The sequence below is a fragment of the Breoghania sp. genome (assembly GCF_963674635.1).
GTDB lineage: Bacteria > Pseudomonadota > Alphaproteobacteria > Rhizobiales > Stappiaceae > Breoghania.
This window is the reverse complement of the sequence record NZ_OY771475.1, coordinates 3938015-4053357: the sequence shown is the minus strand read 5'-3', so window position 1 is coordinate 4053357 and position 115343 is coordinate 3938015. Positions and strand designations below refer to the sequence as shown.

General features: G+C 63.0%; 98 protein-coding genes, 1 tRNA gene, 1 other RNA gene and 1 riboswitch (1 of these 101 cut by a window edge). Of the genes, 30 read left to right on the top strand and 70 right to left on the bottom strand.

The genetic code is table 11. The features are described 5' to 3' along the window. Positions 1 to 470: 470 nt before the first annotated feature. Positions 471 to 983 (top strand): homoprotocatechuate degradation operon regulator HpaR, encoded by a 513-nt coding sequence (gene hpaR / locus ABGM93_RS17595; RefSeq protein ID WP_321501667.1) that lies wholly within the window; start codon positions 471 to 473, stop codon positions 981 to 983. Between the two features lie 393 nt (positions 984 to 1376). Here hpaR and ABGM93_RS17590 read toward each other — a convergent pair whose 3' ends face one another. From ABGM93_RS17590 to ABGM93_RS17535, 12 genes are all read right to left on the bottom strand, one after another. After that, a complete protein-coding gene (locus ABGM93_RS17590) occupies positions 1377 to 3389 on the bottom strand; it encodes a VTT domain-containing protein (protein WP_321501664.1) in 2013 nt (670 codons plus the stop codon). Between the two features lie 278 nt (positions 3390 to 3667). Further along, the gene (locus ABGM93_RS17585) at positions 3668 to 4654 is read right to left on the bottom strand and encodes an ABC transporter substrate-binding protein (protein ID WP_319775177.1); all 987 of its coding nucleotides are present in this window, start codon (positions 4652 to 4654) and stop codon (positions 3668 to 3670) included. Positions 4655 to 4702: 48 nt separating this feature from the next. After that, a complete protein-coding gene (locus ABGM93_RS17580; RefSeq protein ID WP_321501662.1) occupies positions 4703 to 5869 on the bottom strand; it encodes an ABC transporter permease in 1167 nt (388 codons plus the stop codon). Then, entirely contained in the window at positions 5866 to 6771 is a 906-nt protein-coding gene (locus ABGM93_RS17575; protein WP_319775175.1) for an ABC transporter permease, read from the bottom strand. The genes ABGM93_RS17580 and ABGM93_RS17575 overlap by 4 nt, the downstream gene beginning before the upstream one ends. Then, positions 6761 to 7351, bottom strand: coding sequence for a hypothetical protein (locus tag ABGM93_RS17570; RefSeq protein WP_321501660.1), 591 nt, complete (start codon positions 7349 to 7351; stop codon positions 6761 to 6763). Before ABGM93_RS17570 ends, ABGM93_RS17575 begins: the two co-directional genes overlap by 11 nt. Positions 7352 to 7969: 618 nt before the next feature. Further along, complete coding sequence (locus tag ABGM93_RS17565; RefSeq protein WP_321505990.1) at positions 7970 to 8737, bottom strand: ABC transporter ATP-binding protein; 768 nt, start codon at positions 8735 to 8737, stop codon at positions 7970 to 7972. Between the two features lie 349 nt (positions 8738 to 9086). After that, positions 9087 to 9593, bottom strand: coding sequence for a hypothetical protein (locus ABGM93_RS17560; RefSeq protein WP_321501658.1), 507 nt, complete (start codon positions 9591 to 9593; stop codon positions 9087 to 9089). Positions 9594 to 9627: 34 nt separating this feature from the next. Beyond that, positions 9628 to 11085, bottom strand: a complete 1458-nt coding sequence (gene hydA / locus ABGM93_RS17555; protein WP_321501656.1) for a dihydropyrimidinase — start codon at positions 11083 to 11085, stop codon at positions 9628 to 9630. 56 nt (positions 11086 to 11141) lie between these two features. Then, on the bottom strand, positions 11142 to 11636 hold the full coding sequence (locus ABGM93_RS17550) for a GNAT family N-acetyltransferase (RefSeq protein ID WP_321501653.1): 495 nt from the start codon (positions 11634 to 11636) through the stop codon (positions 11142 to 11144). Next, positions 11633 to 12265 (bottom strand): LysE family translocator, encoded by a 633-nt coding sequence (locus ABGM93_RS17545; protein WP_321501651.1) that lies wholly within the window; start codon positions 12263 to 12265, stop codon positions 11633 to 11635. Before ABGM93_RS17545 ends, ABGM93_RS17550 begins: the two co-directional genes overlap by 4 nt. Positions 12266 to 12955: 690 nt before the next feature. After that, positions 12956 to 14224, bottom strand: a complete 1269-nt coding sequence (locus tag ABGM93_RS17540) for a Zn-dependent hydrolase (protein ID WP_321501649.1) — start codon at positions 14222 to 14224, stop codon at positions 12956 to 12958. Between the two features lie 153 nt (positions 14225 to 14377). Then, complete coding sequence (locus ABGM93_RS17535) at positions 14378 to 15697, bottom strand: aspartate aminotransferase family protein (RefSeq protein ID WP_321501647.1); 1320 nt, start codon at positions 15695 to 15697, stop codon at positions 14378 to 14380. A 484-nt stretch (positions 15698 to 16181) separates the two neighbouring features. On the opposite strand from ABGM93_RS17535, the gene ABGM93_RS17530 reads away from it, so the two are divergent. Then, positions 16182 to 16838: a TetR family transcriptional regulator C-terminal domain-containing protein gene (locus tag ABGM93_RS17530; RefSeq protein ID WP_321501644.1), complete on the top strand. Its 657-nt coding sequence runs from the start codon at positions 16182 to 16184 to the stop codon at positions 16836 to 16838. A 38-nt stretch (positions 16839 to 16876) separates the two neighbouring features. On the opposite strand, the gene ABGM93_RS17525 is transcribed toward ABGM93_RS17530, so the two are convergent. The 6 genes from ABGM93_RS17525 to ABGM93_RS17500 all read right to left on the bottom strand — a co-directional run bounded on the left by ABGM93_RS17525 (position 16877) and on the right by ABGM93_RS17500 (position 22438). Continuing rightward, the gene (locus tag ABGM93_RS17525) at positions 16877 to 17206 is read right to left on the bottom strand and encodes a hypothetical protein (RefSeq protein ID WP_321501642.1); all 330 of its coding nucleotides are present in this window, start codon (positions 17204 to 17206) and stop codon (positions 16877 to 16879) included. Between the two features lie 30 nt (positions 17207 to 17236). Continuing rightward, positions 17237 to 17620: a hypothetical protein gene (locus ABGM93_RS17520; protein ID WP_321501640.1), complete on the bottom strand. Its 384-nt coding sequence runs from the start codon at positions 17618 to 17620 to the stop codon at positions 17237 to 17239. Between the two features lie 60 nt (positions 17621 to 17680). Then, positions 17681 to 18994, bottom strand: coding sequence for an NAD-dependent dihydropyrimidine dehydrogenase subunit PreA (preA, locus tag ABGM93_RS17515; RefSeq protein WP_321501638.1), 1314 nt, complete (start codon positions 18992 to 18994; stop codon positions 17681 to 17683). 13 nt (positions 18995 to 19007) lie between these two features. Continuing rightward, positions 19008 to 20360, bottom strand: a complete 1353-nt coding sequence (locus ABGM93_RS17510; RefSeq protein ID WP_321501636.1) for an NAD(P)-dependent oxidoreductase — start codon at positions 20358 to 20360, stop codon at positions 19008 to 19010. A gap of 362 nt (positions 20361 to 20722) precedes the next feature. Continuing rightward, positions 20723 to 21490 (bottom strand): hypothetical protein, encoded by a 768-nt coding sequence (locus tag ABGM93_RS17505; protein ID WP_321501634.1) that lies wholly within the window; start codon positions 21488 to 21490, stop codon positions 20723 to 20725. Positions 21491 to 21493: 3 nt separating this feature from the next. Next, on the bottom strand, positions 21494 to 22438 hold the full coding sequence (locus ABGM93_RS17500) for an aminotransferase class IV (RefSeq protein ID WP_321501632.1): 945 nt from the start codon (positions 22436 to 22438) through the stop codon (positions 21494 to 21496). Positions 22439 to 22696: 258 nt separating this feature from the next. Between ABGM93_RS17500 and ABGM93_RS17495 the strand changes: the two genes are divergently transcribed. Continuing rightward, positions 22697 to 24541, top strand: a complete 1845-nt coding sequence (locus ABGM93_RS17495; protein ID WP_321501630.1) for a sensor domain-containing diguanylate cyclase — start codon at positions 22697 to 22699, stop codon at positions 24539 to 24541. 209 nt (positions 24542 to 24750) lie between these two features. Continuing rightward, complete coding sequence (locus tag ABGM93_RS17490) at positions 24751 to 25182, top strand: paraquat-inducible protein A (RefSeq protein WP_321501628.1); 432 nt, start codon at positions 24751 to 24753, stop codon at positions 25180 to 25182. Positions 25183 to 25355: 173 nt separating this feature from the next. On the opposite strand, the gene fliJ is transcribed toward ABGM93_RS17490, so the two are convergent. Further along, positions 25356 to 25769 (bottom strand): flagellar export protein FliJ, encoded by a 414-nt coding sequence (gene fliJ, locus ABGM93_RS17485; RefSeq protein ID WP_319775157.1) that lies wholly within the window; start codon positions 25767 to 25769, stop codon positions 25356 to 25358. Between the two features lie 31 nt (positions 25770 to 25800). After that, entirely contained in the window at positions 25801 to 27123 is a 1323-nt protein-coding gene (gene fliI / locus ABGM93_RS17480; RefSeq protein WP_321501626.1) for a flagellar protein export ATPase FliI, read from the bottom strand. Between the two features lie 381 nt (positions 27124 to 27504). Here fliI and ABGM93_RS17475 point away from each other — a divergent pair, with 381 nt between their 5' ends. Beyond that, on the top strand, positions 27505 to 28200 hold the full coding sequence (locus ABGM93_RS17475) for a response regulator transcription factor (protein ID WP_319775155.1): 696 nt from the start codon (positions 27505 to 27507) through the stop codon (positions 28198 to 28200). A 578-nt stretch (positions 28201 to 28778) separates the two neighbouring features. On the opposite strand, the gene ABGM93_RS17470 is transcribed toward ABGM93_RS17475, so the two are convergent. From ABGM93_RS17470 to ABGM93_RS17435, 8 genes are all read right to left on the bottom strand, one after another. Further along, positions 28779 to 30785 (bottom strand): HAMP domain-containing methyl-accepting chemotaxis protein, encoded by a 2007-nt coding sequence (locus ABGM93_RS17470; protein ID WP_321501624.1) that lies wholly within the window; start codon positions 30783 to 30785, stop codon positions 28779 to 28781. A gap of 585 nt (positions 30786 to 31370) precedes the next feature. After that, positions 31371 to 32243 carry a protein-glutamate O-methyltransferase CheR gene (locus ABGM93_RS17465; protein WP_321501622.1) on the bottom strand — a complete coding sequence of 291 codons (873 nt, stop codon included), beginning with the start codon at positions 32241 to 32243 and terminating at the stop codon, positions 31371 to 31373. Further along, a complete protein-coding gene (locus tag ABGM93_RS17460; RefSeq protein WP_321501620.1) occupies positions 32240 to 33343 on the bottom strand; it encodes a chemotaxis response regulator protein-glutamate methylesterase in 1104 nt (367 codons plus the stop codon). Before ABGM93_RS17460 ends, ABGM93_RS17465 begins: the two co-directional genes overlap by 4 nt. Positions 33344 to 33432: 89 nt before the next feature. Then, the gene (locus ABGM93_RS17455) at positions 33433 to 33798 is read right to left on the bottom strand and encodes a response regulator (RefSeq protein ID WP_321501618.1); all 366 of its coding nucleotides are present in this window, start codon (positions 33796 to 33798) and stop codon (positions 33433 to 33435) included. Between the two features lie 44 nt (positions 33799 to 33842). Beyond that, positions 33843 to 34322 carry a chemotaxis protein CheW gene (locus tag ABGM93_RS17450; protein ID WP_321505989.1) on the bottom strand — a complete coding sequence of 160 codons (480 nt, stop codon included), beginning with the start codon at positions 34320 to 34322 and terminating at the stop codon, positions 33843 to 33845. A 17-nt stretch (positions 34323 to 34339) separates the two neighbouring features. Next, complete coding sequence (locus tag ABGM93_RS17445; protein ID WP_321501616.1) at positions 34340 to 37102, bottom strand: chemotaxis protein CheW; 2763 nt, start codon at positions 37100 to 37102, stop codon at positions 34340 to 34342. Between the two features lie 144 nt (positions 37103 to 37246). Continuing rightward, positions 37247 to 37885, bottom strand: coding sequence for a histidine phosphotransferase family protein (locus ABGM93_RS17440; protein WP_321501614.1), 639 nt, complete (start codon positions 37883 to 37885; stop codon positions 37247 to 37249). Positions 37886 to 38074: 189 nt separating this feature from the next. Then, positions 38075 to 38836 (bottom strand): YHS domain-containing (seleno)protein, encoded by a 762-nt coding sequence (locus ABGM93_RS17435; protein WP_321501612.1) that lies wholly within the window; start codon positions 38834 to 38836, stop codon positions 38075 to 38077. 132 nt (positions 38837 to 38968) lie between these two features. Between ABGM93_RS17435 and ABGM93_RS17430 the strand changes: the two genes are divergently transcribed. Together ABGM93_RS17430 and ABGM93_RS17425 are read left to right on the top strand one after the other, a co-directional pair. Further along, positions 38969 to 39568 (top strand): DUF1134 domain-containing protein, encoded by a 600-nt coding sequence (locus tag ABGM93_RS17430; protein ID WP_321501610.1) that lies wholly within the window; start codon positions 38969 to 38971, stop codon positions 39566 to 39568. A gap of 394 nt (positions 39569 to 39962) precedes the next feature. Further along, the gene (locus ABGM93_RS17425; RefSeq protein WP_321501608.1) at positions 39963 to 41183 is read left to right on the top strand and encodes a hypothetical protein; all 1221 of its coding nucleotides are present in this window, start codon (positions 39963 to 39965) and stop codon (positions 41181 to 41183) included. A gap of 113 nt (positions 41184 to 41296) precedes the next feature. Here the strand turns inward: ABGM93_RS17425 and pobA are convergent, their stop codons facing one another. From pobA to ABGM93_RS17410, 3 genes are all read right to left on the bottom strand, one after another. Continuing rightward, a complete protein-coding gene (gene pobA, locus ABGM93_RS17420) occupies positions 41297 to 42466 on the bottom strand; it encodes a 4-hydroxybenzoate 3-monooxygenase (protein ID WP_321501606.1) in 1170 nt (389 codons plus the stop codon). A 334-nt stretch (positions 42467 to 42800) separates the two neighbouring features. Then, a tRNA-Glu gene (locus ABGM93_RS17415) sits at positions 42801 to 42876 on the bottom strand. Between the two features lie 182 nt (positions 42877 to 43058). Next, positions 43059 to 43367, bottom strand: a complete 309-nt coding sequence (locus ABGM93_RS17410; RefSeq protein ID WP_321501604.1) for a hypothetical protein — start codon at positions 43365 to 43367, stop codon at positions 43059 to 43061. 49 nt (positions 43368 to 43416) lie between these two features. Between ABGM93_RS17410 and ABGM93_RS17405 the strand changes: the two genes are divergently transcribed. After that, positions 43417 to 44442: an RluA family pseudouridine synthase gene (locus ABGM93_RS17405; RefSeq protein WP_321501602.1), complete on the top strand. Its 1026-nt coding sequence runs from the start codon at positions 43417 to 43419 to the stop codon at positions 44440 to 44442. Positions 44443 to 44569: 127 nt separating this feature from the next. Beyond that, positions 44570 to 45478: an RNA polymerase sigma factor RpoH gene (gene rpoH, locus ABGM93_RS17400; RefSeq protein WP_321501600.1), complete on the top strand. Its 909-nt coding sequence runs from the start codon at positions 44570 to 44572 to the stop codon at positions 45476 to 45478. Between the two features lie 57 nt (positions 45479 to 45535). Here the strand turns inward: rpoH and ABGM93_RS17395 are convergent, their stop codons facing one another. From ABGM93_RS17395 to ABGM93_RS17385, 3 genes are read right to left on the bottom strand one after another with little or no spacing between them, the layout of a single operon-like run. Next, positions 45536 to 46654 carry a thiolase family protein gene (locus ABGM93_RS17395; protein ID WP_321501598.1) on the bottom strand — a complete coding sequence of 373 codons (1119 nt, stop codon included), beginning with the start codon at positions 46652 to 46654 and terminating at the stop codon, positions 45536 to 45538. Continuing rightward, positions 46651 to 47838, bottom strand: a complete 1188-nt coding sequence (locus tag ABGM93_RS17390) for an AMP-binding protein (RefSeq protein ID WP_321501596.1) — start codon at positions 47836 to 47838, stop codon at positions 46651 to 46653. The genes ABGM93_RS17395 and ABGM93_RS17390 overlap by 4 nt, the downstream gene beginning before the upstream one ends. Next, positions 47835 to 48536 (bottom strand): nitroreductase, encoded by a 702-nt coding sequence (locus tag ABGM93_RS17385; protein ID WP_321501594.1) that lies wholly within the window; start codon positions 48534 to 48536, stop codon positions 47835 to 47837. The genes ABGM93_RS17390 and ABGM93_RS17385 overlap by 4 nt, the downstream gene beginning before the upstream one ends. Positions 48537 to 48756: 220 nt before the next feature. Between ABGM93_RS17385 and ABGM93_RS17380 the strand changes: the two genes are divergently transcribed. Next, complete coding sequence (locus ABGM93_RS17380; protein ID WP_321501592.1) at positions 48757 to 50997, top strand: adenylate/guanylate cyclase domain-containing protein; 2241 nt, start codon at positions 48757 to 48759, stop codon at positions 50995 to 50997. Between the two features lie 13 nt (positions 50998 to 51010). On the opposite strand, the gene ABGM93_RS17375 is transcribed toward ABGM93_RS17380, so the two are convergent. The 4 genes from ABGM93_RS17375 to ABGM93_RS17360 form a co-directional block, all read right to left on the bottom strand. Continuing rightward, the gene (locus ABGM93_RS17375; RefSeq protein ID WP_321501589.1) at positions 51011 to 51958 is read right to left on the bottom strand and encodes an ABC transporter substrate-binding protein; all 948 of its coding nucleotides are present in this window, start codon (positions 51956 to 51958) and stop codon (positions 51011 to 51013) included. 62 nt (positions 51959 to 52020) lie between these two features. Next, positions 52021 to 52791, bottom strand: a complete 771-nt coding sequence (locus ABGM93_RS17370) for an ABC transporter permease (protein ID WP_321501587.1) — start codon at positions 52789 to 52791, stop codon at positions 52021 to 52023. A gap of 154 nt (positions 52792 to 52945) precedes the next feature. After that, a riboswitch (TPP riboswitch) is annotated at positions 52946 to 53098 on the bottom strand. 80 nt (positions 53099 to 53178) lie between these two features. After that, positions 53179 to 54957: a hypothetical protein gene (locus tag ABGM93_RS17365; protein WP_321501585.1), complete on the bottom strand. Its 1779-nt coding sequence runs from the start codon at positions 54955 to 54957 to the stop codon at positions 53179 to 53181. A gap of 44 nt (positions 54958 to 55001) precedes the next feature. After that, positions 55002 to 56294, bottom strand: coding sequence for an adenylosuccinate synthase (locus ABGM93_RS17360; protein WP_321501583.1), 1293 nt, complete (start codon positions 56292 to 56294; stop codon positions 55002 to 55004). A 290-nt stretch (positions 56295 to 56584) separates the two neighbouring features. Here ABGM93_RS17360 and ABGM93_RS17355 point away from each other — a divergent pair, with 290 nt between their 5' ends. Next, positions 56585 to 57496 carry a DMT family transporter gene (locus ABGM93_RS17355; protein ID WP_321501581.1) on the top strand — a complete coding sequence of 304 codons (912 nt, stop codon included), beginning with the start codon at positions 56585 to 56587 and terminating at the stop codon, positions 57494 to 57496. A gap of 691 nt (positions 57497 to 58187) precedes the next feature. After that, a complete protein-coding gene (locus tag ABGM93_RS17350; RefSeq protein ID WP_321501579.1) occupies positions 58188 to 59174 on the top strand; it encodes a DMT family transporter in 987 nt (328 codons plus the stop codon). Between the two features lie 409 nt (positions 59175 to 59583). Here the strand turns inward: ABGM93_RS17350 and serA are convergent, their stop codons facing one another. The 13 genes from serA to ybgC all read right to left on the bottom strand — a co-directional run bounded on the left by serA (position 59584) and on the right by ybgC (position 76395). Continuing rightward, on the bottom strand, positions 59584 to 61170 hold the full coding sequence (serA, locus tag ABGM93_RS17345) for a phosphoglycerate dehydrogenase (RefSeq protein WP_321501577.1): 1587 nt from the start codon (positions 61168 to 61170) through the stop codon (positions 59584 to 59586). A gap of 145 nt (positions 61171 to 61315) precedes the next feature. Then, positions 61316 to 62485, bottom strand: a complete 1170-nt coding sequence (locus ABGM93_RS17340) for a phosphoserine transaminase (RefSeq protein WP_321501575.1) — start codon at positions 62483 to 62485, stop codon at positions 61316 to 61318. Positions 62486 to 62772: 287 nt separating this feature from the next. Further along, positions 62773 to 63507, bottom strand: a complete 735-nt coding sequence (locus ABGM93_RS17335; protein ID WP_321501573.1) for an outer membrane protein — start codon at positions 63505 to 63507, stop codon at positions 62773 to 62775. 784 nt (positions 63508 to 64291) lie between these two features. Continuing rightward, positions 64292 to 65638, bottom strand: a complete 1347-nt coding sequence (gene glmM / locus ABGM93_RS17330; RefSeq protein WP_321501571.1) for a phosphoglucosamine mutase — start codon at positions 65636 to 65638, stop codon at positions 64292 to 64294. A 326-nt stretch (positions 65639 to 65964) separates the two neighbouring features. Beyond that, a complete protein-coding gene (gene ftsH, locus ABGM93_RS17325; RefSeq protein ID WP_321501568.1) occupies positions 65965 to 67887 on the bottom strand; it encodes an ATP-dependent zinc metalloprotease FtsH in 1923 nt (640 codons plus the stop codon). 330 nt (positions 67888 to 68217) lie between these two features. Further along, positions 68218 to 69513, bottom strand: a complete 1296-nt coding sequence (gene tilS / locus ABGM93_RS17320) for a tRNA lysidine(34) synthetase TilS (protein ID WP_321501566.1) — start codon at positions 69511 to 69513, stop codon at positions 68218 to 68220. 97 nt (positions 69514 to 69610) lie between these two features. Then, on the bottom strand, positions 69611 to 70693 hold the full coding sequence (gene ybgF, locus ABGM93_RS17315) for a tol-pal system protein YbgF (protein ID WP_321501564.1): 1083 nt from the start codon (positions 70691 to 70693) through the stop codon (positions 69611 to 69613). A gap of 473 nt (positions 70694 to 71166) precedes the next feature. Beyond that, positions 71167 to 71649, bottom strand: a complete 483-nt coding sequence (pal, locus tag ABGM93_RS17310; protein ID WP_321501562.1) for a peptidoglycan-associated lipoprotein Pal — start codon at positions 71647 to 71649, stop codon at positions 71167 to 71169. A gap of 362 nt (positions 71650 to 72011) precedes the next feature. Next, the gene (gene tolB, locus ABGM93_RS17305) at positions 72012 to 73301 is read right to left on the bottom strand and encodes a Tol-Pal system beta propeller repeat protein TolB (protein WP_321505988.1); all 1290 of its coding nucleotides are present in this window, start codon (positions 73299 to 73301) and stop codon (positions 72012 to 72014) included. 163 nt (positions 73302 to 73464) lie between these two features. Further along, complete coding sequence (locus ABGM93_RS17300; protein WP_321501560.1) at positions 73465 to 74400, bottom strand: cell envelope biogenesis protein TolA; 936 nt, start codon at positions 74398 to 74400, stop codon at positions 73465 to 73467. A 3-nt stretch (positions 74401 to 74403) separates the two neighbouring features. Beyond that, positions 74404 to 74856, bottom strand: a complete 453-nt coding sequence (gene tolR / locus ABGM93_RS17295) for a protein TolR (protein WP_319775124.1) — start codon at positions 74854 to 74856, stop codon at positions 74404 to 74406. Between the two features lie 6 nt (positions 74857 to 74862). Further along, positions 74863 to 75582: a protein TolQ gene (tolQ, locus tag ABGM93_RS17290; protein ID WP_319775123.1), complete on the bottom strand. Its 720-nt coding sequence runs from the start codon at positions 75580 to 75582 to the stop codon at positions 74863 to 74865. A 342-nt stretch (positions 75583 to 75924) separates the two neighbouring features. After that, a complete protein-coding gene (gene ybgC / locus ABGM93_RS17285; protein ID WP_321501557.1) occupies positions 75925 to 76395 on the bottom strand; it encodes a tol-pal system-associated acyl-CoA thioesterase in 471 nt (156 codons plus the stop codon). Positions 76396 to 76762: 367 nt separating this feature from the next. Between ybgC and ABGM93_RS17280 the strand changes: the two genes are divergently transcribed. Further along, on the top strand, positions 76763 to 77695 hold the full coding sequence (locus ABGM93_RS17280; RefSeq protein ID WP_321501555.1) for an L-lactate dehydrogenase: 933 nt from the start codon (positions 76763 to 76765) through the stop codon (positions 77693 to 77695). A gap of 36 nt (positions 77696 to 77731) precedes the next feature. On the opposite strand, the gene ABGM93_RS17275 is transcribed toward ABGM93_RS17280, so the two are convergent. The 7 genes from ABGM93_RS17275 to ruvC all read right to left on the bottom strand — a co-directional run bounded on the left by ABGM93_RS17275 (position 77732) and on the right by ruvC (position 84863). Then, complete coding sequence (locus ABGM93_RS17275) at positions 77732 to 79846, bottom strand: methyl-accepting chemotaxis protein (protein WP_321501553.1); 2115 nt, start codon at positions 79844 to 79846, stop codon at positions 77732 to 77734. Between the two features lie 226 nt (positions 79847 to 80072). Continuing rightward, a complete protein-coding gene (locus ABGM93_RS17270; RefSeq protein WP_321501551.1) occupies positions 80073 to 81167 on the bottom strand; it encodes an alkene reductase in 1095 nt (364 codons plus the stop codon). Positions 81168 to 81300: 133 nt separating this feature from the next. After that, positions 81301 to 81951 carry a TetR/AcrR family transcriptional regulator gene (locus ABGM93_RS17265; RefSeq protein WP_321501549.1) on the bottom strand — a complete coding sequence of 217 codons (651 nt, stop codon included), beginning with the start codon at positions 81949 to 81951 and terminating at the stop codon, positions 81301 to 81303. Positions 81952 to 82045: 94 nt separating this feature from the next. Then, on the bottom strand, positions 82046 to 82201 hold the full coding sequence (locus ABGM93_RS17260; RefSeq protein WP_319775117.1) for a DUF3096 domain-containing protein: 156 nt from the start codon (positions 82199 to 82201) through the stop codon (positions 82046 to 82048). Between the two features lie 189 nt (positions 82202 to 82390). Continuing rightward, entirely contained in the window at positions 82391 to 83428 is a 1038-nt protein-coding gene (gene ruvB, locus ABGM93_RS17255; RefSeq protein WP_319775116.1) for a Holliday junction branch migration DNA helicase RuvB, read from the bottom strand. A 241-nt stretch (positions 83429 to 83669) separates the two neighbouring features. Further along, the gene (ruvA, locus tag ABGM93_RS17250; RefSeq protein WP_319775115.1) at positions 83670 to 84287 is read right to left on the bottom strand and encodes a Holliday junction branch migration protein RuvA; all 618 of its coding nucleotides are present in this window, start codon (positions 84285 to 84287) and stop codon (positions 83670 to 83672) included. A 54-nt stretch (positions 84288 to 84341) separates the two neighbouring features. Further along, entirely contained in the window at positions 84342 to 84863 is a 522-nt protein-coding gene (ruvC, locus tag ABGM93_RS17245) for a crossover junction endodeoxyribonuclease RuvC (protein WP_319775114.1), read from the bottom strand. 241 nt (positions 84864 to 85104) lie between these two features. Between ruvC and ABGM93_RS17240 the strand changes: the two genes are divergently transcribed. Both ABGM93_RS17240 and ABGM93_RS17235 read left to right on the top strand, forming a co-directional pair. Then, positions 85105 to 85869, top strand: coding sequence for a sulfite exporter TauE/SafE family protein (locus tag ABGM93_RS17240; RefSeq protein WP_321501545.1), 765 nt, complete (start codon positions 85105 to 85107; stop codon positions 85867 to 85869). 437 nt (positions 85870 to 86306) lie between these two features. Next, positions 86307 to 86801: a GNAT family N-acetyltransferase gene (locus ABGM93_RS17235; RefSeq protein ID WP_321501543.1), complete on the top strand. Its 495-nt coding sequence runs from the start codon at positions 86307 to 86309 to the stop codon at positions 86799 to 86801. A 104-nt stretch (positions 86802 to 86905) separates the two neighbouring features. Here ABGM93_RS17235 and ABGM93_RS17230 read toward each other — a convergent pair whose 3' ends face one another. The 6 genes from ABGM93_RS17230 to ABGM93_RS17205 all read right to left on the bottom strand — a co-directional run bounded on the left by ABGM93_RS17230 (position 86906) and on the right by ABGM93_RS17205 (position 90625). Further along, positions 86906 to 87655, bottom strand: coding sequence for a YebC/PmpR family DNA-binding transcriptional regulator (locus ABGM93_RS17230; protein WP_319775111.1), 750 nt, complete (start codon positions 87653 to 87655; stop codon positions 86906 to 86908). Positions 87656 to 87905: 250 nt separating this feature from the next. Beyond that, positions 87906 to 88724 (bottom strand): TIGR00282 family metallophosphoesterase, encoded by an 819-nt coding sequence (locus tag ABGM93_RS17225; RefSeq protein ID WP_321501538.1) that lies wholly within the window; start codon positions 88722 to 88724, stop codon positions 87906 to 87908. A gap of 49 nt (positions 88725 to 88773) precedes the next feature. Next, the gene (locus ABGM93_RS17220; protein ID WP_321505986.1) at positions 88774 to 89316 is read right to left on the bottom strand and encodes a 5-formyltetrahydrofolate cyclo-ligase; all 543 of its coding nucleotides are present in this window, start codon (positions 89314 to 89316) and stop codon (positions 88774 to 88776) included. Between the two features lie 310 nt (positions 89317 to 89626). Next, positions 89627 to 89783, bottom strand: a non-coding RNA gene (gene ssrS, locus ABGM93_RS17215) — 6S RNA. A 177-nt stretch (positions 89784 to 89960) separates the two neighbouring features. Beyond that, a complete protein-coding gene (zapA, locus tag ABGM93_RS17210) occupies positions 89961 to 90338 on the bottom strand; it encodes a cell division protein ZapA (RefSeq protein ID WP_319775109.1) in 378 nt (125 codons plus the stop codon). A gap of 5 nt (positions 90339 to 90343) precedes the next feature. After that, positions 90344 to 90625, bottom strand: coding sequence for a DUF4164 domain-containing protein (locus tag ABGM93_RS17205; protein ID WP_319775108.1), 282 nt, complete (start codon positions 90623 to 90625; stop codon positions 90344 to 90346). A gap of 620 nt (positions 90626 to 91245) precedes the next feature. Between ABGM93_RS17205 and tkt the strand changes: the two genes are divergently transcribed. From tkt to ABGM93_RS17155, 10 genes are all read left to right on the top strand, one after another. Further along, positions 91246 to 93264 carry a transketolase gene (tkt, locus tag ABGM93_RS17200; protein ID WP_321501535.1) on the top strand — a complete coding sequence of 673 codons (2019 nt, stop codon included), beginning with the start codon at positions 91246 to 91248 and terminating at the stop codon, positions 93262 to 93264. Positions 93265 to 93410: 146 nt separating this feature from the next. Continuing rightward, positions 93411 to 94421, top strand: coding sequence for a type I glyceraldehyde-3-phosphate dehydrogenase (gene gap / locus ABGM93_RS17195; protein ID WP_319775106.1), 1011 nt, complete (start codon positions 93411 to 93413; stop codon positions 94419 to 94421). A gap of 214 nt (positions 94422 to 94635) precedes the next feature. Next, positions 94636 to 95832 (top strand): phosphoglycerate kinase, encoded by a 1197-nt coding sequence (locus tag ABGM93_RS17190; protein ID WP_321501533.1) that lies wholly within the window; start codon positions 94636 to 94638, stop codon positions 95830 to 95832. A 50-nt stretch (positions 95833 to 95882) separates the two neighbouring features. Beyond that, positions 95883 to 96908 (top strand): class I fructose-bisphosphate aldolase, encoded by a 1026-nt coding sequence (locus tag ABGM93_RS17185; protein ID WP_319775103.1) that lies wholly within the window; start codon positions 95883 to 95885, stop codon positions 96906 to 96908. A gap of 302 nt (positions 96909 to 97210) precedes the next feature. Further along, complete coding sequence (locus tag ABGM93_RS17180) at positions 97211 to 97870, top strand: thiamine phosphate synthase (RefSeq protein ID WP_321501528.1); 660 nt, start codon at positions 97211 to 97213, stop codon at positions 97868 to 97870. Beyond that, entirely contained in the window at positions 97870 to 99129 is a 1260-nt protein-coding gene (locus ABGM93_RS17175) for a tetratricopeptide repeat protein (RefSeq protein WP_321501526.1), read from the top strand. Before ABGM93_RS17180 ends, ABGM93_RS17175 begins: the two co-directional genes overlap by 1 nt. A gap of 140 nt (positions 99130 to 99269) precedes the next feature. Further along, a complete protein-coding gene (gene efp / locus ABGM93_RS17170; RefSeq protein WP_319775100.1) occupies positions 99270 to 99833 on the top strand; it encodes an elongation factor P in 564 nt (187 codons plus the stop codon). Between the two features lie 120 nt (positions 99834 to 99953). Beyond that, a complete protein-coding gene (locus ABGM93_RS17165; protein ID WP_321501524.1) occupies positions 99954 to 100754 on the top strand; it encodes an inositol monophosphatase family protein in 801 nt (266 codons plus the stop codon). 193 nt (positions 100755 to 100947) lie between these two features. Further along, positions 100948 to 101958: a flagellar motor protein MotA gene (locus tag ABGM93_RS17160; protein WP_321333661.1), complete on the top strand. Its 1011-nt coding sequence runs from the start codon at positions 100948 to 100950 to the stop codon at positions 101956 to 101958. A gap of 1 nt (position 101959) precedes the next feature. Then, positions 101960 to 102991, top strand: coding sequence for a peptidoglycan -binding protein (locus ABGM93_RS17155; RefSeq protein ID WP_321501521.1), 1032 nt, complete (start codon positions 101960 to 101962; stop codon positions 102989 to 102991). Between the two features lie 80 nt (positions 102992 to 103071). Here ABGM93_RS17155 and ABGM93_RS17150 read toward each other — a convergent pair whose 3' ends face one another. Together ABGM93_RS17150 and ABGM93_RS17145 are read right to left on the bottom strand one after the other, a co-directional pair. Next, on the bottom strand, positions 103072 to 103791 hold the full coding sequence (locus ABGM93_RS17150) for a cell cycle transcriptional regulator TrcR (RefSeq protein ID WP_321501519.1): 720 nt from the start codon (positions 103789 to 103791) through the stop codon (positions 103072 to 103074). A 156-nt stretch (positions 103792 to 103947) separates the two neighbouring features. Further along, a complete protein-coding gene (locus tag ABGM93_RS17145; protein WP_321501517.1) occupies positions 103948 to 104952 on the bottom strand; it encodes an NAD(P)H-quinone oxidoreductase in 1005 nt (334 codons plus the stop codon). Positions 104953 to 105166: 214 nt separating this feature from the next. On the opposite strand from ABGM93_RS17145, the gene ABGM93_RS17140 reads away from it, so the two are divergent. From ABGM93_RS17140 to ABGM93_RS17130, 3 genes are all read left to right on the top strand, one after another. Further along, positions 105167 to 105361, top strand: a complete 195-nt coding sequence (locus ABGM93_RS17140) for a DUF1192 domain-containing protein (protein ID WP_321501515.1) — start codon at positions 105167 to 105169, stop codon at positions 105359 to 105361. 947 nt (positions 105362 to 106308) lie between these two features. Beyond that, on the top strand, positions 106309 to 106830 hold the full coding sequence (locus ABGM93_RS17135; RefSeq protein ID WP_319775093.1) for a DUF1465 family protein: 522 nt from the start codon (positions 106309 to 106311) through the stop codon (positions 106828 to 106830). Positions 106831 to 107138: 308 nt separating this feature from the next. Next, on the top strand, positions 107139 to 107591 hold the full coding sequence (locus ABGM93_RS17130) for a GNAT family N-acetyltransferase (RefSeq protein WP_321501513.1): 453 nt from the start codon (positions 107139 to 107141) through the stop codon (positions 107589 to 107591). Between the two features lie 163 nt (positions 107592 to 107754). Here ABGM93_RS17130 and rpmE read toward each other — a convergent pair whose 3' ends face one another. After that, a complete protein-coding gene (gene rpmE / locus ABGM93_RS17125) occupies positions 107755 to 107979 on the bottom strand; it encodes a 50S ribosomal protein L31 (protein WP_319775091.1) in 225 nt (74 codons plus the stop codon). A 431-nt stretch (positions 107980 to 108410) separates the two neighbouring features. Between rpmE and ABGM93_RS17120 the strand changes: the two genes are divergently transcribed. Then, positions 108411 to 110159: an ABC transporter transmembrane domain-containing protein gene (locus ABGM93_RS17120; RefSeq protein WP_321505984.1), complete on the top strand. Its 1749-nt coding sequence runs from the start codon at positions 108411 to 108413 to the stop codon at positions 110157 to 110159. Between the two features lie 287 nt (positions 110160 to 110446). On the opposite strand, the gene ABGM93_RS17115 is transcribed toward ABGM93_RS17120, so the two are convergent. Together ABGM93_RS17115 and ABGM93_RS17110 are read right to left on the bottom strand one after the other, a co-directional pair. Further along, positions 110447 to 111235: an SDR family NAD(P)-dependent oxidoreductase gene (locus ABGM93_RS17115; protein WP_319775089.1), complete on the bottom strand. Its 789-nt coding sequence runs from the start codon at positions 111233 to 111235 to the stop codon at positions 110447 to 110449. A 166-nt stretch (positions 111236 to 111401) separates the two neighbouring features. Further along, the gene (locus ABGM93_RS17110; protein WP_321501511.1) at positions 111402 to 113315 is read right to left on the bottom strand and encodes a propionyl-CoA synthetase; all 1914 of its coding nucleotides are present in this window, start codon (positions 113313 to 113315) and stop codon (positions 111402 to 111404) included. A 250-nt stretch (positions 113316 to 113565) separates the two neighbouring features. Here ABGM93_RS17110 and ABGM93_RS17105 point away from each other — a divergent pair, with 250 nt between their 5' ends. Next, entirely contained in the window at positions 113566 to 114327 is a 762-nt protein-coding gene (locus tag ABGM93_RS17105; protein WP_319775087.1) for a sulfite exporter TauE/SafE family protein, read from the top strand. Between the two features lie 2 nt (positions 114328 to 114329). Here the strand turns inward: ABGM93_RS17105 and ABGM93_RS17100 are convergent, their stop codons facing one another. Then, positions 114330 to 115343 carry the 3' portion of a S8 family serine peptidase gene (locus ABGM93_RS17100; RefSeq protein ID WP_321501509.1) on the bottom strand. The gene runs 645 nt beyond the window's last position, so 1014 of the gene's 1659 nt are visible here — the last part of the coding sequence; the start codon falls outside the window, past its right edge; its stop codon occupies positions 114330 to 114332.

Sequence of the window (115343 nt, the reverse complement as noted above, 5' to 3'; positions counted from 1 at the left end):
TGTCGCGGGATGGCCAAATCCTCTTTCGGCCGAACACGGTGTTCCCTGTTTCCTGTTCCCTGCCATGATGTGGCGCGCGCCGCAAGTGCACCCGACACCCGATACACCCCCTCGCATGGCCGCTCAGGAAAGGCCATGGATGGCTGAAACCCGCGCGTCGCGAAGCGAAATGGCCGATGCGCCCCCTCACTGCGTCGCGGAACCATCACCACGCCCGAACTTTCCGTAGCGTTTCAAAATTGTTTTTTTGACATGACGCCGCAAGTGCTTATTCTATAAGCGTTGAATTGATGATTTTTTCTCCTTGCATTATAGTTGACAGATTAATCGATAAGCAGAGGTCGCACCGAGCGGCCCGAATTTGGCCCAGACCGCAAGATTTGAAGCAAGCCGAGAGAATAATCCGGAAACTGGCACACCATCCCATCGCCGCAGCTTTGTAGATTTGAGCAAAAGACAAGGCGATCACATTGACTGCACATGATTTGAAGTCAGACCCCAAACCGCAGGTTGATTCCGGCGAACAGGACCTGCGTCCCTTCCATCAATCGCTCCCGATGCAACTGATGTCGGCGCGAGAGGAAGTCATGTTGCGCTTCCGCCCCTATCTGCATGCGCACGGGTTGACTGACCAGCAATGGCGGATCATCCGGGCCCTTGCGGAAGTCGAGCAGCGCGAGATTCTCGATCTCAGCGATGTATGCGGCATCCATCCCGCAAGCCTGTCGCGCATTCTGCCCAAGCTGGACAGCGCCGGTATCATCAACCGGCGGCCCAACAAGGCCGATCAGCGCAGGGTTATCGTCACGCTGGCGGCAAAGGGGCGGGCGCTCTACAACCGGATCGCACCGGAATCGGAGCGCCTCTACAACGACATCACCTCCGACATCGGCCCCGACCTTGTGCGCGAGGCCTATGACGTCCTGGAGCGTATGATCGAAGCCCTGCGCACGAAACGCGTGTCGGCTGCAGCCGGGGAGTGACGACGCAGGAATTCCGCCGGAGCATTGCGGTTGGATCGGACTTTCCCGATCCAACGGTTCCGCTCGTCGGCGCCCGCCTGCGCCGATTTGGGCGACCGCCCGCCGTCACGATACCCGGCAGCCCCTGTGCTTCGGACGGCTCCGACAGCAAACCGCCTGCGGGTCTGTTGCCGGGAGAGCGCGCGGCACGATCAACCGGATCGTGCGCGGGTCCCCCGAGCCTGGATCCCTGAACGCGGATCACCCGAGCGTGGATAACCAAGCGCGACGCGTTCGCCCGCGTTTCTCCGCATTCGCGTTAAAAACGGATGCCTGGCGCGTTCACAAAGGATGCCTGGCGCGTTCAAAAAGAGTGCCTGGCCACATCCAGGAGAAGTGCCAGACGCCCCCTCCTCAAGGCCGCACATGGACGAGCAGCGGCGGCTCGGCCCTGGCATTCGGCTCCGTCGCCGCGGCCTCCGCATGAACGGCCTCAGCGAACAGTTTCAAAACGGCGCGCACATCATTGGCGGGCGCGGGCACATCATGCGGCAGGGCGACGATCGGCAGTTCCTTCTTGCGCTCCAGCGCCAGCGTGATCAACACCAGCGGATCCCGCTGGCCATCCGCCGCCGTCACCAGCGTATCGGTCGCCCAGGCCCGCAACACCAGCCGCCCCTGATCCTGGGGGCTCGGCAGCGTCGCGCTGAGATCGGCCAGCCGTCCCTCGTGCAGCGAGGGCCGCGGCAACAGGGCATCGAGATCGTTGCTTCCATCGGAATAGGCCAGAACATCGACCCAGGACCAGGTCGGAACGATCTGCCAGCCCTTTTCCTTCATCAGATCCCGCAGCACGTTGAGCGAACCGACCCATTGCGCGATGAAGGGTTCGCCCGTCTCGCCCGTCAACTCGATGCGGCGTTCCGGCTGCATCTTCCAGCCCGCATCGAGCCAGTATTCGCGTGTGATCACGTTGGCCCGCGTGGGCTGGCTGTAGGACAGCATCGCCGTCGCATGGCCTTGCGTGACATAAACGGCGGAGACAGTGGCATAGATCGCGAGCGACACCAGCCCGAGCGACACCGGGGCGATCCGATCGGCGCGCGTCGCCTCCAGCGCCAGGGCAAAGGCCGCCGTCATGGTGATGCCGAAGAGCAACCCGCCCGCCACATCTGAGGGCCAGTGCGCGCCCAGATAGATGCGCGAACAGGCGATCGCCACGATCAGCGCGCCCGCGCAGGCAAACAGCACCGCCTTGCCCCAACGCCCGACGCCCAGTCCCATCAGCACGGCCAGAATGCCGAAAACCACGGTCGCCAGCGTCGCGTGGCCTGAGGGAAAGCTGTAGAGATCGGCACTGCCGAGAATTTCCTCCGGGCGCGCGCGCTGCAGCAGGATCTTCATGAAGGGGACGAAAAGCGCAGCGGAAACCATGGTCAGCGCGGCAGCTCCCGCGATCGTCCACGCCCGCCGCGCGGCGAGCCAGGCCACGATCACGGCCCCCAACACCACCAGAACCGTGCCGTCGCCGATCATGGTCAGCACCACCATCACCCGGTCCGCCGGCATGTTGCGCACCGACTGCATCAGATTGGCGATGGAAAGATCGAGATAGACCATCGAATTGCGGGCGATGAGGTCTTCCAGCAGGGAAACGAAGCCGATGCCCCCCGCCGCCAGAACCGCGCTCAGCGCCACAACACGCAAGGCCTTGGGATTGTCGGGTGCCAATGTATCCGCCAGCCAGTGCCAGACCCGCCCCGGTCGACGGGCTGCCGCCTCCACAAAGCGCGTCTGAAGGCGCACGAGCGGCGGAATGGAACTCATCACCACGATGCGAATGAGCCATGCGGTGATGAACACCGCCCCGAGGAGCACGAACAGCACCAGCGCGAAGCGGCCCGAAACCTGGCTCGCCACCGCCAGCCCGCGCCCGATAAAGACGCCGGGCATCAGGTGGGCGAGCGACCAGAAGAAGGCGGAGATCACGTTGATGGTGGCAAAGCGCGTGTTGCTCATGCCCATCATGCCCGCGATGCCGGGAATGACCGCCTTCACGCCCGGCACGAAACGTCCGATGGCAATGGACTTGCCGCCATGTTCGGCGAAGAACTCCTCGCTTTTTCGCACCAGCCCCGGATAGCGCGACAGCGGCCACATGCGCTTGAGGTGCTCGCCATATATGCGCCCGGCCCAGTAGGAAATCGCATCGCCGGTAATGGCGCCCAGCCAGGTCGCGACGAAGATCGGCCAGAAATCCAGCTTGCCGCCGCCCACCAGCGTTCCCACACCCACCAGCACCACGGTGGAGGGCACGAACAGACCGATGATCAGCAGCGCCTCGCCCATGGAAATGAGAAAGACGACGGCAATGGACAGGTGCGGATTATCGCCCAGATAGGCGATCACCCAATTCGCCAGATCCATAGTGAAGTCCATGGGGAAGCCTTGCGATCCTGTCGCCTTGATATCGAAGTGGGCCGGCAGCGGCAGGACCACGTGCCACCGGAGTTCAAGGGCTATCTAGTCCGATAGGAGTTGAATTTACAGAGCAAACAACACAGCAGTTTTACGGTTTCGATAAATCCCCGATGCGATGGGAGAAAGCAAGCCGCTTGTCGGCGCCCCCGAAAACGAAAGGGGCGACACCCTGCGGCGCCGCCCCTTGTCTCGTCATTTTCGGCCAAAGCCTGTGGGAAACCGTCCTAAAGCGCCTTGTCGGTGACGACGTGGCTCCAGGCGCCTTCCGGCTTCTTGGTGATGACCGGGTCGGACCCGCCCGAAAGCAGCGTCTCAACCGTGCGCTCGTAGTCTGCGACATCCAGCGCCCCGTTGGTGCCTTCGGTCAGCTTGTTGATCTCGCGGACCATGCGGCGCTGGTGCTTTTCGGTCTGTGCACCCGAGGCATCGTTTTCAAGCACGATGTCGGCGGCCTCGTCCGGGTTCTCGCGGGCATATTCCCAGCCCTTCATCGAGGCCCTGACGAAACGGGCCATCTTGTCGACGAAAGCCTCGTCCTTGAGGTTGTCTTCCAGCACATAGAGACCGTCTTCCAGCGTCGCGACGCCCTGGTCCTCATACTTGAAGACGATCAGATCGTCCTCGGAAATGCCCGCGTCGATGACCTGCCAATATTCGTTGTAGGTCATGGTGGAGATGCAGGCCGCCTGCTTCTGGAGAAGCGGGTCCACATTGAAGCCCTGCTTGAGGACCTCAACGCCCTCAGGCCCGCCATCGGTCGGCATCTTCAGATGCGCCATCCACGACAGGAACGGATATTCGTTGCCGTAGAACCAGACGCCCAGCGTCTTGCCCTTGAAGTCGTCCGGCGTGGCGACGCCGTTTTCTTTCAGGCAGGTCAGCATCATCCCCGAGGACTTGAAAGGCTGGGCGATATTGACCAGCGGCACGCCCTTTTCGCGGCTTGCCAGTGCCGACGGCATCCAGTCCACGATGACGTCCGCGCCGCCACCGGCGATGACCTGCGGCGGAGCGATGTCCGGCCCGCCCGGCTTGATGGTGACGTCGAGGCCCTCTTCCTCATAAAAGCCCTTGTCCTTGGCCACGTAGTAGCCGGCAAACTGGCCCTGCGTGACCCATTTCAGCTGCAGGGTCACCTCATCGGCGGCCTGTGCCGCGGACATCCCCAATCCGGCAGCAAGGGCGACAGCCCCAAGCAGTACTTTCTTCATGTCCACTCTTCTCCCTCTGGTGTCGGCACCGGCGCACCTTTGTGTTTGCTATGTGCGGAACGACGGATGCCAGAACGTGAATACCCTCTCCAAAAGCGTCATAACCCCGTAGAAGATCGAGCCCGCCAGCGCGGCGACTGCGATCTCCGCCCACACCATGTCGACATTCATGCGGCCGACTTCGGTGGAGATGCGAAAGCCCATCCCGACGGTGGGCGTGCCGAAGAACTCCGCCACGATCGCGCCGATGAGCGCCAGCGTGGAGTTGATCTTCAAGGCGTTGAAAATGAACGGCAGCGCCTGTGGCAGCCTCAGCTTGAGAAGCGACTGCCAGTAGGAAGCCGCATAGGTGTGCATCAGGTCGCGCTGCATGTGATCGGACGCCGCCAGCCCCGAGACCGTGTTCACCAGCATCGGGAAGAAGGTCATGATGATCACGACCGCCGCCTTGGACGGCCAGTCGAAGCCGAACCACATCACCATGATCGGCGCGACACCCACAACGGGCAACGCGGAAACGAGATTGCCGACCGGCAGGAGCCCACGCCGCAGGAAGGGCACCCGATCCACGAGAATGGCGACCAGGAACCCCGACCCGCAGCCAATGGCGTAGCCGATCAGAACCGCCTTCAGGAAGGTTTGACGGAAATCCTCCCATAGCGGCGTCGGAAACCCGCCAACGAGCCGCAACCAGATTTCGGATGGCGCAGGCAGCAGCACCTTCGGCACGCCGAAGCCCGTTACCAGCGCCTGCCACAGGATCAACACCCACACACCGAAGAGAAGCGGAATGACGACGGTCACAACCCGCTGGACGGTTCTTGAGGTGACCTGCCGATTGGCGAGCCGGTCCACGAATTGCCAGCCCGTCAGCCACGCGGCGACCAGCAGCGCCCAGAACCCGCCACCAGCCGCGCCCGGATGGCCGGAAAGCGCCGACAGCAATTCCCATGCGCCCAGATGAGCAGCCACCGCGATCAGCGCATCGCCCGCAGGACCGTCGAACCAGCCGCCTTTTTGCGCAGGATTCATGAGCGAGATCACGTTCTGCGCGGAGATCACGAAGACCAGCAGCATGAAGATCATCACGCCCGTCTCATCCCACACGGTGACCGACCCGGCTTCGCCTGCAAAAAGCGGCAGCACCAGCCCGAAGGCGGCGGCAAATCCCCCACCCATCAGCAAAAGTCGCTTGAAGGTTTCGGTGAAAGTCATCGCGCCATCCCCATCCGCTTGAGAACAAACCCGTTGACGACGCCGACCAGCGCCACCAGCACCGCCGCCATGACGGAGGCCGCGATCAGCGCCGACCAGATCTGCACCGTCTGACCGTAATAGGAACCGGACAGAAGCCGCGCGCCGAGCCCGGAAACAGCACCCGTCGGCAATTCACCGACGATGGCCCCCACCAGCGAGGCCGCGACCGCGATCTTCATGGAAGTGAAGAGATAGGGCACGGCGTAGGGAAAGCGCAGCTTCCAGAAGACCTGCCCCTTGGAGGCATTGTAGGTGCGCATGAGATCCAGATGCAGGATCTCCGGCGACCTCAACCCCTTCACCATGCCCACGGTCACGGGGAAGAAGGAGAGATAGGTGGAGATGAACGCCTTTGGCAAAAGCCCCGATATGCCCACCGCGTTCAGCACCACGATGATCATCGGCGCGATCGCGAGGATCGGGATCGTCTGCGAGGAGATCACCCACGGCATCAGCGACTTGTCGAGGACGCGGCTGTGCACGATGCCCACCGCCAGCACGATGCCCAGCACGGTGCCGATGATGAAGCCCAGCAGCGTGGAGGAAAGCGTGATGCCCGCGTGATAAATCAGGCTGCGCTTGGAGGTGATCTTCTTCAGGACCGTCGTCTTCCAGATCTCCTCCGCCACCTGATGCGGGGCGGGCAGAACGGGCCGGTCCTGATTGAGCGTATCGGTGACCAGCTGGGTCACCGGCACATTCTCGATATGCCCACGCTTGTAGGTATCCATCTGGAACGGCGCATTCAGATAGACGGCGCCCGCATACCAGATCGCGATAATGGCAAGGACCACCACGAGGACGGGGCCGGTCTTGCCTGCGAAGAGACGGCTGATGGGAGAGGTTCGTTCAGGAGCCATGTTGCCCTCCCACCTTTGCACCCAGACGGGCGATCATTGCGTCCCTGACGGTTGTGGATTCGGCAGGAGCGACCGAATAGGCGAAGTAGATTGTTCTCTCGCCATAATCGAAGGCCATCCGCGCATTGGCCTTTGACGGTACGCCTACCATTTCCCAGATACTCAGAACGACAGATCTATAGATCGACGTATTGAGCCTACGCAGGTTTCGCAGTTTCAGCGGATCGAAGACACGCTGACGGGAGAATGGCCCCACCTTGAGACGGTGTATCAGGGCTTGCGATTTAAATTCGATTTCCTCACGGCCAATAAGCATCCAGAGGACTGCGGCAGAGACAACCAACCACAAAGCTCCCCAGACAGCCAGAGCAGCAAGCACGATCCATCGACCAGATCCCGTTTCAGGATCAAATACAGCTGAGGCTAGCCCGAAAGGACTTCCGACATAAGTATAATTACATAGCCAAATCAGAGTGATGCCCAGAATGAAGTAGTTCTTCTTGGCCTTGATCCGGATTGTCGGAACCGCGAGATCGCCACTGATGGACACTCTTCGGGAGGTCGTGTCCTCATATTTCATGCGACGGCCCTCCCGTGCGCTTTCCGGCTCTCGTGTATACGGTGAACCCGACGCCCCTCACCCGGCGCATCCGCGCCGACCTCTCCCCATGAGAGAGGTGCTTGGGCCGGGCTTGTGTCAAAAGCAGAATTCAGAGCCTGACGGCCCATAACCGCGGCCCGCCTCAAGCCCGCCATATCGCAACCCGCACGATCAAGCCCCCTCTCCCATGGGGAGAGGGTTGGGGTGAGGGGATGAGATCCCTCGTGGATACGGCGAACCCGACACCTCTCACCCGACGCTACGCGTCGACCTCTCCCCATGGGAGAGGTAAGTGAAAGGGATGGCCGAATATTCGTAGCGAAAAGACTATTCACTCTAAAAGCACCCACTTCCGATCAGCGCCCGGGCCAGGCCTACCCTCTGCCCATAGCTTTTGAGTAGCCCAACGCATATCGTATTACCAAGTATAAAACAGATCTCCCGAAGCTTTTGAATCGTTCGCATGTTTGCCACTTCAAGAACCGTCGCGCTTCCACCGTTCTTTTTAACTGCTCCATAGACACACAAAACCAAATCAGAGCGGTTCATTTTCTATCCCCCAAGAGCACCAGCTAAGTGGGTTGAGTCTTCGCCACATCAATCCTCATAACTGTGCCCCGCGCGCAGGCCTTCGCGCACCCGGTGTGCGATCTCCAGAAACTCCGGCGTCTCCCGGATATCGAGATCGCGCTCGCGCGGCAGGTTGCTTTCAATGATGTCATAGATACGCCCCGGACGCGGGCTCATCACCACGATCTTGGTGGACAGGAACACCGCTTCCGGGATCGAGTGCGTGACGAAGACCACCGTCTTCTCCGTCTTCGCCCAGAGCTTCAGAAGCTGCTCGTTCAGGTGATCACGCACGATCTCGTCCAGCGCGCCGAAGGGCTCGTCCATCAGCAGCAGTTCCGGATCGAAGGCGAGCGCGCGCGCGATGGAAGCGCGTTGCTGCATGCCGCCGGAAAGTTGCCAGGGAAACTTGCGCTCGAAACCGGCAAGGTTCACCAGCTCAAGGTTTTTCGCGATGCGCTTTTTCTGCTCACGCTTCGTATAGCCCATGATTTCAAGCGGCAGCGCGATGTTGCCCGCAATCGTGCGCCAGGGATAAAGCCCTGCCGCCTGAAAGACATAGCCGTAGGAGCGGTCGAGCCGCGCCTGATCCGGTGTACCGCCATTGACCGTGATGGAGCCCGACGTCGGCTTTTCCAGATCGGCGATGACGCGCAAGAGCGTGGTCTTGCCGCAACCCGAAGGCCCGATGAAGGAAACGAATTCGCCGCGCTTCACCTCCAGATTGATGTCGGAAAGCGCATGCACCGGCGCATCGGCGGCTGGAAAGGTCAGGCTCAAATTCTGCGCATGGATGACGGAAGATCGCGCCGCGCTCTTCCCCCCCGCATTCGCCTCGTCTTCTGCCTGAACCTTGGCCGCATTTCGGGCCGTGGTTGCCTCACTGGTCGTCACTTGGTCTGTTCCCCATTTCCTTGACGCCCGGGATGCCCCCTGAAAACGCCTCCCGAACCCGCCGCCGATCCTTCGAGACGACCGCTCGCGCGGTCTCCTCAGGATGACGTTGAGGGTGTAGCTCACCCCCATTCAAAAACCGCATATGCCGACCGTCCACATCCCCGTTTCGTCTATTCACGCAACATCATCCTGAGGAGGCCTGACAAGGCCGTCTCGAAGGATGGGCCGCACACATCGGACCCCGCGCTCAACTGCCCGCTCCCTCGCGATGCTTGCAAATTCGTTGCCAAAGCGAGAACGTTGCCGGATGGATCGCCAGCGCCCAGTAGACAAGATTGGCCGGAACGAAGATCACCGACAGCGCCGCCGAGATGAGTGCCAGCACCACGAGATCGTCCAGAGTTCCCATTCCCGCGCTGGAGAGCGCAACCCCGCCGAAGACCGTGGCCAAAACCGCATAAACGACGCCGGCAAGCGCGAAGGCGACCCAGCCTCTCCATTCCCGAGCAAGCAGAAACTTCGTGCCCGGGAAGACCAGCAACACGCCGCCCCCCGCCAGGACTGCGAAGAGCTCGAAAAATTTCCTCATCCCCATCACCGAGAACAGCGGCACCGGGCCGAACCGTTCAAACGAGAGCACCCTGTAGATGACGAGGGTCAGCGCACAGGCGATCAGAAAAACCGCCAGCAGGTAGGAAACCACATGCCGCGCGGCCAGACAGGGCTGGTCCAGCTCCGGGCTTCCGGTTTTCACACCCTCCGCCTCGCCGCGCCCTGTCCGCAAGCGTCTAGACCCCGCTTGCCGGAATGCCGGAGCGTTCCACCTTGCGTGGCGAGGTCAGGCCCTTCCACTGCGACAACGCCTTGTTGACCGCCTGGAACGGCTCCCGCTTCACGAACTTGCCGTGACCTTCCTGCGTTTTGATCTCGCCATCCATGATCGCGACATGGCCGCGGGTCAGCGTGTAGCGCGGCAGGCCCTTTACCTGCTTGCCCTCAAAGACGTTGTAATCGATGGCCGACTGCTGGCTTGCGGCCGAAATCGTCTTCTCCTTCGCCGGGTCCCACACGACGAGATCGGCATCCGCGCCCACAAGCACCGCGCCCTTCTTCGGGTAGATGTTCAGGATCTTGGCGATGTTGGTGGAGGTGACGGCGACGAATTCGTTCGGCGTCAAACGGCCCGTGCCCACGCCATAGGTCCACAACATCGGCATCCGGTCTTCAACTCCGCCGGTGCCGTTCGGGATCTTGGTGAAATCGCCCACACCGTAGCGTTTCTGATCGGTCGTGAAGGCGCAATGATCGGTGGCAACCACCTGGAGCGTGCCCGCCTGAAGCCCGGCCCACAGGCTGTCCTGATGTTTCTTGTTGCGGAAGGGCGGCGACATCACGCGGCGCGCGGCGTGGTCCCAGTCGCCGTTTTGATATTCGCTGTCATCCAGCGTCAGATGCTGGATCAGCGGCTCGCCGTAGCAGCGGATGCCGTTCTGCTTGGCCCGGCGGATCGCCTCATGCGCCTGCTCACACGACGTGTGCACGATATAGACCGGCACCCCCGCCATATCGGCGATCATGATGGCGCGGTTGGTGGCTTCGCCCTCCACTTCCGCAGGCCGCGAATAGGCATGAGCTTCCGGGCCGTTATTACCTTCCGCCATGAGCTTGGCCTGAAGCTGGGCGACCACATCGCCGTTTTCCGCATGCACCATCGGCAGAGCGCCAAGCTCGGCGCAGCGCTGGAAGGAGGCGAACATCTCGTCGTCATCCACCATCAGCGCGCCCTTGTAGGCCATGAAGTGCTTGAAGGTGTTGATGCCCTTCTCGCGCACCACGGTCTCCATCTCGTTGAAGACCTGCTCGCCCCACCAGGTGATCGCCATGTGGAAGGAATAGTCGCAATTGGCGCGCGTGGACTTGTTGTCCCAACGCTGGATGGCCTCAAGAAGCGACTGGTCCGGATTGGGCAATGCGAAATCGACCACCATGGTCGTGCCGCCCGCAAGCCCCGCCCGGGTGCCGCTTTCGAAATCATCGGCCGAATAGGTGCCCATGAAGGGCATTTCCAGATGCGTATGGGGATCGATACCACCCGGCATCACATAGCAACCGGTCGCATCCAGCACCTCATCGCCGGAAAGGTTCGGCCCGATCTCCACGATCGTGCCGTCCTCGATCTTCACGTCCGCTTCGTAGCTCAGATCCGCGGTGACGACCGTGCCGCCCTTGATGACTTTCGATGCCATGATGTTGTTCCTCTGGTGATGCCGTGCCCGGACCGGTCTTTTTGTGTTCTCGGTTCTCAGGCGGTTAGGTGTTTTGTCATGAACAGGCTGTAGGGGTTCGCCTCGTAAGGGGGAAACGGCCCGCATTCGGCATAGCCGAGCGATCCGTAAAGCCCGACGGCCTCGGTATTGAGAGGCCCGGTTTCCAGGTCGATGCGGGTCACGCCCCGCGCGCTGGCCATGTCTTCCAGATACGCCACGACCTTGCGCGCAACGCCCTTCCCGCGTCCCTCCTCGCGCACGAACAATCGCTTCAGCTCAGCCGTTCCGTCCTCATTCCACTTCAGCGCGGCGCAGCCGATGGCGCCGCCTGCCTCGCGCACCACGGCGAAGGAAACATCGTCGCCCGACAGCCCCTCGACATCCGTGCCGAAATGCCCCTCCGCCGGATAGCGGGCGAGAGAATAGGCATCCGACAGCGCGATCAGCTCGACAATCTCGGGCTGGTTCGGCGTCTCGATGGCGATGGAAAGGGTGGGAGCTTCCGCGGTGACCGTCTCTGCCATGGTCATGCCTTCATCGTCGCGAGTTTCAGGCCGAAGCCGATAAACACGGCCCCCGTCGCGGCCTTGATAAAGCGCTGGAACCGGCCCGAGCGCGTAGCCGCCGCAAGGCGCGCGAACAGCACAACCATGGCCGCGAACCACACGAAATTGATGGCCGAGTGGATGACGACGAGCGTAAACGTGTTGGCGGCCGTCGCCATTTCCGGCGGCAGGAACTGCGGGAAGGCCGCGAGATAGAACATCGAGACTTTCGGGTTCAGCGCATTGGTGAGGAAGCCCTCGCCAAAGGCCACGAGAAGCGTACGCCTGCGCCGGGCAGGACGAGCGGATACCGGCAGCGTGTTTCCGCGCCAGGCCTGCCTCAGCGACTTGAAGCCAATCCAGCAGAGATAGGCCGCGCCGACCATCTTCACGGCGAAGAACAGCTCCGCGGACCGCACCAGCAGAACGGACAGACCGAAGACCACCAGCGCCCCGTGCAGATAGAAGGCTGCGACAAAGCCCATGATATTGGCGAAGCCCGCCGCCTTGCCGGAGGTCGGCACCGTGCGCGCGATCAGCACGCCGTTCGGCCCCGGCGACGCCACAAGCAAGGACGCCATGACGGAGAAGGACACAATTGTCGTCAGATCCATCGCTTTCCTCCGTTGCGGCCCCCTGCCGCCATATTCGCCGGACGTGGCGAACTCACCTCACCCCCGATCCCCGCCGCCAATCACCTCTCCCGTCGGGAGGGGTCGAACCGGAGGTTCGGGTGAGGGGTTTCAAACCCTCGTGGGGACGGAGACATCTGATCCCCTCACCCCAACCCTCTCCCCATGGGAGAGGGTGCTTGTCTGCACCGGGCCGCACCCTCTGCGCGCCCCGTTCCAGTTCCCATCAGCAGCTCGGCACCTCCGAACACGCCGGATGCGAGAAACCTCACCTCAATCCCGATCCCCGCCGCCAATCACCTCTCCCATGGGGAGAGGTCGAACCGAAGGTTCGGGTGAGGGGTTTCGAACCCTCGTGGGGACGGAGATATCTGATCCCCTCACCCCAACCCTCTCCCCATGGGAGAGGGAGCTTGTCCGCACCGGGCCGCCCCCCGTGCGCCCCATCCCAGTTCCCATCAGCAGCTCGGCACCTCCGAACACGCCGGATGCGAGAAACCTCACCTCAATCCCGATCCCCGCCGCCAATCACCTCTCCCATGGGGAGAGGTCGAACCGGAGGTTCGGGTGAGGGGGTTTAAGCCCTCGTGGGGACGGAGGCATCTGATCCCCTCACCCCAACCCTCTCCCCGTGGGAGAGGGAGCTTGTCCGCACCGGGCCGGAACCTCAATTCACTCCACGATTTCCGCCGTCTCCACCACCGCGTGAAACAGCACGTCGGCGCCGGCCTTGGCCCAGTCCTTGGAAATCTCTTCGGCCTCGTTGTGCGAAAGGCCGTCCACACAGGGGCACATGACCATCGAGGTCGGCGCAATGCGGTTGATCCAGCAGGCGTCGTGCCCCGCACCGGAAACGATATCGCGGTGGGAATAGCCGAGCCGCTCCGCCGCGTCGCGCACCGCCTTCACGCAAGCCGGGTCGAAGGTCACCGGATCGAAATGACCGGCCACCTCAATCTCGATGCCGAGGCCGAGTTCTTCCGCGATTTTCGGGGCTTCCGCCTCAAACCGCGCCTTCATGCCGTCCAGCGTTTCCTGATCGGGCGAGCGGAAATCGACGGTGAAGACCACCTTGCCCGGGATGACGTTGCGCGAATTGGGGTAGAAATCGCAGTGGCCGATGGCGCCCACCGCGTTGGGCTGGTGGCTCATGGCGATCTCGTGGACAAGCTCCGTCATCCGCGCCGCGCCAAGCCCCGCATTACGGCGCATCGGCATCGGGGTGGAGCCGGTGTGGCTGTCCTTGCCCGTCACCGTCACCTGAAGCCACCACAGCCCCTGCCCGTGGGTGACGACGCCGATATCCTTACCCTCGATTTCGAGGATCGGCCCCTGCTCGATATGAAGCTCGAAAAACGCTTTGATCTTGTCCTTGCGAGACCCGACCGGCTCCTCACCTTCCCAGCCGATACGCTTCAGCTCATCGCCGAATTTCAGGCCCTTGGCATCCTCGCGCGCTTTCGCCCACTCTTCCGTGTGCATGCCTGCGAACACGCCAGAGGCCAGCATGGCGGGCGCAAAGCGCGTGCCTTCCTCATTCGTCCAGTTGGTGACGACGATGGGATGCTTCGTCTTGATGCCGAGATCATTGAGCGAGCGACACACCTCCAGCGCGCCCAGCACACCGAGAACGCCATCATATTTGCCGCCGGTCGGCTGGGTATCGAGATGCGAGCCCACATAGACGGCGGGCAGGTCCGGCTCGGTGCCGGGGCGCGTCATGAACATGTTGCCCATGCTGTCAACGCCCATCGTCATGCCCGCTTCTACACACCATTTCTGGAAAAGCTTGCGGCCCTCACCGTCCTCGTCGGTCAGCGTCTGACGGTTGTTGCCGCCCGCGACGCCCGGCCCGATCCTGGCCATCTCCATGAGGCTGTCCCACAGCCTGTCTGCGTTGATGCGCAGGTTCTCACCCGGAGCCGCCGTGTTTGCCGCCATTTCAGTTCCCCTTGGATCTGGCCATATGTCTGGAAAGCAGGCGCTTGTTTTTCGCCGCGCCCTTTTTGAATTTCACTCGTGACGCCACCCCGGAACACCTGATCGGGCCGGGATGACGAATGTCTCTTGCTGCGCCCGGTTGGAGTGGCAACCCTAGTCGATCGCCTTCAGAACCTTCGACAGGATGCCGAACAGCTCGTCGATCTGCGCCTTGGAGATGATCAGCGGCGGTGACAGCGCGATGATGTCGCCGGTGGTGCGGATCATCAGCCCCTCCTCATAGGCCTTCAGGAAGGCGGAGAAGGCACGCTTGGTCGGCTCGCCCGCAATTGGCTCAAGCTCGACCGCGCCGATCAGGCCCAGGTTGCGGATGTCGATGACATGCGGATGGTCCTTCAGGCCGTGCAGCGCATCGGCCCAGTAATCCTGAAGCTCCGCCCCGCGGGTCATAAGCCCCTCGTCCTCGTAGGTGTCGAGGGTGCCGAGCGCGGCCGCACAGGCCAGCGGATGGCCCGAATAGGTGTAGCCGTGGAAGAACTCGATCATGTGCTCCGGGCCCTGCATGAAGGCCTCGTAGATATCGGAGGACACCATCACCGCGCCCATCGGCACCGTGCCGGAGGTGATGCCCTTGGCCAGCGTCACCATGTCGGGCACAACGCCGAAATGCTCCACCGCGAAGGCTGAGCCCAGACGCCCGAAGCCGGTGATCACCTCATCGAAGATCAGCAGGATATCGTTGTCGGAGCAGATCTTGCGCAGCCGCTCCAGATACCCCTTGGGCGGAATGAGAACACCGGTGGAACCCGCCATCGGCTCCACGATCACGGCTGCAATCGTGGACGGATCATGCAGCTTGATGACGTTCAGCAGATCGTCGGCGAACTCCGCACCATGCTCGGGCTGGCCGCGCGAGAAGGCGTTTCGCTCGATGTCATGGGTGTCGCGGATATGATCGACGCCGGTGAGAAGCCCGCCGAACATCTTGCGGTTGCCGGAAATGCCGCCGACCGAGATGCCGCCGAAATTCACGCCGTGATAGCCGCGCTGACGGCCGATGAGACGGGTCTTGGCCGCATTGCCCTTGGCGCGGTGATAGGCGATCGCCGTCTTCAGCGCGGTTTCCACCGATTCAGAACCTGAATTGGTGAAGAACACATGGTCCAGCGGCGTGGGCATCATCGCGGAAAGACGCGCGGCAAGCTCGAAGGCCTTGGGGTGGCCCATCTGGAACGCGGGCGCATAGTCGAGTTCTGCCGCCTGTTTCTGGATCGCTTCCACCACCTTCGGGCGGGCATGACCGGCATTGCAGCACCACAGGCCCGCCGTCCCGTCGAGGATCTGGCGCCCTTCTGCGTTGGTGTAGTGCATGTCCTTTGCACCCACCAGCATGCGCGGGTTTTTCTTGAACTGCCGGTTCGCCGTGAACGGCATCCAGAACGCTTCGAGATTGTTGGTGACGGCCTGCGACATGTTTCCTCCGAAGGGCCACGCCTGCCGGTTCCCGGTCAGGCGCGCACGAGGGCCAGCTTCGCTGCGTCCGGCGCCTGCATCCCTCGGGGGTAGTTGCCCCAGCGTCACAAGTTGCCCAGCACGCGATTAATCCATAAAACCCTGCGAGAGGATCGTAGACTATCGCCCGCCTCACGTCGCGAATTCTGACCATTTGGTCAAGATAACGATAGGAGCCCCGCCCGATGGCGGTCAAGGTCATTTTCTATCCATGTCGATGCAAAAGCAATCAGGTGAAACGGTCCGAAAAACTTGATGTTTTGAAGAACTGCGCGCGAAAAATGGGCGATGGCTGCTCTTCTTTTTCGCCTCCCATACGAAAGGATGGAGCATGATAGTGAAACCCCGTCATGCGCACCGCTTGCCAGGGAGAGGAAACGCGCGATGCCAAAGGCGAAAACGCAGGAGTTGAGCCCGTGAAATCCCGTTGGGACCCCAAACAACCATGACCGATGACATGATCGATTTTGCGACCGGGGATTTCGGCTCAGCGCGCAAGCAGACCCGTATCCAGACGGAGAACAGGGATCGCATCCTGGAGGCCGCGCTGGACATGTTCTCCCGTTCCGGCTTTCGCGGCACGACGCTCGACCAGATCGCCCGTCAGGCGGGCATGTCGAAGTCGAACCTGCTTTATTATTACGCCTCCAAGTCGCAGATATATAAGGCCGTTCTGGGGGAAATCCTGACAGAATGGCTTGCCCCCCTGCGCGCCCTTGATGTGGAGGGAGATCCGGCCGAGGAACTTGGCGACTACATCTCACGCAAGCTCCAGCACTCGGCGGAAAATCCGCGTGCCTCGCGTCTCTTCGCCAACGAGATCCTGGAAGGCGCGCCGATGATGATGGACGTGCTGCAAGGTCCCTTGCGCGATCTGGTCGACGCCAAGGTCAAGATCATCCGCACATGGATCGATCAGGGCAGGCTGCGCGCGGTTGATCCCTACCACGTGATCTTCATGATCTGGGCAACCACCCAGCACTACGCGGATTTCGAGACGCAGATTCAGGCGATCACCGGGCGCACCATCGAACAGCCCGATTTCCAAAGCGAAACGGAGGCGACGCTGAAGGCGATCTTCCTGAACGGCCTCATCCCCTGAGGCCGGCCCCCGGATCGGCACATGAGGCGGCAGCCGTTTCAGGCCGCCTTCGCGCTGCCCTTCAAGTGCTTCTTGATTTCCTCATTGGAGGCAAAGCCAGCTCCAAAAACGGGAACGAAGGCCGACAGGATGGGAAACAGGCTGCTCGCGCCCAGAATGGATTTGTGAATGATCTCGCAAAGCGGCACGCTTCCCATAAAGAAGACGGCACACCCCGTGGCGAGCGCTTGCTTCCAGTTGAGCTTTTGGTCACCCGCCAAGACTTGCCGAACAAAAAGACCGGCGAAAAAGACTGCAATGACGGCCAGGGTCACGGCCAACTGAGACCAGATTGGAGAGGTTGGGTCTCCTGCAATTCCTTCCATCATAACCTCCAGCACTTTCCACTGTCGAAACCGTCACTTCGGAGAAAAATTGGTGCTGCCACCCAGCTTGCCCTGATAGGCCCAGCACCCGGCGGGACCGCAATCCCCCACGCCGTCTGCCGGACGCACCTTCAACCAGTATTGCTTGCCGAAGATGGAGGGCACTTCTTTCCGGTCTTCAACGACATATTCCTTTTTGCCGTCGAGTTTTCCGACCTTGTCGCCAAGTGAATTCAAAAAGCCTGACGGGGGTTGGTTCCAGGCAGAGATACCATCACCACGCGGCTCAATAACGCTGCCAACCGGAACCTCGAACATTTCCTTGGACCTGGCGTCTGCTTGCTGGGCCAGAACAGGAGCAACCAGCAGGCACGAAAACAGGGATGCAAATATAATATGTGTGAAATAACGGAACATGGCCGCACCCAATAAAATGTGAGCGCGGCCATTCTATAACAAACCTTCCCTTACGGCAATCTACTCAGCTGGAACGCCCACCCGGTTCGGGTTGTTGGGATGGGTCGTCCAGTTGGCGTAGGCAGCTTCCACCGCCTTGTCGGTACGCGGATCGACCGAGCCCGGCTCCATCGCCTCCATGGTGATGCAGCCTTCCACCGGGCACACGTTGACGCAGAGATTGCAACCCACGCATTCCTCGTCGATCACCTCAAAGCCGCGCGCACCGTCGATCATGTTGGTGATCGCCTGATGCGAGGTGTCCTCGCAGGCGATGTGACAACGGCCGCACTTGATGCAGAGATCCTGATTGATCTTCGCCTTGGCGATGTAGTTGAGGTTGAGGAACTGCCAGTCGGTGACATTGGGCACCGCCTGTCCGACGAAGTCCGACGTCGCCGTGTAGCCCTTTTCGTCCATCCAGTCGGAAAGGCCGGAGGCCATCTCTTCCACGATCTTGAAGCCATATGTCATGGCCGCGGTGCAAACCTGCACGTTGCCCGCTCCAAGCGCCATGAATTCGGCCGCATCGCGCCAGGTGGTGATGCCGCCAATGCCGGAAATCGGCAGACCGCGCGTTTCCGCATCGCGGGCTATTTCCGCCACCATGTTGAGCGCGATCGGCTTCACCGCCGGGCCGCAGAACCCGCCATGGGTTCCCTTGCCGTCGATGGTCGGCGACGGGGCCATCTGGTCGAGATCCACGGAAACGATGGAATTGATCGTGTTGATCAGCGACACCGCATCCGCCCCGCCCGCATGCGCGGCGCGCGCGGGATAGCGGATATCGGTGATGTTCGGCGTCAGCTTCACGATCACGGGCATGCGCGTGTGCTTCTTGCACCAGCGCGTGACCATCTCGATATAGTCCGGCACCTGGCCGACAGCCGCACCCATGCCGCGTTCCGACATGCCATGCGGACAGCCGAAATTCAGTTCGATGCCATCGGCCTCCGTCTCTTCCACGAGCTTGACGATATTCGCCCAGTTCTCTTCCTCGCACGCCACCATGAGAGAGACGACGAGCGCCCGGTCGGGCCAGGCCTTCTTGACCCGCTTGATTTCCTGCAGGTTCAGCTGCAACGGACGGTCGGTGATCAGCTCGATATTGTTGAGCCCCGTCAGCGAACGGTCCTTGCCGTGGATCGCGCCGTAGCGCGGACCGTTGACATTGACGACCGGGTCGCCGTCGCCAAGCGTCTTCCACACGACACCGCCCCAGCCCGCCTCATAGGCGCGAACGACGTTGTATTCCTTGTCCGTCGGCGGCGCGGAGGCCAACCAGAACGGGTTCGGCGACTTGATACCGGCGAATGTGCTGGTGAGATCGGCCATGGTCTTGTCTCCCTCAAGAACCGAACGAACGGTGGATGGCTTGTGCGGCGCGCTTGCCGTCGGCAACGGCTGCGACCGTCAGGTCCTCGCCTCCCGCAACGCAATCGCCGCCTGCCCACACACACCCAAGCGATGTCAGGCCGTCCGCATCCACCTTGATGCGTCCGCCCTCAAGCGCGGGCGTCGCGCCCTCGAAGGGTTCTTCCACAAAGCTCTGGCCGATGGCCTTGAACACCTGATCGGCGGCAAGACGCACCGTCTCGCCGGTGCCCGCGAGCTTGCCGTTCGAACCGACCGCGGTCTTTTCCAGAACGATGGAGCTGACATGGCCCTGTTCGCCCTGGAGCAGAACCGGCTGCATCCAGTGGCGGATGGTGACACCGCTTGTCAGCGCCAGATCCTGCTCGAATTCCGAAGCCTTCATGTCGGCGGCCCCGCGGCGATAGGCGATCGTCACCTCTTCCGCCCCCAGGCGCTTCATTTGCACCGCGATATCGATGGCGGTCATGCCGCCGCCGATCACCACGACCCGACGCCCCACCGGCAGGGTGGACAGGTCCGAGGCCTGACGCAGGCCGGAAATGTAGTCGACCGCATCGAGGACACCGTCGAGACCCTCGCCCTCGATCTTGAGCGCATTGACCCCGGCAAGCCCCATCCCGAGGAAAACCGCGTCATGCTTTGCGCGCAGATCGTCGAGCGAGAAATCCCGGCCCAGCGCCTTGCCGGTCTCAACGGTGATGCCGCCCACGGAGAGCACGAAATCGACCTCGGCCTGCGCAAAGCCATTGACGGTCTTGTAGGCCGCGATGCCGAATTCATTGAGCCCGCCAAGTTTCTCGCGCGCATCATAGATGGTGACCGTGTGCCCGAGGGCCGCAAGTTCGTGGGCGCAAGAAAGCCCCGCCGGGCCGCCGCCCACGACCGCCACCGTCTTGCCGGTCTCCGGTGCGCGCACCGTCAGGCTTTTCGGCTTGGTCTCCATGAAATAATCGGTCGCGTGGCGCTGAAGCTGACCGATCTTCACCGGCTTTCCTTCCGCCTCCATGCGCACACAGGCCTGCTCGCACAGGGTTTCCGTCGGGCAGACGCGGGCGCACATGCCGCCCAGAATGTTCTGCTCGAAGATCGTCTTGGCCGCCCCGGTGTCGTTGCCGGTGGAGATCTGGCGGATGAACAGCGGAATGTCGATGGATGTCGGACACGCCACCGTACACGGCGCGTCATAGCAGAAGTAGCAGCGATCGGCCTCCACCACAGCCTCGTGGGCATCGAGCGGCGGGTGCAGATCGGCGAAATTGGTCACATAGGCGTCGGCGGAAAGGCGGCCGCTCGCAATGTCCGGACCGGACGGCACGTCGGTCATGGAACCTCCTCGTCGCGCATCACCGGCCCGGCAGCCAAGGCCACCGCGGTGCAGGCGCGTTTCCCATTTGCTTTTCGGACATTGCCCGCAAAAGGGCCGTGTCCCCGTCTTGAAAAGGTGTCTTTCACGGCCCGCCTCGTTTGTCGGGCTGGCTCGCAAGATCAGTGTCGATGTTTTTTGACCAAATAGTCAAATCCATTCTGACGTAGCGTTCGCATCAATTTCGGGCATTGGGGCTCAAAACTGCTCGTTCCGCATGCGTTGCGCCGAAATGGCGGGCCCTTCTGCGAAAGCAGGAACGCGAAAGGGCCAGTCGCATGGCGCTGGCCCCTCATGTGGTGTGGCTGATAGTCGTCTTCCGATCAGCGGATCGCGTAGGCCGCCAGCCGCTCATAGGCAGGCTTCGCTGCTTCCGCGATGGCGCGGCCCGCATCGCTCAAGGGCGCAACCTCACGCTCCTCGCGCGCGGCAAATCCGGTGGAGGCTTCCACCGCGTGATACCAGTGCGCCGCCCACACCCCGTCGCTGTCACGCCGTCCCGAAGGCCAGAACAGCATCGCCTCATCGAACCCGATGCCGAGCCTGCCGCAAAGCTTGGACAGGACGCCGCGCGGATCGGCCAGCACATCCGCGCCGTCCACCACCACCGGGGCCTCGCCGAGGCGATCCGCCACCCGCTCGAATATCTCCGCCTGCTGGAGAAACCCGAGATCGGCCAGTGACACCTCATCCCGCTTGGCGGAATAGGACGCGACCACCTCCTCCGGCTTGCGGATCAGGAAGGCGTGGCGGATTTCCCGGTGATCCATCCAGTCGCGGCCAATATCCGCGATCATGTGATGGGTCATGTGCTTTTGATAGAAGATGCGCGCCCCGCCCGGCACGGGCCCCAACACTCCGTCGGCCACGGCCCGCCAGTCCGTCTCATGTGCGTCAAGGATCTCGTCATTCATCGGATGAACGATGCCCGTCATGGCGAGATAAGCCGCATAGAAGGGCTCGTCCCACACGGCCGTATCGGGCCGGTTCTCGAAGGACCGCATCATCGCGGTGGAAATGTTGCGCGGCCCTGACCACATGGCGATGCGCACGGTTGGCTCGGTTTCCCCCATCGTTCCCCCCATTCCCATGGCTCAGACCTTTTCCCGCCGGGCGGCGCTATCCCGTGCATCCACCTTGTAGATCGAGCTGAGTTTCGCCGTCAGCGGGCCGGAGCGCGCGGCCCCTTGCACGGGAGCCGCGCCAATCTCGCGCCCGTCAACCGAGCGCACGGGCACCAATCCAGCGAACGTGCCGGTCACGAACGCCTCATCCGCGGAATAGACATCGAACAGGGTGAAGCGCTTTTCGTGAACCGGGATGCCATTCTCGCGGCACAAGCGGATGACATTTGCGCGCGTGATCCCACCGAGACAGTAGATGCCATCCGACGTCCACACCTCCCCATCCTTCACGATGAAGAAGTGGGTGGAGTTGCAGGTCGCCACGCAGCCATCCGGGTCCAGCATCAAGGCCTCGTCCGCCCCCGCCTTGGTCGCCTGAATGCAGGCGAGAATGCAGTTGAGCTTGGAATGGCTGTTGAGCTTCTGGTCCTGCATGTCGGGCGCGGTGCGCCGGACATGGGCTGTAAAAAGCGTGATGCCCTTGTCCGCGATGGCCGGGTTGGGCGTCTTGTATTCGGGGATGATCACCACCGTGGCCGCGCCAATGGTGATGCGCGGGTCCTGATAGGGCGTCTTCTTGATGCCGCGCGTGACCATCAGCCTGATATGCCCGCCATCGCGCATGCCGTTGGCGTCAAGGCAATCGTGAAGCCGCCCCGTCAGCTCCTCGCGGGTGAGCCCGATATCGATATCGAGATAATGCGCACCGTCATAAAGGCGGTCGAGATGCGCCTTCAGATAGGCGATGCCACCGTCCACGACGCGCAGGCCCTCCCACACGCCGTCGCCCAGAATGAAGCCGGAATCGAACACCGACACCATCGCCTTTTCGCGGGGGAACAGCTCGCCATTGACGGAAATGAGGATCTCCGCATTGCGCGGATCCTCCTGATATTCGTGCGTACCGGTGGACATGGGCGACAGGCTCTCTTGAAAAATACGGATGCAAATGTGTTCCACGAGGACGCACCGCATGGCAAGTGGCGAAGATTTCTTCGCGCAACTTGGCTGCCTCTCGCAGCTCGCGTCCAAAATTAAGTATTTTCAACGATAAACAAAAATATAAAATAGTCATTTTATCCATTTCATTCAGAAGTTTGAGTGAAAGTGGGGTGCGCTCCGTCGGTGTTGTTGAATTACCAGGTGGGGGACGCTTGACTCTGGTGGGCTTGAATGCCGTTAAACGAACGCCTCGCGCATCTCGCCACCTGGTGGCGTCCGCGGATACTCTCCAAGGGACTGCCGACAGCGGCCAGTCTTCTGGCCGATGTTGTGCGTTTCAAGCGGGCGATTTTCTATCTGGAACTGACATTGCTGGTCGCGCTTTTCAGCTTTGAGGTGGCGAGCCATTCCCGCGAGCACCGCGCGCTGCAACGCAATCTGGCCAGCTCATTCATAAAAGCCGTCGTTGATGACCCGCTGTCACTTCTGGCGCATTTGACCACAAGCGCGCATCCGGAGTTGAAACAGGGCAGCGCCTCGCTGACGTCCCTGAAAGAAGCGATCCTGCCCACCATCCTGCATCTCGAAGGTTACACGTCGGCAACCGTCTTCATCGGTGAAACCCAACTGATTCATGTGGGGGAGAAGATCGACAGCGACATCGCGCAGAGCGCGCTGTTTCCTGCACTTACCGCACTGTCGGTCGCGCCCGCCTCCATCGATGTGTTTTCACAAGCCCTGCCGGAGCCACGCGGACACTGGTTCTGGCACAAGGATGTGCTGTATCACGCAAGTGCGGGCCCAATTACCGCACCGCTTCCGGCAAGCCGGTTCGACCCGGAACAGCGCGGTGTCGGATCGTTGATCCTCATGTTGATCCGGCGCTTCGACCAGCCCCGGCTGGATGCGATTTCCGCGCGTTTTGACCTGCCGGACCTCGCAATTGTCCACCCGGGCAAAACAGAGCTGAACAACAGCATCGAGATCCGGGAGCACGATGGCGCACCGATCGCGATAATGACCTGGCATAGCTATCTGCACGGATCGCTTCATCTTCTGGAAATGACCCTGCTCGCGACCGCGGTCATCTTGGCTCTCCATCTTTTCGGGCAGTACATAATCCGCCGCATCCGTTCTCTTGGCTCCCAGATCGACCACATCCACACGGTCAACAGTCGTGACAGGGCGCGCCTGCACAGCCTGATCGAAGCCTCCAATGACGGGTTGATGGTGCTGGACAGCGAATGCAGGATCCTGGACATCAACAAGTCCGCGATACGGCGCAGCGGTTATCAGCGTGAGGAGATCATTGGCAGTCCCTTCGTCGCCATCTGCCCCAACCTGCCGATCGAAGATCCCAGGTTTCTGGCAGGCGAAATGACGGTGCGATGCGAGGTCTACCGCCGCGATGGCGAGATCTACTGGATAGATGTCGGCTTTAGCGAGCTTGATGACCCGGCGATCGGAGAGGAGCGCTACATCGTCGTGACCCGCGACGTGACATCACGGGTGCAGCATGAAAAGGAGATCTGGCACAAGGCCCATTATGACAGCCTGACGGACCTCCCCAACCGCGCCCTGTTCATGACCCGGCTGAGCGGCGACCTGATGCACGCCATCGAAGAGAACAGCCAGTGTGTTCTGATGTTCGTCGATCTGGACGGTTTCAAGCTCATCAACGACACCTATGGGCACGAAACCGGGGACGACCTGCTCATCGCGGTGGCGGACCGTTTCCGCGAGACTGTCACGTCGGACATTATGGTCGCACGTCTTGGCGGCGATGAATTCGGCATCGCCCTGCCCGCCGGATCCGACGTGAAGCAGGCTGAGCTGCTGGCAGCCACGCTCGCGCGGCAGCTCGCCAGACCCTATGCCCTCAACCGCGCACATGTCAGGATTTCGGCCAGCATCGGCATCGCAATGGGGCCGGCGAACGGCCCAACCCCCAGCGCATTGATGCGGGCCGCCGACAAGGCGATGTACGTGGCCAAGCGCCACGCACCAGGCACCCACCGGTTCGCGAAATCCGACGAAGCCCATGATGGGCAGCGGGCCATGAAGCGCTTTGTGTGATGCAGCGGACCGATGACCATGCGCCGCGGACAGCTTGGGGCGTTTGGGGCACTTGAGCGCTTGAACCGCCCGGGCCGCCCCTTGTGCTCCCCAGCAAGGCCCGCACGGACTTTCGCTCACCGGCGATCCTTGCTCCCGCCGTCTGCCTGTGCCAAACGAAAAGACCGCCGCGCGATGCCGCGCCTGCGCCCTTTACCGACGGTCGACCGATGCGCCTTGTGCTAGCCCTGCTTCTGCCGATCGCCACCTTCAGCTTCGCGCTCGGCATCACCCTGCCGCTCATCGTCTTCAAGAAACTCTATTTCTTCACGGAAACCCCCTCGCTGGTACAGATCGTGCTCGGGCTCGAAAGGGATGGCGATCGCGGGCTCGCGTTTCTTGTCGGCGGCTTTTCCATTGTCCTTCCCGCCGTCAAACTGGTGCTACTGCACACGGTTGCGCTGGGCGGACGCGGGCATTTCCTGCACCTGCTGGGCGCGGTGTCGAAATGGTCGATGATGGATGTGATGGTGGTGGCGCTGGTGGTCTTCGCCGCAAAAAGCAGCGGCCTGGCGACGGCGATCACCCAGCCCGGCCTCTGGTTCTATGCCACGGCCACGGTCGCAACCGCCGCGGCGGCTCTGTTATGTCGCAGCCGCTGAACGCAACGCGAGCGGTTTACAAACTTGAATAAAACGGACTGTCCATGACGAAGGTGCTGGCGAGGCAGCCCCATGTTCGTCATGCGTCGAAACTGTCTCGGCGGCGCGTCACGCGGCCGGAATCAGAAAAGCCGCCTTCTGGCGGCTCGTCATCTGACGTCTTTGCGGAGCGCTCAGCGTCCAAAAGCGTGGTTGCGGCCCGCGATCTCGTCGAGTTCCGCCTGCTCAGCCTCTTCCTGGGCCTCGCGTTCGCGTTCCTGATCGCGCTCTTCCATGAGCTCGATCTTTTTCAGTTCTTCAACGGCTTCGGCCAGATCATCCTGAGCGCGTTCAAGCTGCGAATGCAGATCCTCGGCCGAAGCCTTGAGGTTGTCACGGCGCTGCATGGCAGCCTTGGCAAAGGTCGGATAGGCGAAATGCGCCACATCGGCGATCCCGACCCGCTCCTGCTCAGCCTTGATCTGGTCGTCTAGTTCCTTCGCCATGCGGTCGAAATCGGCGATCATCGCCTCAATCTGCGAGACCTGACGACGCTTGTCGTCAACCTGGAATCGCTTCAACCGAATGATGCTCTCTCTGGACTTCATCGGGCACTACTCCCCCTAACGAGAGTGGACCCTAGCCCAAACTCATTTCCAAAAGGTTGGCGAGTTCACCATAACCCGTCTCGATTGTGGACGCTTCGTCCTTGCGCTGGGCCAAAAACGCTTCCAGCCCGTCATGTCGGTCGATGGCGAGGTCCACAGTGGCGTCCGACCCGCGACGATATGCGCCAAGCCGGATCAGTTCCTCCATGTCCGCGTAGGTCGCCATCAGCCTGCGCGCTTCTCGCAGCACCGGCAGTGCCTCCGCGGCCACGCAGCCCGGCATGGTGCGCGAAACCGACTTCAACACGTTGATCGCCGGGTAGCGGCCACGCTCAGCGATCGCGCGTTCCATCACGATATGCCCGTCGAGAATACCGCGCACCGCATCGGCTACGGGCTCGTTGTGATTGTCGCCCTCCACCAGAACGGTAAAGAGCCCCGTGATCGATCCCGAGCCGACGACGCCGGGGCCCGCTCGTTCCAGAAGCCGCGGCAATTCGGTGAAGACGGTCGGCGTATAGCCCTTGGAGGTCGGCGGTTCGCCCGCCGCCAGTCCGATCTCGCGTTGAGCCATGGCAAAGCGGGTGACGGAATCCATCATGCACAGGACATTCAGGCCCTGATCGCGGAAATATTCCGCCGTCGCCAGCGTGAGATAGGCCGCCTGACGCCGCATCAGCGCGCTTTCGTCCGACGTCGCCACGATCACGACCGAACGCTGCAACCCTTCCGGCCCCAGATCGTCCTGGACGAATTCCTGCACCTCGCGCCCGCGTTCACCGATGAGCCCGATCACCGCCACATCGGCGGCGGTGTTCTTGGCCAGCATGGAAAGAAGCACCGACTTGCCGACGCCGGAGCCTGCGAAAATGCCCATGCGCTGGCCGCGGCAGCAGGTCACAAATGTATTGAGCGCACGAACGCCCAAATCGATGGGGCCCCCGACACGCGCCCTGTCGGCGGCCGCCGGCGGGCTTGCCCGCAGCTGGCGCACGTCCCCGCCCCGGCTCAGCCTGCCGTTTCCATCAATCGCCTCGCCCATGGCGTTAACCACGCGCCCGAGCCATTCATCGGAAATCCGCAGGACGCTTTCGCGCTCTTCCAGCACCGCCCGGCACCCCATCCGCACACCTTGCAGACCGGAAAAGGGAAGGCACAAGGCCCGCTCATCGCGAAAACCCACAACCTCCGCCAGCACGGGGTCTCCGGAACCACTCTCTATGGAAAGCCTGGACCCGACGCTCATTTCATGGACCGGGCCGGAGATTTCCACCAGCAACCCCTGCACGCCGACAACCCGCCCATACACCTCGACAGGCTCGATTGATTCGATTTCGTTGATCAGGGATCGCACGCGCGCTGCTCCGAAAGCTTTTTAAGGCCGGTTAATGAGAATGGTAACCGATCGTTTACGGTTCTGGTTAATCATAATGAAGAGAATGTTCACAGATTGGGAACCTTTCTAGGCCGAAGCAAGGAAGCTGTGAGTCCGTTGAATCAGTTAGCGGCATTTCCTCATGTGGATTGTTGCTAGCAACGGGATAGAATTTGGCGGGAATTTCAAGGAATTCGCGTCGGTTTCACAGCCTACGTATCAAAACGCTTCCGCTGCGAATCGGAATTTGTTAACAAGTGCGTCGAGGTTTCGAGACGCGGTTAACAGCAGTTATTCGCCGCGATCGCCTACCTAGGTTGGTGCGGTATTGCCCAGAATAGGCAAGACGAGGGAATTGGCATGCGAGTACTGCTCATTGAAGACGATGGCGCTACGGCCCAGAGCATCGAGCTGATGCTCAAGTCCGAGAACTTTAACGTCTATACGACGGATCTTGGCGAAGAAGGCATAGATCTCGGCAAGCTCTATGATTACGATATCATTTTGCTTGATCTGAATCTGCCGGACATGTCGGGATATGAAGTCCTGCGCACCCTGCGCGTCTCGAAGGTGAAGACGCCGATCCTGATCCTCTCCGGCCTGGCCGGTATTGAGGACAAGGTTCGCGGCCTCGGCTTCGGCGCCGACGACTACATGACCAAGCCGTTCCACAAGGACGAGCTGGTCGCCCGTATCCACGCCATTGTGCGTCGGTCCAAGGGTCACGCCCAGTCGGTCATCACGACCGGCGACCTGACGGTCAATCTCGACACCAAGACGGTCGAGGTCAACGGTCAGCGCGTGCATCTGACGGGCAAGGAATACCAGATGCTGGAACTGCTTTCCCTGCGCAAGGGCACGACCCTGACCAAGGAAATGTTCCTGAACCATCTCTATGGCGGCATGGACGAGCCGGAATTGAAGATCATCGACGTCTTCATCTGCAAGCTGCGCAAGAAGCTTGCGGCGGCGACCGCCGGGCGCAACTACATCGAGACGGTCTGGGGCCGCGGCTACGTGCTTCGCGAACCCGACGAGGAACGCGTGGCCTCCTGACATCGGGAGCCACCACCAAGACAGCACCTATCAAAAAAGCCCGGCTTGTCCGGGCTTTTTTTGTGCCTGCAGTCGGCCACCGCCTGGCCGCTTCCCGACCAATGTCTAAAAGCCGGAACGCACGGGAGCTGAGGTCGCCGCCGTCTTTATCCGGATGCGGCGCGAGACGTTGGCGGCAGCGTCATCCGCCCTCCCCGCATCAAGAACGCCTCAGGACCGCATCCAGGCGCTTGCGCGAAGCCGACGGGCAATGCCCGGCCCCTTTCGACATCCCCCCCACAGAACCCGTCCTGGCCCGAAGTCTGACTTTTGCGGGCTCCAGCTGTGCCTGAGGGCGCTGCCCACCCCGGTCTGCCTCTCTCAAGAACCCCCTTGCCCGGCCCAGCCTCAGGCCTGCAGCAGGCGTCAGAACCCCTTTGCCGATTGCGCTGGCCCTTGCCGATTGCGCGGGGCCGGCGCCCCCATTGTGGTGGCCAGACGCCGCTTCGTGGGCTCGGACCCAGCTGGCGGCAGAACAAAAAAAGCCCGGCCGTTGCCGGCCGGGCTTTCGATTGAGCAAGGTCTTGAGGCGCGAGGCCTCAGGCGGCGCGAACGGTCTGCAGGAAGCGGTTCACTTCGTTGCGCAGCTGTTCGGACATGCGCGAAAGCTCGCTGGAGGCCGATTCAACCTGAGCTGAAGCCGACCCGGTGGTTGCGGCGGCCTCCGAAACGAGGGTGATGTTGGAGGACACATCCTGCGTCCCAATCGCCGCCATCTGAACGTTGCGAGCGATTTCCTGCGTCGAGGTGGCCTGTTCTTCCACCGCGGCGGCGATCGCCGCACTGATGGCGTTCAGCTGCTCGATCGTGGAGGAGACCGAAACGATCGCGGAAGACGAGGCTTCCGTGGCGTTCTGGATATTGCCGATCTGATCGGCGATCTCCTGCGTGGCCTTGGAGGTCTGGGTAGCCAGTTCCTTCACTTCCGTGGCCACGACCGCGAAGCCCTTGCCGGCTTCCCCGGCGCGCGCGGCCTCGATGGTGGCGTTGAGCGCGAGGAGGTTGGTCTGCTCCGCGATATCCTGGATCAGGCCGACAATGTCGCCGATATGGCGTGCGGCTTCCTGCTGGAGATTGACCTTCTCCACCATGGTCTGCGCCTCCTTGGACGCAATCTCCGCCCGGCTGGCGGATTCGCTCGCCTGACGACCGATTTCGTCGACCGAACCGGCCATCTGTTCCGATGCGGCGGCGACAGCCTGCACGTTGCTTGTCGCCTCTTCGGAAGCAGCCGCGACGTTGGAGGACTTTTCGTTGGTGTCCCTGGCAGCCGCGCTCATGGTCTCCGCAGCACTCTGCAATTCGGTGGCCGCGCCGGCAACGGTGTCGACGATACCGCCAACCGCATGCTCGAACTCGTCCGCCATCTTCGCCATGAGCGCCTTGCGCTCGGCCGCCTCGTTGGCTTCGCGTTCGGCCTGCTCGGCCTCCAGACGCACCTTCTCGATCGCGTTCTGCTTGAAGACACCGACAGCTTCCGCCATCCGGCCGATCTCGTCCTTGCGGCCAAGACCCGGGATTTCGGTTTCATTGTTGCCCGAAGCAAGATCCACCATGGCCCGCGTCATCGACAGGAGGGCCCGCGAAAGCGTCACGCCAAGATAGAGCGCGAGCGCGGCACCCAGCAACGAGAACACGGTTCCGAGGATCGTCACGTTCGACGTGGTGGAGGACAGAAGCTGGTCCGTCTGATCGCTGATCTCGTTATAGCTGATCCGGTATTCGTCGATCATGCTCTGGAACTCGGTCATCAGGCCAAGTCCGGTAGAGGCCAGATGTTCCTTCCACAGGATGTCACGCTCCTTGGCGCTGGCAAAGATCTCTTTGAGCTCACCGCCAAGCCCCCGGATTTCCTTGACCATGGTCGAGGTCATGGACCGCAGGCGCGGATCCTCCACGACCTTGCCCAGGTCGGTAATCTGCGTGGAAAACTCATCAACCTTCGCCTGGGCCTCCTCCAGGTATTCCGGCTTCGGCGTCGCGACAAGGCGCACACCCAGCAAATGGGTTTCCAACAGACCATCGGCCGTCGCGCCGCTCATGAACACGGCTTCGGTATTGCCCACACGCTTCGCCTGCGCGGCGAAGGCCCTCAACTCGGCGCGCAGACCCGCGACGCTGTCCAGATAGTGTGCCCTCTGGCTATCGAGCTTTGCGATGAGGCCGACATAGTCACCAAAACTGCTCTGGTAGTGGCCGAGCTGGCCGAGCATCACATCCGCGCGTTTGAGCCATTCCTGCGTACGGAAGTGCGACTTCGCTTGCTTGGTGCCAGCGATAACCTTCGCAATCGCCTTCTGCGCGCCGCGAGCCGACTCCTCTGTTTTCCGATCGCCAAACTTCGTAAGAGCCAGCCGCGCCTCGACCATCGCCCGCGCCGTGCTTGAGAGTTCCAGAGTCTCGTTGCTCTGTTTGCGATATTCGCCGAACTGCGTCGAAACCCGACCGAGGCCGTTCAGGCTGAATACAACCATGGCGACAAGCGCCAGAACCAGAATGCCGATCCCCCCGAACAGCTTCACTTTGATAGACAGATTGTTGAGCATTTCGCTTCCCCTTGCGGCGGGAAGCCCTTTGCATGGTCGCAAAGCGGCCTGTGTCCCGCCGGCATTTGATCAGTCGGCGGGATTCAAATATAGATTCATTAATTTCAGCTTAACATGAAGTGTTAAGCACAGATTAACATGCCATTTCTGAATATTTCTGAATGTTTTTCTTTTGCATTTTGCTATTACTATCCACCCGATATGCATCACTCTCATTTTTATTCTGTTTTTTGAAGTGTTTTTGAATTTACCTTTGGTTCGGACATACGTTGTACGGTCATATACGCAAAGTCATTCGGGTGTCGCCAATCACAAATCCCGTGCGGCATGCGGAAAACCACGCATACGGTTCAACTCAGTTTTTCCATCTGAGAGGGTTTGATGGATCGCCAAAACATGGCCCATCCGGCCCTTGTCTTCGCGGAGGAAAAGCCGACGCAACAGGGGCCACGAGGCCACTTTGGCCACAATACAGATCTGGGGCCAGGCGACACGCACACAAAAAACCCCGGCCACAAGGACCGGGGTTTCGTTTCCAGATCAGCCGATATTTCCGCGCCCTGAAAAGAACGGACGTCGTCAGGTTCAGCTTGCGAAGAGGCGCGAGCCCGCCGCCGAACTTGGGCGAGACGCCCCCGGTGCGGGTGCGTCGCCGCGATGATAGAGCCCGCGATGGCCCTGTACCGGCTGGAAGGCCGTGCTCAGTCCAACCACGGTTTCCGCAGCGCCCAGAACCAGATAGCCGTCCTGCGGCATTTGCTTGGCAAGCCTGTTCAGAATGTCGGACTTGGTCGGCTGGTCGAAGTAGATCAGCACATTGCGGCAGAAGATGACGTCGAATTCTCCCATGGAGGAGAATGTTTCGAGCAGGTTCATCATGCGCCACTGCACCATGGAGCGGATGTCGGAGCTGATCTGCCACAGATCGCCGTTCTGCGTGAAATATTTCAGCAGCATCTGGATCGGCAGGCCGCGCTGCACCTCGAACTGGCTGTAGACGCCGGCCCGGGCCTTTTCCAGAACCTCGGTGGAAAGATCCGTACCGATGATCTCGATCCGCCATCCGGCAAGCCTGGGCGCGGCTTCCTTCAAGAGCATGGCCAGGGAATAGGGTTCCTGCCCCGTGGAAGCGGCCGCGCACCAGATGCGCAGGCGCTTGCGGTCCGCGCGTGCCTTCATCAAGGAGGGCAGCATCACATTCGTGAAGTTGTCGAACGGGGTCTTGTCGCGGAAGAAGAACGACTCGTTGGTCGTCATCGCTTCCACAACTTCCCTTTCCAGCCCGGCATTGCCGCCGCGCTGGACCTTGATGATCAACTCGCTCAGCGTGGACATCCCCGCCTTGCGGGCAACCGGCAGCAACCGGCTTTCCACCAGGTACTGCTTTTCGTTGGACAGCATCAGGCCCGAGCGGGTCTTCAGGAAGTTCTTGAGGAAATTGAATTCAGTCGGTGTCACCGCCGGCCTCCCAAGATCCGGACCACTTTCGGTCCGATGTCGTCCAGCGGCAGTACATCTGAGCACTGATTAGTCTGTGCGGCGGCGCCGGGCATTCCCCACACGACACTTGTCTTTTCATCCTGCGCGATAACACTGCCTCCGGCAGCCGCGATTGTCTTCACTCCGGCAGCCCCGTCATGCCCCATGCCGGTCAGCACGATGGCCAGGCTCGCCGAACCATAGATCTTCGCCACTGAGTCAAAGAGAGGGTCCACCGCGGGCTTGCAAAAGTTGACAGGCGCATCATCGGTCAACCTTGCCCGCGTATTCGCCCCATCCTTTTCCAGGACAAGATGCTTGCCGCCGGGAGCGACATAGATGGTGCCTGGCGCCAGAAGCTCGCGGTCATCGGCCTCCTTGGCCGGACGCATCGCCGCTTTTGCCAGATGTTCCGCCAGGATGGCGGTAAAGGTTGGCGGCATGTGCTGCGTCACGACGATCGGGATGTCGCCGAGGGACGGTCCGATGACACGAAACAGCGCCTGAAGGGCCTGCGGGCCGCCCGTGGACGAGCCGATGGCCAGAATGCGCGGACGAACCGCGGAATAGGTGCGCAGCGTGAAACTCGGACGCGGCTGAATCGCCGGCTGACGCGCAGCCGGCTGGGCGGAAGCTGACTTCCCCGCGGCTGTTTCCGCGCGCATCTGCCTGCGACCGGCGCCGGGGCGGGCCCGGGGCCCGAGATTCTTCAGCTTTTCGATAAGCTCGCGCCGGAAATCTACCGATGTGGAGATGGAGGAAGAAGATTCCGGCTTCGGAACGTAATCCTGCGCGCCAAGCGACAGGGCCTTCATGCTGATCTCCGCATTGCGGCGGGTCAGCGTGGAGGCCATCACCACGACGAGATTCTTCTTCTTGGCGAGCATGAGCGGCAACGCCGTCAGCCCGTCCATCTCCGGCATTTCGATGTCGAGAACGACCACATCCGGATTGGAACGCGTAATGTCATCGACCGCGAGCTTGCCATTGCGATGCGAAGCAACCACGGCGAGCGCAGGATCGGCATCGACCCAGCGACTGATCAACCCACGGATCACAACGCTGTCGTCTACAACCATAACGCGAATTGGGTCCGTCACTGCTCCGCCTGGCGGAGCAGCCGCTTGAGTCGCAGTCACCATGTCCGGTTCACCGTTTAAAAGGGTCTCTAGATGAGACCGACTTCCTGAAACTTCGCTTCGACGATTTCACGGTCGAATGGTTTCATGATGTACTCGTTAGCGCCCGCTCGGATCGCCTTCGCAATATGCCCAACGTCATTTTCGGTGGTGCAGAAGACCACCGTCGGGCGATCGCCGCCCTCTTCCTGACGCAGGGCGGTCAGAAACTCCAGTCCATCCATGACCGGCATGTTCCAATCGAGCAGGATAGCGTCGGGCATGGCTGCCCGACAGCTTTCCAGGGCAGCCTTGCCGTCCTCGGCTTCGGTAATGGTGAAGTCGAGGTCTTCCAGGATCCGGCGCGCGACCTTACGGATCACGCTGGAATCATCGACCACGAGGCATGTCTTCATCTCACCAAGTCTCCTGATCACGGGCAAGCCCGGATACGGCGGGGTTACGCTGCAAGAGGTTCGTTCATCATTGCGCCCAGCAGGCGCTCGACGTCAAGAATGACCATCAGCTGACCTTCCAGCCGATGCACGCCGGCGGAAATCTCCGCCCAACGCTGGTCAAGGTTGGTCGGGTTCGGCTCGCGCGAGCTGTCGGGAAGCGTCAGAACTTCACCGACCGTATCAATGACGAGACCATAGGACTCGCTCTTGTACTCGATGCCCACGGCCATCATCGTCTGGCCGCCTTCCAGCGCCGGCAGGGAAAGCCGACGCCGCATGTTGATGGCGGTCACGATGCGGCCGCGCAGGTTCAGGACGCCCTGAACTTCCGGCGGCGCCAGCGGCACGCACGTCACGCTTTCCGGCACGAAAACGTCATGCACCTGGCTGATCGGAAGTCCGAAGAGCTGCCCGCCGATCACGACGGTCACATACTGGATGCTCTCGCCGGCAGCAGCCTGTGTGGCGGCGCTTTCGTCCATTGTGTTCTTATCGTTTTTCACGCTGCAACCCTCGCTTCGTTGGTCAGCACATCCTTCAAGGCCGCGATCAGGCCCGGCCTGTCGAACTTGGCGACATAGTCGTCAAAGCCCGCCTGACGTCCACGCTCGATGGAGGCAGGCGTGACAAGCGACGACAGAGCCAGAACCGGCATGGACCGGAACCGCGGATCGCGGCGCAGCGCCTCGCAGAACTCGAAGCCGTTGACGTCCGGCATCTCGATATCGGAGACGACAACATCGAACTTGCGGCCCGACTGCAGCACCTGAACGGCGGCACGCGCGCTTTCGCAGACCGTCACATCATACCCCGCCGCCTTGAGAACCGGCGTCAGCATGTTGCGGAAGAAGGCGCTGTCATCCACAAAGAGCAACGACTTGGTCAGAGCCTCCGTGGCCATTTCCTTGCGCTGGAACCAGTCCTCGAATGCCTGCGGCAGGTAATGGCCGAGATCGATGATCTCCGTGGCCTTTTCCTTGATCACCGCAGAGCCGAGGATGCCCGGCATGTCGGACCCGACCTCGATGTTGAGCTGGTCCTCCACGATATCCACGATCTCGTCCACGACGAGGCCCATGGAGCGCCCGCTGTCGGAGAACACCAGCATCGGCTGCGTGCCTTCGGTGCGGTGGGCGTGAGACGGCTCGATATAGACCAGAGGCATCAGCGCGCCGCGATACTGCACAAGGTCGCGCCCGTTGGAGCGCTCGATCTGCGAGACCGTGAACTCTTCCAGACGGGTGACCAGCGACAGCGGCACCGCCTTCGGCTCGGACGAACCGGCACGGAACAGCAACAGCGACGTGGTCGCGTGATGCTCCACGAAGCGGCGATTGCGTTCTTCCGCCTCCTCGTCCTCGTGCTCCAGAATAGCGGAAGACGCGTGGCTTGCCATCGCGCTGGCGATGCCATTGGGATCGATGATCATGATCACCGCACCATCACCCAGGATGGTGTTGCCGGAGAACATGGCGATGTTGCGCAGCATCGTCGACATCGGCTTGACGACGATTTCTTCCGTGTGGAAGACGCCATCGACGACAACGCCGAAGGTCTGGCTGCCCACCTGCATGACTACGATGAAGCCGTTGTCGCGCTCAAGCGCTTCATCGACATCGGCAGCCGTTTCCATGCCCAAAAGATGGGACAGATGCAGCAGCGGCAGCAACTTGTTGCGCAGGCGAAGGACAGGCGTGTCCTTGATACGCTCGATGCGGTGCTCGGAGTTGTTCTGAACACGCACCAGTTCCACAACCGAAAGCTGCGGAATGGCGAAACGGTCGCCGGAGCTTTCAACGATCAGCGTCGACACAATGGCCAGCGTCAGCGGGATCTTGATGATGAAGCTGGTGCCCTTGCCCGGAACGGACTTCAGATCGACGGAACCGCCGATCAACTCGATATTGTTGCGCACCACGTCCATGCCGACACCGCGGCCGGACACGCTGGTGACCTTCGCGGCCGTGGAGAAGCCGGCGGCGAAGATCATCTTGTGGATCTGCGCATCCGTCATCTTCTCAAGTTCGGCCTCGGAGTGGAGCCCGCTCTTGACAGCCTTCTTCTTGATGGCGTCGACGTCGAGGCCCTTACCGTCGTCCTTGACCTCGATGATGATATGCCCGCCCTGGTGGTAGGCGGCGAGTGTGATCGTGCCCTTTTCCGGCTTGCCCGCGGCAACGCGGTCTTCCGGACCCTCAAGACCGTGGTCGGCGGAATTGCGCACCATATGCGTGAGCGGATCCTTGATCAGCTCCAGCACCTGGCGGTCAAGCTCGGTATCGGCACCGATCATTTCCAGTTCGATCGGCTTTTCCAGTTCCTGGCTCAGGTCGCGCACCACGCGCGGCAGCTTCTGCCAGGCGTTGCCGATCGGCTGCATGCGCGTCTTCATGACGCCTTCCTGCAGTTCCGCCGTCACATTGGACAGGCGCTGCAGGGGAACCTTGAACTCGCTGTCTTCGTGACGGCGCACGATTTCCAGAAGCTGGTTTCTGGTGAGCACCAGCTCCGAAACCATGGTCATCAGGTGTTCCAGCGTTTCCACGTTCACGCGGATGGACTGGTTGGAGACCGAAGATTTCTTGTCGCCGGCGGCCTTCTCGTGATGGTGCTCGCCGGGGAGTTCTTCCGCCGACATGGCGGCGAGATCCGCGCCCTGCTTCTTTTCCGCCTCAGCAGGAGGAGCGGGAAGCTCGATCTCGATTTCGGTTTCCTGGAAGGCGCGCTCAAGCTCGTCGAGCGAAACCTCGCCCGGGCGCAATTCGCGTTCCAGAGACTGGTCTATCGGCTTGATGGCCATGGCGTCGGCGTCGTCGGAAGCAGCTTCCGGCGCCGGTGCGGCCTCGGCACCTCCCCCGCCAGCATCCGCATCTTGAGTGCCGAAAGCGTTTTCGGACATGAACTCAAGCTGCTTGATGAGATCCTCGTCGGAACCGGCAGGCTCTTCGCCTTCGGCTTCTTCGAGATCGGCAAGGATGCCCTTGATGCGGTCGATGGAAGAGAGAATCAGCGAAACGGCGGCCGGCGTGACCGGCGCTCCGTCGCGGAATTTGCCCATCAGCGTTTCAGCTGCATGGGCCAGAGCTTCAAGGCGCGGCAGACCCAGGAACCCGCAGGTTCCTTTGATCGTGTGCACGAGACGAAAGATATTGTCGAGGATCGTCGCGTTATTAGGCTCCTGCTCAAATTTCACGAGTTCCACGTCAACGACGTCCAAACTCTCGTTGGTTTCAGTCAGGAACTCGCGAAGGAGATCGTCCATTTCAGCTGCCCACCCACAAATTACTCGATACTGGGGACCGCCAAAAGCGGTCTACGGGCTCACTGCCCGGTGTCCCGAGTGTCGTCGTAATAAGTTAAGATAGGTTGAAGCCAAGACGCCGATTCAGGGGGCAAAGGTAAGATATTACCCCGCTGTAATAACTACCGAATCTTCGAGCTTTTCCATGACGATCGACATGTTGCAATCACTTGCCAGCAAGCGCGCATAGGCGGGCTGGATCGCATGTGCGTCAATACGCTCCACATCCTCGTCGGAGAGCAGGTCCGCAACCATCGCAGGAATACGCGCATTCAGGCCCTGTGCGGTGAGACGGAACCTGGGCGCCTGCGCGTCCTCGTTCAGCATGTCCACGGTGATCGTGCCGCCGCGGGGAACACACTGGTTGGCAATGAGAAGAAGGTTCAGCAGAAGCTTGACCTTGTTCTTGCCCATCAGGAGCCGCGGGACGTTCCATACCAGAGCGGACTTCTCGCCCGCCATGTAGCCGTCGGCCACCGAATGGGCGTCGCCCAGATCGATCTCCGCACCGGCCGAGCCCGCCGCGCCGAAGGAAAGCCGGGCGAATTGCAGCTTCGCCGAAGCCTGCCGCGCGCTCTTGCGAATGAGGTCCATGGCGAATTCGCGCATCTCCTCATTGTTTTCTTCGTCGAGCACTTCCAACCCGTTGGTGATCGCACCCACGGGGGAAATGATGTCATGGCAGACACGGCTGGCGATCAGGGCTGCAAGATCGAGCGATGACAGGTCAATCGGCTTTGCCATGAAAACCTCGGCTTAATGAATATTGGCGGCGATGCCCTGATTCGGGCAGGATTGAACGAGGGTTACACTGACACCCCCCGGCTGCCAAGCCTGCGGCCGAATCGAAGGCGCGATCCTTGTGGGCCGTCGCTGCGAATTCACCGGGTTTGCGCCCGCGCACGACGCCCGGCTGCAGATCCGGCTCCCCTGTCACCTGGTCTCGCCGTCCGTTCCGAAACGGACATTGATCCTCTTGTCCCATTCCGCTTCCGCCTCGCGCACATGCTGATCGGGAGCGATCAGCCACTCGAAGCGGCGCGCCGGGGAATGGAAGAAATAAAGACGCTGGTTGTGGAGCGCCCACACCCTGGGATCTCCCGGCGCGACCCGGCCATTGGCCAGCGCCTGTGCATCATGGCCGCCGAATTGCGGCGCATAGATCTGGGGGGCTTCCTTGAAGACGGCAAGATTGCCCTCATTGGCGAAAGTCCAGATGGTCTTTGACCAGACCAGCTCAAACTCCCGCCTGCCGGGCCTCGCCCTGTGATCGACAAAGAAGGCAACCGGATCATATCCGCCAATGGCAAGGCCGTTGGAAGGATCGACGAGCACGAACCGTTCCGGGATCGTGTAGGCGTCGGGGCGCGGCTTGGCGGATCGCGTCGCCGCGCGGCGCGGGCGGCCCGCCGCATTGGCCCCGGTCGCATCATCGGCCCCGGTCGCATCATCGGCCCCGCTCGCATCATCGGCCTCTTTCGCGCCATCGGCCTGCATCGCTTCACCGTCGCCCCCGGCCTGCGCCATGTCCTTGCCGGCAGCCTCCTCGCCTCTCGACCCACCATTCTGTGCAAGCCCCGGCAGCCCCGAGGCAAGCATCAGGGACAGGGTCACCAGGAAAAAAGCGAGACATTTTCCACCCGCCAGGATGCGGCTTGGCCCAATCGTTGCCGGATTTTGATTAAACTGTGTCATTGATTCGCTTTCAGGCGCGTCCGGCTGTGTGCTTGAGCCGTTCGCGCATCATAACATCGATCCGGAGCGGCCTGCACGCCGCGTGGGAATCCTGCACCGATATCCTGCCCATGGCATTGAAGGAGTCCGTGAATGTTTTTGCCGATCAGGAAGATGGTGACGCGTCTCGCGGCGCCCGCCCTGTTTGCCGCCACCATCCTCGCCGCCAGTCTGGGCGCTGCGCCGGGCCATGCCCAGGCACCGGGCAGCGATTCCTATTCGCAGGATGAAGTCGTCGACGCGGGCCATCGCTTTTTCGGCAAGGTCTCCGGCGGCCTGGCCTCCGTCGTGGAGAATGCCGTCGCCAAATACGGCGAGCCGAACGGCTACATTCTGGGTGAAGAAGGCTCCGCCGCGATCGTGGCCGGGGCCCGTTATGGCGAAGGCGCCCTCTATACCCGCAATGCCGGCACCCACAAGGTGTTCTGGCAGGGCCCTTCCGTGGGCTGGGATTTCGGCGGCGACGGCGCGCGCGTCATGATGCTGGTCTACAATCTGCCCTCCGTGGAGGCCATTCACCGCCGCTATGTGGGCGTCAACGGCTCCGCCTATCTCGTCGGCGGGTTCGGCATGACGGTTCTTTCCAACCAGAACATCTATGTCGTGCCGATCCGCGCCGGCGTCGGGGCGCGCCTCGGCGTCAATATCGGCTATCTGAAATTCACGCCCAAGCCGACCTGGAACCCCTTCTGAGGCATTGTCCCGGATCCGGGACATTTTCGCGGCGCCCCCATTTGTGCGCCGATCGGGACATGCGAGAGGTCTCGGGATCGCGCAGGCGCTTTCCTGAGGCTTTGTTTACCAAACTGTGATCTGCTGGATGCCGATCCGCAGTCGCGCCTCCTTGCGAGGGGCGGCAAGATCGACACGCTTTGAAAAAGTGATCGCAGACCCTGCGCAACCGGGGTCATGATGCTCCCTGCGGGCGTCACGGACCGAACAAGGTTGTGCACACGAAACGCTGCACGCGAAAGGGTGAAGACCCGGTCGTCAGGCCCCGCTCGGGACTTGGCGGGACGTGCAAGTTCCGGTATTGGGTCTTAGATATGTTCAAGGCCAGCTTGAACGGCGTAGACGGGGCCGGAACGTGATCAACGCAGCAATGTATTTCGCTCTCGGTTTTCTGACCGCGGGCCTTTCGATGCTGGTGCTCGGCCCTGCCTTGTGGCGCCGTGCGGTTCGCCTTACGCGCCGTTCTTTCGAAGCGACCTCCCCCATGACGCTTTCCGAGGCCCGCGCCGCGCGCGATCAGCTTCGCGCCGAATATGCGGTCAAGACGCGACGGCTGGAATTGGGCGCGGAGGGCCTGAAGGAGCGCATGGTCCGCCAGTCGCTGGAAGTAACGGAAGCGCGCGAGGCGCTGAAGGCCGCCTTTCTGGAACGCGACAGCAAGGCCGCGGCGGTGCGCGAACTTGAAGAGCGCGAGGAGAATTTGCGGGCGGAGCTGCTGGCCAAACAGGAGAGCATTGCCCGCCTTTCCGCACGACTTCGCGAAACGGAGCGCACGCTCGACGAACGCATCAAGCAGATCGCGGAGATGGCGCGCGCCGAAGCTATACGCATGGAAGAGACCCCGGTCGTCTCGGGCAATTTCAGCGTCTCCATTGCCGAGCTGGAAGAAGAGATCGCCGGTCACAAGGCCCGCCACACCGCCGATGCCGCCAGGATTTTGCGGCTGGAAAGCGAAGTGGACGCGTTGCGCCGCGAGCTGGACGACAAGAGCTTCGAGAAGTCGACGCAGCCGCTCAAGCCCCGCACATCTGCTGACGCCGCCTTGAAGAAGATGGAGGCCATGATCCTCGATCTGGAAAGCCAGAAGGTGGAATCCCAGGCCGAGATCACCCGCCTGTCGTTGCAGATGGAGGCGCTTCAAGGCTCATCCGGGGACAATCTGGAAGCCGTGCTCGCCTCGCTTGAGGCGGAAAACAACGCCCTTGCGGAGGAGTTGAACCGCCTTTCCGCCGAGCACGATCATCTGCGGTCGCGCTTCGACGAGGTGAACGCGAGCGAAGAGGAGGAAACCCGCCTCCTGCGCAACCACATCACCTCTCTTGCCGCGGAGTTCGTCGCCCTGACTGCCGCAATCGAGGGAGAAGGCTCACCCACGGACGCCATTCTGGATGGCGAGCCGCCCCGCAGCCTCAATGGCAAGGGTCGCACTGGCGCAGAAGAGAGCCTCGCCGATCGCATCCGCACCCTGCGCAAGCAGATGCGTGAGCAGAAGCCCCCCGCGCAGGGCTCGGACAAGGCTCCAGCGAAGACACCGGCCAAGGCGCGCGGCGGCAAGCAACGCGCCACCGCTTCCTGAAGAACCGACCGCCACAATTGACCGGTGCCCCCACCCGCCCGTGACAGGCGCCCTGTGACAGGTGACAAAGCGGGGACACCGACAACAACAGTCAGCTGGCGCATCGACCGGCCCTAGTAGGGCAGGCCGACATAGTTCTCCGCCATGGCGGCCGCGCCTGCGGTTGACGAGGTCACATAGTCGAGCTCGGCAAGCTGCATGCGCTGCTCAAAGGGCGCGGCGTCGGGGAAGGTGTGCATCAGCCCCGTCATCCACCAGGAGAAACGCTCCGCCTTCCAGATCCGCCTGAGCGCGTTTTCCGAATAGGCCTCGATCAGCCCGCCATCGCGCTCGCCATAGAAGGCGATCAGCGCCTGCGACAGGTAATGGACGTCGGAGGCGGCAAGGTTCAGCCCCTTGGCCCCGGTCGGCGGCACGATATGGGCCGCATCGCCCACAAGGAACATCCGCCCGAATTTCATCGGCTCGGCCACGAAACTGCGCAACGGCGCGATCGACTTCTCGATGGACGGCCCCGTCACGATGGTGTCGGCCGCCTTCTCGTCGATGCGCAGGCGAAGCTCGTCCCAGAAGCGTTCGTCCGACCACGCCTCCACCTTGTCGTCGAGCGGCACCTGCACATAGTAGCGCGACAGCACGTCGGAGCGCATGGAACACAGCGCGAAGCCGCGTTCGTGGCGGGCATAGATGAGCTCATCGGAAACCGGCGGTGTTTCCGACAGGATGCCCAGCCAGCCGAAGGGATAGATACGCTCGAAGGTCTTCAACACACTTTGCGGGGCGCTGGCGCGCGAAACCCCGTGATAGCCGTCACAGCCCGCGATGTAATCGCAATCGATACGATGCTCCACGCCATCCTTGCGATAGGTGACCCACGGCTTGTCCGTATCGAAGTCGTGCAACGCGACGTCTTCCGCCTCGTAGATGAGCTTGGCATCGGCGCCCTGACGCGCGTCCACGAGATCCTTGGTGACCTCGGTCTGGCCATAGACCATGACGCTCTTGCCGGTCAGGGCCTTGAAGTCGATCCGGTGGCGCTTGTTTTCGAAGCTGAGCTCGGTGCCGTCGTGAACATGGCCTTCAGCATGCATGCGGCTGCCGACGCCCGCCGCATCCAGCATGTCGACAAGCCCCTGCTCCAGCACACCGGCACGGATGCGGCCGAGCACGTAATCGAGCGACTTGCGTTCAAGAACCACGCTGTCGATCCCGGCCTTATGCAGGATCTGGGACAAAAGCAGGCCCGAAGGGCCAGCGCCGATAATGGCGACCTGGGTACGCATGAGATATCTCCTCCCGCGGGCGCGTCATGTGCCGACGACAGGATCTCCCGTCATGGCAGACAGCAACCCGGAACTCCTCCACTAAACCGTTGCGCCCCTCGCGCAAACAGCTTCAAACCGTCGCGCTCCTCACGCAAGACGACTTGGGTTGAGGCGAACCTAGGCAAGTGCGGTAGCAAGGACGATGAAGGATAGCCGGAAAGACTTGAACATTTTCCGGTGCGGCAGGCAGCGAAAAGCCCCCGCCCGGATGACGCGCGTCAGAATGCAGGCACAAAAAAAGCCCGGATCGACGATCCCGGCTGCAAACGGCATGATTGAAAAGAAGAAGAGATGGTACTCCCAAGGGGACTCGAACCCCTGTTTCTGCCGTGAGAGGGCAGCGTCCTAGACCGCTAGACGATGGGAGCAGCGGTGACGCGCTGTGCGTCGCGCGTTGGATGGCGGATATAGCCTGTGAGATGGCGCTTGGCAAGACCCCGAAGCCGGTTCAAACAGTTTCTTTGTCGCTATCCCCAGCTCTGGCCCCAGCTCTGGCCCCAGCCCTGGCGCGCACAGTGCCAAGCGGCGCCCGCCTTCGCAGGCCGCCTCTTCAGCGCGCCATGAAATCCGTGCGCCCCAGCAGCTTGCCCGTCCTTGCATCGAACTGAAGCAGCGCGCGGCTCGTGCCTTCCGCGACCAGCACGAAGAGGCGATCGCCATCGACCTGCGTCTGGAGCACATTCGCATCCCTGCCGACGGCGACGGTCGCGGCCATTTCCACGCCTGCAACCGCTTCCGGCTTGGAATCCTTGGACGATATCTTGTAAATGACCGCAGTGAACACTGCGACAAGCCCCGCAGCCATCACGAGGGAAGAGAACAGCAGAAGCTTCTTGAGCTTCGCCTGGACCCTCTCCATGGCAGGGTCCAGCGGTTTTTCTTCTTTTTTATCGGAGACAGGATCGGACATGGCGGACGGGCCCAGCGCAGATCGGGTGGATGTGGAACTGATGGTGGAGGCCGGCGATACCGGCGAGCGGCTCGACGCCTGGCTTGCCCGGCGCGCCGCCACCTTCAGTCGCAACCGCTACAAGGACCTTATCAAGCAGGGCCAGGTGCAGGTCGGCGGGCGGACCATAATGGAGCCCAAGTACCGGGTCAACGAGGGAGAAACGGTCACCTTGAGCGAGCCGGAGCCGGAGGATGCCACCCCGCAGGCCGAAGATATCCCGCTCAATGTGGTCTATGAGGACGATGACCTGATCGTCATCGACAAGCCCGCTGGCATGGTCGTCCACCCGGCGGCGGGAAACTGGACCGGCACGCTGGTCAACGCGCTCCTGCACCATTGCGGCGACAGTCTGTCGGGCATTGGCGGCGTTCGCCGCCCCGGCATCGTGCACCGCATCGACAAGGACACGTCCGGTCTGCTGGTGGTCGCCAAGTCCGATGCCGCCCATCAGGGGCTTTCCGCCCAATTCGCCGATCACGGCCGAACCACGGCACTGGAGCGCGCCTATAGCGCGCTTGTGTGGGGCGCGCCTCCGGGCCTGCGCGGCACGGTCGATGCAGCACTTGCGCGCTCCATCAACAACAGGCTCAAGATCGCGGTCGTGAAGCCGGAAAGCCGTGGCGCGCGCCACGCGGTCACCCACTGGCAGCTTCAGCATCGCTACGGGGGCAGCGGCGGCGATGCCATGGCCTCGCTGATCGAATGTCGGCTGGAAACGGGCCGCACCCACCAGATCCGCGTCCACATGGCCCATCTCGGCTTTCCGCTCGTGGGCGATGTGGACTATGGCGCGCATTTCCGAACCAAGGTGAACCGCCTGCCGGAGGACATGCGCGAGAAGGTGGCCGGTTTCAAGCGACAGGCGCTTCACGCGGGGCTTCTGGCCTTTGAGCATCCCGTTAACGGCGAAGTGATGCGATTTGAAAGCCCGCTTCCGGCCGATTTCGCGGAACTTATTGAGGCTTTTGAGCTTCTCGATTGAGAGAGGCCCTGTTTTTGACGCATTACCGCTTATATTACATCTGGCGGGCGTGCCACTTCGGGCGCCCGAACCCTTGGTTTTGCTCGTTTCGAGGAAGCCAGACAGATAAGTAGGAGGGGTGCATTCCATGGCCCAGACAGCTTTGCCGGCGATTTCTGCCGGTGAGAATGGATTGTCCCGGTATCTGACGGAAATCCGCCGGTTCCCCATGCTGGAACCGCAGCAGGAATACATGCTGGCCAAGCGATACCAGGAACACGAAGATCCCGACGCCGCCCACAAGCTCGTGACGTCCCACCTGCGTCTTGTTGCCAAGATCGCCATGGGTTACCGCGGCTATGGCCTGCCGATCGGGGAAGTCATTTCGGAAGGCAATGTCGGCCTGATGCAGGCCGTGAAGCGGTTCGAGCCCGACAAGGGCTTCCGCCTCGCCACCTATGCCATGTGGTGGATCAAGGCTTCCATCCAGGAATATATCCTGCGCTCGTGGTCGCTCGTGAAGATGGGCACGACCGCCAACCAGAAGCGTCTGTTCTTCAACCTGCGCAAGGTGAAGGGGCAGATCCAGGCGCTTGATGAGGGCGACCTCAAGCCGGAAGACGTTTCCACCATCGCCACCCGTCTGGGTGTGTCGGAGGAGGAAGTGATCTCCATGAACCGCCGCCTGTCCGGCGACACCTCGCTCAACGCCCAGATCCGCAATGACGGCGACGGCGGTGGCGAGTGGCAGGACTGGCTCGTGGACGAAAGCGACAGCCAGGAAACGATTCTGGCCGAGCAGGAAGAGCTCGACCACCGTCGCTCGATGCTGCACCGCGCGCTGGGCGTCCTGAACGATCGCGAACGCCGCATCTTCGAGGCGCGCCGCCTGTCGGAGGACCCGATCACGCTGGAGGACCTCTCCACCGAATTCGGTGTCTCGCGCGAGCGTGTGCGCCAGATCGAGGTGCGCGCCTTCGAAAAGGTGCAGGAAGCGGTCAAGCAGGCCGCCGCCGATGACGCCGCCTCCCTCGTGACAACGGAAGCTTCGGCCTGACAGGCTGCGGCATCAGACACTCAGCCAATTGGAAACCCGGCCCCGTGGCCGGGTTTTTCATGTCCGGTTGGGCTCGACGCCCCGCCGCAGGATCATCGCCGACCCGATCCCGCCAGCCGCCGCAATGGCGCAAAGTCCGACCTCGCCTGCGCCCAGGTCATGAAAGAGACGGCAGGCGAGGATCGTTCCCGATGCGCCGATCGGGTGGCCGCGCGCCAGTGCCCCGCCGCGCGCGTTGACGCGATCCTCCGGCAGCCCCGCCTCGCGGATGCAGGCCATGGCCTGCGCCGCATAGGCCTCCATCATTTCCACCGCATCAAGATCCGAAGGCGCAAGGCCGGCCTTTTGAAGGGCACGGGCAACAGCCCGCACAGGCGCGATACCGGGCAATCGGCTGTCGCCGCCCGCATTTGAAGACGCCACGATCTCCACCGGGTTTGCGGTCGAGAGCCGGTCCAGCACCCGCTGCGACACGACCAGACAGAACGCCGCCGCATCGGCTTCCACCGCCGTCGCCACCATGGAAACCGAGCCGGAAACCACCGGTGCGCGTGCGGCAAGGCGCGGCGAAAGATTGCGCGTGAAGCTGTCGTGATCGAGCCCGCCAAGGGGGACGATCTCCGCCCCCATCCTGTCGCGCGCGGCAAGCGCACGGGCGTGGCTTTGAAGGGCGTAGTCATCCTGTTCCACACGCGAAATCCCGGCATCGCGGGCCAGAATATCCGCCGCATCGGCCATGTCGGGATCGGCGTCGGGAAATGGCGAAAAGGGCGGACGGGTGTAGAATTCCGGCTCCCGGCCGTCGGGGAACGTGTGGGCGCGCAAGGGGCGTCGGGAAAAGCTCTCCGCCCCGCCCGCCAGCACCACATCGGCCTGACCGGCATCAATCAGCGCTGCGGCAAGCGCAACCGCATCAAGCCCGCCTGCACATTGCGCATCGATGGTGATACCGGAGACATGGTCCATCCCCGCCGCCAGCGCCGCCACCCGCGCCGGGTTTCCGCCCCCGCCAAGCGCGTTGGACAGGATCACCTGATCCACATCCTCCGCCTTGAGCCCCGCCTGTTCCAAAAGTGCGCGCAGCACCGGGTGCGCAAGCTCATGCGGCAGCAGCGCCTTCAGCACCCCGCCACGCGGGGCGACGGGTGTGCGCAATGCGGCGGCAATAAAACTCATATCCCCTGTCCTTCAACCTTCCCCGTTGCCTGATCGGCGTGTCCCATCCGCATCAGTTCCCGCAAGTCCGGCTTGCCGGTTGGAAGGGTGGGGAACGACGTCAGGAACCGGAAGCGCCGGGGCACCATTTCCCGGCCCAGTTTCTCCCGCACCACCTGCCGCAAATGCCGTTCAAGCTCACTGTCCTCTGCCCCTTCTATGAAGGCGCAAAGCCTGTGGCCTCGCAACGGATCGTCAGAGGCGACGACCGCGCAGGAACGCCCGGAAAGCGCATCGGCGAGCACCTTCTCGATCTCTTCCGGGTAGACATTGCGATCCGCGATCGTGACCATCCGGCTGCGCCGGCCGGCAAGCCAGAGATAGCCCGCCTTATCGCACCGCCCCAGTTCGCCGACAGTCAGAAACGCGCCCTCGCGGCGGGTCTCCGCACTCTCGCCTTGCGCATAGCCCTCGAAAAGATAGGGGCTCTTCACCCAGACCTCGCCCACGCCATCGTGCGGTTTGCGGATCTCGATCTCCACCCCCGGATAGGGCCGCCCCACGGACCCTTCCGGGGTCGCATCGTCGCTCATGGTGATGAAGCTTGTCTCAGACGCGCCGTAAAACTCGCGAAAGAGCGCGTTCGCAAAGGCCGCTCTGGCGCGCGCCAGCGTCTCCTTGTCGAGCGCCCCGCCGCCGCACAGGATCAGCCGCACATCGGGAAAGGCCTGCCCGTCCATCAGCACGCGGATCTGGGTCGGCGTCGCATAGAGAACGCTCGCCCGCGCCGCGCGCAACCGGGCCGCCTGATGATCGGGGCGCAAACCGGCAAGGAACTCCACGCCAGCCCCCGCATGCAGGCCCTCCATGACGCCATAAAGCGCCAGCGAATGGCCAAGCGTGCCAAAGACCGCGACACAATCCTCAGGGCCGAGCCCGAATAGCCGCCTATTCACATCGAAACCGTCGCGCCAGGAGGCAAACGTGCGCCGGATCACCTTTGGCTGGCCGGAGCTGCCCGATGTCATGCATTCGATATGTCCGGTGCCGGGTTGCTCCAGAACCCAGGGGGCGCGGTTTTGAACGCGGAAGGTCGTGCCCTGTTCACGCAAAGCGATCAGCCGTCGAAGCGCATCGGCCATATCGCCGCCGGCCGTTTCAAGGGCGACGCCTGCGCAAAAGACCCTGTCCGCAGCCGCGCTCATTCCGCGTCCCCCGGCTCAAAGCCATGAAAGCTCGCATAGTCGGCAAGCTCCACGCGGTCCGTGCGGAAGCAGTTCACCGGGTGATCGCCAGCCCGCTTGCCCATGGCGAGCCCGCATACGACCAGCTCATCTGCCGCCAGCCCCAGATGGGCATGGATAAACCGCCCGTAGTTCGAAAAGGCCCCGATGGCGCAAGTTGCGTATCCGCGTTCCTCCCCGCCCAGCATCAGGGCCATGACCATCATGCCGAGATCCAGATAACAGCCCGCCCCCATATCGCGACGAATGGTGATCACCGTACCGACGGGCGCATCGAAGAAGCGGTAATTGGCTGCAAACTGCGCCTTGCGGCGGGCAATGTCGCGCCGTTCGATGCCAAGCGCCTGATAGAGCGCATAGCCCGCCCCGCGCCGCCGCTCATGCAGGAAAGGCGGCATGGGATCGGGGAAATAGCTGTATTCCGGCGGCTCCGGCTTCTCCTGTTCCGCATGGGCGGCAAGCGCATCCGTGAAGCTTTTCAACGCCGCCCCGCTCATCACGTGAAAGCGGCCCGGTTGCAGGTTGGAACTGCTGGGCGCCTTGCGCGCCTGCCTCAATATCGCCTGCAGATCGGCAAGGGGCACCTGATCCGGCAAAAAGGCGCGGCAGGAATGGCGGCTGTCGAGCAGCCGGGCAAGGTGGGGAGCGTCAGAAGTCATCAGGGCTTTCCGGTCAGGCTCTGGAGCCGCGTGGCGCGCGTGAAGGTCGGGCAGGTTGCCGACAGCGGCTTATATCGCCCCTCGCGTGTCCGCGACAAGGCGTGCACCCCCTGGCCAAGGCGCGCATCTTGTCCCGTCCCTCCCTTGGGAGCTGCGGCTTGCCCGCTCCCCCGCCCTCGCCTACCGTAACGTCGCCCAGCACGTTTCACCGGACCCGTTCATGGCCTCAGACACCCCGGCCCAACACCCGCAACGGCGGACGCAACGCCGCAAGACCGTGTTCGTCGTGGTCGCCGGAATGCTGTCGCTTGCCGTCATGATCGGGCTCAGGCTCGCCAATCCGCCCTTCGTGGAGGCCGTGCGCGAACTCACCTTCGATTACTACCAGCGCCTGTGGCCGCGCGAATACGTGCCGATGCCGGTGCGCATCGTCGACATCGACGACGCCGCACTTGCCGAATATGGCCAGTGGCCCTGGCCGCGCACCCGCATCGCCGCGCTCGTCAAACGGCTTTCCGAACTGGGTGCCGCCTCGATCAGTTTCGACATGGTCTTTTCCGAGCCCGACCGCACGTCGCCCGGCCGCTTTGCCGAGACGCTCGATTACGGCGCCACGCTCGACGCCTCCCGCATGAAGGCCCTCTTGAGTCGGCTGCCGGACAATGACACCGTGCTGGCAGACGCTCTGGTCGACAAGCCGGTGATCCTCGGTTTTGCAACGCTGGCCGACCGAAGCGGCGGCATGCCGCTGGCAAAGGCGGGCATCGCCTATGGCGGCACGGATCCGAAATCGATCCTCGCGCCCTTCCCTTCCGCCCTGATCAGCCTGCCTGAACTGCAAATGACGGCGGCAGGCACCGGCGGCATATCCCTGTCGCGCGCCGATACGGGCGGCGTGGTGCGCCGCATCCCGATGCTCTTTTCAAGCGGTACGCAGCTCTACGCGAGCCTTTCGGCAGAGTCCTTGCGCATCGCACAAGGGGCAAGCGGCCTGTTGGTGCGCTCCACCGGGGCAAGTGGCGAGGCAGATACCGGAGAGCCCGCCATCACGGCGATGCGCGTCGGCGCCTTCACCATCCCGACCACGGCGGCGGGCGAATTGTGGGTCCATTATTCGCCCGATCGCCGCGAACGGTACATCTCCGTCAAGGATGTCTTCGACCCGGCCAAGACGCCCGAAGCCCGCACCGCTGTCGAAGGCAATATCGTCTTCGTCGGCACATCCGCCGTGGGCCTTTTCGATATCCGCGCCACACCGCTTGGCGAGCTTGTGCCCGGCGTTTCCGTCCATGCGCAGGCGGTGGAGCAGATCATCTCCGGCGACTTCCTGAGCCGTCCGGACTGGTCGGAAGGGCTTGAGATCCTGATCACGCTGGCGCTCGGGCTCCTGGTGATCGTCACCCTGCTGCTGACGGGGCCCGTGCCCTCCGCCCTTATCGGCGGTGTCCTGGCAATTTCCGGCGTGGCGATCGCCATCGCCACCTTCCGCCAGAACGCCCTGCTCATCGACCCGATCTATCCCTCGCTCTCCAGTCTCGTCGTCTATGGCGCGGCGACGCTCCAGCAGTACATCGTGAGCGAGCGCGAGAAACGTTTCGTCCGCCGCGCCTTTGGCCAATATCTGGCCCCCGAGCTGCTTTCGCAGCTGGAATCCCAACCCGACGCCATGCGACTGGGCGGAGACATGCGCCCGCTCTCCATCATGTTCATGGACGTGCGTGGCTTCACTCCGATTTCGGAAATGCTGAGCCCACAGGATCTCGTGCAGTTCCTCAACACGCTGCTTTCGCCCCTGTCGGATGCCATTCAGACCGAGGCAGGCACCATCGACAAATATATCGGCGACAGCATCATGGCTTTCTGGAATGCGCCGCTGGAGACACCGGACCACGCCGCCCGTGCCTGCCGCACGGCGCTGCGCATGCGCGAAATCGTCAAGGAGCTGAACGAAGCCGATGCCTTCGGTTTCAAGGCGGGTGGAAAACCCATCCAGACCGTGCAGATCGGCGTCGGGCTCAATTCCGGCCCGGCCTGCGTCGGCAACATGGGGTCCAACCGGCGCTTCAATTATTCGGTGGTCGGTGATGCCGTGAACGTCGCCGCCCGCATTGAATCGAGCTGCAAACCCGTCGGGTCGGACCTTCTGGTCTCCCAGGAAACGGCCCGCGCCGCGCCCGGTTTCGCCTTTCTGGAAGCCGGCGAGATCCCGCTGAAGGGAAAATCGGCACCGGTGGTGCTCTATGCCTTGCTCGGTGCCGAAGATGTGGCCCGCTCACCCGCCTTTCTGGCCCTTCGCGCCCGCCATGAAAAGCTCGTCGCCGCCTGGCGCAGGAAGGACATGGCCGCCGCGCACGGGGCGCTCGACGCCTGCCGCGCCGCCGCCCCGCCCGATCTCATTGCCTTCTATGACCGCTTCGGCGAACGCCTCGCGACCATGGAGGAAAACACAGGAACCGCCTGACAAGGCCGCCGCGTCAGCGAAGCTCCACCGCGATGTCCTCAACCGCCGGAGCCTTCTCGATCAGCCCGGTCTTTTCCATGAAGGCCCCGAAGCGCGCATAACGCCCCCCGTCGAGCGCCGCCGGGCGCTTGGCGAACCGCGGCAGCGTGTCGAACCAGGATTTCTTGGTCAGCTCGTCATCAATATCGGCGTGGTTTTTCAAGAAGAGCTCCAGCCCCTCATCCGGATGATTGGTCAGGAACACAGTCGCCGCTTCAACCGCCGCCAGAAAGCGCGGCAGGCGATCATCATCGAGCTTGTCCTTGTGGGCGATATAGATCAGCTCGTCATAGGCCGGAACGCCATGCTCCTCCGGGTAGATGGCAAATCCGGGGCTGCCTTCCGCCTCAAGCTGGTTCAGCTCGATATTGCGATAGCCGCCCACAACCGCATCCACCTGCCCGGACAGAAGCGCAGGCGTCAGCGCGAAATTGACGTTGATCAGCTCCACGTCCTTTTCCGAAAGCCCCACCGTGCCCAGCATGGTGGACAGGATCGCATCCTCAAAGCCGGAGATCGAGAAACCGACCTTCTTGCCCTTCAGGTCCTCCAGCGACTTCACCGGTCCGCTTTCAAGCGCGATCACGGTGTTGAGCGGGGTGGAAATCAGGGTGCCGAACCGCACGACGGGGAGGCCCTGCTGGGCCTGTTCGTAAAGGGTCGGCTGATAGGACACCGCCACATCGCCCTGACCGGCGGCCACAAGCCGCGGCGGGGCGCTGGGATCGGCGGGCGTCACAAGCTCCACATCCAGCCCCTGCGCCTCGAAATAGCCGCCCTCCTTGGCGACGATCAGCGGGCCGTGGTCGGCGTTCACATACCAGTCGAGCAGCACCGTCAGCTTGTCCGCCGCCTGCGCGGCCCCGCTCACAAGCACCGTCAGCGCCAACGCCGCCGCACCGCTCTTCAATTTTCGCAGCATCTCCCCAAACTCCTCTCGTTTCTCTTTCCCAAAGGCCCGCGCGAACTCTTTCTCCCGCGCGCCTAGTCCGTTTCCGATTGCCACGGCGCCATGGCGCGCGTGGCCTTGTCGACAACCGCGCGAAGCAACAGCGCCATGGCCGCCAGAAGCACCAGCGCCGCAAAGACCACATCGGCCTGCGCGCGGGCATTGGCCTGCAACATGACGAACCCCAATCCCTGGCTGGATCCGACCCACTCCCCCACGATCGCGCCGATGGGCGCAAAGACGGCGGCCACCCGAAGCCCCGAGCCCAGGGCGGGCAAGGCGGCGGGCAACCGGATCAGCATGAGCGTCTGCACCGGGGTCGCGCGCACGAGCCGCGCATAGTCGAGAAGGTCGGGATCTGTGCGCCTCAACCCGTCATAGAAGGCCGATGTGACGGGAAAGAAGATGATCAGGCTCGCCATCACGATCTTGGAGGCGAGCCCGAAACCGAACCACAGGACCAGAAGCGGCGCGATGGCGAAGACCGGCAGCGCCTGGCTGATCACGACGACCGGCAACACATAGCGCCGCGCAAGCGGCAGCACGGCCAGCAGAAGCGCCAGCGCAATGCCCGCCCCCGCCCCGATGACAAGGCCGATCAGGGTCTCGAAAGCCGTGATCCACGCCTGTTCAAGCAGGAAATCCGACCGTTCAACCAGCACCGTGGCCACCCGCGAGGGCGCGGGCAGCATGTAGCGGGGAAGCTGGAGGCCGCGCACGGCCCCTTCCCACGCGCCCAGCAGAACGAGCGTGGTCAGGACGCCCCGCAGGAGGCGTCGGGGCAGATCGGAGGACGCACGGTTCATCGCAGGCGGCCTCATGCGCAAACGCGAACATGAAGCCGGTCCCGGGCAGACTGTGGACCTGTGCGTGTGAAGGCAGCGCCGCGACACGGCGCCAGAGGGCAATTCATGGGATCTCCCCGTCCTTGATACCAAAGACCATGGAGACCCGGGAAAATCGGGCTCAGGTTTCCGTCCCTTCGCCGGCATGACCCGGATCAGGTTCGAAGGGTTCGGCCCTTTTGCATCTGAGTGAGGAACAGACAAACGTTCCCCGCCTCGCAGGCTTGGCCATCTCAGTTCGCCTCAGCGAACACCCCTCGGAAGCATGCGCAGTGTGTCTGCTATGGATAATGATTGCAAGGGACCGTCAGGCGCGCTGCGCGAAAACCCGCGCAGCGCGCCAGAAGCCTATTGGGCAGCCCAGGCATCCAGCGCCGTCTGCACGACGCGCTCGCCCGGAGATCCCTTCTCAAGCGTCAGGATCGCCCGCTTGCCGTTTTCATAGAGAACCGGAATGTCGATCCAGCCCCGGTCACGCAGCAGCGTGATGTTGCGTTCCCGCTCCGCCTCGATGGAGGAAAGCGCGACCCAGAAGAAGCCATCCGCGACCCGGACCGACGCCCCGATCAGCGCATCGCCGCGCGCTTCCTCGGTGGTCTTCATGATGAGGCCCGGCACGGAGGATACGCCCTTGCCCGGGAAACCGGGGGGCAGCAGGAACTGAAGCTCGATCAGGTGGCTGGCGGGAAGCGTGTCATCGCGGTTGGGACGGATGGTCAGCTGCACCGTCACATTGCGCTCCGGAATGGCGATATTCGCCTTGATGACCGTATCAGGCGCCCCGCCGCCGGACGGCGCTTCCTGCGCGATCGACCAAAGCACACGCCCCTGTTCGGCGGACCCGCCGGAGCTGGCATCGGCGCTTTCCTCGTAAAGGATCGCACGTTGGGCAACGGGAGTTGCCTGGCCCGCGGACGTGGTATCGCTGCCCGTTGCGGTGGTCGCAGCAGGCGCATCGGCCACCGGGGCCGGTTCGCCATCCTGCGGGATTTCCGTCTCACCGCCCTGCGGGGCGATGGTCACACCGTCCTCTGCGGCGGGCGGCACCACGCGGGTCGTCGTCACCGCGCGCGCATCGGGTGCTGCCGGGGAGCCGTCATCGCTCAGGAGCCGCGCCGTGTCCTTGGTACTTTCCTTGTCCGACGACGCCGTGGCCGGAGAGCCGGAGGTATCGGCGGCGACCGGCGCATCGGAGCTTTCAAACATCGCCAGCAACGTGTCGCGCTGGGTATAGACGAAGGTGATGAGCGCGATGAAAACGACGAAAGCGCCCACCGCGGCGGCAATCATCGGCAGCCGCGAAGGCTTCAGATCCGCCTGAGCGAAAGGATCCTGCCCCGCGGAGCCTTGCGCCCCGCGCGTCATGGCATCTATGTCGGCAATCGCGTCGCGCTTGGTGTTTGCTTTGCCGGCTGACGTTTGCGAAGCCTCGTCCGTCGACGCATCGACGCCGCTTTTCTCCCCGGCCTCGGAGGCGGGTTCGAAACGGGGGCCGCGCACGGCTGGAGCATCCGCACCGGCAGGCTCGGGCATCGCCTGGTCGGAGGCAGCCGAGCCGGATCCACCAAAGGCAGAGGACGTGCCAGCCGGTCCGCCGGAAGCGGGCCCGCTTGTCGCCTTGCCGACAGGCTCGTGCACCGCGGCAGGCTTTGCGGGTTCAGGCGGCGCTGCCGGCTCGGTCTTTGCAGGTGCCGAAGGCGCGACGGAAGCCGCGCCGCCAGCCATGGAGCTGCCCGATCCGGCCGGATGCTGGTTCGCTCCGTTGGATCCCTGAGCGCCGGCACCGGGCATCGCAGGCTGCTCGGGCGCGACCGCCCCGCCGTTGGAAGCGGGAGCGGATGCGGGCGCGGGAGCCGGTGCGCAAGGCCGCACGGGCGGCATTGCAGGGCGCGGCGCAGGCGAGAGCCCGAGCGAGGCCCGGGCCGCGTCGGCCTCCACCTTGCGGATCGCCTCTTCGAGGCGAAGCTGCTCGGCCGTGATATCCGACGGCGAGAGCGGCGGCTTGTAGCTCTTGAGCTGATTGACGATTGCCTGACGCGCGCGCTGATAGACAGCACGCCTCGCCGCTCCCGTGTTATCGGGAAGTCCATCAATCGCCCGCTTCAATACAGCGTGGTAGTCCGCCATGAGTAACTCTTAAACCGACTGGATACGATGCGCGTCTTTCAGGGTTAATCCTGAAAAGGATTTTGGACAAGGATTGTGTCGTCACGTTCCGGACTGGTCGACAACAACGCAACCGGCGCCCCGATCAATTCTTCGACATGGCGGACATACTTGACCGCCTGTGCGGGAAGCTCCGCCCAGGTGCGCGCACCGGCGGTCGTTTCTTCCCAGCCGTCGAGCGTCTCGTAGATCGGCTCCACGCGGGCCTGCGCGCCCTGACTTGCGGGCAGATAATCGATCTCCTTGCCGTCGAGCTTGTAGCCGACGCAGATCTTGATTTCCTTCAGCCCGTCCAGAACGTCAAGCTTGGTCAGCGCGATACCGTTGATGCCGCAGGTGCGCACGGTCTGCTTGACCAGCACCGCATCGAACCAGCCGCAGCGCCGCTTGCGCCCGGTGACCACGCCGAATTCCTTGCCAACTTCGCCGAGGAACTGGCCGACCTCGTCGTTCAGCTCGGTCGGGAACGGGCCCTCGCCCACGCGCGTCGTGTAGGCCTTGGTGATGCCCAGCACATAGTCCAGACCGCCTGGGCCGATGCCCGAACCGGCGGAAGCCTGACCGGCCACCGTGTGCGAGGAGGTCACGAAGGGATAGGTGCCGTGGTCGATGTCGAGCAGCGCGCCCTGGGCGCCCTCAAACAGGATCCGCTTGCCTTCCTTGCGCTTCTCGTCAAGCAGACGCCAGACGATATCCATGAAGGGCAGCACCTTGTCGGAGACGCTGATCAGTTCCTCATAGATCGTCTCCAGCTTGATCTCTTCCTTGCCGAAGCCGCGCAGCAACGCATTGTGATGGACCAGCAGGCGGTCGATCTTGTCGCGCAGGGCTTCGGTGTTGGCGAGGTCCATCAGCCGGATCGCGCGCCGTCCGACCTTGTCCTCGTAAGCCGGGCCAATGCCGCGCTTGGTGGTGCCAATGCGGGTGCCGGTGGTCGATGATTCGCGCAAGGCGTCGAGTTCGCGATGCAGCGACAGGATCAGCGGCACGTTCTCCGCGATGCGCAGATTGTCCGGCGTGATGGTGACGCCCTGCGCTTCCAGCCGTCCGATCTCGGCCACCAGCGCATGCGGATCGAGCACCACGCCATTGCCGATGACGCCGAGCTTGCCTTCGCGCACACAGCCCGACGGCAGCAGCGAAAGCTTGTAGCTCACCCCGTCAATGACCAGCGTGTGACCGGCATTGTGACCGCCCTGGAAGCGAACGACCACATCGGCCTGTTCGGACAGCCAGTCCACGATCTTGCCCTTGCCTTCGTCTCCCCACTGCGAACCGACAACAACGACGTTGGCCATTGGCTTATTATTCCTTGAGATTGCTGCGCCCGGGCCGCCCGGTGTCATGCCGGAGGCGGGCAGTCGATGATGCGCCTTGCGCGCCTGAGGCTGCCATTGGAGCCGGCGCGAACGGAATCGGCGCGCCGTTTTGCAGCGCGCACGAAGCGGGCGGACTATAGACATAACGGCCAGCCGTGACGAGTCCCTCAGCCGCCTGTCTTTACACATTACGCCAGACAGGCTACTCGCCCCTTCAGCCAACCGCCACACGCCGCCTGCCCGCTCCACTTTTTCGGGATCATTCCTGCATGATGACCACCGTCACCCGTTTCGGGCGCTGGCTTTATGGCCAGCCCTATATCCTCCTGTCGATTACCGCGATGTCCTGGGGCGGCAACATCGTCCTTGGCCGCGAGGCCGCCGGTCACATCCCCCCGCTCGCGCTCGCCCAGACCCGCTGGATCGGCGCCTTCGTGGTGCTGGTGATCTTTCTGTGGCCGCGCCTGAAGCAGGATTGGCCGGTCATCCGGCAGAATATCGGCATCCTTCTGCTTCTCTCCTTCGTCGGCATCACGCTCTACAACTCGCTGGCCTATGAAGGGTTGCAATTCACGCAAGCCATCAACGGCGCGCTGATGCAGTCCACCGCCCCCTTCTGGATCGCGCTGTGGTCGCTGATCCTGTTCGGGGACCGGCTGACCATGGGCCAGATCGGCGGCATTGTGCTGTCAGGCGCGGGCGTTCTGACCATCATCACGGGCGGGGATGCGAGCCAGCTCGCCAATCTCTCCGTCAACCCCGGCGACATTCTGCTCATCATCGCCATGGCGAGCTACGCGCTCTATGCCTGCCTGCTGCGCAAGCGCCCACCCATACATCCGCTGTCCTTTCTGGTGCTGACCATCGGGCTCGGCGGCTTGATGCTGCTGCCCGCCACCGCGATCGAATATGCCAGCGGTTTCACCATGCAGGCCGACAAACAGACGATCCTGTCGCTGATCTACGTGATCCTGATCGCCACGATCCTGGCCTATATCTGCTTCAATCGCGGTGTTGAGCTGATCGGGCCGAACCGGGCGGGACCGTTTTTCCACTTGATCCCTGTCACCGCCTCGCTTCTGGCGATCGTCTTTCTGGGCGAGACCTTCCACCTCTTCCACGCCATCGGCTACGGCCTGATCCTCGGCGGAATTTTCCTGGCGCAGAGGTTCAGCAGCTAGGCGAAGGGCACGTTGCGAGCTTGCGGCCCATCCTTCGAGACGCGCTCTGACGAGCGCTCCTCAGGATGACGTTGGGGCGGGAGGCGCCCTTTTCTCGAAACGCGCTCAAAATCCCGCACCACGCACGATACGGCCCGCTCTCCCATGGGGAGAGGGTTGGGGTGAGGGGATGCGATCTCTCATGAATACGGCTGAGCCCGCCCCCCTCACCCGGCGCGAGCCGCGCCGACCTCTCCCAATGGGAGAGGTAACCGGGCCGGGCTCTTTTCCATGGCCGACAAAACGGATTTACCGTCCCTCCCGGCAATGACCGCTCAAGCCCCGTGATAGTGGCGCCACGCGCGATACGGCCTCCTCTCCCATGGGGAGAGGTCTGGGGTGAGGGGATGCGATCTCTCATGGATACGGCGGAGCCCGAAACCCCTCACCCGGCGCGATCCGCGCCGACCTCTCCCAATGGGAGAGGTAACCGGGCCGGGCTCTTCTTCGCCGCGACATGCCCGGCTCAAGAAGCCAGCCATCCACAATGTCATCGAGAGGAGGCGCAACGCGCCGTCTCGATGGATCGGCCACACACGCTGCGCGCCGAGACCTCACCGCCACCGCCAATTCGCATCAAGACGCAAGAAACGGGTGTCCTGCGCCGCCTGCCTGCGATTAAAGTCGCAGCCTCGCCAAAGGATGGACGCCCATGACCGCAAATGCCCGCACCGCGCCTGCCCAGACCGAGATCGGCGCAACAGCCACCTCTTCGAGCGCACCGCGCCAGATGACGTCGCTCGCCTGGACACTGCTGATCACCCTGTCGATCCTGTGGGGCGGCTCGTTCTTTTTCACCAAGGTGGCGGTTGCCGAAATCGGGTCGATGGAGATCGTCTTCCTGCGCGTCGCGCTCGCCGCCATCGTGCTTCACATCGTTCTGCGGCTGCGCGGCCTCGCCTTCCCGCTCTCATGGAGCGGCTTTGCCCCCTTTCTGGTGATGGGGGCGATCAACAACGTGGTACCTTTCACCCTTCTGACCTGGGGCCAGACGCAGATCGCGTCGGGTCTGGCATCGATCCTCAACGCCTTCACCCCGATCTCCACCGTCATCATCCTGCACCTGTTCACCACCACCGACCGGGCCACCCCGATGAAGGCGGTTGGTGTGGTTCTGGGCTTTTGCGGGGTCGCGGTGATGATCGGCACGGCTGCCATTTCCGGTGTCGGAGACCACCTTCTGGCCGAACTCGCCTGCCTCGGCGCGACGGTTTCCTATGGCACCTCCGCGCTCTATGCCCGCCGTTTCATGGGAACGCCCGCCCTGGTGACCGCGGCGGGCCAGCTCACCGGATCCTCGATCATCCTCTTGCCCATCCTGCTCATGAGTGGCGGCCTGATCGACCTTGCAGCCAACTGGCCTTCGACAGAGGTCGTGATCGCCATGGCGGGGCTGGCGTTCCTGTCCACCGCGCTCGCCTACCTTCTCTTCTTCCGGATCCTGTCGGTCGCAGGCCCCGCCAACGTGATGCTGGTCACCTTCCTTGTTCCGGTCAGCGCGATCCTCGCCGGGGTGTTTGTTCTGGGAGAGCAGCTTCAGCCGCGCCACTGGGCGGGGATAATGTTGATCGCCGCCGCCCTTGCGACCATTGACGGCCGCCTGCCGCGTCGTCTCGCGCGGGCCTTGAGGCGCAATTGAAATCGATTTGAAGACCATTGAAGGCTTTCAAACGGGAATGGCGGAAAACCGCCATTTTTCCCTCCCGTTTTCGAATGCGTTCGATAAATCTCTGTAACGCGTTCGAATCGATCGTTTGACCGTCCAGCCCCTGTGCATTCGACACATGGGAAATGGCCGCCCATCCTTCGAGACGGCATCTGCGATGCCTCCTCAGGATGACGTTATCGCGTTGTGAAATCGCAAGAAGCCAACAACACACACAACGTCATCCTGAGGAGCCTGCGAAAGCAGGCATCTCGAAGGATGGGCCACACGCAACGACCGGCAAGCCCCGGACGGGATGCCCTGAAAGCCCACCCCGAAACGCAAAACGGGGCGGGAAATATCCCCGCCCCGTTTCTGTAATTTATGCTCGGACTGAACGCTATCAGAAGCGCAAGGGGCGGACGTGCTTGACCAGCGGCAGCGCCTTCAGCTTCTCAAGTGTTTCCTCCGGCACCTCGCCGTCCACTTCCAGAAGCGCGATGGCGTCGCCGCCCGGCTCATTACGACCGAGCGCGAAGGTCGCGATATTGATGCCGGCCTCACCCAGAAGCGTGCCGAACTTGCCGATGAAGCCCGGCTTGTCCTCATTGGTGATGTAGAGCATGTGCGCCCCGAGCGAGGCTTCCATGTCGATGCCCTTGACCTGGATGATGCGCGGGCTCTGGTCAGCAAAGATCGTGCCCGCGACCGAACGCTGCTGACGCTCCGTCGAAATCGTCAGGCGGATATAGGTGCCGTAAGCGCCCTGCTGGGGACGCTGCACCTCTTCCACGTTGATGTCGCGCTCGCGCGCAAGGGTCGGGGCAGACACCATGTTGACCGACTGGAGAAGCGGGGTCAGCACACCGGTGAGCGCCGCCGCAGTCAGGGCCTTGGTGTTCAGCTCCGCAACACTGCCCTCATACTCGATGCGAACACCCTTGATCGCGCTTTCGGTCAACTGGCCTGCGAAGGACCCGAGCTGCTCGGCGAGTTTCACGTAAGGCGTGAGCTTTGGCGCTTCTTCCGCCGAAATCGACGGCATGTTCAAGGCGTTGGTGACACCGCCATGCATCAGATAATCGGAGATCTGCTCTGCAACCTGCAAGGCCACATTCTCCTGCGCTTCCTGCGTGGCCGCCCCCAAATGCGGGGTGCAGACGAGGTTCGGCGCACCGAAGAGCACGTTTTCCTTCGCAGGTTCCTCGACAAAGACGTCGAAGGCAGCACCCGCGACCTGACCGCTGTCCAGCGCCGCACGCAGCGCCGCCTCATCGACCAGCCCGCCGCGCGCGCAGTTGATGATGTAGACGCCCTTCTTGGTGGACGCGATGGCTTCCTCAGACAGGATGTTGCGGGTCTTCTCGGTGAGCGGCGTATGCAGCGTGATGAAATCGGCGCGGCGCAGAAGCTCGTCCAGTTCCACCTTTTCAACGCCCAGATCGCGCGCCCGCTCCTTGGACAGGAACGGATCATAGGCGACCACCTTCATGCGCAGGCCCATGGCCCGGTCGGCGACGATGGTGCCGATGTTGCCGCACCCGATGAGGCCCAGCGTCTTGGCCGTGATTTCCACGCCCATGAACTTGGACTTTTCCCACTTGCCGGCCTGCGTGGAGAGGTCCGCCGCCGGGATCTGACGCGCACAGGCAAACATCATTGCAACGGCGTGTTCAGCGGTCGTGATGGCGTTGCCGAAGGGCGTGTTCATCACGATGATGCCCTTGGCGGTGGCCGCCGGAATGTCGACGTTATCCACGCCGATCCCGGCGCGGCCGATCACCTTGAGCCGGTCGGCCTTGGCGATGATCTTTTCCGTCACCTTGGTGGCGGAGCGGATGGCGAGACCGTCATAGTTGCCGATGATCTCGGCCAGCTTGTCCTTGTCCTTGCCCAGATCGGGCTGGAAATCGACGTCCAGTCCCCGATCCTTGAAGATCTGGACGGCCGCCGGCGAAAGCTTGTCGGAAATGAGTACCCTGGGTGCCATGATCGAGCAGTCCCCTTGGAAAGGCGAAGCGCCTCGCGCGCGCCGGGAGCCCAACCTCCCCGCCGCATTCCGGACCGGTTCAACCGGTCCGGAAAGTCAGGCAATTCGCTGAATTTTCAACGTGATGTGAAATGACCAGCTGCCCTCAGGCAGTGGCGAGCTTTGCCTTCTCGGCCTCAAACGCCCAGTCGAGCCAGGGCGTCAGCTTGGCGAGATCGCCCGCTTCCACCGTCGCCCCACACCAGATCCTGAGGCCTGCAGGCGCATCGCGATACGACCCGATGTCATAGGCAACGCCTTCCGCATCGAGCGCGGAAACGATGGCCTTGGCAAAGGCGGCTTGCGCCTTTTCATCGAGCGCGGTGACCGCCGGATCGACGATCTTCAGGCACACGGAGGTGTTGGAGCGGATGGCCGGGTCTGCCGCCAGGAAATCGACCCACGGGGTCTTGGCAGCCCAGTCGGCCAGCACCTTGGCGTTGGCGTCGGCGCGACCGCACAGGCCGTCGAGCCCGCCCACGGACGCCGCCCAGTCGAGCGCGTCGATGTAATCTTCCACGCAGAGCATGGAGGGCGTGTTGATGGTCTCGCCCTTGAAGATGCCCTCGTTGAGCTTGCCGCCCTTGGTCATGCGGAAGATCTTCGGCAGCGGCCATGCGGGCGTGTAGCTCTCAAGGCGTTCCACGGCGCGGGGGCCGAGGATCAGGACGCCATGGGCCGCCTCGCCGCCCAGCACCTTCTGCCAGGAGAAGGTGACCACATCGAGCTTGGCGAAATCGAGCTTCTGCGCGAAAGCGGCAGAGGTCGCATCGCAGATCACGAGGCCTTCGCGGTCCGCCGGGATCCAGTCCGCATCCGGGACGCGGACGCCCGAGGTTGTGCCGTTCCAGGTGAAGACCACGTCATGGGAAAAATCGACGGAGGCGAGGTCCGGCAATTCGCCGTAACCGGCTTCCAGCTTGCGCGCATCGAGCTTGAGCTGCTTGATGACATCGGTCACCCAGCCGGAGCCGAAGCTTTCCCAGGCCAGCATGTCCACGGGCCGTGCGCCCAGAAGCGACCACAGCGCCATCTCCACCGCGCCCGTATCGGATGCGGGCACGATGCCGATGCGATAATCGGCGGGCACCTGGAGAATTTCGCGGGTCTTGTCGATGGCGGCGGCGAGCTTCGCCTTGCCGATCTTGGCCCGGTGCGAACGCCCGAGCGGGGCGTCCTTCAGGCCATCGAGCGTCCAGCCGGGACGCTTGGCACAGGGGCCGGAAGAGAAATTGGGATTGCCCGGCCGCGTGGCCGGTTTGGTATTCGCTGTCATGTATCTACCCTCACAGATAGGCGCCCCTCGTTGGGGAGGGGTGTCCCACTGACCGGGGTAGTCGAAAATTCCGGGCCGGTCAATCGGCCTGTTGGGCCACTGCTCGCGCGGGCCTGACACCTCTGCATCTCTTCAAGACACGATGACGCCGGGGCGGGGGAGAGATTTTTCGACACATTTTCAATGGCCTGATGAAATACGAAAACGGGCCGGGAGACACATCTCCCGGCCCGTTTTCACACCCGACCCGGCCAGCCCAGATCACTTGGTTCTTGCGTGAGCGCGTATCAATTGAAGTTGTAGCGCAGGCCCACGCGCATCTCGTGCGCATAGATGTCGTCATACTCGATACGGTTCTTGGTGCTATAGATCCGACCACTCTTGGCCTTGCCGAGCGACCGGAACTGATAGCCGGCATCGATCATGACATTCGGCGTGAGCTCATAGGATGTGCCCGCCATCAGGGCCCAGGCCAGATCGACCCGACCGTGATCGCGATACGTGCCGGTGATCCCGCCGGCGTTGACGAAACGGATATCCGTCGCGCGCAGATAGGACAGGCCGATACCGGCGCCCACATAAGGGGTGAAGCCATGCCAGGTGCCGAGGTCCGCGTAGGCGTTGAACATCAGCGACCAGGCATCGATATTCGCTGTTTCGAGAGAAGAGGAACCGCCACCGCAACTCGTCACGCAACGTGCGCGTCCGGAGTAGCCCGCCTTGAACTCGTGATCCACCGTCACATCCGCACGGAACCAGCTGTTGAAGTAGTAGCCGACACCAGCGCCGACCAGAGCCGTGTGATCGAGGCTCTCGCTCCAGAATTCACCGATATTGTTGTAAGTCGTACGTGCGGCCGGATCGGCATAGATCTTGAAGCCGATGTCGCCGCGCAAGTACCAGCCCCCCTCCGGAGCCACATAGGGCTCGGGAATGTATTCAGGCAAATCTGCAGCTGATGCGACCGACGGAAGTGCGAACGCAATACTGGCTGCGATGAAAAGTCTCTTCAGGTTGCTCATCTCGCACCCCATCCCTTGTGTTGTGGCCGCGGCGCGGAAGCACCTACCGCACCACCCGCTTTCACAGACGAACGTGATGGGTAGTACTTATGAACGGGAAAGCTTAATGGGCGCTTAACCCTAATGAAATTGGCTAATAAATAGTATTAATAGAACTTTACATTAACCTTTCCAGTTAATAAATTCTTAGGACACACTAACGCATTCGTAAATCGCTGACCAACTCCGAGACGCTGCCAGCCCCGGAAATCGCTATAAATATCAATAAACAGTCCCTGTTTCCTGCGCACAATGCCGTAGGTCGCATGGTTAACGATTTCCATCGACGCCCCGCCCGCCGCCTCGAAAAAACAATTGTTTTAAAGAAAATGGCATTCGGAATGACCCGGCCTTTCGCACGCTCTGGCGGCAAGGCAACAGCGTCATTCTTTCCTTTTTCGCACAAAACTGGGCATACAGATCCGTTGGTGGGGATTTGAACCTGTGCTGCTTGCAGCCAGCCATCGACAAGCGCGCGGGTCAGACCTGTGTTGAAACCCCTGAACTGGCGTCTCAGAATAGTATTTTTCAAATATAACTACGCCAGTCGGAGCATATGACTTCGGACAGAGCCATTTTCTCCCACCCCAGGCGTTCGAGCCTGGAGGCAGACTGAAACCCCGCCCATGGCAAGTTGCCAGGTCGGTCATGCAACTGCTGGAAGACCTGTTGCGACAGGCTCTGACAGATCACAGGTTTACAAACGGGGCCGAGGGCCGGTCGCCCCCTGATCACCTGGCGAAACTCAGGCGGCGACCTTTGTCACGGCGGCGCAGATATCATCGACCACGGCATTGACGAGATCGAGATCGTCGCCTTCTGCCATCACCCGGATGAGCGGTTCGGTGCCGGAGGGACGGATGACCAGACGCCCGCCGTCGCCGAGCCTGGCCTTGCCCGCCTCGATTGCCTTGACCACATCGTCCGCCTCCAGCGGCTTGCCGCCAGCGATACGCACGTTCTTGAGGACCTGCGGTACCGGTTCGAACCGGCGGCAGACCTCCGAGACCGGACGCTCCTCCTGGCGCACGACAGCAAGCACCTGAAGGGCGGCCACGAGGCCGTCACCGGTGGTGGAGAAATCCGACAGAATGATATGGCCAGACTGCTCGCCACCCAGATTGAAGCCGTTCTGCCGCATGTGCTCCACCACATGGCGGTCGCCCACCTTGGTGCGCGCAAGCGTCAGGCCGAGGCTGTCCAGATGCCGCTCCAGCCCCAGATTGGACATCACGGTGGCAACGATACCGGGCTGGGAGAGCTGCCCGCTCTTCTGCCAGCTTTCCGCCACCACGGCCATGAGCTGGTCGCCATCGACCACCTCACCCTTTTCATCGACAAGGATCACCCGGTCCGCATCCCCATCGAGCGCGATGCCGATATCGGCGCGCAACTCCCGCACCCGCTCGCAAAGCGCCCCGATAGAGGTGGAGCCGCAATCCTTGTTGATGTTGAGCCCATCGGGCTCAACGCCGATGGAAAACACTTCCGCGCCCAGTTCCCACAGCACTTCGGGCGCGGTGCGATAGGCCGCGCCATTGGCGCAATCGACCACGATGCGCATGCCCTCAAGGCTCATGTTGCGCGGGAGCGTCCGCTTTGCGTATTCGACATAGCGATCGCGCACACCGTCGACGCGCTTGGCGCGGCCAAGATCGCGCGGCGCGGCCAGCTTGCGGGTCAGATCGCTCTCGATCAGGCTTTCGATTTCACGCTCAACCTCGTCGGAGAGCTTGAACCCGTCGGGACCGAAAATCTTGATGCCGTTATCGGCAAAGGCATTGTGGGAGGCAGAGATCATCACGCCGATATCGGCCCGCAAGGAGCGCGTCAGCATGGCGACCGCAGGCGTGGGAATGGGCCCCAGCTGGAAGACGTCCATACCGGCGGAGGTGAAGCCCGCGATCAGCGCCGTTTCGATCATGTAACCGGAAAGGCGCGTATCCTTGCCAAGCACCACCCGGTGGCGATGGCCGCCATTGCGGAAGATGATGCCGACGGCCATGCCGACCTTCATCGCCACTTCCGGGGTGATCGGCCACTTGTTGGCCTGCCCGCGAATGCCGTCCGTTCCGAAATAGCTTCTGCTCATGAATCCGCCAATGTCCTGAACCGTGGCATGGCGCGACCGGAGCGTCCCGGGAATGGGTCGCGTTGCACGGCTCGCCCTGCCTGTCGTGAATGATTGCCCGGTTGCAAAAGGAAACCCGTCGCCCGCCCGCACCATCCATGCGTGCGTCTACATAGCGAACTATGGTTGGCAAAGGGTTCAAAAATTGTTTGCGTTTGTGACAAGCGCCGCAGACCGCGCGCGGGGGATGACGACGCGGCCATGAAAAAAGGCCCGTCGAAACGGGCCTTTTCAATTCTGTCGGCGATCCCTTCCGGATCGGCGCGGTCCGGTCAGGGACCTGACGCTCAGCCCTGAGGCTGCGGCTCAAGGCCGCCGCCAGCCGGTTCATCACCGTCCTTCTTGGGCGTACCGGTCTTGGGCACTGCCGAGCCACGGATGATCGGCTCATCATCGAGATCGCGGACCGGCGGCTTGCCGTCGAGCAGGTTGCGGATCTCGTCGCCGGAGAGCGTCTCGTATTCCAGAAGCCCCTTGGCGATGATGTGAAGCTGATCCTCGTTCTCGGTAAGGATCCGCTTGGCCGTCTCGTAGCCGGTGTTGACGAAGCCCTTGATCTCGGAATCGACCAGCTTCTGGGTCTCGTCCGAAACGTTCTGGCTGCGCGCGACCGAATGGCCGAGGAAGACCTCTTCCTCGTTCTCCGCGTAAAGCAGCGGTCCCAGCTTGTCGGACATGCCGAACTGGGTTGCCATGGCGCGGGCCAGCTTCGTCGCCATCTGGATATCGCCGGACGCGCCCGAGGTCACCTTCTCGTAGCCGAAGATCATCTCTTCCGCCACGCGGCCACCCATGGCCACCGCCAGATCCGCATGGCACTTGGCGCGCGTCAGCGAGACCTGATCCTTTTCCGGCAGACGCATCACCATGCCGAGCGCACGTCCGCGCGGAATGATGGTCGCCTTGTGGATCGGATCGGAGGCCGGCATGTGCAACGCGATCAGCGCGTGTCCCGCCTCGTGATAGGCGGTCAGCTTCTTTTCCTCTTCGGTGAGCGCCAGCGTGCGGCGCTCCGCCCCCATCATCACCTTGTCCTTGGCGTCCTCGAACTCCGACATGGTGACCAGACGCTTGCCGCGCCGGGCAGCCAGCAGGGCCGCCTCGTTGACGAGGTTCATCAGATCCGCGCCGGAAAAGCCCGGTGTGCCGCGCGCCAGCGTCTTGACGTTGACGTCGGGCGCGAGGGGAACCTTGCGCATATGGACCTTGAGGATCTTCTCGCGGCCGGTGAAGTCCGGGTTCGGCACCACGATCTGACGGTCGAAACGGCCCGGGCGCAGCAGCGCCGGGTCCAGAACGTCGGGCCGGTTGGTGGCGGCGATCAGGATGATGCCCTCGTTGGCCTCGAAACCGTCCATCTCGACCAGCAGCTGGTTCAGCGTCTGCTCACGCTCATCGTTGCCGCCGCCAAGGCCCGCGCCACGATGGCGGCCCACGGCGTCGATCTCATCGATGAAGATGATGCAAGGGGCGTTCTTCTTGGCCTGTTCGAACATGTCGCGGACACGGCTCGCGCCGACGCCGACGAACATTTCCACGAAATCCGAACCGGAAATCGTGAAGAACGGCACATTGGCCTCGCCCGCAATGGCGCGCGCCAGAAGCGTCTTACCCGTACCCGGAGGGCCGACGAGCAGCACACCGCGCGGGATACGACCGCCGAGGCGCTGGAACTTCTGCGGGTCGCGCAGGAATTCCACGATCTCTTCCAGATCTTCCTTGGCTTCATCAACGCCGGCGACATCCTCGAAGGTGACGCGGCCATGGGCTTCCGTCAGCATCTTCGCCTTGGACTTGCCGAAGCCCATCGCCTTGCCACCGGAGCCCTGCATCTGGCGCATGAAGAAGATCCAGATACCCAGAATGAGCAGCATCGGCAGCGCGCTGATCAGGGTGCTGATCAACGAGAAGCCTTCCGCGCGCGGCTTGGCCGTGACGTTCACACCCTTGGAGCGAAGGATATCGACATATTGCTCGTTTTCCGGAGCATAGGTCTGGAACGTGCCGCCCTTGGCGTAATGGCCGGTGATCTGCTGTTGCTGGATCACGACGTCGCTGACGTTGCCCTGTTCCGCTTGATCGAGGAACTGGGAGAACGCGATCTCCGTCGTCGTGGTGCGCTGGTTCGAACTCTGGAACAGCTGGAACAGAGCGATCAGCAAGAGGGCAATGATCACCCAGAGCGCGAAATTCCGGAAATTTGAGTTCATAACGGTCCCTTGGCCGCCGGTCGGGTCTCGCGCAAGCGGACTATTCCATCCGATGCAAGGCGTCCCCGACGGGGGTTCGATTGGACGCACGCCATCTGGGCGTCGTCTGTGGCTTTCCTGCCGAAAGATAGGCCTCGCCCCCACCCGGAACAAGGCATGGAGCCATTATCAATCGAACGATGTCGACATTTTGTTAAGGCGGGAACGCAGCGGTAACTTTTTCCCGCATGCCATTTTCTCAAATGCAACCGCCTCATCGCGGCGCAAACCGCACCGGAAACCCTCGCCTTGCCTGCGAAAAATCCCCGAATTCCGCGACTTTGGCGAAGCTCAGGCGCTCACGCCTCTACCAAGCCGCCGCATCGAGATACATCCGCGCCATCCGGTGGCGGGTTCAATCTCAAATCCCGGCACGGCAAGGATTTCCGTTGCTCCGGTACATTTTCCCTCAGGATGCGCGGTTTCGGGAACGCGGTCATCCACGCCCGGCTCCCTATCTCGCATGTCGTGCGACGGATCCACGCGGGCCAGCACAGCCGGGGCCGTTGCGAAAGCAGTACGCGGCCAGCCTTCCGGCGGCGCAAGCCCGATTCGCTTCAAGCCCCCCTCGCCCAATGCCTGGACCCGCACCGGCCCCGCCGCATCCTTGCCAAGCGTGACGGCGAAGCGATCATCCCAAAGCCCGGTCTCGCCGGGCTCAAGATCAAGCTCGCAAAGCCCCTGCCGTCCACGTTCGCGATGGATCACGACCTGGCCGCCGCGTGATGCGATCACGCAGCCGCCCAATGTGCGACGAAGACAGGGCGATGCGGGGGAACGAAGGCCCGCCAGAACCGCTTCCAGACGCGCCAGACGGGGCACGTGAACCGCCCCCGCCGTATCGCGCAGCAGCCGCGCCAGAAGACGCAAGGCTATTTCCTGGGGCAGATCCTCCAGAAGCGCGGACGGGAACCGGCAGGGCCCGGCGGGATGATGCACGACGTGCGCCTCCACGACCCGGTCCACCCAGCCATCAAGCGCCTCGGCGGCACGCGCCATGGAGTGCGCGGTCGCGGCCAGCCTTTCGGGGCCGAGCCCCTGCGCCTCAAGAACCGGCAGGAGACGACGCATGCGCACCCGCCGGTATTTCGGATCTTCATTGGAAGGATCGTCCACCCACGTCGCGCCAAGGACGTCGAGCGTCGCTCTCAGCCGGGCGCGCGAAACATCGAGGAGCGGACGCAGAAGCACCGTGTCGGCGCGGCGGCTCTCGCGCGCCATGGCCGAAAGCCCATAGACGCCGCTGCCGCGCGCAAGTCGGTCGAGAAAGGTCTCCGCCTGATCGTCGCGGGTGTGGGCGAGCACGAGCCCGCATTTTTCGGCCCCTGCCGGTGTGGCGGCCGCAAGCGCCTGCGCCATCAACGCATAGCGCGCGGTGCGCGCGGCGTCCTGAATGCCGGCTTCCGGCTTCGCTCCGCGCCAGTGCAGGGTGTGGTGGGGAAGGCCCATGGCGGCACAAAGGGCGGCCACCATCGCCGCCTCCTGGGCCGCTTCGGCCCGCAAACCATGATCGACGGTGAAAACAACCGCTTCCGGCGCTGCCGGACAGGCGCGCCTCCAGCGATCGAACAGATGCAACAAAGCCATGGAGTCGCCCCCACCGGAAACGGCGAGCGCGAGAAAATCAAAACGCGTCAACGATTGGAGGAGGTCCGACGCTTCTCCTTCGTCAATCGGGCGGCCTTCAGCCCCGGCAACCGGCACTCTTCCGCTCCTTGCGCGCCTGGTCCAGCACCGCACCAGATGCGTTGGGATATTTGGCCAGAAGCTCCGAATAGGTCGCGCAGGCCGCATCCTTCTGCCCGAGCCCGTTGAGCGACAGGCCGAGCTTCAGCAGACTGTCGGGAGCCTTTTCGTTGTCCGGATAGTCCGTGTAGGTCTTGAGGAAGGCATCCGCGGCGTCGCGGTAGCGCGCGCGTCCGAAATAGCTTTCGCCCAGCCAGTATTGCGCATTGGCCGCCAGCGGATCATCCGGATGGGTTGCGAGAAAAGCCTGGAAGCTGCGGGCCGCCTGATCGTACTGCCCGTTCAGAACCATCGCATAGGCCTCGTCATATTCGCCCCGCGCGGAGCCGTAACCCGAGGTCGAGGCCAGATTGCCGATCGCGTCGTTGGTTCCGGCATCGACACCGGGAACCCCGAAGCCGCCTTGCGGATTGTCCGGCTCCTCATAGATCGGCGCGCCCGCGTCCGCCCCGCCATTGGCGCCGTTTCCGCGCGCCAGCATGGACAGATCCAGCGGCTGGCCGCTGCCGCCGAAGCCCGCCCCCTGATCATCGCCCGACCCGACGGGCGGATTGTAGGATCCGAGGTTTTGCACCGTGCCTGCCCGCTCCGCCGCATAACGGTCATCACCCGTCTGCGGCGCACTGCCATACTGGCCGGTATTGCCGGTATTGGCCGCAACGGCCGGCTTGTTTGCAGCCGGAATGTCGGAGCGCTTGCGCGGCTTGCCGCCTTCCAGCTCCTGGAAGCGGAATTCATTGTCTTCCTGAGCGCGGCGCAACTGGTCCTGCGTCTGGCGCAGAAGATGGCTCAGCTCTTCCACCTGGCCCGTCAGATGGCGCACCTGCTCCTCAAGCTGCCCAAGCCGGACGGCGAGCTGCCCGTCATCGCGGTTGGACGAGGACCCGAAGAACCCTTGCGCCTGCGCCGGAGCGGCAATCGTCAATGGCGCGGAAACGGCGAGGGCGAGAGCCAGCGCCAGAGACACGCCCTTGCCGCGGACAGTGGAACATACGGCAGCAGGAATGCGTAATATCGTCATGATCGATCCGTTGTCTCGAGCCCCGAGGCCCGGGAAGTGGGCTCTTCAAGTATGGTTGAGGCGTTCCCGAACGATCGGGCCGCAGGAATTGGGTCAGCCGCTTTCCCTGTGATGACGCGGGAACCCGGCAATCGGTATACCAAAACCGTCCGCCCGCGCCTGTCAACGCAAACACGACCAATCATAGGCACCTGCGAGTTCGGCCAAAGTTTGACCTGCCCCCCCGCAAGCCGCCAGCAAGCCCGACAGATCGGCGCCAGGCCGAGGACGAGGCCCGCGACAGGGCAAGAAAAAACCGGCGACACCGCCTGGGGTCGCCGGTTTTCTGGATCTCGCCGGATATGCGGCGAGCATTTCGAGCCCCCAGGGGATGGGAGGCCGGATCATCCGGCTCTGGCGGGCGTCGGAACGATCAGCTTCCCGTTTGATCGCCCTTCAAGCCGCCTTGAGCCCGCCGACCGGCTGATTGCCGATCAGCTGCCCGCGTTGTTGACGACCGTCACCGCACGGCGGTTCTGGGTCCAGCACGAGGCGTCGTTACACACCGCCACCGGCCGTTCCTTGCCGTAGGAGATGACGTGAATGCGGCTGGCATTGACGCCGCGGCTCACAAGGTAGTCACGTGCGGCGGTGGCACGACGAGCGCCCAGCGCGATGTTGTATTCGCGCGTACCGCGTTCATCCGCATGACCTTCCATGCGGATCGAGTATCTCGAATATTGCTGCAACCACTGCGCCTGCTTGTCCAGCGTGGCGCGGGCTTCGGCGGTCAGGTCGGAACTGTCGACCGTGAAGAACACCCGATCCCCGACATTGACGACGAAGTCCTGAGCCGTTCCCGGCGCCACCGTGCTGTTGGCGATGTTGTCAGGCCTCGTCTGGGCGCAGGCTGCGACGAGAAGCGCAACCGCCGCCACCGCAGCGAAACGCATTCCGCGCATGAAAGTCCCGTTCATTTTCATTGTCCCGCTACTCCTTCGTCCCCACCGAGCCCCGATAGGGTAAACCGAACCTAGCCTTAGATGGTTAAGCGGTGGTTTGCGGAGATGGTTAATCAACCCCTAACAGCCACGCGATGCACACAGAAAACGCCGCGCGCCCGTGCGATTGGCGCTTGAGCGAACCTAATCGTCCCGCGCCCGGCATTCAAGGGTAACCCCGATCATGGCAAACATGCCCGCCCCTCACAAAGGCGTGGTGTTAACCAATCCAGGGCTTTGGCGTTCCAAAAAACATGCGCAAACGCGCAAGAAAAAACGGGCCCGCGGAAAAGTCCGGCGGGCCCGTTCGCTCACGTTACGTATGACGAAGTCTTGATCTAGTCGAGAAGCGGCGACCAGGCCGGATCGGAGGCGAACCCTTGCGTCTCCACGCGCCGTTCGTTGTAGCCGGTCAGATCCACCGTCCACAGCTGCGGCCCGCCATTGGCCCCCGGCGTATCGCGGAAGAACATCAGCACACGGCCGTTGGGGGCCCAGGTCGGGCCTTCGTTATGGAAGCCCTCCGTCAGGATGCGCTCCTGGCTGCCATCGGGCTTCATCACGCCGATCATGAACCGGCCCTCATGCTGCTTGGTGAAGGCGATGAGATCGCCGCGCGGCGACCAGACCGGCGTGGAATAGGAGCCGGGACCGAAGCTGATGCGGCGCGTGTTGGAGCCGTCGGCATTCATCACGTAGATCTTCTGCGCGCCGCCGCGGTCGGATTCGAACACCACCTGACGCCCATCCGGCGAATAGGAGGGCGAGGTGTCGATGGCGGCGGAATTGGTCAGCCGCGTGGTGCGCCGCGAGCGCAGATCCATGGCGAAGATATTGGCGTTGCCGTTCTGCTGCAGGCTCATGATCACCCGCTGCCCGTCGGGCGAAAACCGTGGGGCAAACGTCATGCCGGGGAAATTGCCCACCACTTCACGTTGGCCGGTCTCGATGTTCAGCAGATAGACCTGCGGATCGCCCGACGCGTAGGACATGTAGGTGACCTCCTGGCTCGTCGGCGAAAAGCGCGGGGTCAGCACGAGGTCATCGCCACGGGTCAGATAGCGCACATTCGCGCCGTCCTGATCCATGATGGCCAGTCGCTTGACGCGCTTGTCCTTCGGTCCGCTTTCGCTGACGAAGACCACGCGGGTATCGAAATAGCCTTTTTCGCCGGTCAGCCGCTCATAGATCGCATCGGCGATGATATGGGCAAGGCGACGCCAGTTGTCGGGCGTGGTGAAATATTGCTGGCCGAGCATCTGCTCGCCCGCAAACACGTCCCACAGACGGAACTCCGCACGAAGCCGCCCGTCCGACTGCCGAAAGACGGAGCCGGTCGCCAGCACCTGCGCGGTGATCACCCGCCAGTCGCCGAAGCGCGGCTGGGTGTTCACGTCCATGTCCTTCTGGATGAAGCTCTGCGGATCGAGCGGGCGGAAAAGCCCGGACCGGCGCAGGTCTGCCGTGATCACGGAAACGATATCGGCGGACAAATTCGCATCGTCACCGCCGAAAGTCGGCAGCGCGATGGGCAGCGGCTCGATATTGCCGCCCGAAACGTTGATCTCCACCAGCGCGTTGGAAGGCTGGACACCCACGGCGATGAACCCGAGCACAGCTACGGCCATGGCGGCCAGTCGTTTGATCGAAACCTGCATCGCTTTCCCTTCAGTCTGATCGCACGCATCGCGCCTGCCCCGTTTGCTCTGGGCAAGGCTGCCGGTTCTCCCTGCGGCCTCGATGAGCCGCCCCCTCAATGCGCCGATCAACATATCCTCGCGTTTTCCGCCATCATTGCGGCCTCAGATTGGCCAACACCGTATTCCACCCACCGTTCCCGTCATAACGGTCCGCGGGCAGAAAATTGAACCCTTCGCTGCGATCCACCGCGATGATCGCCCGAACCGCGGCTTCCGCCAGTTGCCGGAAACGCGGATAGGGATGCGAATTCATGATCTGCGGCGTGCTCGCCAGATGGCCGTCGCGTGTCAGCGAGAACTGCACCACCACGACAAGATCGGACGGGAAGGCATCGGGCACGTAGTTCCAGCGTTCCTTGATCTTGGAAACCATCAGATCGAGATCGCTGGTGGAAAGCCCCTGAAGCCGCGTCGCCTCACGCGCGCCAAGGCCTGCCGGCTCGTTTGTGGCCGTCTGCTGACCGCCGGAAGGCGTGACCTTGTTCAGAAGGTTCGAGATCTCGTTCGGGTCGAATTCCTTTTCCGGCTCGCGCGTCGTGGAAGGCGGCGTCGCCGCCGTCTGGGTGCGGCGCGGCGGGCGCGGCTTGGACTGCGGCACGACCTTGACCGGCTTGGGCGGCTCCGGCGCGGCTTCCGCCTGTGGCGCAGGTTCGGGCTCGGCCTCAGGTGCGGGTTCCGCCTGCGGCGCAGGCTCGGCTTCCGGCGACGGTTCGGGCTGCGTGGCAGCAGTCCGGCTCGGCTCTGCCGGCGGCGTCGGCTTGGCGGCTTCGGAGGGTTTCTTGCCCGGCTCCGGCGCGTCCTTCGGGGCCTCCACCGGCTTGTCGGCGGGCTTTGGCGCGGGCGCGTTTTCCTTTGGCGCGGTGCGCTCGCCCACTTGTGTGCGCGTCATCTCCGACAAGGGCACGAGGTCAACCGGCAGCGCATCGACCGGCTCCACGAAAAAGGGTTCCGTGTTCGGAAAGGCGATAAGCCCCCAAAGCAGCACGGCCGCGTGGCCAAAGGCGGATACGGTGAGCCCAATGCGCATGCTTTACTGGCTCTGTTCCTCGGTTGTGACCAACCCGATCCGGCGGAAACCAGCCGCACTGATCCGTCCCATGATGCGCATCACCGTTCCATAATCGGCATCGCGGTCGCCGCGCACATAGATGCGTTCCTCGTAGCCATTGCGGGCAATCGCCTCCAGCTTGGCCACGATCTCGTCCGGGTCGATCTCCGTTTCCTGCAGGAAGACCTTGCCGTCCTTGGAAACGGAAATGGCAATCGGCTCCACATCGTCCTGCAGCGCCTTGGCGCGGGTCTCGGGCAGATCGATGGGCACCCCGACGGTAAGAAGCGGGGCCGCGACCATGAAGATGATGAGCAGCACCAGCATCACGTCGACCATCGGCGTGACGTTGATTTCCGCCATCGGCTGATGCCGCTTGCGGCGCGCGCGACGACCGCCCGAGCCGCCCCCGCCTGCTCCCATGTGAACACCCATGCCGGCCTATCCTTGCGTGCGTTCGTCGATCTGGCGCGACAGGATGGCTGAAAACTCGTCGGCGAAGCCCTCCATACGGCTGGAGAGACGCGCGGCTTCCGCGGAGAACTTGTTGTAGGCGATCACCGCCGGAATGGCCGCCAGAAGGCCGAGAGCGGTGGCGAACAGCGCCTCCGCAATGCCAGGCGCGACCACGGCGAGATTGGTATTCTTCGACGCCGCGATCGCCTGGAACGAGGTCATGATGCCCCAGACGGTGCCGAACAGTCCGATGAAGGGCGCGGCGGACCCGACGGTCGCCAGCACCAGAAGGCGACTTTCAAGCCGCTCCATCTCGCGCGAGATTGTGACATCCATCACCCGGTCAATGCGCTGCTGAAGGCTGGCGATGGCGGGTTTCTTGCCCTCGTGCGAGCGCTTCCACTCGCGCATCGCCGCCACGAAGAGCGACGCCATGGACGTATTCGCCCGGCTCACCAGCGTCTGGTACAGATCCTCAAGCGACTGGCCGGACCAGAAGACATTCTCAAACCGGCTCATCTGCCGCTTGGTGCGCGTGAACAGCAATTGCTTGTCGACGATGATCGCCCAGCACCAGACCGAGGCGGCGATCAATCCGAGCATCACCACCTGCACCATGATGTGCGCATGCATGAACAGGGAAAAGAAGGAGATGTCGGCCACCGGCGCGGCAAGCTCTGTCTGCGCAAACGCTTCCGAAATCATTCAGATGAACCTCAAATGCTGCGAGCGGCCCTGCGCGGCGAAATCATCAACCTTCCGCGCTGTTCTTTCGCGTTGGCGCCGGTTTCCCGGCCATGCCCCCGATCATCGGCGAAGCCTCCAGCGCAGGACCCGCTTTGTGTGGAGGCCGATTTTGGCGAAACAGGGGCTTATCGCCACGCAAACTTCGCCGTAGCAAGACATTGTCAAGGTTACCGTCGCCTTAACGGGGCACGTGTTGCCGCGAATTTCGTCAATAAATAGGGCACAGAGATCCCCGCCCTCCGCCGCGAGGGCGGCGGGAGCCAGGGCACATGGGCCAAAGCACAGGCAAAATTGGAACGGTCAGTCCGCGCTGGCGATCACGACGCCGAGCCTTTCCACCACCTCGGGCGGAATACGGCGCGCGCGCCCTTCCCTGTTGATCACGGCGGCGGTGACACGCGCCCGGATCAGCACCTCGCCCGCGCGCTCCACCGTCTGTTCAAGAATGATCTTCGCGCCCCGCGCATGCTGGCAGAAGGTGCGGATTTCCAGCACGTCATCGATATGGGCCGGCTTGAGATAGTCGATATCCATGTGGCGCACGACGATGGCCAGCCGTTCGCCGGTAATCCCGGCATCCAGCGCGCTGTGATGCACGCCGCAAAGCCGCAACAGATCGGAGCGCCCGCGCTCCATGAAGCGCAGATAGGAAGCGTGATAGACGATGCCGGAAAAGTCGGTGTCTTCGTAGTAGACGCGCACGCCGAGCACATGCGCCCCCGCATCGAGGCGGCCGGACAGATCGGGCCAGGATTTCTTCGCATCAGACATGCCGGTGACTTACACCCTTTCGTCTCGTTTCGACAATCGAAACGCGCCTCGCGGCGTTCCTCGCACGAAGCCGATGCAAGTCGAACCGTCTGCTCCCGCGCTGAAATCGCTCAGGGGAACACGGCCTTCGCACGAGAAGGGACGTCGCTGAGGCGCGAAGCTGCCATGGCTACGCCCGCCCCTGCCCCGGCTCATTGTGATCCGTCAATTATCGCCAATGCCGTCCACAGGCGGGCACCCGGCGCCCGTGTTTTACGTCGGCCTGGATCAGGCAAGGCGCCTCCCGGTCAATCTCACGCATTGCAAGACCGGTCCAAAACGCGTCTCTTGGAGCCTGTAACGGTTCCGGACAAAAGGCGGACGGGCGATGAAGGTGGGAATTGTCGGGGCGGGCATGGTTGGAAGCTCCGCCGCATTCGCGATCGCGCTCATGGGACATGCAAGCTCGATCACGCTGGTCGATGCGAACGAGGCGCTGGCAAAGGCGCAGGCGCAGGATATTTCCCATGCCGTCCCCTTCGCGTCATCGACCAGGCTCGCAAGCGGCTCTTTCGACGACCTGAAGGACGCGCGCATCGTCATTCTCGCAGCCGGGGCCAGCCAGCGTCCGGGAGAAACCCGGCTGGAGCTTCTCTCGCGCAATGCCGGGATCATCCGCTCCATCGTCACAGAGGTGTTGCGGGTGGCCCCCGACGCCATCCTGATCGCCGCCTCGAACCCGGTCGATGTGGTCACCCAGATCGCCCATCGCGTCAGCGGACTTCCCGCAAACCGCGTCATCGGTTCAGGCACCATTCTGGATTCCGCACGCTTCCGTTCGCTGCTGGGCCAACATCTCGGCGTCTCGCCCCATTCCATTCACGCCTATGTGCTGGGCGAACACGGCGACAGCGAGGTTCTGGCCTGGTCGAGCGCACGCGCGGGCGCGCTGCCGATCGCGCAGGTCGCAGCCCAGGTGAATGTGTCGCTGGATGAGGCCGTGCGCGCCGAAATCGACAGCGGCGTGCGCAACGCCGCCTACACCATCATCAATGGCAAGGGCTCGACCTATTACGGTATCGGCGCGGGGCTTGCCCGCCTTGTGGAGGTGATCGGTCGAAACCAGAACGTGGTCTTTTCCGTCTCAAGCGTGACGGAGGAGATCGAGGGCGTACGCGACGTGGCCTTGTCCATCCCCCGTGTCCTGGGCGCCGGCGGCGTGGTCACCGATCTGGTGCCGCAGCTCGATGAAACCGAGCACGCAGCACTTCGCCAAAGCGCGACGATCCTCAAGGCGCAGATCGAGTCCCTCTCCCTGTAAGCGGGTGACAAACCATGAGCGACGCGCGCTGCCGCCTCAGGCGGCTGCCACGTCGCTCAGGAAGTGGTCGATGGAGGCGCGCAACTGTTCCGCCCGCTCCATCAGCACGCTGGTCGTCGCCTTCAGCTCGTCCATGGCCCCCGCGCTCTCGCCCATTCGGGCGGACAGGACAGAGACGGACTCGTTGACGATCCGCGTGCCATTGGCCGCCTGCGAAACGTTGTGCGAGATTTCCGAGGTCGCGCTGCCCTGCTCGCGCACCGCCGACGCAATGGCTTCCGTGTAGCCGTTCACCTCCGCGATGCTCTCCGTCACCACCCCGATCTCGGTCACGGCTTCCGTCGTGGAGGCCTGGATTTCCGCGATTTGGCCAGAAATTTCCTCCGTCGCCTTGGCCGTCTGACCGGCCAGGTCCTTGACCTCGGAGGCCACGATGGCAAAACCGCGCCCCGCTTCGCCTGCGCGCGCCGCCTCGATGGTCGCGTTCAGGGCGAGGAGATTGGTCTGTTCCGCAATCGCCTGAATGAGCCCGACGACTTCGCCGATCCGATCCACAGAACGGGCAAGACCGGCGACCTTCTCATTGGACGACGCCGTGGTCCGCGTGGTCTTGAGAACCACATCGGCGGTGGTGGCGACCTGACGTTCGATCTCGGCAATCGAGGCGTTGAGCTCTTCGGTGGCAGCCGCAACCGCCTCCACATTTCCCGAAGCGCGTTCCGCTTCCTGTTCCGCGTCCGCCCCCTGCGCCGCCACATTCGAGGAACTTTGCGCAAGATCGGTCGCGGTCCTTGCGACGCCGTCCAGCACCTCGCCCATGTTGGACAAGACCTCCGTCACCTCCGCCCGGAAGCCGGAAATCAGCGCGTCAATCGCCTCCGCCCGCTTCTTGCGCTCGATTTCGCCCGCCGCGCTCTCCCGGCTCAACCGTTCGCGCTCCAGCGAGTTATTGCGGAAAATATCAACCGAGCGCGCCATTTCGCCGATCTCGTCGGCCCGCTGGACCCCGCCGACCTCGGTATCCAGCTCGCCTTCCGCAATGCGGCGCGACAGGGAGGAAAGACGCACGAGCGGCGCAAACATCCGCTTGGTCAGCCACCAGATGAGCCCGGCGAAGGGGATCAGGCAGATGATCCCGGCAATTGTCACGCCATTGGTGATACGTGACGCAGCCGCGGACAGTTCCGCCTGTTCCACCGCCTCGATGACGGTAAATTCCTGACCGAGAAAGGTCGCCGTGGACGCCTTGAAGCGCCAGTCCGCGCTGTCGATATGCAGCTCGTTGTCGGAGATGCGCACATCGGAGAGTTTCATCTGCGCGCGCGTCCCGCCCTCTTTCGCGAACTGGATCAGCTTGCCATCCGGCGTTGCGAGCATGCTGCGCTCGCTCTCGCCTATGCCCGTCTTGTCATTGAGAAGCGCGGAAAAGCGTTCCATGTCGATGGAGAAGGCGACAGCACCGAAGAACTTGTCGAGATAGAAGATCGGCGTGGCCAGGACAGCGGAGACATTGCCCGCTTCGTTCACGTCGAAACCGGAAAAGAACAGGTCGGAGGCTTTCAGGGTTCCAGCCTTCGCAGCTTCCATCAGCGGCGTCATGGCCGCCTGAATGGCCATTCCCGACATGGCCGGATCGTCGAAGGCCCGCCCGAAATCCTCGTCCTTGCGATAGGTGTAGACGATATTGCCGTCCGGATCGGCGAGCGCGAGATCCCGGAAGAGATGCTGCCCGATCAGATCCTCCGCCTCCTGATGCACCAGGGCATGGGAATTGGTGTAGTAGTTCTTTTCGTCCGTCTCCTTCATCAGGTGACGTGCGCCGGCCGCGTTGGGGTTGTCGTCGACATAGATCTTGCGCAGCTGCGCGGTCTGATTTTCCTTCAGGTTCTTCCAGCCCGCCCGCATCTTCATGATGCTGTCCTTGGCGGTGGGCAATGTGGTGAAGAAACCGACGCTGTCGCGGACCTGCTGAAGGCCCATTTCCACCGCCTTGCGCTTGCCCACGGTGGCGCTCAACAGGGCCTTGTCGGCCTGCTCGTTGGCGACACTGCCCGCCAATTGGGCCGCCGTAATCACCAGCGCAACGCATAACGCAAAGGCACATCCGATAAAAATGACAGAAATCTTCGTCGACAGACTATTGCGAAGCATCAAGCTTCCTCCCCTACTCATCGGGGGAGACTAGCCCGCGCTTTGGAAAAATTTCATTAAACCAGAATGGGCAATATTCTCGTTTGAAACGTGTATTTTCAAGACACATCGTTGATATGAATAAGAATTATGAATCCACCACCCCATGACGTCTTTACAGACAAAAACCCCGGATGATTGAACCATCCGGGGTTTCCAAGAGTCAGATGCTGAGAGGCGTTGGCCCTCAGGCTTTGACCTCTTCCAGGAACGGGTAGTCCGTATAGCCGGCTTCCCCACCGCCATAGAGCGTGTCGCGGTCGACCTCGTTGAGGGGAGCGTCTTTCGCAAGGCGCTCCACCAGATCCGGGTTGGCGATGAACGCGCGCCCGAAGGCCACCATGTCTGCCTTGCCGCTTTCCACCGCCTCGATGGCCATTTCCCGCGTATAGTTGTTATTGGCGATATAGACGCCGTCGAACCGCTTGCGCAGCGCCTCGATGCTCTCGCCCTCCTTCAACTCGCGCGGCCCGCCGGTCTGCCCTTCCACCATGTGCAGATAGGCAAGATTGAAGCGGTTCAGCCGATCAACCACATGTTCGAAAAGCGGCTGCGGGTTGCTGTCGGTGATGCCGTTGGCGTTTGCAAACGGGCTGAGACGAATGCCGACGCGACCGCCACCGAGAACCCCGGTCACCGCGTCCACCACCTCTTCGAGAAACCGCGCGCGGTTTTCGATGGAGCCGCCATAGGCGTCATCGCGGGTGTTGGAGCCGTCGCGCAGGAACTGGTCGATCAGGTAGCCATTCGCGGCGTGGATCTCCACCCCATCGAACCCGGCGCGCTCCGCATTGGCGGCCGCCTTGCGATAGTCGTCGAGAATGCCTGCGATCTCGGAAATCTCCAGCGCGCGCGGCTGCGACGTCGCCACGAAGCCCTTGCCGTCATAGGTGCGTGTTTCCGCCGTGATGGCCGACGGCGCGACAGGAGCCTGGCCGCCCGGCTGCAACGAGGTGTGCGAGACACGACCCACATGCCAGATCTGGGCGAAGATCTTGCCGCCCTTGGCGTGGACCGCATCGGTCACAAGCTTCCAGCCGGCGACCTGAGCATCGGAATAGATGCCCGGCGTCCAGGCATAGCCCTTGGCGGTGGGGCTGATCTGCGTTCCTTCCGAAATGATCAGACCCGCGCCCGCGCGCTGGGCATAGTATTCGGCGTTCAAGGCATGGGGCACATCCCCATCCGGCAGCGCGCGATTGCGGGTCAGCGGGGCCATGGCCACGCGATTGGCGACGTCGACATCGCCGACCTTGAGGGGAGTAAACAGCTTATCGGTCATGCGGGATTGCTCCTGTCAGATAAGGGGCGGGACAGCTTGGGAAGCGGCGTCCGCTGGATGAGGTTATTTATGGACCAATCGGTCCATTATTGAGCGCAAGAGTGGATGGAAAGAGGGTTTCATGGTCATGGGATCAGGGTCCGATCAGATCGTTGGCCTGATCGAGAATGCGTTCCATGTCGGCGGCCGGAAGGCCGGACTTGCGCAGCACGATTGCGCCGAAAGCCAACGCCATGAGCGCACGGGCACGGTCGCGCACCAGTTCGGGATGATCGGCATCGAGACAACGTGCGAAAAGGGCTTCGATACGGGCGAAATGGCGTCGCCCGAGTTCGGCAACCTCGCGATCATGGGGTCCCCGTTCGGTGACCACATTGACGAACAGACAGCCACGCGGCCCGCGGTCCGGGCGGGACAGGGCGTTGACCAGCGCAAGCGCACCTTCTTTTCCGTCCGCATCACCACCGCGCTCACCGCAGCCTGTCGCAGCACATTGTGCTGCAACAAGATCCGCCAGACCGCTGTAGGAGGCGTCGGAATAATATCTCAGCGCCGCCAGCAGAACGCCCTGCTTGGAGCCGAAGGCGGCATAGAAGCTGGAGCGCGACAGGCCCATGGCCGCCGTCAACGCATCGACGGACGTGGCCTCAAACCCGTTTTCCCAGAAGAGATCCAGCGCCGCGGTCAGAACCTCGCCCTCGTCGAACTCGCGCGGCCGCCCCGGCCCGGCGGAGCGGGTCGTGACACCGTGAACGTCAGAGGGAAGAGGCGTGTTCGTTTCCATGGGGGACAAATATGGACCGTTCAGTCCGATATTCAACCCCGGTCAGGAACCGGACCGTTTTTTGATGCGAAAGGGCCGGCGCGACGGACCCGCGTCAACCGAAGATGTTGCTGACGACGCCCAGACCGATGAGACCGGTAATGATGAGGTAGATCGCGACGATATAGGCAAGCAGTCGCGGCATGATGAGGATCAGAACACCCGCAGCAAGGGCGACGATGGGGCCGATCTCGGCCGAACCGATAAACATGGATGACTTCTCCGAATATCCTGTTGTGCGTTCAAAACGCCTTCGACCGGCAGCGGGTTCCCAAAAACCTGATGTGTCGCCCGCCCGGCACACGGTCTGCACCGCGAGAGGTCACCAGGCCCCGCCCGCCTTGAGCGGGACTTGCCAAGCCGGCGCCTCCCCCGACTTTCGAAAAAAGACGAAACCCGCCTAGCTGTCTTCCGAAAAGAGCCCCATCTGCGCCGCCGTCGCCCCCTGTGGCACGGCAAGGCCCAGATGGGCGAAGCTTTTGGGCATGAGCAGCCGCCCGCGCGGGGTGCGCTGGATGAAGCCCTGCTGGATCAGATAGGGCTCGACGATATCCTCGATGGCGTCGCGCGGCTCCGACAGGCCTGCCGCGATCGTTTCGATGCCCACCGGCCCGCCGCCGAAATGCTCCGCGATCATGGTGAGATAACGCCGGTCGAGCGCATCGAGCCCGGCCTTGTCCACCTCCAGTTGCGACAGGGCCTTGTCGGCAATGGCCGCATCGACGGCCTCCATGCCTGCGACCACCGCGAAGTCGCGCACCCGGCGCAGAAGACGCCCCGCGATACGCGGAGTGCCGCGCGATCGCCGCGCGATTTCCTTTGCCCCGTCATCCGTCATGCCGATGCCGAAGACCCGCGCGCCGCGGCGCACGATGTGTTCCAGCTCTTCCACGGTGTAGAAATTGAGCCGGATCGGAATGCCGAAGCGGTCGCGCAAGGGGGTCGTCAGCAACCCCAGACGGGTGGTGGCGGCAACGAGCGTGAACTTGGACAGATCGATCTTGACGGAACGCGCCGCGGGCCCCTCGCCGATGATCAGGTCGAGCTGGAAATCCTCCATCGCCGGGTAGAGAATTTCCTCCACCGCCGGAGAGAGCCGGTGAATTTCATCGATGAAGAGCACGTCGCGCTCTTCCAGATTGGTCAAGAGCGCGGCGAGGTCCCCCGCCTTGGCGATAACCGGACCGGAGGTCGCACGGAAATTCACGCCAAGTTCGCGCGCCATGATCTGGGCGAGCGTCGTCTTGCCAAGCCCCGGAGGCCCGACAAAGAGAACATGGTCGAGCGCCTCGGAGCGCGCCTTGGCCGCCTCGATGAAAACGGAAAGATTGGAGCGCGCCTGCTGCTGGCCGACGAATTCATCGAGCGCCAACGGACGGATCGAACTGTCCGGCTCATCGCCGCGCTCGTTCGGGGAGACGATCCTGTCTTCGCTCATGAGCGGGCCTCGACGGAATGGGAAGGAAGTGGACGGGCGCGGGAAGTGATGGTGGTGGCGGCCCATCCTTCGAGACGCCGTCTGCGACGGCTCCTCAGGATGACGTTGTGTGCGTTGAGAATATGAGAATTGCGAGCCTGCAAAATCTGCCACACCCCCAACGTCATCCTGAGGAGGCGCGTCAGCGCCGTCTCGAAGGATGGGCCCCGCAAAGACGCCCCGACGCGTTCACGCCGCCCGCTCACTGCGAAAGCTCCTTCAGCCCCAGACGGATGAGCTTGGAGGCCTCCGCATCCTCGCCCGCCACGCGCTGGGCAGCCGCAACGGCCGCAGCCGCCTGCGGCTGGCCGTAGCCCAGATTGACCAGCGCCGAAACCGCATCGGCCACGGGCCGCGGGGCCGCCTTGTCCTCGATCGCCGCATTGGCCTGAATGACACCGGCATCCACATCGGCAAAGGCAGGCGCCTTGGCTTTCAGCTCCGTCGCGATGCGTTCCGCCACGCGCTTGCCCACACCGGGCGCGCGTGCGATCGACGCCTTGTCGCCAAGCGATATCGCATTGGCCAGTTCCGTGGGCCGCATTATGCCGAGCACGCCCAGCGCCACCTTCGCGCCCACGCCCTGCACCGTCATCAGCATGCGGAACCACTCGCGCTCCAGATCGGAGGCGAACCCGAAAAGCCGGATCTGGTCCTCGCGCACGAAGGTTTCGATGGACAGCGTCGCCGCCTCGCCGGGGGAAGGCAGGCCTTGCAGGACCCGCGAGGGGCACTGCACATGATAGCCGACGCCGTGAACGTCGAGGATGACGAAATCGTCGCCATAGGAATCGATCACGCCCTTCAGCTTGCCGATCACGCTGTCATTCCCTCTCTTGCCCGGTCCTTGACCGATGCGGCCTCGGTTGCCCGATCACTGGCCGATTCTGGCCGCCACCTTCGCAGCGGCTGCCGCCGCCCCGCGATGATGCGCATGGCAGACGGCGATTGCCAGCGCATCCGCCGCATCGTCGGAATTGAACACCGCTTTCGGCATCAACACCTTCACCATCATGCGGATCTGTTTCTTGTCGCCGTGGCCTGCGCCCACCACCGTCTTCTTGACGAGGTTGGGCAGGTACTCGCCGATCGGCAGCCCCAGAAGCCCCGGTACCAGCAGCGCGATGCCGCGCGCCTGACCGAGCTTCAGCGTCGCGCCCGCATCCTTGTTGACGAAGGTCTGTTCCACCGCCGCCTCATCGGGGCGATGGTCTTTCATCACCGCCTGCAAGCCGTCATGGAGTTCCACCAGTCGTTCTGCCAAAGGCCGGGCCTGGGTCGAGCGCACGGTTCCCGAGGCCACGAATTTCAAATTCGTGCCGACCACGTCGATCACCCCCCAGCCGGTGTTCCTGAGACCGGGGTCAATGCCAAGAATGCGAATCGTTGAGTTCATAGAACAAACAGGTAACAACGAAACCCGGCCAGCGCCAGACGGCATGCTCCGTCAAAGCCGTTTTGCCGCTTCGCGACCCCGCACGAACGGGGAATTTCCACCCCGTGCCACGCCCCCCGCGCAAGCCTGCACCGCCAGCGTCCACCCTCGCCGACATCGAACCGGTTGCGCATCGATGCCGCGCAGCCTAAAGCTGCCCGCGCCCCTCCTCCGACGCTTCGTCGCCTCACCGAAATTGCCCATGACCGACGCTCTCCTGTCGATTCTCCACAGTTCCACCTTTCCCATGGTCGTTGCCGCGGCGGTGGCTGCGGGCGCGGTGCGTGGCTTTGCCGGGTTCGGCGCGGCGATGATCTTCATGCCGCTCGTCAGCGCGCTGGTCGATCCGCGGCTGGCGGCGGCGACTTTCCTCATCCTGGATGAAGTCGTCGCCCTGCCGCTGGCGGTACGTGCGGTGCGCCTGTGCGACTGGCGCACGGTGCTGCCTGCCGTTCTGGCGGGGCTCATCACGGTTCCCATCGGAGCCGCCGTTCTGGCAAACGGCGATACGATCGCGCTGCGCTGGGGCATTTCCACCCTCGTGCTGGGGCTTCTGGTCCTGCTGGTTTCCGGCTGGCGCTACACGGGCCGCCCCACCCTGCCGCTCTCGGCAGGCGTCGGCGTGGCAGCGGGCTTTCTGGCAGGCGTCTCGCAGGTCGCAGGACCACCCGTCGTCGCCTTCTGGATGAGCGGCCCCTCGCCCGCCCATGTCATCCGCGCCAACCTGATCGTCTATTTCGCGCTGGCCAGCATCGCCTCGACCGTCGCCTTCTGGTGGAACGGCTTCTTCACGATGGAAGTCGTGAACCACGTCGTGATCCTCATGCCGATCTACGCATTGGCGCTGTTTGCAGGGACGCAGATGTTCCGCCTCGCGCCGGAAACCGCGTTCCGCCGGGTCGCCTACATCCTCGTCGCGCTGGCCGCCATCGGCTCCCTTCCCGTGCTGGACAACCTGCTGCGCTAAAGCGCTCCACAGCGGATTGAGCGAAGAGCGGGCTTGCAAAACAGGCTCGCAATTCAATTCGGCTTTGGTATAGTATTTGTCATTGTATCCACGAGTGACGTCAGCCCCATCGACCACAAAATGCATCAAATGGTAGTTTTAATTCCAGGATAATGGAAGAAAACCACCAGTTGAATGCAGAGAAAAAGCCAACAATGCTTGAGTTACTCTGAAGCATACAATGCTCCTCGCGGCACGGCAGCTTTTGGGGGCGACAACTCCCAAAGCTGCCGCTGCACGAGAGGCCCCTTCAGCCTCCGCCCGCACGGCCTCGGCCCCCGCCCGCACGGCCTCAGCTCGCGCGATGCGGACCCGATCACACATTTTTTTGATGAAACCGTCCTCCGGGAACGGGTAGATGTGCCGGACGGCCCATCGCCCCACACTGGAGTTCGCCCTTGTTTTTCGTCCGCACCGCCACCCGGCAGGATCTCGAAGCGATTTCCGCTCTCCTGTCGCAGACCTGGCATCACACCTATGATGGCATCTACGGGGCCGAAAAGGTCAGCGAGATCAGCGCTTCCTGGCACGCCCCCGAGACGCTTGCCGCGCGGCTGGACCAGTTGAACGCGGAATTCATCGTCGCCGATGACGGCAGCCGCCTGGGTGGCGTGGCCTTTGCCGCGATGGATCCGTCTGCGCCCAAGATCGCCGTCCTGTACCAGCTCTATGTTCACCCCGAGTGTCAGGGCGAGGGGATCGGGTCGGATCTGCTCCAGGAGATCGCCGAAGCCTTCCACGACGCCACGACCCTGCGGCTTGAGGTGGAACCCGCCAACGAAAAGGCCGTCGCCTTCTATCAGGCGCGCGGGTTTTCGAAGACGGGAAGCACACAGAGCTGCGGCGACGACAGCGGCATTCCCGCCGACATCTTCGAGCGCCCGCTGCGCTAGAAAAGGGCGAGCGAAGCCAGCCTCAATCGCTGTGCCCGGCCAAAAGAAAAGGCAGAGCCCAATGAGCCCCGCCGTTTCAACTTCTTCAACGAAAATCCGGCGCCTCAGGCAGCCGTGAGCTTCGCCATCACCTCGTCGGAAACCTCGAAGTTGGTGTAGACGTTCTGCACGTCGTCATCGTCTTCGAGCATGCCGATCAGCTTCATCAGCGTGCCGGCCTTTTCCTCGTCCACCTCGGTGTTGTTCTGGGGCTTCCAGATCGCCTTGATGGTCTCTGCCTCGCCGAGATCGGCTTCCAGCGCCTTGGACACGTCGCCCAGATCCTCGAACGCGCACAGGATTGTGTGGCCGTCGTCGTCGGACTGCACGTCATCGGCGCCCGCCTCGATGGCGGTTTCCAGAACGCTGTCGGCGTCGCCCACTTCCGGCTTGAAGACAATCTCGCCAACCCGGTCGAACATGAAGGCGACCGAACCCGTTTCGCCCATCGCGCCGCCGCACTTGGTGAAATAGGAGCGCACGTTGGAGGCGGAGCGGTTGCGGTTGTCGGTCAGAACCTCGACGATCACGGCAACGCCGCCGGGACCGTAGCCCTCGTAGCGGATCTCTTCGTAGGTGTCGGCGTCACCGGCCTGGGACTTGTTGATCGCCCGCTGGATATTGTCCTTGGGCATGGACTGGGCCTTGGCGTTCTGGACCGCCAGACGCAGGCGCGGATTGCCGTCGATATCCGGGCCGCCGACCTTCGCCGCAACCGTGATTTCCTTGGAAAGCTTGGAAAACAGCTTCGAGCGCACCGCGTCCTGACGGCCCTTGCGGTGCATGATGTTCTTGAACTGTGAATGTCCGGCCATGAGCTACCTGGCATATCGTTTAAGGGAATTCACCGCCACGCGGGTGCGCGGTTGCGGGAACCAGCTTGTCTCGCGCACACATCACCCGGCGGAATTGGCTTCAAGGGGCGCTTATAATTCGGGACGCCACGGAAATCCAGCCAAGGGGCAGAATCATCGCACAAACACCCGCAAAAGAGGTGAGGAAACGCCTCTCAAGCCTCTCCGCCCCCTTTTCAAGTCCGTTCGGGTGGTTCGCGTCGCGATGCGCCTACCAGAAATCCGGCAGGGCCGGGCTCAGCTTGCCGCCGATGCGCACCGGCGCGATCTTGACCGCAAGGCCGGTGCGGTCGTCGGTTTCCACTGCCACGCCGCTCAGCGTCGCCGGACCGTTCGAGACCGTGAAACGCCCTGACGGGATCTTGGTCAGGAACCGGTTGATCGGCTCGTCCTTCTCCATGCCCAGAACGCTGTCATAGTCGCCGCACATGCCGGCATCCGACATGTAGGCCGTGCCATGTTCAAGGATCTGATGATCGGCGGTCGGCACATGGGTGTGGGTGCCCACGACAAGGCTCGCCCGCCCATCGCAGTAATGGCCCATCGCCTGTTTCTCGCTGGTCGCCTCCGCATGCATGTCGACGATGATCGCATCGGCGACCTGGCCGAGCGGACAGGCATCAAGCTCACGCCCCACAGCGGCGAAGGGATCGTTGAGCGCATCCATATAGACCCGCCCCATGACATTCATCACCAGCACATTCGCGCCATTTCGCGCGGTGTAGAGGTGCGATCCGCGCCCCGGCGTGCCTTGCGGATAGTTGACCGGGCGCAGGAGCCGGTCCTGCCGCGTGATGAAGACGAGCGCATCGCGCTGGTCCCACGAATGATTGCCGAGCGTCACCACATCCGCGCCCGCGTCGATCACGTCCTGACAGATTTCCTCGGTGATGCCGAAGCCGCCGGCTGCGTTTTCGCCGTTCACCACGACAAAATCGAGCGCGTAATCCTCGATCAGGCCCGGCAGGCGCTCGATCACGATGTTGCGGCCCGCACGGCCGACCAGATCCCCCAGAAACAGCAGCCTCATGCGCCGCACTCACTTTTCTTCATGCTCTTCTTGATAACTGCAAAGCCCGCTACGCCCGGCACCGGATCACCTCCGTCTCCGTCACCACCATATCGAGCGGATGATCATGCGCCTCGAAAGGCACGCGGTCGACTTCCTGCACCGAAAAGGCAACCCCGATCAGATGGAGCTTGCGGTCGGCTCCGATGGCCGAAATCGCGCGGTCATAATGGCCCTGCCCGTAGCCGATGCGATGGCCGGAGCGGTCGAAGGCCGCCAGCGGCACCAGCATCACGTCAGGCAGAACCTGCGCCGCGTCCGCTCCCGGCGCGATCGTGCCAAAGCCCGCATCGACGAGCTCCGCCCCGCGCAGCAATTCGCGAAACAGAAGATGCGGCTCAGCCACAACCGGCAGGCAAAGCCCGTGGCCGCGCTCGCGAAGCGCGCTCATCAAGGGACGCGGATCGATCTCGTCGCGGATCGGCCAGAAGCCGGACACCATCGCGCCGCGCGCAAGCACAAGCGCATCCGCCGCATCGGCGATGGAGAGCGCCGCCTCGATCCGCGCCTCGGCCGATATCGCGGCCCGAGCCGCAAGGGCCTTGCGGCGCATCTCGGTCTTGCGGGCTGCGTTGTCGAGCGAAGGGGACAAAGGTAAAGCCTGGGTGCCTGAAAAAGCCTGAGTATCCGGCCGGGTTTTCGAACAAACAAAAACACACGCCACGCGCAAGGCCCGCAGCGGGATCGTTGATCTCAAATAGCGTCAACAGGCGCGCAAGCGCAAGAAGCGCCGCCAATTTCGCGTCCATGCGCAGCAATTTCGCGCATCAGACCGTATGCGCGCCCAAGGCCACAGGGCGGAATGCGCCGGGCCGAAGCCCGGATTACCCGAACGATCCACAGACAAGAGAGGCAAGGAAAATGGCGAAGCCACGGCAGCCGTCGAGAGTGCGATCCCGGGAAACCTACAACGTAGGTGGGCGCCGTATGTCCGAGCCCACGGGCCCGGTCAGGTACAGCTCCCTTAGGGATCAGTAAGGCCCCGGGGATTGTGTCTGCTAACGCGCAGCGCAGCAACGCCACTGGCACATATAGGCCGTCCGCATCCCCGGTTCCAGAGGAAGAATGCGCATCCGCACTCAAACCATGTGCAAGATGCACAAAGCCCGAAAACCGCTGGGGAAAACGAAGCGTGCCAAAGGCTGGCACCATCGAAGCCAAGAACCGTTTGCACCGGGGGGCATGCGCCCCGGGGCCTCAGACCTGTTCTTCGCGCACCGACTTGTTGAGCGCCTGCGCCAGCGCCTCGATGCGCGCGGCGGCCTCATCCACGCGGCTCGCCAGTTCCGATTCGCTCTGCGCGCTGCGATCGATCACCGCCTCGCGGGATTCGCGCAGGCCCGCCAGTTCGCCTTCCAGCGCCTGGATGCGCTTTTCCGCCTCGCTCAGCATGTCGGTCATCATCACGCCCGCCATCACGGTCAGCCGCTGATCGCCGATTTCACCGAAACTGGAGCGCAATTGGTCGATGGTCGCGTCGAGACGCCGACCGAGCCCCATCAGCCGCTCTTCCTCGCCATCATCGCAAGCCATGCGATAGGCGCGCCCGTTGATCGTCACGTTGACCTGCGCCATGCCCTTCAGCCTCCGTGGTTTTCAAGGACGGACCGAATGGATTCCATGGCCGAGACAAGGCGGCGCGAAACCTCCTTGTTGGCCTGTTCCAGCCGATCGGAGCGCGATTCCGCGCCGTCCAGCGTTTCGGCAAGCCGGGCCCGGTCCTCGTTGAGGCGCTGAAGCTCGTCCTGAAGCGCGCCCACGGTCTTTTCGCTCGTCATGCGACGGTTCACCGCCGCCTCAAGCTGGCCGATGGAAGCCGAAAGTCGCTGAAAAGCCGCATCGAGTTTGCTGGCCTGGTCCATGCTTTTCCCGTGTGAGAATCTCTTTTGCAGCCCAACCGCAAAGCGGTCCGGCCAGGAGATCGTCTCTGCGAATGCCGTCTGGCACGGGAAACGCCCGTCCCGACCCGACCCGAATTTACCGTCCCCGTTTCACCGGCGCGCGAAAAGCGGGCTCGCTCGTCCGGCCTGCCGTTGCCGCGCGCGCTGGCGGCTCAAGATTAGGCGCACGGTCGCCAGTCCGTCAACAATCGCGGAGGCTTGCGAGGCGATCTTGCCAAATGACATGTAGAAGAAGGGGTCTCCTGTGAACAATCCCGCGCCCGCAACGAGCGCGCCCGGCCTCATTGTCTTTCACGCGTGTGGCGATCACGTGCGCTTTCGCGAATCCCTTAATCAATGCCCAGGGCACCGCGCATTGGTGTGCCCTTCCGCTAGGTAGTTGCCACAAGTCGTTGCATTGACTCGCTGAAGGTTCCTGCTATTTGTCCTCCCGCCTCGCAGGGGCGCGTGGTATGGGGTCTTGTCTTCATGGGCGGACACCCCTGCTTCAAACCCTAACCTCGGACGCTTGCGGGTACGCATGAGCCGCCTCGGCGCTTGAACGCCACGGACGCATCGACCGCACGGGCCACAGGTAACAAATGACCGATCTCGAAAAACACAACCGGATGGCGAACGCGATCCGCTTCCTTTCCATCGACGCCGTGGAGAAGGCCAAGTCCGGCCATCCGGGCCTGCCGATGGGGGCGGCCGACATCGCCACCGTCCTCTTCACGCGCTTTCTGCGCTTCGACCCGACCGAACCGACCTGGTACGATCGCGACCGCTTCGTTCTGTCGGCCGGCCACGGCTCGATGCTGCTCTACTCCCTGCTGCATCTGACCGGCTACGAAGACTTCCCGCTCGAAGAGCTGAAGAACTTCCGTCAGATCGGCGCGAAGACCGCCGGCCACCCGGAATATGGCCATGGCGGCGGGATCGAGACCACGACCGGCCCGCTCGGCCAGGGCATTGCCAACGCCGTCGGCATGGCGATGACCGAGCGCATGATGCAGGCCGAATTCGGGACCGATCTGGTTGACCACTACACCTATTGCCTCGTCGGCGACGGCTGCCTCATGGAAGGCATCTCGCAGGAGGCCATCGCGCTTGCCGGTCATCTGAAGCTGAACAAGCTGATCGTGCTGTGGGATGACAACGGCATCTCCATCGACGGATCGATCTCGCTTTCCGACAGCACCGACCAGATCGAGCGCTTCAAGGCGAGCGGCTGGGAGACGGCGCGCGTCGACGGTCACAATCCCGACCAGATCGCCGCCGCCATCGAAGCCGCACGCAAGTCCTCGCGCCCGACGATGATCGCCTGCAAGACGACCATCGGCTACGGTTCGCCCAACAAGGCGGGCAAGAACTCCGCGCATGGCTCGCCGCTGGGCAGCGATGAAATCGCCCTGACCCGCGAGGCGCTCGGCTGGAGCGAGGAACCCTTCGAGATCCCCGCCGACATCCGCGACGCCTGGCGCATCGCCGGCCTGCGCGCCGCCCAGGCCAATACCGACTGGGAAAAGCGCTTCGCCGCCGCCGACGCGGAAACCCGCGCGGAATTCGAACGCCGCATGCGCGGCGATCTTCCGGCAAGCCTTGGCGAAGCCATCCGCAAGCTGAAAGAGACGCTGGCGCAGGACAAGCCCTCGCTCGCCACCCGCAAGGCCTCGGAAGTCGCCCTTGAGGCGATCAACGCGGCGGTGCCGGAGACCATCGGCGGGTCCGCCGACCTGACCGGCTCCAACAACACCCGCACCAAGGACATGAAGGCAATCACGCCGGACGACTTCTCCGGCCGCTTCGTCCATTGGGGCATCCGCGAGCACGGCATGGCGGCCGCGATGAACGGCATGGCGCTGCATGGCGGCGTCATTCCCTATTCCGGCACCTTCCTTGTCTTCACCGACTATTGCCGTCCGGCCATTCGCCTGTCCGCCCTGATGGGTATCCGCGTGATCTACGTGATGACGCACGATTCCATCGGCCTTGGCGAAGACGGCCCGACCCACCAGCCGGTGGAACACGTGGCCGCGCTGCGCGCCATTCCGAACCTTCTGGTGCTGCGTCCGGCGGACGCCACGGAGACGGCGGAATGCTGGCAGATGGCGCTTGAGAACAGGAACGGCCCGAGCGTTCTGGCGCTCACCCGTCAGAACCTTGCCGCCTTCCGCACCGCGTTTGAGGAAAAGAACCTCTGCGCGCGCGGCGCCTATGAGGCGTCGGGCTCAGAGGACGACGCCAAGGTGACGCTGTTTGCCACCGGTTCGGAAGTGGAGATCGCGATGGCCGCCCAGGCCATCCTCACCGAGGACGGCATCCCGACCCGCGTCGTCTCGGTTCCCTCCTTCGAGATGTTCCGCAAGCAGTCCGACGACTACCGCGCCTCGATGATCGGCACCGCCCCGGTGAAGATCGCGATCGAGGCCGGCATCGAGATGGGCTGGTCGCGCTTCATCGGCGATGACGGCCTGTTTGTCGGCATGGACAGCTTCGGCGCGTCCGGTCCCTACAAGGAACTCTACGAGCATTTCGGCATTACCGCGGAGGTTGTCGTCTCCCGCGCGAAGGCCAGGCTTGAGGCTTTGGGCGCGTCGGAAGACGAAGCCGAAGACTAGAAAATCGGAGACGGCCCGGAAACGGGCCGTTTCACATGACGATCAAGCGACAAGGCCCCGGTGACCGCGGTTGCCGGGGCGCGAAGCCCCGCAAGGGGCCGGAAATGAAAGCGCCGACAGGCGCGTGGTGAGAGGAGAATGACGAAATGGCGGTGAAAGTTGCTATCAACGGCTTCGGACGCATCGGCCGCAACGTGCTGCGTGCGATCGTGGAATCCGGCCGCACCGATATCGAGGTCGTGGCGGTGAACGATCTGGGTCCGGTTGAGACCAATGCCCACCTGCTGCGTCATGATTCCGTCCATGGCCGTTTCCCGGCCAAGGTCGAGGTCGACGGCGACACCATCACCATCGACGGTGGCAAGCCCATCAAGGTGACCGCCATCCGCGATCCCAAGGAACTGCCCTGGGGCGAGCTCGGCGTTGACGTGGCGATGGAATGCACCGGCATCTTCACCGCCCGCGACAAGGCCGCCTTCCACCTTGAGGCCGGCGCCAAGCGCGTGCTCGTCTCCGCGCCCGCTTCCGGCGCCGACAAGACCATCGTCTATGGCGTGAATTCCGACGCGCTGACCAAGGATGACCTCGTCGTCTCCAACGCGTCCTGCACGACCAACTGCCTTGCTCCCGTCGCCTATGTCCTGAACGAGGCCGTCGGCATCGAGAAGGGCTTCATGACGACGATCCACTCCTATACCGGCGACCAGCCCACGCTGGACACGATGCACAAGGATCTCTACCGCGCCCGTGCGGCCGCCATGTCGATGATCCCGACCTCCACGGGTGCCGCCAAGGCCGTGGGCCTGGTGCTGCCGGAACTGAACGGCAAGCTCGACGGCGTCGCCATCCGCGTGCCGACCCCGAACGTCTCCGTGGTAGACCTGAAGTTCATCGCCAAGCGCGAGACCACCGTGGAAGAGATCAACGCCGCGATCCGCGAAGCCGCCGATGGCAAGCTGAAGGGCATCCTCGGCTACACCGACGAGTCGCTCGTCTCCATCGACTTCAACCACGACCCGCACTCCTCCACCTTCCACATGGACCAGACCAAGGTCATGGATGGAACGCTGGTGCGCGTGATGTCCTGGTACGACAACGAGTGGGGCTTCTCCAACCGTATGTCCGACACCGCCGTGGCGATCGCCAAGCACATCTGATTGCAGAATGGGCGCGGTCGGAAACGTCCGCGCCCTTTTTCTATTCGTAGACCATGCTCGGCGCGCGCATGCCCCGGGACGGGGGACCGTCCGATCGGATCCATGCGAAAGTGCCGCAGCGGTTTAGCGAATTGGGAACTGGAAAACCGCCTCAAGGCGTTGAATGCTGACGCCGCGCGGGCCGGGGGAACGATAGAGGAAGGTGCGAAGGGATATGGCTTACAGATCTCTCGACGACATGGATCTTGCGGGAAAGCGCGTTCTGGTGCGCGTCGATCTGAACGTTCCGATGGAAGACGGTCGGGTCACCGACACCACCCGCATCGAGCGCATTCTGCCGACGATCCGCGACATCGCAGCTGCCAATGGCAAGGTCATCCTGCTGGCCCATTTCGGCCGCCCCAAGGGGGAGCGCGTCGCCTCCATGTCGCTGAAGCCGGTCGTGCGCCCGCTGTCGGAACTGCTGGGTCTCGCCGTTGATTTCGCCGAGGATTGCATCGGCGCGGAAGCCGCCGCCGCCGTCGACAAGATGGTGCCCGGCGGCATTCTTCTTCTGGAAAACACCCGCTATCACAAGGGCGAGGAAAAGAACGATCCGGACTTCGCCAAGGCACTGGCCGCCAATGGCGATATCTATGTGAACGACGCCTTTTCCGCCGCCCACCGCGCCCATGCCTCCACCGAAGGGCTTGCCCACCTGCTGCCGTCCTGCGCCGGGCGCACCATGCAGGCGGAGCTCGATGCGCTGGGGGCCGCCCTCGCCGCACCGAAGCGCCCGGTGCTGGCCGTTGTCGGGGGGGCGAAGGTCTCCTCCAAGATCGACCTTCTGGAAAATCTGGTGGCCAAGGTCGACATGCTGGTGATCGGCGGTGGCATGGCCAACACCTTCCTCGCCGCCAAGGGCACCGATGTGGGCAAGTCGCTGTGCGAGCATGATCTGGCCGATACCGCCCGCCGCATCATGGAAAAGGCGGCCCGCGAAGGCTGCGAGATCGTGTTGCCCGCCGATGCGGTCGTGGCGCGCGAGTTCAAGGCCGGGGCCGAAAACGAGACCGTGGCGCTCGATGCCATTCCCGCCGATGCGATGATCCTCGATGTCGGTGCAAAATCCATCGAGACCGTGAAGGCGAAGATCGACATTGCCGCCACGCTGGTCTGGAACGGCCCGCTCGGCGCTTTCGAGATCGCGCCTTTCGATGCCGCGACCGTGGCGGCTGCGGCCCATGCGGCGGCGCGCACCCGCGAAGGCAAGCTTCTTTCCGTCGCCGGTGGCGGCGACACCGTGGCCGCGCTCAACCATGCGCGCGCCGCACAGGACTTCAGTTACGTTTCCACCGCCGGCGGCGCATTCCTTGAATGGCTGGAAGGCAAGACCTTGCCGGGCGTTGCGGCACTGGAAGCCGAAGCCTGATCCCCGTTTACCCTCAGACAAGAACCACAGTCGGAATTGAAGGGCACCACATGAGCGAGAATCTTGAAGACATTGCTGCGGCCATGATGGCAACCGGCCAGGGCATTCTGGCCGCCGACGAAAGCACCGGCACCATCAAGAAGCGCTTCGATCAGATCGGCGTCGAGAACACCGAGGACAACCGCCGCGCCTATCGCGAGATGCTGTTCCGCGCCGAAGACGCGATGAACGAGCGCATTTCCGGCGTCATCCTGTTCGACGAGACGCTGCGCCAGTCGGCCAAGGACGGCACCCCGTTTGTGGATCTGATCCGCGCTGCGGGTGCGGTTCCGGGCATCAAGGTCGACAAGGGCGCCAAGCCGCTGGCCGGCTTCGAGGATGAGAAGGTCACCGAGGGCCTCGACGGCCTGCGCGAGCGCATGGCCGAGTACCATGACCTCGGCGCGCGCTTTGCCAAGTGGCGCGGTGTCATCACCATTGGTGATGCGATGCCGTCTTCCAACTGCATCCAGGCCAATGCCCATGCGCTGGCCCGCTATGCCGCGATCTGCCAGGAAGCGGGCATCGTGCCGATCGTGGAGCCGGAAGTGCTGATGGATGGCGCCTTCTCGTCCCATGACATCGAGACCTGCTACGAGGTCACCGAGTGGACGCTGAACACCATTTTCGCCGAGCTTTATCAGGCGGGCATCCTGCTTGAAGGCATGGTCCTGAAGCCGAACATGGTGATCGCAGGCCAGACCTGCCCGGATCAGGCCTCGGCTGAGGAAGTCGCGGAAATGACCGTGCGCTGCCTGAAATCCACCGTTCCGGCAGCCGTTGGCGGCATCGCCTTCCTGTCGGGCGGCCAGAGCGACGTTCAGGCGACCGAGAACCTCTCCTTGATGAACGCCATGGGCAACCTGCCCTGGACGCTCACCTTCTCCTATGGCCGCGCGCTTCAGCAGGCGGCTCTGAAGGCATGGGGCGGCAAGGAAGAGAACGTCCCGGCAGCGCAGGCGGCCTTTGCCCACCGCGCCAAGATGAACGGCCTCGCCGCAACCGGCACCTGGTCGGCGGATCTGGAAAACGCCTGACCGGCGCCCGGTCCCATCAGATGAGACAAGGATTGACGGGCCGCGCGCCCGTCGATTCGTTTCAGGCCTAGCCCCCGAAGCCTTGCCCCCCAGGAAGCCTTCGGGCAGCCCCTGGAGCCTTCGGGCGCCTTCAAGAGCCTTCGCGCAACCATACGCCGCCTGGCTTTCGGGCCCGAAACACCCACAGAGCGAGAGCCGCGCGAAGGATTTTTTGACCTCTTTGCCCCTCTCCATTTGCCGTCTGCGCGATTTTGCCGTTATTGGATGCCAGATCGCATCGGACACCTTCAGGAGATGCCGCCTTGTTCCGTTCCCGCCTGTTCCTCATCACGCCGCCCGAATTTGACGCGCAGACCTTTCCCGATGCGCTTGCGGACGCCCTGTCCGGCGGCGACGTGGCCTGCGTGCTGATCACGCTGAAGGATGGCGATTCAAGCTCCGCGCAGGAAATCGCCGAGCGCCTGACGCCCATCGTGCAGGACGCGGGCGCAGCCGCCCTGATCCTCAACGACACGCGCATCACGGGCCGCGCCCATGCCGACGGTGTGCAGGTCGATACCGGCTTCGAGGACCTGAAGCTCGCTCAGGAGACCTTCCAGCCCAATCGCATTGTCGGCGTCGGCAACATCAAGGACCGCCACACCGCGATGGAACTGGCGGAACTCGACACCGACTATGTCTTCTTCGGCATGCTGGATCTTGAGGAACACGACGAGCCGCACCGCAAGACCATCGATTTCGCCCAGTGGTGGGCGGAGGTTTTCGAGATCCCCTGCGTGGCGCTTGCCGGACGTGACCTAGCCTCCGTCGACACGATCGCGCGCACACGCGCCGAATTCGTCGCCCTGCGCGCTGGCGTCTGGGAGCACCCGGAAGGGCCCAAGGCCGCTGTCGCCGCCGCCAACGCAACACTTGATACGGTTGCCGCCGAATTGAAGGCCGCCGAGGACGAGAGAGCCTGATGCGGCTTTCCCGCTGCCCGAACCGCGAGAACCGACATCCCGTCAAGGCGCAGGCGCTTGCCGCGCTGCACAGCCATGTGCAGGCGCTCGCCGTGGCGATGCTGGTCGCCTCGACCACGCTGGGCACCGCGGGGGCGGCGACGGACAGCAAGAGAGAAAACGCGTCAGTTCCGTCTGCTCCCGGCACGTCCATGACGCCGGGTGTTGGCGCGCCTCTGACGACACCGACACCGCTTGAGACCAAGTCCCTTCCCGCCTCCGGCCTGAACAACAGGCTGCCGCTCGCCATCGTCGAGCCGCCACAGATCGCCACCGGCCCGGTGCCGCGCGATGCCAAGCGCGACTATGCCTATGGCGCGTTCCAGCGCGGCTACTACCTGACCGCCGTGGCCGTCGCCACCCGACGCGCGCAGGACGACGACCCGGCCGCCGCCACGCTGCTGGGCGTGCTCTACGAGCGCGGCTACGGTGTCCAGCAGAACGTGAAGACCTCCGCAAGCTGGTACGAGATCGCCGCCAGGGCCGGGGACCCGCAGGCCGCCTATCGCCTCGGGCTCTATTATCTGCTGGGAACGGGCGTGGACGGCGACAAGAAAAAGGCCGGCGACCTGTTCGAGCAGGCAGCGAAGGCCGGGCTCGACGGCGCCGCCTACAATCTCGGTGTGCTCTATATGACCGGCGACGGTCGCCCGCTCGACCGCAAGAAGGGCCTCGCGCTCTTCCACCAGGCCGCCGACAATGGCGACGTGGAGGCGCAATATGCGCTGGCCGATGCCTATCTCGACCCCACCGCGCCCGAACGCGATGTCATGCAGGGTGCGTTCTGGATGGGACGTGCGGCGCGCAACGGCAATGTGGCGGCACAGGTTCGCTATGGCATCCTGCGCTTCAAGGGCGAGGGCGTTGAGCCCAATGAGCAGGAAGCCGCGATCTGGTTCGAGCGCGCTGCCCAGTCGGGCAACCCGGTGGCGATGAACCGGCTGGCCCGCCTCTACGCCACCGGACGCGGCGTGGAACCCGACGACCTGAAGGCCGCCACGTGGCACCTCGTGGCCCGCAAGGCCGGGATTTCCGACCTGTGGCTGGACGGATTTCTGGCCTCGCTGGACAAGACGGTCCTTGGCCGCGCCCAGGCGGAAGCCGCCAACTGGACCCAAGGCAAGGACATGGTCGCTGCCGGAACGGCAGCCGGTCCGACGCCGGATGCAACGCGCGATCAGGAGCGCGTTCCGCAGGATCGCGCGCCCGAAAAGCCGTGAAAGCCCGTACCGCCGCGTCTGCGAAAACCGTTTTACCTTGAAAACGACGCGGAAATGTGGTGGAGACAGCCGCGAAAACCGGCATCGCCCGCGCCCCCGGCGCCAAGGCCCGGCAGCCCTCAACGACGCGAACGAGATCCATGAAGATCAACGGAAACGAAATCAAGCCCGGCAACGTCTTGCAGCACCAGGATACGCTGTGGGCCGTGGTCAAGGTTCAGCATGTGAAGCCCGGCAAGGGCGGCGCATTCGCCCAGGTGGAAATGAAGAACCTGCTGGACGGCCGCAAGCTGAACGAACGCTTCCGCTCCGAAGACAAGGTGGAGAAGGTTCGCCTGGAGCAGAAGGACTTCCAGTACCTTTATGCCCAGGACGACATGCTCGTCTTCATGGACAGCGACACCTACGAGCAGATCGAGCTCCAGACCGACTTCGTCGGCGATCGCTCCGCCTTCCTACAGGACGGCATGACGGTCACGCTCGACATGCATGACGGCAAGCCCATCGGCATCAACCTGCCGCAGTTCGTCACCCTCCAGATCACCGAGGCCGACGCGGTGGTGAAGGGGCAGACGCAGTCTTCCTCCTACAAGCCCGCCGTTCTGGAAAATGGCGTCCGCGTTCTCGTTCCCCCCTTCATCACGGCAGGGGAACGCATCGTGGTCGACACCAACGAAGTGGCTTACGTGAAGCGCGCCGACTAGGGCGCGCAACCACGTTCCGCAAGGCGCGCGGGCCTTTTCGGCCCCGCGCATTCGCACCAACCTGTTCCCGGTCGGCCCAGCGCCGGCCGCCGACGTTTCCAGCCCCCAAGGAGGGGCAAGATGGCCCGTTCCGCTCTTCTCAATGTCATGGTCGCCGCTGCCACGAAGGCAGGCCGCGGTCTCACCCGCGATTTCGGCGAAGTTGAAAACCTCCAGGTCTCCCGCAAGGGCCCCGGTGACTTCGTGACCGCCGCCGACCACCGCGCGGAGAAGGTCATTCGCGAAGAGCTGCAGCGCGCGCGTCCCGGCTATTCCCTGCTCATGGAAGAATCGGGCACCATCGAGGGCACCGATCCCCAGCACCGCTGGATCGTCGATCCGCTCGACGGCACCACCAACTTCCTGCATGGCATTCCGCTCTTCGCCATCTCCATCGCGTTGGAGCGGCAGGGCCAGATCGTCGCCGGCGTGATCTACAATCCGGTCATGGATGAGCTGTTCACCGCCGAGCGCGGCAACGGCGCCTTCATGAACAACCGCCGCCTGCGGGTTGCGGGCCGCGCCACGCTGACCGACTGCGTCATTGGCACCGGCATCCCGCATCTGGGCCGCGGCGACCATGGCCGCGCGCTGATGGAGCTGCGCCATGTCATGGGCGAGGTTTCCGGCATTCGCCGTTGCGGCGCCGCCGCCCTCGATCTGGCCTGGCTGGCCGCGGGCCGTTTCGACGGGTTCTGGGAACACGACCTCAGCCCGTGGGACATGGCGGCGGGCCTGTTGATGATTCGCGAAGCCGGTGGCTACGTTTCCGACGCCAGTGGCGGCGAGAAGATGCTGGAGACCGGATCGGTCGTCGCGGGCAACGAATACATCCATCACCACCTGCTGGCCCAGCTCAAGAACGCCCGCAAGCAGGCCTGATTTTCCGCCGCTTTGCGGCTCCCGCCCACCGTGAGCATGGCCTGTAAAGGCGCAAGGGCTGTCCGCCGACAGCCCTTCCCGGGGCCTGTCATTTGGCATGCCAACCATCACGCATGCCGATTTCCGGTTTCAATGCGCCCGGAAATCACGGTATCACTGCCTGCAGGTTAACCACGACCGGCCGGCAGACGACATGGCAAGCGATCTCGATCCCTACAAGCTCTCCAGTCCTCAGATCTACCTCTGGCGGATGCTGATCTTCCTCGCGCTGGTGAGCTTCATCCCCGTCATTCTGTACCGGCCGATCATGACGGCCTTCGCCTCCAACCCGTTCCTCAACGGGGTGATCATTCTGGTTGGCGGGCTCGGTATCCTTCTGTCCTTTGTGCAGGTCATCCGCCTGTTTCGCGAGATCAACTGGGTCAACGGCTTCCGCCGCGGCGATCCGGGCCTGGAGGTGCGCCGCCCGCCGGTGCTGCTGGCCCCGATGTCGGTGCTGATCGGCGATCGGATCGGCGACATGGCCATCACCCCGCAGGTGATGCGCTCCTTGATGGATTCCATCGGCACACGCCTGGACGAGGCCCGCGAGCTTGGCCGCTACCTGACGGGGCTTCTGGTCTTTCTCGGCCTTCTCGGCACCTTCTGGGGCCTGTTGCAGACGGTGAGCGCGGTGGGCGATGTCATCCAGTCGCTCAATGTCGGCTCCGGCGACGCCAATGTGATCTTCGAAGACCTCAAGACCGGCCTGGCAGCCCCGCTGGGCGGCATGGGCACGGCCTTCTCCTCCTCCCTCTTCGGCCTGACGGGATCGCTCCTGCTGGGCTTTCTGGAGCTTCAGGCCACACAGGCCCAGACCCGCTTCTACAACGAGCTGGAGGACTGGCTTTCCACCGTCACCGAGATCGAGATCGACGACGAGGGCGGGGCCTATGCGGGCGAAAGCTCCTCCAATTATTCCGAGCTTCGCGTCGCCATCGACCAGTTGCGCCGCACGGTGCAGGAAAACGGCGCCACAAGTGGCAGTCGCGCCACCTCGCAGGCCATGGCCAATCTGGCGGAGGGCATTCAGGGCCTCGTCCAGCATGTGCGCACCGAACAGCGCATGATGCGCGACTGGGCGGAAACGCAATCCGAACAACAGGCCCGCATCGAACAGCTGCTCGCCCAGCTTTCCGAAGCGCTGCGCGACCCGAGGGGCTGACATGGCGATCTCGCGCGGACGCGGACGGGACAGAAGCACGAATTACTGGCCGGGCTTCGTCGACGCCATGGCGACGTTGCTGCTCGTCATCATCTTCCTGCTCGTCGTCTTCATGCTGTCGCAGTTCTTCCTGAGCCAGGAGATTTCCGGCCGCGACACGGTGCTGAACCGGCTGAACTCGCAGATCAACGAGCTGACCCAGTTGCTGGCTCTGGAACGCGGCAACAGCCGCGACCTGCAGGACCAGCTGGCATCGCTCCAGTCCTCGCTGGCGAGTGCCGAAAGCGACCGCAACCGGCTTCAGGGCATGCTGGACAGCCGCACGGGCGCGGCCTCCCAGGCCGGCGGCCAGATCGCGGAGCTGGAAAACAAGCTCTCGGACGAAAAGCGCCTGTCGGCGCGCGCGCTTTCTCAAGTGGAATTGCTGAACCAGCAGATCTCGGCGCTGCGCCGTCAGATCGCCGCCCTTGAAGATGCGCTGGAAGCCTCGGAAAGCCGCGACCGCGAAAGCCAGACCAAGATCGCCGATCTCGGCCGCCGCCTGAACGTGGCGCTGGCCCAGCGCGTGCAGGAACTTTCGCGCTACCGCTCCGACTTCTTCGGCCGCCTGCGCCAGATCCTCTCGCAGCGCTCAGACATCCGCGTTGTCGGCGACCGCTTCGTCTTCCAGTCGGAAGTGCTGTTCTCCTCAGGCTCCGACGAGATCAACGTGGCTGGCCGCTCGGAACTCGACAAGCTGGCCCAGGCCATCAACGAACTGTCTGCGGAAATCCCGGAAGAGATCAACTGGGTGTTGCGCGTGGACGGTCACACGGATGCCCGCCCCGTCTCTGCCGCCAGCCGTTTCCGCTCCAACTGGGAGCTTTCGGCAGCCCGCGCCATTTCCGTCGTGCGCTACCTGATCGACCGCGGCGTGGACCCCAAACGGCTTGTCGCCGCCGGGTTCGGCGAAAACCAGCCGCTCGATGACGGCACCACGGATGATGCCTACGCCCGCAACCGCCGGATTGAATTGAAGCTCACCGAGCGGTAGGGCGTCCCGCGCGTCTCCAGGCCAACAAAAAAGGGCGCCCAAGGCGCCCTTTTCCAATTCCACCATGAGAAGAGCGAGGCTTATTCCTCGTCTTCCTCCGCATCGTTCTTCTTGAGCGAGGTGAGCTTCGCGAAGACGGCGGCAGCATCGTACTGCTGTTCTTCCGGCTGCTTCGGCGCGGGCTTGGCGAAAGCGGCGGCCATGGCATCCTCGGAAGTCGTATCTTCCACGGGGAGCAGCGTGGCTTCTTCCTCCGGCTGCGCCACCGGCGGCGGCATCAGGCGGGCGGCCTTTTCCACTTCCAGATCCAGCTCAAGCTGGCTGCACAGGCCGAGCGTCACCGGATCGGACGGCGTGAGGTTGGCCGCGTTCCAGTGGGTGCGCTCGCGGATCGCCTCGATGGTCGGCTTGGTGGTGCCGACGAGGCGCATGATCTGCGCGTCCTTCAGTTCCGGATGATTGCGCACCAGCCACATGATGGCGTTGGGGCGATCCTGGCGGCGGGAGACCGGCGTATAGCGCGGGCCGCGGCGCTTGGCTTCCGGCACCCGCGTCTTCGGGGTGGAAAGCTTCAGGCTGGCGGAGGGGCTCTTCTGAACGCGCTCGATCTCTTCGCGGGTCAGCTGACCCGTCTGGATCGGATCGAGCCCCTTGATCCCCTGCGCGGCTTCGCCGTCCGCAATCGCCTTCACTTCAAGCGGATGGAGCTTGCAGAAGGCCGCGATCTGATCGAAGGACAACGATGTGTTGTCGACCAGCCAAACCGCGGTCGCCTTGGGCATCAAAGGCGTGTTCGACATTTTGATAAGCTCCTCTCGTCCGGTCCCCCGGGAGGCATCCCGGGAAAGCCGCAATTCGTCAAATTGACGGGAAATCGCGGTGAATATAAGCCCTTGGGCCTTTCGAAGCAAACCCGCAATTTCACCTTATTGCTCACGGGCGATCATCCCCCCCGATCAGGCATCCGTGGTGAGGACGATCTTGCCGATATGGCCGGAGCTCTCCATGCGCGCATGCGCCTTGGCGGCCTCATCAAGGGGATAGACGGAGTCCATCACCGGCTTGACCTCCCCCGCCTCGATCAGCGGCCAGACCTTGGCCTCAAGGGCTGCGGCAATCGCCGCCTTGAAGGCGGTGTCGCGCGGGCGCAGCGTGGAGCCCGTATGGGTCAGCCGCTTCGACATCAAAAGCGAGAAGTTCAGTTTTTCCGAAACGCCCCTGAGCGTCGCGATCTGGACGATGCGGCCGCCAATGGCCGCCACCTTCCAGTTGCGGGACACATAGTCGCCGCCCACCATGTCGAGGATCACGTCGACACCGTGCGTTTCGGTCGCCGCCTGGATTTCCTCCACAAATTCCTTCTCGCGGTAGTTCACCGCCAGATCCGCACCGAGCGCGTCGCAGAAGGCGCATTTCTCCGCGCTGCCGGCCGTGGTGAAGACACGCGCCCCAAAGGCCTTGGCAAGCTGGATCGCCGTCGTGCCGATGCCCGACGTGCCACCGTGGACGAGAAAGGTCTCGCCCGCCTTCAGGCCCGCCAGATCGAAGACATTCGTCCACACGGTGAAGAAGGTCTCCGGTACGGCGGCGGCTTCCGCGAAGCTCAGGCAGAGCGGCTTTGGCAGGGCATGTCCCTCTTCCACCTTGCAGAATTCCGCATATCCGCCCCCGGGCGTCAGCGCACAGACCGCATCGCCCAGCTTGTAGCGCGTGGCATCGGGGCCAAGCGCGACCACCTCACCCGCGACCTCCAGCCCCGGCAGATCGGACGCCCCCTTGGGCGGCGGATAGGCGCCCTGGCGTTGGAACACATCGGGACGGTTCACGCCCGCCGCCTTCACCTTGATGAGGATCTCGCTGCCCGACAGCTGCGGCAGGGGCCGCGTTTCCGCCTTGAGCACCTCCGGCCCACCGGGTTCGGAAATGGCAATCGCGGTCATGGTGGTGGGCAGGTCTGTCATGGCTTGGTCGTGTCCTCTCTCTCGGCCACCCGGTGTGAGGGATGTCCGGTGGCTGTCGCGGCGCGGGCGATGAAGACATGACGCAGCGTCTTATCCGATCCCGCCTTCTCAGGGATGTAGCGAGCATGGCCCGAACTGACAAGCGCCCCTCCCTTCTGATATGATGGCCGCTGTCTGATAGGATGGCCGCTGTCACCGTTTCGGGAGAAACCACATGGCTCTTGCCGCCGACGATACCCCGCGCATCGCAACGGCGCTGCACTTGGTCGGACAGGACATCTCCACCCTCTCGGTGGAGGAACTGGTGGAACGCATCGCGCTGTTGCGCGACGAGGTCGCCCGGCTTGAGGAAGCGAAGGCGCAAAAGGCAGCCACTCGCTCCGCGGCCGACGCGCTCTTCTCACGCTGAGACGTCCCGTTCCTGAACGCGTCGCCTCGATGGGTCCCGTCCCGGACTGGCACTGGGGCGGGTGTGTAACGCAAAGCCGGACCGCCCCCCGCGCCCCTTCAACAAGCCTCACCGTCCCTTTTCAGTGCCTGCCCCCTTTTTTGGAGGGTCCATGCACCGGGCCCAAACGCCGCACCAACGCTGCAGGCGCAGCCGCAATGCGTCCGGGGTGGCATCAAAACGGACCGACTCACCCTGCGGAAATCATGGTTAACAAGAGCTGAAGAGCGGGTTATGCACCCGATGAAGGGCTCGCGCGGACCCCGTCCAGAGATTTTTCATGTCAAGCCCGCCACCCGGCCTCAAGCCGGTATCAGAGCGCGCCAAAAGCGGTTGCAACGCCACATTCTGCTCGCCCCATCACAGGCTCCTTTGCGTCAACCTGTGCCAGTTTTGGGCATTTTATCGTTAAAATCCGCCTATTTGGCCCTTTTCGGCGGTTCTGTTTACCAGCCATTAAGCATTCTGGAATATTAACAGACTTATCCAGATTTTCTGGACACTGAGTGGTTCCTGTCCACTCTGTTTGACGCCTCCCTGTTAACTTCTCAAGAGCCGCACCCTTGCGGCTCTTTTTTTTTGCAATTCATTTACGCTATGCTGAGCATACGCAGGCGGCCATTATCCGCCCCCGATCGCTGACCCTTCAGGGCATATCGGAGCGGATCGGCATGAGCAGCCGGTTTCGGGAAATGTGATCCCGGAATTCAACTGGCATACCCTTTGCGACGTTCAGGGCGAAAGACGCAACCTGGATCGTATCGGGACACATCTTCGAATTTCGGGCCTCAAAATGGATCGAGGTCTTCTGGAGCACAGTCGGCCCCTTTCAGAACAGGGCTTTCGACAATCAGACCTCCAGACGTTGATGCCGCGACGATCAAAAACGGCAGAGAGTACAGAGTGCGATGACGGATCATACGGATATCTTTACCGGCGAGGCCCCGATTTCGTTCGCGAACAGGCTGATCGGCTCCGATTCCTTCAACGATCTCTTCCGACAGGGCATGGCGCTGGTGGAGGAGACCGCAGCCTATCTGGATGGCCCGGGCCGCGACGCCTCTCGTACGCTCAGCCGTGCGGGCTCTCTCGTCTATGCGACCGAGTCGATGCGCCTGACGACCCGCCTCATGCAGCTTGCCTCCTGGCTTCTGCTCCAGCGCGCGGTCAACGAAGGCGAAATGACGGCTGCGCAGGCCGGCCAGGAAAAGAACAAGGTCAACCTCGCAAGCCTCTCCACCGCCACCAGCGGTCCGGGTTGGGATGAGATCCCCGTGGAGCTGAAGGAGCTGATCACGGCCTCCGTGCACCTTCAAAAGCGTGTGCAGCAGCTTGATGGCGGCATGTCGGACAAGCAGATCATGCGCCCGGCCAATGCCAACCCGGTCAACCAGCAGCTCGACCGGCTGGCCGCAGCTTTCGGCGGCTGAAGGCGCAACGCCCGATCCTTCTCTTGCGTACCGAATTGACGACACGCCCTGCCTCGCAGCCCGAGGCGGGGCGTTTTGTTTCAAAGGGAAAAGATCCCCCCGGACGACGGATACGGCACAGGTGCGGCCCGTTCGCCGATGCCCGGCGCGGGCGCTAAGCGGCCCTTGCATGAGCCGTTCGCCAAAGTTAGGTTGGGCCAGATCACAGAAGGAGTTTCATGCACAGAGGACTTGATTGAACCGCGTCCAGCGGCATCGCTCGGCACCTGGTTGCCGATCCTTTTTGCATGCTTTTGTGTGGAGTTCTCATGGAGAACGAAAACGTGACGATCCGGCCCTATGAAGCGGCGACGGATCTCGAAAAACTCTCAAAAATCTGGTTTGACGCATCCCTCAAGGCGCATCCCTTCATTGGGGAGCCAAGGCTTGTCGAACAACGACGCCTGATCGAAGAGGAATATCTGCCAAAGGCGGAGACGTCGGTTGCCTGCCTCAATGGTGAGGCGGCCGGTTTCATCAGCCTGCTGGGCAGCTTTGTCGGCGGGATATTCGTCGCCCCGGACCGGCAGGGTCTGGGTATCGGGCGGCGGCTGATCTCACATGCGCTGGAGCGCAAGGGAGAGCTGTCTCTTGAGGTCTACACCGCGAATGAACAGGCCGTTCGATTCTACGCCACGCTCGGGTTCCAGGAAATGTCCCGCCGGGATGTGGATGACTTTGGCCTCCCCTTCCCCAACGCCGCCTTGTTCTTGAAAGGCTAGGGCCGGGCGAAGCAGGACTGGACTAACCAGGACTGGGCCGAACAGGGCTGGGCTGGGGCATCCTTGCCCGGCCTTTCCGCCGGAGCCAACGCCTGACCTGCTGCACAAACAAAAAAGCCCCGGCGCGATGCCGGGGCTTTTTCGTGTTCCGTGGCGATTCGGCTCAGCCGCCGAAAATGCCCGAGTACTTGTTCTTGAAGCGGGAAACGCGACCACCGCGGTCGAGCAGGGTCTGCTGGCCGCCGGTCCACGCCGGATGCGTGGTGGGGTCGATGTCGAGGCGCAGTTCCGCACCTTCTTCACCGTAGGTCGAACGGGTCATGTACTCGTCGCCATTGGTCATGACGACCTTGATCATGTGGTAGTCGGGATGAATGTCGCTCTTCATAGCCGGATCCTCTCGCCACGTTGTCCGGGCCGATGCGACCTGCAGGATACAACGCATTTCAATCAAAATCGGCCGCACGCAGCCAGCGGCGACCGGAAACAGTCGGGCGAGGCTATACCCCACTCCGGCGACGCTTTCAAGGTTTTCGCCCACCTTGAAGTGAACGTTCCCGCGAGGCATTGTGCAAACATCGAAAACAGGGGGCTCGAAAGCCCTCCGCCGGACGGTGCGCAGGCTCTAAATTGCGCCTTTTCCCGCCTGCGAGGGCGGGAGGGCGATTGAAGATTGACCCTGCCCGTCCAAGATGTCACAGCGTGCAGAAGAACGATACGACTACGGGTGGGAGCAGGATTTTGGCGAAGCAGGACAAGAACGAAACAAGCTCCGCTGCGGAACACCCCCGAAAGTCGAAATCCCTGAAGCCGCTGGGCATGCTGGCCCCCTATATCCGGCAGTACCGCGCGCAGGTGTCGGCCGCCCTCCTCGCCCTCGTGGCCGCAACATGCGCCACGCTTGCCGTGCCGCTGGCCATCCGCCGCATGATCGATTTCGGATTTGGCGGCGGCGATCCGCAATTCATCGACAAGTATTTCGCCATGCTAATGGTGGTGGTCGCCGCCCTCGCCATTGCCAGCGCCACCCGCTACTACCTCGTCACCTGGCTGGGCGAGCGCATCGTCTCAAGGCTGCGCGCCGATGTCTTCGCCCATATCACGCAGCTGAGCGCCTCCTTTTTCGACAGCGCCCGCTCCGGCGAAGTCGTCTCCCGCCTGACCGCCGACACCACACAGGTAAAATCCGCCGTCGGCTCTTCCATCTCTGTCGCGCTTCGAAATCTTGCCCTTTTCGTCGGCGCGGCCAGCATGATGGTCTATACGAGCCCGCGCCTGTCGGGCCTCGTGCTTCTCGCCATCCCCTTCGTGGTGGTCCCGCTCATCGTCATCGGAAGGCTGGTGCGCCGCCGGTCCCGCCTTGCACAGGATACGCTCGCGGAAGCCTCCGCTTATGCGGTGGAGGCCATTTCGGCCATCCGCACCCTGCAGGCCTTCACCAACGAACGCTTCGCCTCCGAACGCTTTGCAGCCCAGGTGGAACGCGCCTTCGCCGCCGCCCGCTCGTCGTTCACCGCGCGCGCGCTTCTCACCGCCTTCGGCATGTTCGTGATCTTCGCCTCCGTCGTCATGGTCATGTGGATCGGCTCCAACGACGTGATGGAAGGCCGCCTGAGCGGCGGCGCGCTCGGCCAGTTCGTGCTCTATTCGGTTTTTGCCGCCGGTGCGCTGGGTCAGCTGTCGGAGGTCTGGGGCGAGCTTTCGCTGGCCGCGGGCGCCGCCGAACGTCTGGCCGAACTTCTGGACATCGAGCCGGAGATTCGCGCGCCCGCGCACCCGATGCGCCTGCCCTCCCCCTCACGCGGTGCGATCCGGTTCGAAAATGTCGGCTTCGCCTATCCCTCGCTTGACGACGAACGGGTCGTCCATGATCTGGACCTCACCATCGCCCCGGGCGAAACCGTGGCCGTGGTTGGCCCGTCGGGAGCAGGCAAGTCCACGCTGTTCCACCTGATCATGCGTTTCTACGACCCCCAGACCGGTCGGGTCACGCTGGACGGGGTTGATCTGCGCGATGCCGATCCGCAGGACCTGCGCGCGCGCATCGCGCTGGTGCCGCAGGATACGGTGATCTTCGGCGCGAGCGTGCGTGAGAACCTGCTCTATGGCCGCCCCGACGCCAGCGACGAGGATATCCGCGCAGCCGCCCACGCCGCCCATGCCCATGATTTCATCGAGGCCATGCCGCAGGGCTACGACACGGTGATCGGCGAACGCGGGGTTACCCTTTCCGGCGGCGAACGCCAGCGGCTGTCAATTGCCCGCGCGCTGTTGAAGGATGCCCCGGTCCTGTTGCTGGACGAGGCCACATCGGCGCTGGATGCGCAGAGCGAAACGCTCGTCCAGACCGCGCTGGATGGCCTGATGAGCCACCGCACGACCCTGGTCATCGCCCACCGGCTGGCGACCGTGCTGAAGGCCGACCGCATCCTGGTCATGGAAAAGGGCCACGTCATCGAGCAGGGCACGCACGAGACGCTGGTGGCCCAGGGCGGCCTCTATGCCCGCCTCGCGCGCCTGCAATTCGAGCGCGGCGCGCAGGGCCTGGAAGCGCTGGGCCAGGATTAAGACCCGCGCGCCGGAATATCGAGATTGAGGCCGATCCTTCGAGACGCGCCCTTTGGGCGCTCCTCAGGATGACGTTGTGGGTGGGGAAGGTTCTCCTGAAAAGTCCGCCACCCACACAACGTCATCCTGAGGAGGCGTCACAGACGCCGTCTCGAAGGATCGGCCACAACTCAGCCCCCCCAAATGGCCACACACGCCAAGCCGTCCGCGCAACACGAGTCCTAACACGAAAAAGGGCGGCCCCAACGAGCCGCCCTATCTTGAATTCGCTGGATGTCGGACCGCCCTTATGCGTCCGGCACATCCACCGTGTAGTTCAGCGGAAGGCGGCCACCATCGGCGTAGATGGTCTGGCCGGTCACGTAGCTCGCGTCCTCATCGGCAAGGAAGGCGGCGATGGAAGCGATTTCACGCGGCTCGCCGATCCGCCCCATGGGCGTCCGGCTGAGAATGCGGTTGCGCGCCGCCGGATCGTCGTTCACCGAGGACAGCATGTCGGTCATGATCGAGCCCGGCCCGATGGCATTGACGCGGATGCCGTAGGGCGCGAGCGCCACGGCCATGCCTTTGGTGAGCTGGTTCACACCGCCCTTGGAGACGGTGTAGGGAAGCTGGCTGTGCAGGCCGAAAACGGCGTTCACGGAGGACATGTTGATGATGGAGCCCGCCGGGCCGCCATTCTCCACCCGGTCCACCATGTGCTTGGCAACCGCCTGGCCGACAAGGAAGGAACCCTTCAGGTTCACGCCCAGAACGCGGTCGAACTCGGCCTCGTCGATGGTGAGAATGTCACCTGGGCTGACGATGCCGGCATTGTTGACCAGCACATCGATATCGCCATAGGCATCGATGGCGGCGGCCAGCAGGTTGCGCACGTCGAGGCGCTCGCTGACATCGCAGTGAACATAGGTCACATCGCCGAGCGACTTGAGATCGGCTTCCGCGGCTTCGCCTGCCTCGTCATTGACGTCAGACATGACGACCTTCGCGCCATCTTCGAGAAAACGACGGACAACCGCCAGACCGATGCCGCGAGCGGCGCCGGTAACGATCGTTACCTTGTTGGTGAGGGCCAAGGTCAATTCTCCTGTATTCGCCAATCGGCTGAACCGTACTTATAACGTCTCTCGCGCCTGCGAAAAGGCCCCTCGCCAATGACCCCGGGGCCCTTTTCCCCGACAATGCCGCAATGGGCGTTGCCGGGAGAACGCCGGCGGGATGTCCCGCCGGACCCCGCAGGGCTCACGACGAGCGGGAAATCCCGCGGGCTCTGATCGCATCCGCGATTTCGTCCAGCACCCCCGGATCGTCAATGGTCGCGGGCATGCGATATTCCTCGCCATCGGCGATCTGGCGCATGGTCGCGCGCAGGATCTTGCCCGAACGCGTCTTGGGCAGACGATCCACCGAGACCGCGACCTTGAAGGCCGCAACAGGCCCGATTTCCTGACGCACCAGTGAAACCAGCTCGCGCTCGACCTCCTGCGGATCACGGTCCACGCCCGATTTCAGCACCACGAACCCGCAGGGCAGCTGGCCCTTGAGCTGGTCGGCAATGCCCACCACCGCGCATTCGGCGACATCCGGGTGCTGCGCAAGCACCTCCTCCATCGCGCCGGTGGAAAGCCGATGGCCCGCCACGTTGATGATGTCGTCGGTGCGCGACATGATGAAGAGATAGCCGTCTTCATCGCAAAAGCCCGCATCCGCCGTCTTGTAGTAGCCGGGGAATTCCAGGAGATAGGCCTCGCGGAAACGCTGATCATTTCCCCAAAGCGTCGGCAGACATGCAGGGGGCAGCGGCAGTTTCACCACGATATTGCCAAGCGTTCCGGCGGGAACCGGATGACCGGCATCGTCCAGAACCTGAATGTCATAGCCGGGCATGGCCACCGTCGGCGACCCATGCTTGATCGGCAGCAGGCCGAGCCCCACCGGATTGCCCGCGATGCACCAGCCGGTTTCCGTCTGCCACCAGTGATCGACGACGGGAACCTTGAGATGTTCCTCCGCCCACTTGATCGTTTCCGGATCGGCGCGTTCGCCGGCCAGAAACAGGGTGCGCAAGCTCGCTAGATCATATTGCCCGAGGAGCTTTGCATCCGGGTCTTCCTTGCGGATGGCGCGGAAGGCGGTGGGCGCGGTGAAAAGCGCGGAAACCCCGTGATCGGCGATCACCCGCCAGAAGGTGCCCGCATCGGGTGTGCCCACGGGCTTGCCCTCGAACACCACCGTCGTGCAGCCATGAAGCAGCGGCGCATAGACGATATAGGAATGGCCCACGACCCAGCCCACGTCGGAGGCCGTCCAGAAGACCTCGCCCGGCTCGATGCCATAGAGGTTCGACATGGACCACTTGAGCGCCACCATGTGCCCGCCATTGTCGCGCACAACGCCCTTTGGCCGACCGGTCGTGCCGGAGGTGTAGAGAATATAGAGCGGATCGGTGGCAGCCACCGGTACGCAAGGGACCTTGCGACCCTTGGACATCTCCGCCTGGACCGCGGCGCCCGCATCGATATCGCGACCGTCCACCAGATCGGCGGTCAGTTCCTCGCGCTGGAAGACGAGACAGAAATCCGGCTTGTGCGCCGCCTGTTCGATGGCTGTGGAGATGAGCGGCATGTAGGCGATGGTGCGGTTCGGCTCGATGCCGCAGGAAGCGGCGATGATCGCCTTGGGCAGGCAATCGTCGATGCGCGTGGCCAGTTCGTGGGCCGCAAAGCCGCCGAAAACCACGGAATGCACCGCCCCGATGCGCGCACAGGCCAGCATCGCCATCAGGGCCTGCGGGACCATCGGCATATAGATGATGACCCGATCGCCCTTGGCAACGCCCCTGTCCACCAGAACGCCCGCCAGTGCGTTCACGCGCTCCAGCATTTCGGCATAGGTGTAGCTTTCGCACCTGCCGGTGATGGGACTGTCATAGATGACCGCCGCCTGTCCCGGGCGCCCGCGCTCCACATGCCGGTCGAGACAGTTGTAACAGGTGTTGGTTTCCGCGCCCGCGAACCACTGGCCAAAGACGCCCCGATCCGCATCGAAAACCTTGTCCCAAGGCTTGCTCCAGTCAATGCCCGCGGCGGCTTCGGACCAGAACCCTTCCGGATCGTCCCGCCATGCCTGGTAGACCTCGTGATAACGACTTGCCATGGTGTTTTCCTCCCACATCGCAGGCATCGTTGCTGCCGGGAATTTGGCGCAATCCAAGCGATTAAAGCAAGGATGTCGGCCTTCGACTTTGGATTGGATCAAACGGCCTCAAATTGTGTTTAAATGTGTATTTCATCCCCCGCGCATTGCCTTTACGGCGGAATTGGCGCATTTGCTCAAACCGCCCCCAATCTTACGACCCCCATTCTTCCGCCAACATCCCCACCAACGCAACCAGAGCCACGAAACCTTGCCCCTTCTCTCTGACCCGCTTTTCTACGCTGCGGCCATTCCCGCGGTCATCCTCGTCGGCCTGGCCAAGGGCGGCTTCGCCACCGGGCTTGCCATGCTTGGCGTACCGCTGATGAGCCTCGTGGTCTCGCCGATCCAGGCAGCCGGCATCATGCTGCCGATCCTGTGCGCCATGGATGCGGTTGCGGTTGTTTCCTATCGCGGGATCTTTCACCGCCCCTCCGTCGCCGTCCTGCTGCCGGGCGCGGTCGTGGGCATCGCGCTGGGCTGGGCAACGGCAGCGTGGGTGGATGAATCCTGGGTCCGCCTGATCGTCGGCCTGGTGACCGTGTTCTTCGTGCTCGACTACTGGACCGGCGGCGCGGCGCGCCCTGCAAAGAAGCAGAACGCGTCCAAGGGCATCTTCTGGGGCATGGTGGCAGGCTTCACCAGCTTCGTCTCCCATGCGGGCGGCCCACCCGCGCAGATGTATCTGCTGCCGCAGAAATTCGGCCCGGTGCTGTTATCGGGCACCATCGTCATCACCTTCGCGGTCATGAACCTCGTCAAGCTGGTGCCCTATTTCCTGCTCGGACAGTTTGACCGCGCAAACCTCTTCACCTCGGCCGCCCTCCTGCCTCTGGCGCCTCTGGCCACCTATGCGGGCGTGCGTCTGGTCAAACTTGTCTCGCAAGAGCTTTTCTACCGGATCACCTATGTCGGCGTCTTTCTGGTGGCCGTGAAGCTGATCTGGGATGGGATCGCCGGACTTCTGGCCTGATCTCAGACAGAGGCGACAACATCCCTGGAAAACACATCGGCAACCGCCTCCGCGGCATTGACCCGGCCCGCCCCGTAATAGGGGCTGCGGCCCGCCTCGTCCCAGTGCCCGCCATCCGGATCGATCTTGTCCGCCGTTCCCTCGATGATCGCGCGCAGCTCCTTGCCACTCAATGTCGGATTGGCCGAGACCAGCAGCGCCGCCGTGCCCGCAACGCCCGCGCAGGCCGCCGACGTGCCGCCAAAAGCCCCGTTGAAGAGCCCCGCCTCATCCCCCATCGACTGATTGCCGTGATTGTAGCCAAAGCGGCCCGAACGGTCGGTGGTCCATATGCCGGGCGTCAGCGCCTCCACCGTGTCATTGGAGGGAAAGGCGCAGGAAATCGCTTGCCCATAATCGGAATAGGCGCTGCGCACGCCCGTATCGTTGCAGGCCGCAATCGCCATGACCGCGGGATTGGCCGGATAGGCGTCAATATCCACATTGCCGTTGGAATTGCCCGCAGCCCACGCGATCAACGCCCCGCGCCCCATGCGCCCGCGCGTCGTCGCCGCCTCGATGGCCGCCGCCGTCATGTCGCTTTGCAGGACGGGCCGTCCGTGACGCGGATCCATGGGATCGTCCCAAGCGCCGCCAATCGCGCCCCAGGAACAGGAAATCACGTCCGCGCCGGAAGCCGCCGCCCGCCAGATCGCCTCCGCCTCCTGAAGAGAACCCAGAGACGCCCGCATGCGGATCGGCATGATCCGCGCTTCGGGCGCAACACCCGTCGCCCCCACCACGCCGGAGGCGCAGGCGACCCCCGCACAGGCGGTCCCATGCCCCTCGCCCAGAAGCTTGTGGGATCCGTCTGCAAGATCGAGCGTCACATCGAAGGGCGCGAGCAATCGTTCGGGGCCGGAGATATCGGGATGCACCGGATCGATGCCATCATCGATAATGGCGACGCAGGCCCCCGCCCCGCGGCTCATCTCCCATGCGCGCTCCACATGGGCGTGCGCGTGAATGGCGACGCC

Coding starts and splice junctions, on each gene's coding strand:
- ABGM93_RS17590 (WP_321501664.1), bottom strand. CDS start 3,389: ATGGATCTGGCGAATTGGGTGATCGCCTATCTGGGCGATAATCCGCAC.
- ABGM93_RS17585 (WP_319775177.1), bottom strand. CDS start 4,654: ATGAAGAAAGTACTGCTTGGGGCTGTCGCCCTTGCTGCCGGATTGGGG.
- ABGM93_RS17580 (WP_321501662.1), bottom strand. CDS start 5,869: ATGACTTTCACCGAAACCTTCAAGCGACTTTTGCTGATGGGTGGGGGA.
- ABGM93_RS17575 (WP_319775175.1), bottom strand. CDS start 6,771: ATGGCTCCTGAACGAACCTCTCCCATCAGCCGTCTCTTCGCAGGCAAG.
- ABGM93_RS17570 (WP_321501660.1), bottom strand. CDS start 7,351: ATGAAATATGAGGACACGACCTCCCGAAGAGTGTCCATCAGTGGCGAT.
- hydA (WP_321501656.1), bottom strand. CDS start 11,085: ATGGCATCGAAAGTCATCAAGGGCGGCACGGTCGTCACCGCGGATCTG.
- ABGM93_RS17550 (WP_321501653.1), bottom strand. CDS start 11,636: ATGACCATGGCAGAGACGGTCACCGCGGAAGCTCCCACCCTTTCCATC.
- ABGM93_RS17545 (WP_321501651.1), bottom strand. CDS start 12,265: ATGGATCTGACGACAATTGTGTCCTTCTCCGTCATGGCGTCCTTGCTT.
- ABGM93_RS17540 (WP_321501649.1), bottom strand. CDS start 14,224: ATGGCGGCAAACACGGCGGCTCCGGGTGAGAACCTGCGCATCAACGCA.
- ABGM93_RS17535 (WP_321501647.1), bottom strand. CDS start 15,697: ATGTCGCAGGCCGTCACCAACAATCTCGAAGCGTTCTGGATGCCGTTC.
- ABGM93_RS17530 (WP_321501644.1), top strand. CDS start 16,182: ATGACCGATGACATGATCGATTTTGCGACCGGGGATTTCGGCTCAGCG.
- ABGM93_RS17525 (WP_321501642.1), bottom strand. CDS start 17,206: ATGATGGAAGGAATTGCAGGAGACCCAACCTCTCCAATCTGGTCTCAG.
- ABGM93_RS17520 (WP_321501640.1), bottom strand. CDS start 17,620: ATGTTCCGTTATTTCACACATATTATATTTGCATCCCTGTTTTCGTGC.
- preA (WP_321501638.1), bottom strand. CDS start 18,994: ATGGCCGATCTCACCAGCACATTCGCCGGTATCAAGTCGCCGAACCCG.
- ABGM93_RS17510 (WP_321501636.1), bottom strand. CDS start 20,360: ATGACCGACGTGCCGTCCGGTCCGGACATTGCGAGCGGCCGCCTTTCC.
- ABGM93_RS17505 (WP_321501634.1), bottom strand. CDS start 21,490: ATGGGAATGGGGGGAACGATGGGGGAAACCGAGCCAACCGTGCGCATC.
- ABGM93_RS17500 (WP_321501632.1), bottom strand. CDS start 22,438: ATGTCCACCGGTACGCACGAATATCAGGAGGATCCGCGCAATGCGGAG.
- ABGM93_RS17495 (WP_321501630.1), top strand. CDS start 22,697: ATGCCGTTAAACGAACGCCTCGCGCATCTCGCCACCTGGTGGCGTCCG.
- ABGM93_RS17490 (WP_321501628.1), top strand. CDS start 24,751: ATGCGCCTTGTGCTAGCCCTGCTTCTGCCGATCGCCACCTTCAGCTTC.
- fliJ (WP_319775157.1), bottom strand. CDS start 25,769: ATGAAGTCCAGAGAGAGCATCATTCGGTTGAAGCGATTCCAGGTTGAC.
- ABGM93_RS17475 (WP_319775155.1), top strand. CDS start 27,505: ATGCGAGTACTGCTCATTGAAGACGATGGCGCTACGGCCCAGAGCATC.
- ABGM93_RS17470 (WP_321501624.1), bottom strand. CDS start 30,785: ATGCTCAACAATCTGTCTATCAAAGTGAAGCTGTTCGGGGGGATCGGC.
- ABGM93_RS17460 (WP_321501620.1), bottom strand. CDS start 33,343: ATGGTTGTAGACGACAGCGTTGTGATCCGTGGGTTGATCAGTCGCTGG.
- ABGM93_RS17455 (WP_321501618.1), bottom strand. CDS start 33,798: ATGAAGACATGCCTCGTGGTCGATGATTCCAGCGTGATCCGTAAGGTC.
- ABGM93_RS17450 (WP_321505989.1), bottom strand. CDS start 34,322: ATGGACGAAAGCGCCGCCACACAGGCTGCTGCCGGCGAGAGCATCCAG.
- ABGM93_RS17445 (WP_321501616.1), bottom strand. CDS start 37,102: ATGGACGATCTCCTTCGCGAGTTCCTGACTGAAACCAACGAGAGTTTG.
- ABGM93_RS17440 (WP_321501614.1), bottom strand. CDS start 37,885: ATGGCAAAGCCGATTGACCTGTCATCGCTCGATCTTGCAGCCCTGATC.
- ABGM93_RS17435 (WP_321501612.1), bottom strand. CDS start 38,836: ATGACACAGTTTAATCAAAATCCGGCAACGATTGGGCCAAGCCGCATC.
- ABGM93_RS17430 (WP_321501610.1), top strand. CDS start 38,969: ATGTTTTTGCCGATCAGGAAGATGGTGACGCGTCTCGCGGCGCCCGCC.
- pobA (WP_321501606.1), bottom strand. CDS start 42,466: ATGCGTACCCAGGTCGCCATTATCGGCGCTGGCCCTTCGGGCCTGCTT.
- ABGM93_RS17410 (WP_321501604.1), bottom strand. CDS start 43,367: ATGGAGAGGGTCCAGGCGAAGCTCAAGAAGCTTCTGCTGTTCTCTTCC.
- ABGM93_RS17405 (WP_321501602.1), top strand. CDS start 43,417: ATGGCGGACGGGCCCAGCGCAGATCGGGTGGATGTGGAACTGATGGTG.
- rpoH (WP_321501600.1), top strand. CDS start 44,570: ATGGCCCAGACAGCTTTGCCGGCGATTTCTGCCGGTGAGAATGGATTG.
- ABGM93_RS17395 (WP_321501598.1), bottom strand. CDS start 46,654: ATGAGTTTTATTGCCGCCGCATTGCGCACACCCGTCGCCCCGCGTGGC.
- ABGM93_RS17390 (WP_321501596.1), bottom strand. CDS start 47,838: ATGAGCGCGGCTGCGGACAGGGTCTTTTGCGCAGGCGTCGCCCTTGAA.
- ABGM93_RS17385 (WP_321501594.1), bottom strand. CDS start 48,536: ATGACTTCTGACGCTCCCCACCTTGCCCGGCTGCTCGACAGCCGCCAT.
- ABGM93_RS17380 (WP_321501592.1), top strand. CDS start 48,757: ATGGCCTCAGACACCCCGGCCCAACACCCGCAACGGCGGACGCAACGC.
- ABGM93_RS17375 (WP_321501589.1), bottom strand. CDS start 51,958: ATGCTGCGAAAATTGAAGAGCGGTGCGGCGGCGTTGGCGCTGACGGTG.
- ABGM93_RS17370 (WP_321501587.1), bottom strand. CDS start 52,791: ATGAACCGTGCGTCCTCCGATCTGCCCCGACGCCTCCTGCGGGGCGTC.
- ABGM93_RS17365 (WP_321501585.1), bottom strand. CDS start 54,957: ATGGCGGACTACCACGCTGTATTGAAGCGGGCGATTGATGGACTTCCC.
- ABGM93_RS17360 (WP_321501583.1), bottom strand. CDS start 56,294: ATGGCCAACGTCGTTGTTGTCGGTTCGCAGTGGGGAGACGAAGGCAAG.
- ABGM93_RS17355 (WP_321501581.1), top strand. CDS start 56,585: ATGATGACCACCGTCACCCGTTTCGGGCGCTGGCTTTATGGCCAGCCC.
- ABGM93_RS17350 (WP_321501579.1), top strand. CDS start 58,188: ATGACCGCAAATGCCCGCACCGCGCCTGCCCAGACCGAGATCGGCGCA.
- serA (WP_321501577.1), bottom strand. CDS start 61,170: ATGGCACCCAGGGTACTCATTTCCGACAAGCTTTCGCCGGCGGCCGTC.
- ABGM93_RS17340 (WP_321501575.1), bottom strand. CDS start 62,485: ATGACAGCGAATACCAAACCGGCCACGCGGCCGGGCAATCCCAATTTC.
- ABGM93_RS17335 (WP_321501573.1), bottom strand. CDS start 63,507: ATGAGCAACCTGAAGAGACTTTTCATCGCAGCCAGTATTGCGTTCGCA.
- glmM (WP_321501571.1), bottom strand. CDS start 65,638: ATGAGCAGAAGCTATTTCGGAACGGACGGCATTCGCGGGCAGGCCAAC.
- ftsH (WP_321501568.1), bottom strand. CDS start 67,887: ATGAACTCAAATTTCCGGAATTTCGCGCTCTGGGTGATCATTGCCCTC.
- tilS (WP_321501566.1), bottom strand. CDS start 69,513: ATGGCTTTGTTGCATCTGTTCGATCGCTGGAGGCGCGCCTGTCCGGCA.
- ybgF (WP_321501564.1), bottom strand. CDS start 70,693: ATGACGATATTACGCATTCCTGCTGCCGTATGTTCCACTGTCCGCGGC.
- pal (WP_321501562.1), bottom strand. CDS start 71,649: ATGAACGGGACTTTCATGCGCGGAATGCGTTTCGCTGCGGTGGCGGCG.
- tolB (WP_321505988.1), bottom strand. CDS start 73,301: ATGGCCGTAGCTGTGCTCGGGTTCATCGCCGTGGGTGTCCAGCCTTCC.
- ABGM93_RS17300 (WP_321501560.1), bottom strand. CDS start 74,400: ATGCGCATTGGGCTCACCGTATCCGCCTTTGGCCACGCGGCCGTGCTG.
- tolR (WP_319775124.1), bottom strand. CDS start 74,856: ATGGGTGTTCACATGGGAGCAGGCGGGGGCGGCTCGGGCGGTCGTCGC.
- tolQ (WP_319775123.1), bottom strand. CDS start 75,582: ATGATTTCGGAAGCGTTTGCGCAGACAGAGCTTGCCGCGCCGGTGGCC.
- ybgC (WP_321501557.1), bottom strand. CDS start 76,395: ATGTCTGATGCGAAGAAATCCTGGCCCGATCTGTCCGGCCGCCTCGAT.
- ABGM93_RS17280 (WP_321501555.1), top strand. CDS start 76,763: ATGAAGGTGGGAATTGTCGGGGCGGGCATGGTTGGAAGCTCCGCCGCA.
- ABGM93_RS17275 (WP_321501553.1), bottom strand. CDS start 79,846: ATGCTTCGCAATAGTCTGTCGACGAAGATTTCTGTCATTTTTATCGGA.
- ABGM93_RS17270 (WP_321501551.1), bottom strand. CDS start 81,167: ATGACCGATAAGCTGTTTACTCCCCTCAAGGTCGGCGATGTCGACGTC.
- ABGM93_RS17265 (WP_321501549.1), bottom strand. CDS start 81,951: ATGGAAACGAACACGCCTCTTCCCTCTGACGTTCACGGTGTCACGACC.
- ABGM93_RS17260 (WP_319775117.1), bottom strand. CDS start 82,201: ATGTTTATCGGTTCGGCCGAGATCGGCCCCATCGTCGCCCTTGCTGCG.
- ruvB (WP_319775116.1), bottom strand. CDS start 83,428: ATGAGCGAAGACAGGATCGTCTCCCCGAACGAGCGCGGCGATGAGCCG.
- ruvC (WP_319775114.1), bottom strand. CDS start 84,863: ATGAACTCAACGATTCGCATTCTTGGCATTGACCCCGGTCTCAGGAAC.
- ABGM93_RS17240 (WP_321501545.1), top strand. CDS start 85,105: ATGACCGACGCTCTCCTGTCGATTCTCCACAGTTCCACCTTTCCCATG.
- ABGM93_RS17230 (WP_319775111.1), bottom strand. CDS start 87,655: ATGGCCGGACATTCACAGTTCAAGAACATCATGCACCGCAAGGGCCGT.
- ABGM93_RS17225 (WP_321501538.1), bottom strand. CDS start 88,724: ATGAGGCTGCTGTTTCTGGGGGATCTGGTCGGCCGTGCGGGCCGCAAC.
- ABGM93_RS17220 (WP_321505986.1), bottom strand. CDS start 89,316: ATGCGCCGCAAGGCCCTTGCGGCTCGGGCCGCGATATCGGCCGAGGCG.
- zapA (WP_319775109.1), bottom strand. CDS start 90,338: ATGGCGCAGGTCAACGTGACGATCAACGGGCGCGCCTATCGCATGGCT.
- ABGM93_RS17205 (WP_319775108.1), bottom strand. CDS start 90,625: ATGGACCAGGCCAGCAAACTCGATGCGGCTTTTCAGCGACTTTCGGCT.
- tkt (WP_321501535.1), top strand. CDS start 91,246: ATGACCGATCTCGAAAAACACAACCGGATGGCGAACGCGATCCGCTTC.
- gap (WP_319775106.1), top strand. CDS start 93,411: ATGGCGGTGAAAGTTGCTATCAACGGCTTCGGACGCATCGGCCGCAAC.
- ABGM93_RS17190 (WP_321501533.1), top strand. CDS start 94,636: ATGGCTTACAGATCTCTCGACGACATGGATCTTGCGGGAAAGCGCGTT.
- ABGM93_RS17185 (WP_319775103.1), top strand. CDS start 95,883: ATGAGCGAGAATCTTGAAGACATTGCTGCGGCCATGATGGCAACCGGC.
- ABGM93_RS17175 (WP_321501526.1), top strand. CDS start 97,870: ATGCGGCTTTCCCGCTGCCCGAACCGCGAGAACCGACATCCCGTCAAG.
- efp (WP_319775100.1), top strand. CDS start 99,270: ATGAAGATCAACGGAAACGAAATCAAGCCCGGCAACGTCTTGCAGCAC.
- ABGM93_RS17165 (WP_321501524.1), top strand. CDS start 99,954: ATGGCCCGTTCCGCTCTTCTCAATGTCATGGTCGCCGCTGCCACGAAG.
- ABGM93_RS17160 (WP_321333661.1), top strand. CDS start 100,948: ATGGCAAGCGATCTCGATCCCTACAAGCTCTCCAGTCCTCAGATCTAC.
- ABGM93_RS17155 (WP_321501521.1), top strand. CDS start 101,960: ATGGCGATCTCGCGCGGACGCGGACGGGACAGAAGCACGAATTACTGG.
- ABGM93_RS17150 (WP_321501519.1), bottom strand. CDS start 103,791: ATGTCGAACACGCCTTTGATGCCCAAGGCGACCGCGGTTTGGCTGGTC.
- ABGM93_RS17145 (WP_321501517.1), bottom strand. CDS start 104,952: ATGACAGACCTGCCCACCACCATGACCGCGATTGCCATTTCCGAACCC.
- ABGM93_RS17140 (WP_321501515.1), top strand. CDS start 105,167: ATGGCTCTTGCCGCCGACGATACCCCGCGCATCGCAACGGCGCTGCAC.
- ABGM93_RS17135 (WP_319775093.1), top strand. CDS start 106,309: ATGACGGATCATACGGATATCTTTACCGGCGAGGCCCCGATTTCGTTC.
- ABGM93_RS17130 (WP_321501513.1), top strand. CDS start 107,139: ATGGAGAACGAAAACGTGACGATCCGGCCCTATGAAGCGGCGACGGAT.
- rpmE (WP_319775091.1), bottom strand. CDS start 107,979: ATGAAGAGCGACATTCATCCCGACTACCACATGATCAAGGTCGTCATG.
- ABGM93_RS17120 (WP_321505984.1), top strand. CDS start 108,411: ATGCTGGCCCCCTATATCCGGCAGTACCGCGCGCAGGTGTCGGCCGCC.
- ABGM93_RS17110 (WP_321501511.1), bottom strand. CDS start 113,315: ATGGCAAGTCGTTATCACGAGGTCTACCAGGCATGGCGGGACGATCCG.